This is a genomic window from Pseudomonas sp. WS 5027, from assembly GCF_012985695.1.
GTDB lineage: Bacteria > Pseudomonadota > Gammaproteobacteria > Pseudomonadales > Pseudomonadaceae > Aquipseudomonas > Aquipseudomonas hygromyciniae.
Map to the genome: position 1 here is coordinate 1 of NZ_JAAQWU010000004.1, position 113,941 is coordinate 113,941.

Here is a 113,941-nt window from a genome sequence, read left to right on the forward strand (position 1 = left end):
AGGGGCCTGTGGAGAGGGCGCTGGTCTGTGGTGGCGGGAGCTTGTCTGTGGTGATGGGTATTTGTGTGTGGTGGCTGGATCTTGTGTGTGGCAAGCCCGCTCGCCACAGGCAAGCCATTACCACAGACAAGCCCCTTTGCCACAGAAGACCTGTCTCAGGTATCAGGCAAAGGCTTTTTCGCTGATGACCCGGCCGGCCTGCATGCGCACCAGTTGGTCAGCCACATCGAAGTAACGGTCGTCGTGGGAGATGACGATGATGGTCTTGCCCAAGCGCTTGAGGTCCGGCAGCAGCTCGGTGTAGAAAATCCGCCGGAACGTCGGATCCTGGTCGGCCGCCCACTCGTCAAACACCAGCACCGGGCGCTCATCGAGCCAGGCGTTGACCAGGGCCAGGCGCTTGCGTTGCCCGGTGGACAGGTCGGTGGTGGTGAACGCGCCGTCGCGCACGCTGACCTTGTGCGCGATCTCCAGGCGTTCCAGGTATTGGCTGGCGTCGTCGGGCAGGGCCTTGTCGTTCTGCACCAGGTCGTCGAACAGGAAATAGTCGGCAAAGATCGTGGTGAACATCTGGCGGTAGTCGTCCAGGCCCAGGGCATCCACGGGCAGGCCGTTGAGGCGGATTTCGCCGTGCTGCGGGGTGTACAGGCCCAGCAACAGCTTGATCAGGGTGGTCTTGCCGCAGCCGTTTTCGCCGACGATAAACAGGATTTCCCCAGGCTCGATACTCAGGTTGACCGGCCCCAGCGTGAACGGCTCGCTGCCTTCCACGGGCGGGAAGGCGTACTGCACGTTGCGCAGCTCCAGGTGCTTCATCACCGGCACGCTTTTGTCGGCGTCATCGAGTAGCAGGTGCGGTTCCGGCGAGGAGAAACGCTCCGACAAGTCGGCAATGCGCCGGAAGGCGATTTGTGCGCGGCTGATGATCGGCAGGTTGCCGATCAGGTTTTCCAGCGGGCCTTTCATGTACAGCAGCACCAGGACAAAGCCGCTCATCACCGCCGGGTCCGAGCTGGGCCAGAACTGCTGCAGGGTCAGCGCCAGGCCAATCACCACAAAAAACAGCATCGAGCCCAGGCTCTTGGCAATCACGAAGATATTGATCGAGCGGATATGGGTGTCGCAGATATGGTCGGCGGTGCCCTGGATATTGCGGGTGTGCATGGCGTGCCGGCGTGGGCGGTGGATGCGCAGTTCCTTGGCGCCCTCGGCAATCGCCGAGTAGTGTTTTTGCAGGTTGTCTTCGGCGTCGCGGGCTGCGTAGAAGCCCTTGATGCCTTTGCTTTGGGCCACGAACTGCACCGCCGAACCAATCCCGATGGCCAGCAGGGTCATCAGGAAGATCGGCCAGGACAGCACCGCCAGGTAGCCCAGGCAGCCAAGGATCACTGTGGTGGAAATCGCCAGCGGGGCGAAAGCGAAGGCGAAGTCGCTGATGGTGTCCACGTCGTGGGTCAGCACCGGGATCAGGCGGTGGGTGCGATAGCGCTCGATCTGCTCGATGGGCGCGGCAAGCACCTTGGCGCCGAGGTCCTTGCGCAGTTTGGCAATCACCTTCTGCCCGACGAAGTTGGTGCCGATATCGGCGCCGATACTGCTGAGCAAGGCCAAAAGGCACAGCCCGGCGAAGGCCAGGACCACGCCGGTACCCATGCCGTCGGCGCTGTGCAGGCCGCGGTTGACCGTGGCCAGCAGCGCGGTGACGCTGAGGCCGCCGATGATGCCCAGGGTGATGGAAGAAATGACAATCGGTCGATAGGGCTTGAGCAGGCTCAAGAGTTCGCGAATGGCGCTGCGCGGTGCTGCGGTCATGAAACTACCTCGATCGCGACGTGGCTACGTGCTGTGGGCAAGTGAAGGCCTGCGCGCGAAGGTTTACCGCTGGCAGGCCGATAGTAGGAGGACGAGTCGGGCGCGGCGCGATTTAGCCTCGCGTCCGGTAGCGCGGGCTCACAGGTCCCGCGCTACCCGCAAGCCCAGCCAGTCGCCGCGCACGTTGGGGTAGAGGTTGTTGCGGTTGCCGGAACGGGAAAACACCGGCGCTTCGCCCCAGTCGTTGCCGCGAATCTGCCGCACCTCGCATTGCCCGGTCAGCCAGGCGCTGCCATCGCTGGGCGCACCCACATAGCTGTCGTTTTCACAGTCTTTGACCCATTCATAGACGTTGCCGTGCATGTCATACACGCCGAACGCATTGGGCGCATAGCTGCCGGCGGGGGAGGTGTAGCTGTAGCCATCCGCCGGCCCGTAGGTATTGGCGTGCTTGGCGATGCTGTATTCCTTGCCCTCATCGAACGGGAATGGGAAGGGCCCGGAGGTACCGCCCCGGGCGGCGTACTCGCGCAGGGATTCGCTGACCAGGCGGTAGTGCTTGCCGGTTTTCTTCGACAGCCAGGCGACATAGGCGTTGGCTTCGGCAAAGTCCATGCACACGGCCGGATGCTTGGCGGTGATGGGGTAGCTGGGCTTGCCAGCCGTGCATTTGCGCCCTGGCCGGTCGTCGCCGTCGGGCATTTTGTAGCCGGTCTCTTGTATAAAGCGGTCCCACTCGCCGGCCAATACCTGGAAGCGGCTGATGGCCACGGGTTTGGCAAAGGTCACGTCATGGATCGGGCCTTCATCGGGCTGGCGGCCGACTTCATCGTCCGGTGTGCCCATCTTGAAGGTGCCGGTGGGCAGCACCACCATTTCCGGGCAGTGCTTGCAGTCCTTGAACACGGTGCCGGGCTTGGGCGGCGTTGCGGCCTGGGCGGCTGGCGCCAGGCAGGCGATCAATGCCGTCAGGGCCAGTGACTTGAGCAGCGTTGGGGTGAGCGGTTCATCGTTCATGAGTCGTCTCGATAACAAGAAAAAGGCGTCAAAGGGTTTTGTCGAGCAGCGTCAGGAAGTGGTCGACTTCATCTTCGGTATTGAGCAAACCCGGCGCAGTGCGCACCACCGGGCCGACGTCACGGTTCACCGCGTCGCTGATGACCCGGTTGCGCATCAGGTAGGCGGCCACCTTGTCGCTGTCCTGGCCCTTGACCCGGAAGAAGCTGAAGCCGGCCGACAACTGCGGGTTGGCCGGGGTGACCAACTCGATGTTCGGTCGCGCCTGCAAGCGCTCCTTGAGGTAGGTATTGAGGCTGTGGATGCGCTGCTGGACCTCGGCCTTGCCCAGTTGCAGGTGCAGCTTGAAGGCCTCGTCCAGCGCCCAGCGATGCTCAAAGGCGTGATAGCCGCCGGGGGAGAAGGAGGTAGCAAAATCAGTGTCTTCGGAGAACGTCGGCAGGCTGGGAGTGAGGCTGGTCACCTGCTCCGATGCGGCGCACACCAGGCCGGTGCCCCGTGGCCCGAACATCCATTTGTGGGTGCCGGCAATAAAGAAGTCGCAGTGCATGTCCGGGAAGGCCAGGTCTTCGACGCCAAAGCCATGCACGCCATCCACCACGTAGACAATACGGTCCTTTTCGTCACGCCCCTGGTTGTGGCGCTTGACCAGTTGGCCGATTTCGCCGATCGGCAGCTTCACGCCACTGCCCGATTGAACCCAGGTCATGCCCAGCACCCGGGTGTTGGGGCGAATATTGCGCTCGATGCTCGTCAACACTTCATCGACCGACACTTGGCTGGCATTGGCGAACAGCTGGATCTTGCGCACCTGGGTGGCGTCGCGCTGGGTGCGGAACGCGAGGATGCTGTCGGTGGAAAAATGTTCGTGCTCGGTGGTGAGGATTTCCTGGTCGGGGCGCACGTGGAGGCCGCCGTAGATCATCGCCAGCCCTTCGGTGGTGCTGCCGGTGAGGGCGATCTGGGCGGGTTTGGCTTGCAGATAGCGACCGGCCCATTCGCGCACCTGGCCTTCGCGCTTCCAGGGTTCCTGCAGGTCCCAATCCATGGTCAGGCCGGGGTTGCGATCGATGGCGGCGCGGTGGCGCTCGATGGCCTCGCGTACCGGCCTTGGGTGGGAGGTGATCAGGAAGTTGGAGAAGTGGATGTAGTTCGGGTCCTGGTCGAACAGTTGGCGCAGGCCGGCCCATTTATCGGTGGGTGCTGCCTGCACCTGCAGGTTGACCCCCAAAGGCAGGCTGGCGGCGAGAATGCCGGCGTGTTTGAGAAAGGTGCGGCGGTCGCTCATGGCGTCTGCTCGCTTGGCAACACGCCAGGCTTGGCGGACTGTTGCACCTGCTCCCACACCCGCAGGAAATTGCCGCCCCACAACTTGGCGATATCGGCTTCGGAGTAGCCACGGGTGAGCAGTTCGGCGGTCACGTTGCGCACCTCACTCACATCGTTCCAGCCCTTGACGCCACCGCCTTCGTTGAAGTCCGAGGCAATGCCGACGTGGTCGATACCGATCTTGCGCACGGTGTAGTCGATGGCATCCCCCAGGTCCTTGAGGCTGGCCTTGGGTTCCTCTTCGAGAATGGCGTAGAGCTCGCTGGCGTATTCGCCGAACTTCTGTTCCGACCAGGCGGCGATGATCGGGTCGCCGGGCATCAGGGCCATTGCCAGGTTGGGCAGGGGCGGCAGATCGAAACGCGCGCGCAGTGCGTTGAGCTTGTCCTGAATCGGTTGGCTCAGCGGGCGCAGATACCCGCCGAACGCCACCACTTGCACCACGCCGCCGCTGTTCTTGATCAGTTGCAGTTCTTTGTCACTGAGGTTGCGCGGGATATCCACCGAAGCGCGGGGCGCGGAGTGGGAGGCGACCATGGGCGTGCGGCTCAACTGCGCCACTTGCTCGAGGGCGGTGGTGGACATTTGCGACACGTCGATGATCACGCCCAGGTCGTTCAGGCGCTGCACCGCTTGCTTGCCGATGGGTGAGAGGCCGCCGAGGGCGTCCGGCGAGTCATTGAAAAACGGCAGCGGGCGCGAGGAGTCGGCCCAGCTGTTATTGCCGATATAGCTGAAGCCGAACATGCGCATGCCCCGCGCCGTCCACATGTCCAGCAGATCCAGATCATTACCCAGGGGGTAGGCGTTGAGCATGCTGATAAAAATCGCAAACTTGCCTTCGCCATGCAGGCGGCGGAAATCGGCCGGGGTGTAGGCGATGCCCACCTGGTTGGGAAAGTCGCGAACCATGCCGGCAATGATCTTGTAGCGCACCTCTTGCTGGTGCCGGGCTTCGTCGACAAAGCCTGCGGTGGGTTTGTGCGGCGCGTTGGGTCCATTCCACAGCTCGGGCCAGCCGAAAATCGTCAGCGCCGCCCCCGACAGGCGCCCGCGACTGGCCTTGGCCAGGTCGAACTGGCCGCTGCCGTCCTTGTCCGCTTCATGGCCGGCGGTGCCGAAGTCCAGGGGCACGGTGATATGGCTGTCGAACGAGAGCAGGCGGTCCTGCAGTTCATTGGCTTGCTTGATCACTTCCAGCGGGTAACCGGCATTGCCGCCAAACCAGTGGTCCCAGGCAAAGCCTGCGCCGGCAGCGATGGCCAGGGCCAAGGGCAGGCCGATGTATAGAGCCTTTTTCGAACGTGGTTTTGTCATTGCCATCTCAGTCGGTTCGCCTTTGAGGTGCAGGCGCAAGGGGCCTTTGCTATCTGGGAAGAACGAGCGCAGGCCCGGAAAATTTAAGTATCCCCACCATCAACGGTGGGAGCCGGCTCCCACAGTAAATTTGCTGTCCGGCAAAACGTTCTAGCTTGGATAAAGCCTGCTCCAAGGCTGACACAGGTAGGAACATGACGATTTCTCGACGAGGGTTTATCGCAGGCCTGGCGCTGACCGGCGCCGCCGTACCTGCAGCCTTTTATGCCCATCGCGAGTTGACGCGTGAGGAATTCCCCATCACGCCCGAGGAAGCCACGGTGGACCTGGCGGACACCGCCGGCCAGCAGTTGGCGGACAGCCTGCGCGGTATCTGGAGCCTGCGCCTGGAAGGGCGTGATGCCGGCCTGCAAGGCTTGCCCCTCGACGATCTGGAACTGTTTATTGATATCGCACCGCGTGGCCGTGGCGTGCGCGGCTACCTGGACACCACTGGGCACCTGCGGGGGCCGGATGAGCCGCGCTATCAGGTCCTGGGTGATCTGGTTCCGGGCAATGCAGCGCTGCTGTACTGGCGCCTGATCGACCGCGATTCGCCAGATGGCATGCCGGCCTATGAATTCAAGATGAGCCTGGACGAGGTCTGGGACAGTTTCGGCAATGCTGGCAGCGGCACCCTCAGCGGGCAGATCCTCAACCTCGACCGGCCCCTGGCAGCGTTGGAGCTGGATAACCGGTTTGTCGCCACCAAGAAATTGTTCCCCGAAGCCCGCGAACGAATCGGCCTGAACCCGACGCTACTGGCCTGGTTGATAGCCCCCGAGCACCGCCTGTTTCACCAGCTCTGGCACGCCTCGCGGGACCAGTGGCACAAGCTTACCGAAGACAAGCGCAACGCCCTGCGCGGCATCGGTTGGCAACCCGGGCCACGGGATCAAGAGCGCGACGCCCGCGGCCCGCGCAAGGACCGCAATGGCTCGGGTATCGACTTTTTCTTCATGCACCGGCACATGCTCGGCACCGCGCGTTCCCTGCAGGACTTGCCGTCCTGGCCGCGCTTCCCGCAGCCGCAGCCAGAGCTTGAGCGTGATCGCCAGGGCTTTGCGCGCTACTTCGACAATCACGATGGCTTCGCACTGCCGCCGACCTGGACGGCCAGCGGCGACGAGCAGTACAGCCAGTGGGTCAGTGAGATCAAGGCGGCCGAGACCTATCACAGTAACTTCCAGGTGTGGGAGTCGCAGTACCGCGACCCGCGTTACCTGGCCAAGTTGACCCTGGGCCAGTTTGGCTCTGAGGTTGAGCTGGGGCTGCACGATTGGTTGCATATGCGCTGGGCGTCGGTACCGCGCGACCCGTCCAACGGCGCGCCGGTGCCCTTTGCCCGGGATCCGGCGGACTTTGCGGCACGCTGGTATGAGCCCGAGAATGACTTTTTGGGTGACCCGTTTTCTTCCCATGTGAACCCGGTGTTCTGGCATTTCCATGGTTGGATCGATGACCGGCTAGAGGATTGGTTTCGCGCCCATCAACGCTTTCATCCGGGTGAGCTGAGCCGCCTGGAGGTCAACGGTGTGCCATGGTTTGCGCCGGGGCGCTGGGTCGAGGTGGGTGATCCGTGGCTGGGGCCGGATACCCATGGTTGCAGCACCACCCCCGGACTGCAGATGGGCCGCACCGTGGAAATGGACCCGGAAACCATGAAACTGGCGTTGCGCATCACCTTCGGCGCTGACGACGACAAACTGCAGGACTTGTTCCGCAAGGTGCCGAAACGACCGTGGTATGCGCGGCATTTGAAGGTCAAGGAACGCACGCTTTAACCGCCGCGTGTGTGGCCTTGTTGTGGCTAGCTGGCTTTTTGTGGGGAGCGGGCTTGTTGTGGCGAGCGGGCTTGCCCCGCGCTGGGCTGCGAAGCGGCCCTACCAAACGCCCCGCGTTTTTTCAGACACACCGAGGTGCCTGGTTTTAGGGAAGCCTAGTTGCCACAGATACAGCCCACACACCGTCAGATCCTCATCGTTGAAGATCGGACGCCTGCCAACCGCCGCCCAGCGCCTTGTATAGCGCAATACTCGCCGCCAACCGCGCTTGACGCAGTTGCACGTTCAAATCCTGGGCGGCATACAGCGTGCGTTGGGTTTCCAGTACGGTGAGCAAGTCCTCCGCGCCAGCCTCGTAGCGACTCTGGGCAATACGGAACGCGGTCTGCGCCTGGCTTAACTCCTCCTGCTGCCACTGGCGCTGTTCGTCCAGCCGACGAATGCTGCTCAAGGCCTTTTCCACATCGGCAAAGCCATTGATGATCACTGCGCGATAGGTTTGCAGCAATTCATCCTGGCGTGCGGTGGCCTTGTCGCGTTCGGCGCTGAGGCGGCCGTGGTTGAAGATCGGTGCGATCAGCCCGCCCGTGAGGTTGTAGAACGGGTTGCGCAGCATATCGGCAGCGCGGTTGGCGCCGGAGCCCAGGTTGGCGGTCAGGGTGACGCTGGGCAGCATGGCGGCGCGGGCGACGATGATGTCGGCCTGGGCGGCCGCCAGTTGTGCTTCGGCACTGGCGATGTCCGGGCGGCGGCTGAGCAGGTCGCTGGGCACGCCGGCGGCGATGCTCGGCCAGCGCAGTTGATCAAAGGCCTGGGGCGTCAGTTGCAGGGCCTGCACCGGTTGGCCGAGCAGGGCGGCCAGGCTGATTCGCGCAGCCTCGGCGCGCTGGCGTACTTCTGGCAACTGGCGTTGCTGGGTGGCGACCAGGCTCTTTTGCTGGGCCAGCTCAAGCTGGGTGGCAGAGCCGGCGTCATACCGGGTCTGTACCAGCTTGAGCACGTTCTGCGCATTGGCCAGGTTCAGTTCGGCGATGCGTTGTTGTTCGTGCAGGGCCAGGAGCTGGGTGTAGGTGGTGGCCACGCCGCTGAGCAGGGTCAACTCCACCGTGGCACGCTCGAATTCACTGGCGCGCACCGCAAGCTCTGCACTGTCGCGCGCGGCGCGCTTGCCGCCCCAGAAGTCGATTTCGTAGCTGGCCGTCAGGCTGGCATTGAAGTAGTCCACCGCGTCATTGTTGTTGTCGGCATCCAGTTCGCTGTAGCCGTTGCCGCGCAGGAGTTTCTGGCGGTTGGCGTTGAGCCCGCCCTTGAGTTCGGGCAGCAACGGCGCGCCGGCCACCACCGCGCCGGCCTGGGCCTGGCGCACCCGCGCCATGGCGCTGGCCAGGTCGAAGCTGGCGCTGCGGGCCTGTTCGATCAGTTGGTCGAGTTGCGGGCTGGCAAAGGCCGTCCACCATTGCTGGTTGACGTGCAGGGCGTTGGCCTGGCTCGCACTGTCCCAGGCGGGCGGCGGTTGCAAGCCGCTGTCCGGGCGCTGCGCCGGGTTGCTGCACGCGGCCAACAGCAGGCTGGCGGCGACGAGGGTCAAGTGCGCTTTCATAGGGCGATCATTCACTGGTAAGGGCCGTGACCGGGTCGAGCCGGGCTGCTTTGCGGGCGGGCATAAAGCCGAAGATGACGCCGGTGACCAGGGCGCAGGCGAAGGCGCCCAAGGCTGCAGGCAGCGAGAAGGCGACGGCCACGCTGCTGAGGATCAGCGCGCCACCCACCAGCAGGGCCAGGCCGATCCCGGCCACCCCGCCGACCACCGTGAGCATCACCGCTTCGGTGAGGAACTGGCGCAGGATGTCCCGCTGTCGGGCGCCGGTGGCCATGCGAATACCGATTTCCCGGGTGCGCTCACGTACGGTCATCAGCATGATATTCATCACCCCGATGCCGCCCACCAGCAACGAGATGGCGGCAATCGAGCCGAGCATCAGTGACAGGGTGTTCTGGGTCCGGGCCTCGGCCTGGATCATCGCGGCGTTGTTGGTCAGTTCGAAATCACGCTTGCCGTTGTGCAGGCGCAGCAGTAGTTGCTCGATGGCTTTTTCTGCCTCGTGCACCTTGCGCGCGTCGGCGGCGGCAATCACCACGTATTCCGGGTTGTAGCTGCCGAACAGCCGGATACTCGCGGCGGAGTAGGGGATGGCGATACGGTCGTCGCTGTCCTTGTCGCCGGAACTGGCGCCTTTTTCGGCGAGTACGCCGATCACCTGGAAGGGCACGTTTTCGATCAGGATGTATTGGCCGATGGGGCTGGGCAGGTCCTTGAACAGCTTGTCGCGCACCCGTTTGCCAATCACCGCGACGGTCGCGGCGGCACGCTCGTCAGCCTCGGTGAAGTAGCTGCCCTCGACCACCGGCCAGTTGAAGATCGCCGGGAAGTTGGTGTCGTTGCCGCCGACGTAGGCCATGTGGTCGACATTGCCGAAACGCACCCCGGCCTCCGCGCCATTGACCGGCATGATGCGCTTGACCTGGGGCAGGGCGGCCATGGCGGCGACGTCGTTCATGGTGATGATGCCGGGCGGTGTGCGGGGGTTGGGCGCCGAGCCGCTGACATAGAGGATATTGGAGCCAAAGGCGCCCATCTGTGCCATGACCTGGCGCTTGCTGCCTTCACCCACGGCGAGCATCACCACCACCGAGGCCACGCCGATAATGATCCCCAGCAGGGTCAGGGCCGTGCGGAAACGGTTGATCCACATTACCCGCCAGGCCGCCTGCACGGCATCCAGCAGTTCGCCTTTCCACGCGCCATTGTGCTCGGCGCCGTCGGCCAGGCGTTGGCGCAGGTCCACCGCTTGCAGGGCCTTGGGGTTGGCCTCGGCGCCAGGCTGAGCGTGGGGGTTGGGGGTGTCGCTGATGATCAGGCCGTCGCGGATTTCGATGATGCGCTTGGCCCGCGCCGCGACTTCGCGGTCGTGGGTAATCAGGATTACCACGTGACCCTGACTGGCCAGCTCGTCAAGCAGGGTCATGACCTCGGCGCCGCTATGGCTGTCGAGGGCGCCGGTGGGTTCATCGGCGAGGATGATATGGCCGCCGTTCATCAAGGCCCGGGCAATCGACACCCGTTGCTGCTGGCCGCCGGACAATTGGTGCGGGCGGTTGCCGGTACGCCCGGCCAGCCCCAGGCGGGTCAGCAGGGCGGCGGCGCGGGCGTGGCGTTCGGCGGCGGGCGTGCCGGCATAGATCGCCGGCATCTCGACGTTTTCCTGGGCCGAGCCGGAGGGGATCAGGTGGTAGCCCTGGAACACAAAGCCAAAGGCCTCGCGACGCAGCCAGGCCAATTCGTCGGTGTCCAACTGGGCAACGTTCTCCCCAGCGAACAGGTATTGGCCGACAGTGGGGCGGTCGAGGCAGCCGAGGATATTCATCAAGGTGGACTTGCCCGAGCCTGAGGCCCCGACAATCGCCACGAATTCCCCGGCATGGATCGACAGGTCGATCCCGCGCAGCACGTCGACCTGGGGCGCATCACCGCCACCGTAGGATTTGCGGATGTCCCGAAGTTCGATCAGCGGCGTCAACATTCAGCCTCCGCTGCTTTGGGCGGGACCGATCAACAGGTGGTCGCCTTCGTTGAGGCCATCGAGGATCTGGATGCGCAGGCGATCACTGATGCCGACCCGCACCTCACGGTCTTCGATGCTGCCGTCCTTGGCGACCACGCGGGCCAGTTGCAGGTCGGGGCGGGTGCCGCCTTGTAGGGCCGCGACGGGCGCGGTCAGCGCATTGGTGACGCGGCTGGCGACGAAAAACACTTGGGCGGTCATTTCTGCCATCAGCGCATTGTCGGCGTTATCCACATCCAGCAGCACGGTGTAGAGCACCACGCGGCCGCTGCCACTCTTGCTCGAACTGCTGGGGTTGCCGCCGCCCTGGCTGGTTTCGTTGAGGGGCTTGGGCGGCACCGGCAGGATCTGGCGCACAGTGCTGGTCCAGCGCCGGTTGCCGCCGCTCAGGGTGGTGAAATAGGCCTGCATGCCGGGTTTGACATGGCCGATATCGGCTTCCGAGACCTCCGCCCAGACGGTCATGGGCGACAGGTTGGCGATCCGCAGGATCAGCGGCGTCTGTTGCTGGCTGTTGAGGGTCTGGCCTTCGCGGGCATCCACGGCCACTACGGTGCCGGAGATCGGCGCATAGATGCGCGTGTAGCCCAACTCGGCCTGATCGACCCGCAACGTGGCCTGGGCCTGGCTGATCTGGGCCTTGAACATGTTGATGCGTGCCTGGGTGGCGTCCAGTTCGGCCTGGGCGGTCTGCACGTCTTCATCGCGGGTGGCGCCACCCGCCGCGAGACGTTGCTGGCGTTGGAATTTCTGCTGCGCCAGGCGGTTTTGCGCGTGCTGCTCTTGCAGTTGGGCCTGCAGATTGGCGATGGAGTAGCGAGTGGCGTCGAGCTTGGCTTGTTGGGTGGCGGGATCGATTTCTACCAGCAGGTCGCCTTCTTTGACCTGGGCGCCGGCTTCGACGTGAATCCGGCGGATCTGCCCGGACGCCTGGGCGCCGACATCGACGTAGCGCCGCGGTTGCAGGGTGCCGAGGGCGGTGACACTGCTCTCGATATCGCCCCGGTGTACCTGCAGGGTGGCAAATTTATCCCGGCCGGGCGGGATCAGTTGCCAGGCGGCGAAGGCGGCCACGGGGATCAGGCAAAGTGCTGCCAGCAGAGCGCGCCGGGTATGTCGGGGACGGTTCATGCACGGGTTCCAGCCAGGAAAGTTCGGACCGCAGCTCAATCGCCCAAAGGGGCAGAGACAGGCGCGGGAAGCTGTCAGGTAAACGAGGTATTTGCTCTGAAATTTAAGTGCTTACATACGCCGTTACAGCTGGGCGAAACGCCAGTATTGGGCGGCGAGGGTGAGGCAAATCAACTCTAGATGAGAATGACTATAAATTAGAAGAGCTCAAACTGCCATCACTGCGCGGCGCGGCAACCGCTGTCGCGGCTGCTGGGATGAATCAGGTGCGTGCCTTAAATTTTTTTTCATGGTTCTCGTTTCCTATCAACACATGGCCTGTTGTTCAGCAGGTCGCCCAGGCTTTCCGCCCCAGCGCCACGGGGCTTATCCAGAGGACACTGGAATGACACAGGCAATTGCATCGCCCGCGGTTCACGACCTGATCGGTATTGGTTTCGGTCCTTCGAACCTGGCGCTGGCCATCGCCCTGCAAGAGCGCGAGAAAGCCCAGGGCAAGCTCGACGTGCTGTTTCTCGACAAGCAGGCCGACTACCGCTGGCATGGCAATACCCTGGTGAGCCAGAGTGAGCTGCAGATTTCCTTCCTCAAGGATCTGGTGACCCTGCGCAACCCCACCAGCCCCTATTCCTTCGTCAATTACCTCAAGGCCCACGGGCGCCTGGTGGACTTTATCAACCTGGGCACGTTCTACCCATGCCGCATGGAGTACAACGACTACCTGCGCTGGGTCGCCGGGCAATTTACCGAGCAGAGCCGCTATGGTGAGGAAGTGCTGGCCATCGAGCCGATCCTGCATCAGCAGCAGGTCGAGGCGCTGCGGGTGATCTCCCACGATGCCCACGGCGAGCAACTGGTGCGCACCGCGCGCTCGGTGGTGGTCAGTGCCGGTGGCACGCCACGGATTCCCGAGGCGTTCAAGGCGCTCAAGGATGACGGGCGGGTGTTCCACCATTCCCAGTACCTGTCGCGCATGGCCCAGCAGCCATGTGTTGACGGCAAGCCGATGCGCATTGCGATCATCGGCGGAGGGCAGAGCGCGGCCGAAGCGTTTATCGATCTGAACGACAGCTTCCCTTCGGTGCAGGTGGATATCATCCTGCGCGGCTCGGCCCTCAAGCCTGCCGATGACAGCCCGTTCGTCAACGAAGTGTTCTCCCCGGAGTTCACCGACCTGGTGTTCCAACAGCCCAGCAGCGAGCGCGAACGCCTGGTCAACGAGTACCACAACACCAACTATTCGGTGGTGGACCTGGACCTGATCGAGCGTATCTACGGGATTTTCTACCGGCAGAAAGTCTCGGGCATCGCCCGTCACGCCTTCCGTACCCTGACCACCGTGGAAAAAGCCAGCGCCGGGCCCTTGGGCATCGAATTGGTGGTGCGTCACAACGCCACCGGCGAGACCGTGATCAATCACTACGATGCGGTGGTCCTGGCCACTGGCTATGAGCGGCAGATGCATCGCCAGTTGCTGGCGCCGCTCGAAGCTTACATGGGTGAGTTTGAAGTGAGCCGCGACTACCGCGTGGTCACCGACGAGCGCTGCAAGGCCGGGATCTATATGCAGGGTTTCAGCCAGGCCAGCCATGGCTTGAGCGATACCTTGCTGTCTATCCTGCCGATTCGCGCCGACGAGATTGCCGCATCGCTGCATGAGCATGATCGGCGCCTGGGCCAGGGGCGCTCGGTGCGTGACGTGCTGCTGGCCACCGCGAGCTGACAGCGCCGCGGATCGTTCCCGCGCCTGCGGGAGCGATCCTTGCCTGAACCCTTGCTGAAGAAGCCGCCGATTCGCCGCACTGTCACTTTGCTCGCGCAGACTGCGGGCGTAAGCTGCGCCGGTTTTCAACCATAGCGCAGACCTTCGTGAACAGACTTTCGAGTGACAGTTGTCGACCAGGCTTGGCCAGCTGACGCGCATCCCCATGCCGTTGCCTCGCCGCTAAAGCGAGAAGCGGTATTTCGGTGGCGAACCGTTCTGGTTCCTACCTGATCCCCCTTTTTTCGACGCTGATTCTGCGGGCAATCAAAGGGAGATTCATCATGCAAGCCCTCAATAACATCAATCTCGATTCCCTGATCGACACCGTGGTCAGCCTCAGCGCGGCCTTTATTCTCGGTGGGCTGATCGGCTTTGAGCGCCAGTTCCGCCAGCGTACGGCGGGGCTGCGCACCAACGTGTTGGTGGCGGTCGGAGCGGCGATCTTTGTCGACATGGCCAACCGCCTGGCCGGGGCCGAAGGCGCCGTGCGGGTGGTGGCGTATGTGGTGTCCGGCATTGGCTTTCTCGGCGCCGGGGTGATCATGCGCGAGGAGGGCAACGTGCGCGGGCTCAATACCGCTGCCACGCTGTGGACGTCCGCCGCCGTGGGCGCCTGTGCCGGTGCGGACCTGATCCTCGAGGCGTTCCTGGGCACGATGTTTGTGCTGGCGGCCAATACCTTGCTGCGCCCGATCGTCAATAACATCAACCGCCAGCCGCTGGACGTGGTGTCTGCCGAGGTCACCAACATCCTCTACGTGATCGCCCGGCGTACCCAGCAGCAAGCGGTGATGGCCTTGCTGGAGTCGGAACTGGCGCGCTGCAACTATCCGGCCAGTGATGTCGACGTCCGTCCGTTCGGCAGTGATGAGGTCGAGATCGAGGCCACCCTGGCGGCCAATTCGGTTGACGGCGACGAGCTGGATGCTCTGGTCACGCGGATTTCACAGTCGACCCTGGTGGTGCAAGCTTTCTGGAGCCCCAGCACCACGGACTGACGGCAAAGGCTTACAGCGCCTGCGTGGGCTGCCTGGGGCTGTGGCGAGCGGGCTTTTTGTGGAGACTGCTGTGGCAAGCCCGCTCGCCACAGCAGTCCGGCTCTCCACAACAAGCCCGTCCTCCACAGCTCGGCGGTTGCCCTCAACTGATCGGAACTAGTCAAAAACGGTTTCTCAAACATCTTGAAAGGGACGTGCCTTAGAAGAGGGAGGCGGTTTTTTGCGTGTATTTGACTACGCTTTGGTGAGGATTAATCCTACAAGATGCCCGGATTTTCCCTTCGGCTAAGGCATCGTTGCGTTGTTAATGTTGCGCCGTTGCACCTAGCCAGGTTCCGTTGAAACGTTCTGTGTAGACAGTGCCGCTGGTCGGAACTGTTACTTTTCACAGGTACAGGGGTTTCGTGCGATGTGTAAAGGTATTGGCGCCTCAAACAGTGGAAGTGCGCCAGTAATGCAACTAATCGGTGGTGTCTTTCCAGGGAGTCGCATGAGCAAAGCATTAATCGTGGATGATCATCCGTTCATTCGTGCAACCGTCAGGTACCTGTTGCGCCAGGAGGGCTTCGAGAAAATTTTCGAGGCTGGCAACGGGGCTGATGCCTTACAGATTGCCAGGGAGGAACGGCCTGACCTGATCATTCTGGACTTGGCGATGCCCAAATTGGGCGGGCTGGAGGTGATAAGCCGGATCAAGACTTTGGGCCTGCCCTGCAAGATTTTGGTCCTGACCTCGTATCTGGCGGTATTTTTCTCGGCTCGTTGCATGCGCGCCGGGGCGATGGGGTTTGTCGCGAAAACCGGTGAATTGGATGAGTTGCAGAAGGCCATTAAGGCAGTCATGTCCAACTACAGCTGTTTCCCCAGCCTGCCGACCAGCTCCGTGCGCAAGGACGACTTGCAGACCACGGAACTGCAACTGGTCGAGGCGCTTTCGGACCGGGAGCTGACGGTACTGCAGAAGCTGGCGTTGGGCCTGGGCAACAAGGAGATCGCCGAGGATATGCTGCTGAGTCACAAGACCATCAGCACTTACAAAACACGGTTGAAGGAGAAGTTGCGTATGTCTTCGGTGGTTCATCTGTCCAAGTTCGCCCAGCGTAATCATCTGATCTGACATGCCGACGTCTTTGGGCAAGTGGCTCGCGGTACTCTGGCTGGCGAGCCTGTCACTCACTATCAACGTGGCGCTGGGGGCGCCACAGCAACTGCAACTGTTGGGACACTCGAGTCTAGATGCTCCGCAGGTGCACCTCAAAGAAGGGGACTGGCAGTGGCTGCGCGAGCGCCGCACCCTGGTCATGGGCGTGTCCGCCCCCGACTATGCCCCTTTCGATCTGACGAACAACAACGACGAGCTGGAAGGGATCACCGCCGATTACGCGTCATTGATCGCGCAGATGTTGAACGTGACCATCCAGGTCCAGCGCTACGAGCACCGGGACGAGGTCATCGATGCCCTCAAGCGTGGTGACGTCGACTTCCTGGGCACGGCCAATGGCTACGAGGCGGCGGATCCGCATTTGAAGCTTTCGCGCTCGTACGCCAACGATCAGCCGACCCTGGTGACGCGTGTCGGAGACAGCCAGGCCCTGAGCGGCGAGCTTGATGGCAAGCGCTTGGCGATGCTTTATCACTACATGCCGGCCAATGCGGTGGCATCCTATTACGCCAACGCCTCGTTGCAGCTCTATTCGTCGACCTTCGAGGCGATTGGTGCCGTTGCCTTCGGCCAGGCGGATGTGTATCTGGGCGATGCGATCAGCTCCAACTATCTGATTAACAAAAACCACCTCAATAACGTGCGCATGGCTGACTTCTCCGGCTTGGAGGTCAACCCCTTCGCGTTCGCGTTCGCCGAGGAAAATTCAGACCTGTTGAACATCTTCAATGCGGCGCTGGAGATGATTCCGGCCAATGAGCAGATGGAGATCCTGCGGCGCTGGAGTTCTGGCAACCTGGGGGTCATTGGCCGCGAGCGCCTGCGCCTGAGTGCCAGTGAGCAGCGTTGGCTGGACAAGCACCCACGGGTCAAGGTGACGGCGCTCGACAAATTTCAGCCCTTGTCTTTTTTCAATGACCACGGGCAATTGCAAGGCTTGAGCGCCGAGGTACTGGCCCAGATCAGCTTGCGCACCGGTCTGAAGTTCGATGTGGTGCGTGGTCAGTCACTGCCCCGCCAAGTCAGCCAGGTCAGCGAGGGCAGCGCGGACATGATCGCGTTCATTACCCCGAGCGTGGATCGTGAGGACCTGATCCGCTTTACCCGCCCGTACCTGAACAACCCGTTTGTGCTGATCTCGCGCGACGATGGCAGCCGTCCGATCACCATCGAGGACATGGCCGGCAAGCGCCTGGCGGTGATCCGCGGCAGCGTCCAGCGCGAGATCATCAGCCGCGAGTATCCCGATATCCAACTGGTGGACGCCGAGGATTCCGCGCAGGCCATGGAGTTGGTCGTCAGTGGCGCGGCGGATGGCACGGTCAATGCGCTGATTATTGCGCGCTACATCATCGCCCAGCACTACCGGGATCGCCTGCGTATCACCAGCACCGTCGGCTCGCAGCCCGCGCGAGTGTCCTTTGGCGTGGGGCGCGGTCAATTGGAGTTGTACTCGATCCTGGATAAGGCGCTTTTGAGTATCACGCCCCAGGAAATGGACGAGTTGACCAATCATTGGCGTAGCGAAGTGGTGATTGATGACAGTTACTGGCTGCGCCACCGCAACACAATTATCCAGGGGTTCGCAGTGGCAGCGCTGCTGTTGGCGATTACCCTGGGTTGGGCCATTTACCTGCGCAGCCTGATTCGCAAACGTGGCCAGGCCGAGCGCGCGCTGAGCGACCAGATGCGCTTTATGAGCGTGTTGATCGACGGTACGCCGCACCCGATCTACGTGCGGGACCGCCTGGGCCGGTTGATGGCGTGCAACAGTGCCTACCTCAATGTGTTCGGCTTCCGGCTCGAAGATGTGATCGGCAAGACCGTGGTCGAGACCGACACCGGCAATCACCCCCAGGCCCAGTCCTACCACGAAGATTACTTGCGCCTGATGGAGCGTGGAGAACCGCAGATCCATGACCGTGTGCTCAAGGTGCCGGGCGGGGCGACCCTGACCATTTATCACTGGATGCTGCCTTACCGCGACGGTGACGAAAAAGTAGTAGGGATGATTGCCGGCTGGGTGGACGTCAGCGAACGCCAGCGCTTGCTGGGGCAGTTGCAAGAGGCCAAGGAGGGGGCCGACGCCGCCAACCGGGCCAAGACCACGTTCCTGGCGACCATGAGCCACGAGATCCGCACGCCGATGAATGCGGTGATCGGCATGATCGAGTTGGCGCTGAAAAACGCCGAGCAGGGCCGCATCGACCACGACGCCCTGGCGGTGGCCTCCGATGCTTCGCGCGGCATGCTGGAGTTGATCGGCGACATTCTCGACATTGCCCGGATCGAATCCGGCCACTTGTCCCTGACCCTGGAACCGTCGAACCTGCGGGAGCTGCTGGCCTCGGTGGCCCGTATCTTCGAAGGGTTGGCCCGGTCCAAGGGCCTGATGCTGAAGGTGGATCTGGACCCTTTGGTGGACCGTTATGTGATGATCGATCCGCTGCGCTTCAAACAGGTGGTCTCCAATTTGTTGAGCAATGCCATCAAGTTTACTGCCAAGGGCCATGTGCATTTGTGCGCCAGAGGCTCGCCGGCAGTCGCCAATGGCTACGTGACCCTGCGGCTGGTGGTGGAAGACAGCGGTGTGGGGATCAGCGTCGAGGACCAGGCGCGGCTGTTCAATCCGTTTGTCCAGGGGCGCAATACCGACCAGTCGGCACGCAGTGGCTCTGGCCTGGGGCTGGTGATTAGTCGCAGCCTGTGTGAAATGATGGGCGGCCAACTGAAGTTGAGCAGCCGATTGGGGCAGGGGACCCGCGTAGAGGTCACGCTGCCACTGGCGGTGGCGTCCAGCACCAGCGCCTATCATGAACCGGCTGCCCTGGACGCGCCGCCCGCCCGCGCATTGAACATCCTGGTGGTGGATGACTACCCTGCCAACCGCCAATTGCTGACCCGGCAACTGAGCTTCCTGGGGCACCGCATCACTACCGCCAACGATGGCGTGGAAGGCCTGGAGCGCTGGCATGCCGAGCGTTTCGACGGGGTGATCACAGACTGCAATATGCCGCTGAAAAATGGCTATGACCTGGCACGGGAAATCCGTGCCGATGAGCGTGCCCGGGGATTGGCGCCGTGCCTGTTGCTGGGTTTCACCGCCAACGCCCAGCCCGAAGAAACGGAGCGTTGCCTGGCGGCCGGAATGGATGGTTGCCTGTTCAAGCCCACGGGGCTGGAGGACCTGCATGCGGCGCTTGCGTCACGTACCGCCATGCCGTCGGTCCAGGCCGGGGTGGAGGTTGACGCGGTGCCTGGGGTGGATTTGAGTCGGTTGATGAAGTTGACCGGCTCTGACGTGGGCGCCATCAAGGAGTTGCTGGCACCGCTGCTCGAGAGCCTTGCCGCCGACCGCACGCTATTGCAGGAACTGCCCAAAAAACACGACTACGCCCAGTTGCATGACCTGGCTCACCGCACCAAGGGCGGGGCGCGCCTGGTCTCGGCCCAGGCATTGGTCAGCCACTGTGAGGCGCTGGAAGCCGCCTGTGAACGGCGCGACCCTCAGGCATTGGCGGCTGCGGTGGCGAGCGTGCAGCAAGCCATTGACCAGTTGCATCAGGCCCTGACCGACTACTGCGATCATGCATAAATGTAGGATTTGGGAGAAATCCTACGAGCAGGGGGAACTCCGCTGATTTTGTAGTCCAATTATGTCTGGAACAGTAGCGCGCTCCTTCTTGCCACGAGCGCGACCTGCTCAGGGACTTGCCATGCCCACCAAAGCACTGACCATCCTGATTGCTGATGAACAGCACCTGCAACGGCTGCACATCGAAAAAATGCTCAACCAGTTGGGCTACTACCGGATTGTCCCGGTGCAGACTTTCGAGGAAGTGCTGATCCTCACCGACATCCCGGCCGAGCCCTTCGATGTGCTGGTTATTCATGCGGGCCTGGCTGCCAGCGCGGGGGGAGCGTTGGCGCTGGCGCAGCAACATCAGGTGCGCCATGTGCTGGTCTATGACGACCAGGACCTGAAGCCAACGTCCTCCCTGGCGCCCCTGGTTCTGGTGCGTTTGCCGGGATCGCCCGACAGCGTCACCCTGGAACACTTCATGGACATCATCGACCCGCCGTCGCCGGCCCGCGGCTTGCGAGTCTTGCCGTGGCTGCGGGAACTGGCGCGCAGCCCGGTGGTTTAGCTCAGTCCCACTGCGGCGCAATGCCTTTGGGGCTGGTCAGGCGATGGCCGCGTTCAAGGCCTTTGATCTGCGCCATATCGGCTTCACTCAAGGACAGTTGCACGGCCTTGAGGTTGCTCTGCAGGTTGGTGCGTTGGGTCGAGGACGGGATCACCGCATACCCCGATTGCATGGCCCAGGCCAGGGTGACCTGGGCGGGCGTTGCCTGGTTGCGCTGGGCAATCGCCTGGATCAGCGGGTCTTTGAGCACGCCGCCGTAGGCCAGGGTCATGTACGAAGTAATCTGGATACCGTGGCGCGTGGCGAAATCCACCACGGCGCGGTTTTGCAAGTACGGGTGCAGTTCGATCTGGTTGGTGGCGATGTTCTCGGCACCGACGGCGGCGATGGCTTCTTTCATCAGCGCTACGGTGAAGTTGGAAACACCGATCTGCCGAGTCAGGCCCAGGCGTTTGGCTTCCAGCAACTGCCCCATGAACTCAGCGACGGGCACCTGGTTTTGCGGTGATGGCCAATGGATCAGGGTCAGGTCCAGATAGTCGGTCTTGAGCTTGCGCAGGCTTTCCTTGAGGCTGGGTATCAACTGGCCTTCGGCAAAATTGGTGATCCAGATCTTGCTGGTAATAAACAATTCATCACGGGGGATACCCTTGTCGGCGATCGCTTGGCCGACATCGGCCTCGTTCTCATAGATCTGTGCGGTATCAATGGCCCGGTAGCCCAAGTCCAGGCCGGTACTGACCGAATCAATGACCACCTGGCCTTGCAGGCGGAAAGTGCCAAGACCGAATGGGGGGATAGACATGAGTGACTCCTGTAGTGGCAAGAACAATGGCGTTGAGTATCTGTCGCATGCGCCAGCGCAAACACCCACGTTTGTTCAAATCACTCTTGACCAGAAATCATGAGTCCCATTGTGCTGATAAGGCGAGCTTGCAGGGGACAGAGGCTACCCACCACTGGCCTTTCTTGTGGCGAGCGGGCTTGCCCCGCGCTGGGCGGCAAAGCCGCCCCAACAGCCTCACCACGTTCTGCCAGATACGCCGAGGTGGTTGGTTTTGGGGCTGCTACGCAGCCCAGCGGGGGACAAGCCCCCTCGCCACAACTGTAGGTTTCTACAGAGCTTTGAGTTGGCGGGCCAGGTCCAGCACCACTTTGCCGCTGCCGACATTGGGCACCAGGTGGGTAAACGGGATATCGAGCATGCGGTTTTCCCGCACCGCCCGCAGGCGCGACAGCACCGGGTCGCGGGTCAGCAACTGGCGTTTGCGGCTGGCCGGGGACCATACGGCATCGGCCAGCAGAATCACGTCCGGGTCGCTCATCAATAACGTCTCGCTGCTGACCGTGACCCGGTATTGATTGATCCCGGCCAACAGGTTACGAGCACCGGCCGCAGCCAGCAGGGCGGTGACGAAACCTTGCCGACCCTCGCTGTCCAGGCCGTTGACTTCACTGTCGAGATAAAACACCGACAAGGGTTTTGCCGGCTTGGCCAGTGCCTGGGCGCTGGCCAGGTCGGCGTCCAAAGTGCCAATCAGTTCGCGGGCCCGCTGCGGTTTGTGCAGCAGGTTGCCCAGGGTCAGCAGGTCGGTGCGAATATGCCCGAAGTAGTCCAGGGAGCGCCCGGCACAGGCCGACTCCAGCAGATACGAGCCCACACCATTGCCGGCCAGCCCGGTACGCGAGGTGATGCCGTTGCCAAAGGCCGTGGCAAAACCGCCCACCACCAAATCCGGTCGTTGCCCATATAGCACCTCGCTGGCTGGGTAGCGCGGGGCAATGACCGGTACACCCAAGTACTTACCCTGCTGATGCGCGGCGCCGTTGTCATCCAGGTACGCCACACCCACCAGTGCCGGGCCGGCGCCCAGGGCCAGCAGCATATCGGCGGCGTGCTGGTTCAGGGCGACGATGCGCGACGGCGGCGTATGGGGCAGCCGCCAATCCTGCTGGCAATTGCGATAGCCGTCCGCCAGGGCCGACGCACTGCACAGTAGGGCGATGGCCAACCCTCCCAGGCGTTTCATGGGCGCTCCCGGATCAACAGTTCTTCGACCACTTCACCGCCCACCAGATGCACATCCACCAGGCGCAGGGCATCGGCCTTGCTGCGCACCCCATACCAGCAGCGCTCCGGGTAGACCGTGAGCACCGGCCCCAGGTTGCACGGGAACTGGCAATGAGTGCGCGTCAGCAATACGCCGCCGGGCACTTCGATGCGCTGCTGCTCCAAGAGACGCCGACGCAGGGTTTTCCATAGTTGCAAGGCGCCCCGCTGGGTGCAGCGCGGGCCGGTACACAGCAGCACATGGCGGGCATGCTCAGGGATATGGGACCAGTCGGGGTGGGTGTCCACCCCGTCGATTTGGCTGATTTCAGTCATCAGAAGCGATACGTGTAACGCACCTCAGAGGTGAACGGTCGGCCCAGGTTGTCGACATTGCTGGAGCGGCTGGTGACGTAGTCGCGGTCGAACAGGTTTTCTACCAGCAGGCTCACGCGGTGCTGGTGGGCGTTGTCGAGGTAACGATAGGCGTCGGCGTCCACCACCGAATAGTGGCCGTATTCGACTCTTTTCGAGCTGATCACATCGTGGATATAGCGGATGGCCGCGCCGGCGCCCCACAGTCGATTCTGTGCTTCGAACCCCACTCGCGAGCGGGCGAAGAAGCTCGGCACATCATTGATGGTCACCCCGGTGCGCGACTCGGTCAGGTTGCGGGTCATGTCCGCCTGCAGGCTCCACTGCTCGTTGAGCGCCCACTTGGCATCGGCTTCGAAGCCGCGCACCTGGATCTGGCCCTGGCCGTTGACCCACTGGGTGTCGTCGAGGGTGATCAGGTCGGTGATCTTACGCTTGAACAGGGTCACGCTGGCGCTGAACTCGCGGTCGGCCAGAAGGCCCTTGTAGTCCAGGCCCAGCTCGGCGTTGCGGCTTTTCTCCGGCTTGAGGTTGCGGTTGCCGAGCTCGTCGCCGGGTTCGTTGACGAACAGTTGCTCGGCATTGGGCAGCTTGTACGCCGTACCGTACTGGCCGCGCAGGGCCCAGTTGGCGTTGAGGTCGTAGAGCGAGGTGAGCATGCCGACCGTGGCGCTGTCGCCGCCGCTCATGGTTTCGTGGCGCACGCCGAGGCTCGGGTGCCAGTCGGGCAGGGCGTCGATCTGCGGGCGCAACTGGGTGTACACGGCGTGGGCTTCGGCCTTGTTATTGTCGATGACCAGCACGTCGTCCTGGCCCTTGAACCACTGGTTGTCGGAACCGAATACCAGCACATGGCCGCCCGCAAGCTCGGCCTTGCCTTCGGCCTGCACGCCCCAGTCGGTAAAGCCCCAGTAGTCGTTGTGATTGCGCACCACGGTGCCGCCGTTGGCGGTGTTGTTGATCCGTGAGTAGCGGGTATCCCAGTCGTTGATATGGCCCTTGACGAAGTAGCTCAGCCGCTCGTTGATGCTCTGTTCGAAGGTCGCCGTGGCAATCTGCTGCACACGGTCGTTGGTGGTCTTGCGGTTATTGGTGGCGCCGGCGAAGTCCAGGTTGGCGTCGGTGTACTGGTAAAACAGCTCCAGGCGCGAGTCATCGCCCAAGGACTGGATGGCCTTGGCGCCGAGTGTGGTGACTTCGTAGGACCGTTTCTTGTCGGTGACGTTGCTCATGTCGCGGTTGCGAAACGGCTGGTAGCCCTCGGACACGTTATGGCTGACATAGGCCAGCAAGCCCAGGTCGCCCAGGCCATTGCTGAAAATTCGCTCGGCCCGGGCGTCGCCGGTGGTGCCGCCAAAGGTATCGACGCCCAGGTTGGTTTCGCCGGATACGTCACGGGTCTGCGGGCTGCGCGTGACAATGTTGATGACTCCCGCCACCGCTTGGGTGCCGAACAGCAGGCTCTGGCCGCCTTTGAGCACTTCGATGCGTTCCACTGCATTGGCCGGCAAGGTATCCAGGTACAGGCCACCGTACAGGCGGTTGTTCAGGCGTACGCCGTCGAGCAGGATCAGGGTGTCGTCATTGCGCCCGCCCAGCAGGGAATAGGTGCCGTAGTCGAACGGGCCGTTTTTTGGCGCGACGTAGAAGCCGGGGATGAACATCTGCATTGCCCGCGTGATATCGGCACTGGGGCCGGCGCGTTCGATCTGTTCGCGGGTGACGATCTCGACTTTGCTGCCGTATTGGGCCATGTCGGCCACGGTGGTGGATTCCACCGACGGTGCGGAAACGGTCTGCGCCTTGAGCTCCAGGGCGCTGTTGCCAGCCAGTAGCAGGGGACTGAACAGACAACCCAACAGCAAGCTTGGGCCAGAAGTGACGTAACGTTGAAAAATCATAGTCTTCTCGAAAAGTATCTTCGCAGAAGCATGCAGGAGAAGGTATCGAGCACACGCCAATACCGGCCCATGCCCGCCCACCGCAGGATTTTGCCAAACAGAAATTCCAGGCCGGTCTCCGGGCTCTCGCGTATCGAACCCTTCACCTTCCCATGGCGCTCTAGCCACAGTGGTGTGTCGAAGGGGTCACGCGAATACCGTTGCGGGGGCAGCACCGGACTTGCTCGATCGAGCGTACCGGTTTCCCGTTTCACCCCATGCACGGCGGCATGAGGCACCTGAAACAGGGCGGCATCTGAACATTCCAGCGACCGTTGGTCAACTTCTCTAGTGGTCGAACCGGTGTGTCTGGATCGTTGTAATATGGCGGCTTCGCTTGATCACCAGAGCCGCACGTCCATGCAGAGCACCCGATTGACGCTGATTTGCCATGGTGCGACCCGCGCGCAAAAGCGTGGGCATTTCGCCCTTGATGAAGCCCTGGAAACGCCGCCGTCGCCCTTGAGTCTGGCTGCACGTTTCAAAAAGGCGCCACGCCTGTTGTGCGGTCCTGAGACCAGGGCCCGGCAAACGGCGACGCTGTTCGGTGAGCACGCAACGATTGATGATGGGTTGCGCGACATGGATGTCGGTCATTGGCGCGGCCTGGATATCAATGACATCGACCGCGACGAACTGACGACCTGGCTCACCGACAGCGCCAGCGCGCCTCATTGTGGCGAGTCAGTGCTGCAGTTGTGCGAGCGCGTCAGCCAGTGGCTGGAAAACCTCACAGCGCAGCCCGGCCATGTGCTGGCGGTGACGCACCCATCGGTGATTCGTGCCGCTTTGCTTCATGTCATGCAAGCACCCATCGCTATGTTTTACCTGATTGATGTGGAGCCGCTGTCGTCCACCGAACTGCACTTCAACAACGTCTGGCGTCTGCGCCTGGAAACGCACAAGACCTGATCGGCGCGAACATGGCAAAATCCCGGCCCCGCACAGAGAACACCCCCATGAAAAAAATCCTGATCATCGGCATTGGCGCCGGCAACCCCGACTACATCACGATGCAGGCGGTGAAAGCGCTTAACCGCACCGACGTGTTTTTCCTGATGGACAAGGGCCAGAGCAAGGACAAGCTGATCGACCTGCGCCGGGAAATCTGCCAGACCTATATCGACGCCGGGCATGCCTACCGCTTTGTCGAAGCCGACTGCCCCGAGCGTGTGCGCGGCGAGATCGACTACACCACGGCGGTGCAGGATCTGAACCGCGACAAGCAGCAGACATTCGAGCGGATGATCAACGAACACATGGCCGACGGTGAAGTGGGTGCTTTCCTGGCTTGGGGCGATCCGGCGTTGTACGACAGTACGATCCGTATCCTGCAGGCGATCCTGGCCAGTGGCAGCTGCGCGTTTGAGTTCGAGGTCATCCCTGGGATTACCAGCGTCCAGGCCCTGGCGGCCCAGCATAAGGTGCCACTGAACCGCATTGGCCGTTCCATCGAGATCACCACCGGGCGCCGGCTTGCGGCGGGGCAGGCCAGTGATGCCGATACGCTGGTGGTGATGCTGGATGCCGAGGACTCTTACCGGAGCGCGGATCAGCAGATGGACATCTACTGGGGCGCTTACCTGGGCACCCCGGATGAAATCCTGATCAGCGGCAAGGTGGCTGAAGTGGCCGGGGAAATCGAGCGCGTGCGCAAGGCGGCGCGCCAGGCCAATGGCTGGATCATGGATACCTACCTGCTGCGCAAGCCTTAGGCGTTCTGGCTGTTGGAATGCAATCAAAAAATGTGGGAGCGGGCTTGCTCGCGAAAGCGGCGGATCAGTCAGTCGATGTATTGACTGACACACCGCTTTCGCGAGCAAGCCCGCTCCCACATTGGATGTTTGTTGTTTGACCTGGCGGGGTTATTTGCCGCTGGTGATCTGCCTTACCAGCAACTCATGCCCCTTCACATCGTCTGCCCGGGAAATGGCCTGGATCACCAGCGACCGGTTGCCAGAGCCGGCGAGGAAGGTCGAGTTCAAGGTCTTGCCGCCGCCCATGCTGGCCGTGCCATCAATCTGGCGCAGGCCCACGCCTTTGATCAGCAGTGTCTTCTGCGCCAGTTTCTTGTAGTCCGGCAGGCTGGTGCCTACGCCCTTGAGGAAACCTTCAGCTGCGCCATCGAGAAACAGCGGTTCGTCGTCCTTCAGGTCGATGCCGTCGTTGCGCAAGGTCTGGGCCACGACCACCACGCTTTTTGACGCCTGATTGATATACATCGTGCCGTTGGATCCCGCGGTGCCTTGGGCCTGTACGCCGGCGGGCAAGGCGTCGGCGACGTAGCCCTTGGGCAAGGTGAAGGTGAACTTGCCGTCCAGGGTCGAGACGATCTGGAAGTCATCCGGCGGCGCTGCGGCCGGCTTGGCGGCCGCGAACAGCGGGCTGGCGCCCAGGCTGACGGTCAGCGCCAGGGCCAGGCGGGCGGCGGTTTTGCTGAGGCTGAGCATGAGGTCTTCCAATGGATGAACGAAATTGCGGCATATTCTGTCAGAAAATTCGCAATTTCGTTCAGGTCCATCCTCAAACCTTCCCGGACTCCTCCTCAAGGCGGTCCATTTCAAACAACCGTGCCAGTTCGGCACGGGATTCCTGGGCCGACTGCATCACCTTGGCTGCATCGTCATACACCGCGTGCTGGGCGGTCAGCAGTTGCAGGTCGTGATGCTTGAAGCGGTTGATCCGCGCATCGGCCTGGGCCTCGCTCAGGCCCAGGCCGACCAAGGTGCGGCGGCTCATTTCCAGGCTGGAGTAGAAAGTTTCGCGCACCGGTGACGCGTCCAGGTCCACCAAGCGATGCACGTGCTGGCGGTTACGGGCGCGGGCGATGATTTTCATGTGCGGGTAGAGGTTGCGCACCAGTTCGGCGGTCTTGATGTTGATTTCCGGATCATCCATGGCGATCACGAAGTACTCGGCCTGGTCGACTTTCGCCGCGTGCAGGATTTCCGGGCGCTGGGGATCACCGTAAAACACCGGCATGCCGCCGAAACTGCGGGTCAGCTCGATGGTTTCCACCGAGGTGTCGAGGGCGATAAACGAGATGTTCTGGGCCCGCAGGATCCGCGCCACGATCTGGCCCATACGGCCCATGCCCGCGATCACCACCCGGGGCGCGTCGCTCTCGATGGCGCGGTATTCTTCCGGCACGTGCACCGGCTTGGCTTTGGACCGAAACAGCTTGGGACACAGCAGTAACAGCAGCGGGGTAAGGGCCATGGACAGGGTGATGGTCAGCACCAGTACGTCGTACAGGTGCGGAGCAAACAGGCCCTGGTCGCGACCGATCTTGAACACCACGAAGGCAAACTCACCACCGGCCGCCAGCACCACACCCAGGCGTACGGCGCTCTCGCGGTTGAGTTCGCCGACCATCTGCCCGACCGCGTACAGCAGCGGCAACTTGATAGCGATCAACAGCAGGGTCAGCCCCAGCACCACAAAGGGCGTGCTGAACAACAGGCCGATATTGGCGCCCATGCCCACGCTGATAAAGAACAGCCCCAGCAACAGGCCTTTGAACGGCTCGATTTGCGATTCCAGCTCGTGGCGGTATTCGGAGTCGGCCAGCAGCAAGCCGGCGAGGAACGCGCCGAGGGCCATGGACACCCCCACCAGTTCCATCAGCCAGGCCGTGCCGATCACCACCAGCAGCGCGGTGGCGGTGGACACTTCGCGCAGGCCGGTCTTGGCGACGATGCGAAACACCGGGCGCAGCAGGTAGCGACCGCCGATGATCACCACGGCGATGCTGCCCAATACCTGCAAACCGTGGTTCAGGTCCTGGGCGGCGGTGGTGGTGTGGTCGCTGCCGGCCAGCAGCGGCACCATGGCAATCAGTGGGATCGCCGCGATGTCCTGGAACAGCAGGATCGCAAAGGCCAGGCGTCCGTGGGGGCTGTTCAGTTCCTTGCGTTCGGCCAGGCTTTGCAAGCCGAAGGCGGTGGAGGACAGCGCCAGGCCCAGACCCAGCACAATCGCACTGTTCCATGACTGGCCAAATGCCCAGAGCGCCACTGCGCCCATCACCATGGCAGTCAACAACACTTGCGCCAGACCCACGCCGAACACTGCCTTGCGCATCACCCACAGGCGTTTGGGCGACAGTTCCAGGCCGATGATGAACAGCAACAACACCACGCCCAGCTCGGAGAACTGCGCGACGCTTTGCGGGTTGCCTATCAACCCCAGTACCGAAGGGCCGATGATCACACCGGCGAACAGATAGCCCAGCACCGCACCAAGTTTCAGGTGCTTGGCCAGGGGCACGGTGAGTACTGCGGCCAACAGGAACACCACGGCCGCTTGTAACAGGTTGCCTTCATGGGGCATCGCTTACTCCAGGATCTTTGAGGCGAATCGATAGGGCGCTATTAGAACGCGGTTTGGCGATTTTGAATCTGAATTTTTACTAAACCATGGCCAGCGGGTGGCTCGGTCATCAGTAGGTTGCTGTCGACAGCCATCCACGCTGTTACTATCGCCCTCCGCCGTCACCAAGAGCCAGCGCCTCATGCAACATCAGTGGGATGAAATGCACCGCACCCGCAAGCCCTCGTTCGTGCTGTGCGGCGAGCCCCAGGGGCAGGTGCTCAATCTCTATGTCCATGGTTATTCCGCGTTTTTCAACCAGCAACAGTTGGCCAGTTTCCAGGCGCAACTGGCGGGGATCGAAGGCTCGACCAACCTGATGCTGTTCTGGCCGGCCGGGCATTTCCTGGAAAACCTGTTCGCCCCCTTCAAGGACATCATTGCCTCGATGCTCGGCGGCGGCACCCTAGGCGCGGCAACCGTGGGCCTGGGCAAGGCGGTGGGCTATTTTCTCGATCACTACAAAAGTGTCGAGGCGCGGGTGGACGAAGTGGCCAGGACGCTGTTGACGGAGCTGGCCAACTACCTGCATGCCGAATCCATCGAGGTGCGCCAGATCAACCTGATCGGCCATTCCCTGGGCGCTCGTCTACTGGTCAAGAGCCTGCTGGCCAACCCGGAGCTGGCCCGGGAGCTGCCGCTCAATCACCTGTTGTTGATGGGCGGCGCGATTTGCACCTCCAGCCCCTGGGAGCAGGTCTCGGCGCCGCTCAAGGGGCGGGTGATCAACTGTCATTCCAGCAAGGACTGGGCCCTGGCGCTCAAGCCGGATGCCGAGCGCTGCATTGGCCGTTACGCCATTCCCCTGACCCCGTCCCTCAAGGGCAAAGTGACCAATGTGCATCTGGTCACCTTCGACCATGCCGCCTACTGGCCGCAGTTGAAGACCGTGGTGCAGTACACCGATTTGCTGCACGAGCGCCGCGGCATGATCCGTGCGGACCAGCGCAGTGCCGAGGTGCGCTTTGCCGAGGAAGACGTGGACCTGTTGCCGGTGCTGCGTCAGGCCCGGGCGCCAGAGTTGCAGTTTCTCGCCGAACTGATGGCCGCCAAGCGCAGTGCGACCATCGATGGCGAGGTGCGCGATCCACTGAAGTTGGCGATCGAGTTACAGCGCATGGGCGGTGACAGCTTTATGAACCTGGCCCGTGGACACGGTGTGAGTTATCGCCAGTTGGCCCAGGATGTGGCCCTGCGCGTTGGTCTGAAGTTTGACCAGCCCATCGACAGCGTGGCCCTGGTGACCCTGGAAGAGCGGGTCGCCGAAACGCTGATCGAGCAGTACAAAGACAAACTCAGCCTGGCAGACCGCGCGGTGTTCGAGGCCGAACTCCGGGCAGCGGCGCAAAAGGAGCAGGGGTTTTTCCACCGATTCGACGTCGGCCGTTCGGCTACTACCGCCTTGAGCGGTACGGCGCTGGCCGGGTTGACCGGGTTTATTGTGCGGCGCGGTGCGGCCACGGCGATTCCGGTGGTGGGGCAGGCGCTGGCGGCGGCTATGCTGCTGGTGAGCGGGGTGCGGGCGTTTTCGGGGCCGGCGTATTCCATCACTACCCTGGCGGTGCTGGTGCTGGGGGTGATTCGCCAGCGTATGGAGCGCGAAGCGCTGAATCAGGAAATGGACCTGGTGATGCAGGTGGTCGAGGCGCTTGATCTCCGTGGCGAGGGGGCTTGTGTCCCGTTGGGCTGCGCAGCAGCCCCAGTAAGCCTCACCTAGATTTTTCAGATAGACCGAGATAGCAGGTTTTGGGGCTGCTGCGCAGCCCAACGGGGGACAAGCCCCCTCGCCACTGGTAACACCGATACTCCTATATTTGCCTGGTACCCAACGTGAAATTCAGCCTGCCGAAAATTGCCACCGCACCGTTCTGCCCACCGGAAGTGGCGGGCACCATCCCCGTCGATCCCCGTGCGCCGTTTTTCAAACGGGTGCTGCAGTTTGCCGGTCCCGGCCTGTTGATTTCCATCGGCTACATGGACCCCGGCAACTGGGCCACGGCCATCGAGGCCGGGTCGCGCTACGGCTACAACTTGCTGTTTGTGGTGTTGCTCGCCAGCCTGGCGGGGATGGCGGTGCAGTGCCTGTGTTCGCGGCTGGGCATCGCCACCGGCAAGGATCTGGCGCAGTTGTGCCGCGAACGCTACAGCCAGCGTTCGGCGCGCACCCAATGGGTGCTGGCGGAAATCTCGATCATCGCCACCGACCTGGCCGAGGTCCTTGGCTGCGCCCTGGCGTTCCACCTGCTGCTGGGGGTGTCGCTGACCACCGGCATTGTCATCACCGCCTTTGACACGCTGCTGATCCTGGCCCTGCAAAACCGTGGCTTCCGGCGCCTGGAAGCGATCATGCTGGCGCTGGTGGCGACCATCGGCGTGTGTTTTTTCGTCGAACTGGTGTTGATCAAGCCTTATTGGCCGGACGTCATGCGCGGTTTCACGCCGTCCCTCTCGGCGATCAGTGACGCCGCGCCGCTGTACCTGGCCATCGGCATCCTCGGGGCCACCGTGATGCCCCATAACCTGTACCTGCACACCTCGATTGTGCAAACCCGCCTGTTCGGCAAGGACCTGGCCAGCCGCCAGGACGCGGTCAAGCTGGCGCGTATCGACACCATCGGCTCCCTGGCCCTGGCCCTGCTGGTCAACGCCGCGATCCTGGTGCTGGCGGCTGCGGCGTTCCACCAGACCGGCCATACCGAGGTGGTCGAAATCCAGGACGCCTACCTCTTGCTGGACCCGCTGGTGGGCGGCGCCTTCGCCAGTATCCTGTTCGGCATTGCCTTGCTGGCGTCCGGGCAAAGCTCGACCTTCACCGGCACCATCGCCGGCCAGGTGATCATGGAGGGCTACCTCAACCTGCGGATTCCCTGCTGGCAACGCCGCCTGATCACCCGTGGCCTGGCGCTGATCCCGGCGTTCCTCGGGGTGTGGTTGATGGGTGACGATGCCATTGGCAAGTTGCTGATCCTCAGCCAGGTGGTACTCAGCCTGCAGTTGCCCTTTGCCCTGTACCCGCTGATCCGCATGACCGGCGACCGACAATTGATGGGACCGTTCGTCAATCGCCTGCCCACCCGGATCCTGGCCTGGAGCCTGTTCAGCGTGATCAGCGGCGCCAACGCCTGGCTGATCGGCCAGTGGCTGTTCTGATTCAGCGGTCCCAGTAGGGCACGCTGCCGAAGCGCTCGACAAAGAAGTCGATGACCGTGCGTACCTTCACCGACAACCGCCGGCTGCCGGGCCACAGGGCGGCAATCTGCTGCGGCTCTAGGGTGGTTGCCACTTCGTAATCGCTCAGTACCGCCTGCAAACGCCCGTCGCGCAGGCTGTCGCCGATCAGCCAGGAAGGAAACACCACGAACCCCAGGCCTTGTTCGGCGGCGCGTGCCAGGGTGTCGGCGTGGTTGCCGGTGATCGGGCCCTTGACCGTGTAGGGCGTCCAGTCGCCCTGTTCGCGGCGAAAGAACCAACGTTGCTGGCCGTTCACGCCCTTGTACGCCAGGCACTGGTGGTTGAGCAGCTCATCGGGATGGCGCGGCGTGCCGCAGCGCGCCAGGTACTCGGGGCTGGCGGCGATCCGGTAGCGCTGGGGCGCAAAAATGCGCGCCTGCATCCCGGAATCGTTGAGCACACCGATACGGAACAGCAGGTCGGCGCCTTCCTGTAGGGGGTCGACGTAGGTGTCGGTCTGCTGGATATCCAGTTGCAGCTTGGGATAACGCTGGCACAACTCGGCCAGCCAGGGCGACAGGTGCCGCTGGCCGAACACCATGGGCGCATTGATCCGCACCAGGCCGCTGGGTTCGCTTTCCTGTTCTTGCAGGGCCTGCCCGGCCTCTTCCAGTTGTTGCAGCATCAGGCGCGCATGATGCCCGAGCAAACGCCCGGCTTCCGTGGGGCTGACCGCACGGGTGTGCCGGTAGAGCAATTGCTGGCTCAGGGCCTGTTCCATCAACTGGATCTGCCGGGAAATGGAGGAGGGCGCCAAGCCCTCGCGGCGTGCGACTTCAGAGAAACTGCCGTGATCCAGCACCGCCACAAACAGGCGCAGCGCCTTGAAACTCAACTCGTTGAAGCCCTGCATGGTCACTCCATTCTGTGCGTGTTGCGCAAAAGTGTTGTCGGCATGCTCCCATTTATCGCACAGCAGGGCCACCGGATAATGCGCGCCATTGTTCTTCTCTGACCTGTAGGTGGTGTATGCAAACTTCTTCGCTCGAGGCCGCGCGCCCCAAGCACCGACTAGGCCTGCTGCTGTTGCCGCTGGTGATCCTGGCGGGCATGGGCCTGTCGGTGGAAGCCGGCCTGTTGGGACCCCTGGGCGCCCAGGTAGGGCACCTATGGGCCACCTTGAGCATCTTCGGGGTGGGCACGGCAATCCTCCTGTTGCTGCTGCTGTTCAGCGGCCCGCAAAAAGGTCCGGCCCTCAACGAACTGCCGCGCTGGCAACTGATCGGGGGCTTTCTTGGGCCGATGTATGTGGTGGTGCTGACCCTGGCCACGCCCCATATCGGGATTGCCATGACCATGATTGCGATCCTCTCCGGCCAGGTCGGCAAGAGCGTGCTGATCGACCACTTTGGCTGGTTTGGCACCGCCCGCAAGCGGGTCAACGGTGAACGCTGGATGGCCCTGCTGTTGATTGTGGTGGCTCTTGTTTTGATTGCGCGGGGTTAAGGCGATGAATCTGATTCTATTGTTGGTGCTGGTGGTTGCCGCCGGCGCGGTGTTGAGTGTGCAAGCGGCGATCAATGGGCGCCTGGGGCAAACTGTCGGCGTGCTGCGCAGCAGCCTGGTGACGTTTGCGGTAGGCACGCTGGTGACCGGCCTGTTGATTCTGTTCTTCGAACCGGCCCAGGCCGTGAGCCTGCTCGAGGTGCCCAAGTGGCAATTGACCGGGGCGTTGTTTGGCGTGGTGTACATGATGGTGATGGTCGGTGCGGTACCGATCGTGGGCACGGCGGTGGCGACGGTGGCGGTGATCGTCGGCCAACTGGCCATGGGCATGCTGATCGATAACTTCGGCTGGATGGGCAACACCGCCATCGAACTGTCTGCCAGCCGGGTGCTGGCAATGGCGTGTCTGGCGTTGGCCTTGGTATTCATGTATCGCAGCAGTACGCGCCAGGTTGATTAACGGCGAATGGCGCTAGCGTCGACAGGCAGCGTAAGCTGCCTGACTTTTCCCCCTATCGTGGAGTTTTATCGTGGCCAAAGCAGCTGCTGTCATTGAAATCCCGGTCTCGGCCGATCAAGTCTGGCAACTAGTCGGTGGGTTCAACTCGTTGCCCGATTGGTTGCCGCTGATTGCCAAGAGCGAGCCGGGCGAAGGTGGGCGTGTGCGTCACTTGAAGACCGTGGATGGCGCGGTGGTGGTCGAGCATTTGCAGACCTTTGATAACGCGGCGCGCACCTACAGCTACACCATCAGTGAGTCGCCGTTCCCGGTCAGTGCGTATCTGGCGACATTGCAGGTTCAAGCGCTGGGCGAGCACTCGGCCAAAGTCACCTGGTCGGGCGTGTTTACCCCGATTGCCGGCGTGACCGATGCTGAGGTTGAAGAGCTGTTCAGCGGTGTTTATACCGGCGGCGTTGAGGCGCTGCGCAAAAACTTCCCGGCCTGATTGCCACAGGGGGGCTCCTACAGAGGGGTTTGTGCGCGACAGTCCAGGGTCAGTCGCGCGCCACCACGCTCGCTGCTGCCGACTTCCAGGCCAAAGCCATGCAGGTTGATGATCGCCGCCACAATCGACAGGCCCAGGCCAAAGCTGCCCTGTTGCTGCCCGTCATCGACCCGGTAAAAACGCTGGAACACCGCTACCCGTTCCGCTTCGGGAATCCCTGGGCCGGTATCCAATACCTCGATGCGCGTGCTGCCAGCCTCGTTGCTGCCTCGCAGCAGCACTTCGCCACCCGGTGGGGTGAACTTGATCGAATTACTCAGCAGGTTGGCCAGGGCTTCGAACAGCAGCGCCCGGTCGCCGGTAATCGATGGCAATGCTTCGGGGGCTTGCAACAGCAGTTCCAGCTGACCTTCTTCCGCCAAGGGCAGGTAGAAGTCATGGAGTTCCTGGAGCAAGGGCAGGGGATCGAAGACCCGGAAACCGGAGCGTCGTTGACGATCCTCCAATTCGGAGATGCGCAGCAAACCGCGAAAGCGCGCCATCAGCGTGTCGGTCTCGCTGATGACTTCGTCGAGCTGCAAGGCCTGGGGCGAGCCTTCGGCGGTCTGCTGCTTGATCCGATACAACTGCGCCCGCAAGCGGGTCAGCGGTGTGCGCAGGTCGTGAGCAATGTTGTCGCAGACACCCTTGACCTCGTTCATCAGCTTTTCGATGCGCTCAAGCATGGCGTTGACGATGGCCGCCAGCATGTCCAGTTCGTCGCGGCGGTTGGACAGCGGCAGGCGGTGGGTCAGGTCGCCGGCGACGATGGCTTCGGCGCTGGCCTGGATCCCGCGAATCCGCCGCAAGGGGCGCCGGCGTAGCAGGTGCCAGCCGGCGACGCCGGGGATGATGGTCAGGGAGATCGCCCAGAGCAGGGCTTGCAGGATGATCCGGGTCACGCCCAGCAACGAGCCGTTGTCGCGCACCAGCACCAGCCAGCGGCCATCCTGGGTGTGGGTCGCCACCGCATCGCAACTGCCCCGGGGCAGTTTCGGGTCATCCGATTCGGTGCAGTTGGCCAGGGCATGGATGTGCCCGTCGAGGGGCAAGTCTGCCGGGATCTGCTGGATCGGGCCGCTAAGGGGCCGTTGTTGGCCATCGAACAGGCCATAGGCGTCAATTCCCTTCATATCGAAGGTCATGCTGGTGGCCAGGGCTTCATCCAGTTGCGCGCCCTCGAAGCGCTGGAACAGGTGCTGGCGCTGCATCAGCGAATGGCGCGAGAGGTCGCCCAGGTACCCCGAGACTTCGTAATAGAGCACCCCCATGAGGATGCAACTCCAGGCCACGAACAGCGAGCTGTAGAGTGCCAGCAGGCGGCTGCTGGAGGAGCGCCAGCCGTTAGACGGGTTCAGCAATGACATAGCCCGAACCTCGTACCGTGCGGATCAGCGGCGTCAGGCCCGGCGGGTCGATTTTCTTGCGCAGGCGGCCAATATGCACGTCGATCAGGTTGGTGCCCGGGTCGAAGTGATAGCCCCAGACTTCCTCGAAAATCATCATCCGCGAGAGGATTTGCCCGGTGTTGCGCATCAGGAATTCCAGCAGCTTGTACTCGGTGGGCAGCAGGCTCAGCGGCTGGTCGGCGCGACTGGCTTCGCGGCTGATCAGGTTCAGTTCCAGGTCGGCCACGCGCAATGCGGTTTGCGCGGTCTTGAGTGCATTGTTGCGCCGCAGCAGCACCTCGACCCGGGCGGCCATTTCGTCGGAGGCAAAGGGTTTGGTCAGGTAATCATCGCCCCCGGCGCGCAGCCCGCGCACCCGTTCATCCACGTCGGAGAGGGCGCTGATCATCAGGATCGGCGTCGCCACCCCGAGGGTGCGCAAGGTGGTGACGATGGCCAGGCCATCGAGCTCCGGGAGCATGCGGTCGAGGGTGATCAGGTCGTAATCGCCACTCACCGCTCGCGACAGGCCCTCGCGGCCGTTGTCGACCCAATCCACGTCCAGTCCATGACTGCTCAGCTCGGCGACGATCTCGCGGGCCGTCACGGCGTCGTCTTCGATGGTCAAAATGCGCGTCATAAGGGTTACCTGGTCACACTGGAGTGGGGGGCATTTTGCCAAAAAATGATCGCGAGGTTTCTAAAAGAAAATTCATGTAGGCATGGCGGGCTCGGTCAAAATGTGGGAGCGGGCTTGCTCGCGAAAGCGGTGTATCAGTAAATGCATCCGGGGCTGATACACCGCTTTCGCGAGCAAGCCCGCTCCCACAGGGTTCGGTGCCTGTCTTGGGAATGCATAACGCCCGCTACTTACACGGCGTTCTTGCAAGTTGCATGATCCTAGGAAGTTCAACTTGCTTATCTCATTGAAATCAATGGGGTTTTATTTTGGTGGCGACTGGCACGGCGGCTGCACTGTCCTTTTCGACAGATGTAACACCATTTTTCATGCCTGGAGCACAACAACAATGATGACATCCTCATCCACTTTGCAAGAGTCGAGCACGCTCTCCGGGGTTTCCTGGGGGGCGATCTTTGCCGGGGCTGCGGCAGCTGCGGCGTTGTCCCTGGTTTTGGTGCTGCTGGGCTTCGGCCTGGGCTTTTCGGCGGTGTCGCCGTGGGCCGACAGCGGCATCAGCGCCAAGGGCCTGGGAATCTCCACGATTGTCTGGCTGGCCTTTACCCAGATTGTCGCGGCAGGCCTGGGCGGTTATATCGCCGGCCGGCTGCGGGTCAAGTGGGCCAACATGCATGGCGATGAGGTGTACTTTCGCGACACCGCCCATGGCTTTCTCGCCTGGGCCGTGGCCACGCTGGTGACTGCGACCCTGGTGGTCGGCTCGGTCAGCAGCATTGTCAGCGGTGGTGTACAGGCCGGTGCGAGCGTGGCCTCGGGTGCCGCCAGCGGCTTGACCCAGGCTGCCGGCAACGCAGCCAATGGCGATGACTTCGGCTATTACGTCGACAGCCTGTTCCGCGATGATCGCCCGGCAGCGGCCAGCGATGACGCGGTGCATGGCGTGGTGGCGCGGATCTTCGCCCGCACCCTGGGCAACGACGGCCAGTTGGCTGCCCAAGACCGTGCCTACCTGGCGCAGTTGATCAGCCAGCGCACCAACCTCAGCCAGGCCGATGCCGAACGGCGTGTCGACCAGGTCTACGGTGATGCCCGCAAAGCCCTGGAAGATGCCAAGTTGAAGGCCAAGCAGGCCGCCGATACCGCCAGCAAGATCGCCGCCGTGACCTCGCTGTGGACCTTCGTCGCGCTGTTGCTCGGTGCCTTCTTTGCCAGTTTCGCCGCTACCTTCGGCGGTCGCCGTCGGGATGCCGTGGTGTACCTGGAAACCATTCGTTAATTCAAGGAGAACGTCATGCGCTCATTACTGCTGTGGTTCCTCGGTGTGCCGATCCCGGTCATTATTCTGATCGCGATCTTTATGCACTAACCCGCGTATCCGCTTGATCAAGGCCGCTCCTGCATGGCAGGGGCGGCCTTTTTTGTTAATCGTCAAACCCCACCTGCTCGTGAATCTCATCGACCTTCAGCTCCAGCCGGTACGCCACGGCAATAAACAGCGCCTGGCACAGGCACAGCGTGGCGCTCAGCGAGCGGAACGCAAACGACGATCCTTCATTGACCAGCAACACCGTGTTGGCACGCTTGGCCAGCGGTGACAGGTTGCTGTCGGTGATGATCAGCGTCTTGGCCTGGTGATGCTGGGCGATGCGCAGGCAGTGCTGGGTTTCCTTGCCGTAGGGGGTGAAGCTGATGGCGATCACCAGGTCATTGGCCCGCACGCTGCGCATCTGTTCGCGGTAGCTGCCGCCCAGGCCCGAGACCAGGTGGATGCGCTTGTTGGTGTGCTGCAGGTTGTAGACCAGGTAGTCGGCCACTGCAAAAGACCGGCGCACCCCGACCACGTAGATATTGTCGGCGTTGACCACCAGGTCCACGGCTTTCTCGAAGGCGGCGTCGTCCAGCTCCAGGCCCAGGCGCTCGATGCCAGACAGCGTGGCATTCACGCATTCACGGGCCAGGTCGCCGCCGCTGGCTTTCTGCGACTTGTTGGCGATCATGCTGCGGATGCGCTGCTGGTAGTTCTGCACCGGCGTGGTCTTGTGGGTATACGCCTCGCGAAACAGCGCCTGCATTTCACTGAAGCCGCTGAAGCCAAAGCGCTGGGAAAACCGCACGATGGCCGAAGGATGGACTTCGCATTCCCGGGCGATATCGCTGATGCGGTCAACCATGATCCGATCGCTCTGCTGGCTCATGTAGCTGGCGATGCGCTTGAGCTGGCGGGGCAGGCTTTCGTATTCCTCGGTGATCAACTGCAACAGACGCTCGGCATTGATCGGGGGACTGGCGAGAACCTCGGTTGCCTCGGTCTCGGCGGGCGCCTGCTGATCGGTGCGGGACATAAGCAATCCTTCTGGCTTGTTCTTACAGGGCAGGTGACGGACACCTGGCCCCTGACAATAGGTCAATGGGCGCAAGTCTACAGGGAAGGCGGCAAAAAATATCCAGATGGAAAATATATTCCACATAAAATATTTATAGAATAAATATTGATTGCTGGCGCTGGACGTCCTAGTCTGCATCCACCAAGAGCGTCGCCATCACGATGGCAGGCGCGGGCTGATAAAAATAACAGGAGCCAGCATGGGCCAGACTCGTTTTGCCAGTGGGCGTCAATTGGATCTGATTTGTCTTGGGCGCCTGGGCGTCGATCTGTATGCGCAGCAAGTCGGGGCGCGGCTGGAGGATGTCTCCAGTTTCGCCAAATACCTGGGCGGTTCCTCCGCCAATATCGCCTTTGGCACGGCACGGTTGGGGCTCAAGTCGGCGATGTTGAGCCGGGTCGGCGACGATCATATGGGGCGCTTTCTGGTGGAGTCGTTGTTGCGTGAGGGCTGTGATGTCAGTGGTATCACCGTCGATCCACAACGCCTGACCGCCATGGTCCTGCTGGGCCTCAAGGACCGCGAAACCTTCCCTCTGGTGTTCTACCGCGAAAACTGCGCAGACATGGCCCTGTGTGCCACGGATATCCGCGAAGACTTTATTGCCAGCAGCAAGGCGCTGTTGATCACCGGCACCCATTTCTCCACCGATGGCGTGTACCAGGCCAGCCTCCAGGCCCTGGCCTACGCCGAGCGGCACGGCGTCAAGCGCGTGCTGGATATCGATTACCGCCCGGTGCTCTGGGGCCTGGCGGGCAAGGCTGACGGCGAGACCCGTTTTGTCGCCGACCAGAACGTCAGCCAGCACCTGCAAGGCATCCTGCCGCGCTTTGACCTGATTGTCGGTACCGAGGAAGAATTTCTGATTGCCGGCGCCAGCCACGACCTGCTCAGCGCCTTGCGCACAGTGCGCCAGCTGACAGCGGCGACGTTGGTGGTCAAGCTCGGCCCGCAAGGCTGCACGGTGATCCATGGGCCCATTCCGGCGCGCCTGGAAGACGGCGTGATCTATCCCGGTGTGTGTGTCGAAGTGCTTAACGTGCTGGGGGCCGGTGATGCGTTTATGGCGGGCTTTCTCAGCGGATGGTTGAACGACGCCGATGACGCGCGTTGCTGCCAACTGGCCAATGCCTGCGGTGGGTTGGTGGTGTCACGCCATGCCTGCGCGCCGGCGATGCCGAGCCCGGCCGAGCTTGAGTACCTGTTCAGCAGCCCGGTGGCGATCACCCGGCCGGATCAGGACCCGGTATTGCAGCGCCTGCATCAGGTCAGTGTGCCGCGCAAAGCCTGGAAGCAGCTGTTTGTGTTCGCCTTCGACCATCGCTGGCAACTGCTGGAACTGGCGCAAAAAGGCGGCCAGGACCCGGCGCGGATCAACGCGATCAAGCAACTGTTTATCCAGGCGGTCGAGCGCGTTGAAGGCAAACTGCGCGAGCAGGGCGTTGAGGCCGACGTGGGCATTCTGGCCGATCAGCGTTTTGGCCAGGATGCGCTGAACGCCGCCAGTGGCCGTGGCTGGTGGATCGCGCGTCCGGTGGAGGTGCAGGGCTCGCGGCCGCTGGCGTTCGAGCACGGTCGCTCGATCGGCAGCAACCTGATCGCCTGGCCCCAGGAGCAGATCATCAAGTGCCTGGTGCAGTTTCACCCCGACGACGAGCCGCTGTTGCGCCTGGAGCAGGAAGCGCAGCTCAAGGCTCTGTATCAAGCCGCGCAAACCAGTGGCCATGAACTGCTGCTGGAAGTGGTGCCGCCCAAGGATCATCCCTCGACCTACCCGGATGTGCTCTATCGCAGCCTCAAGCGCCTGTACAACCTGGGTATCTACCCCGCGTGGTGGAAGATCGAGGCACAGACCGCCGAGCAGTGGCACAAGCTCGATGAGCTGATCGAGGAGCGCGACCCCTATTGCCGGGGCGTGGTATTGCTGGGCCTAAATGCGCCGGCGCACTCGTTGGCCGAAGGCTTCCAGCAGGCCAGCCAGAGCCGGACCTGCCGTGGGTTTGCCGTGGGCCGCACGATCTTCCAGGAGCCGAGCAGGGCGTGGATGGCGGGTGAAATTGACGACGAAACGCTGATCCAGCAGGTGCAGCAGACCTTCGAACAACTGATCCAGGCCTGGCGCAGCTCGAGAATTTAAACACGCTCAACTGTAGGAGCTGGCTTGCCTGCGATAGCGGTGGGTCAGGCACTTAATGTGTATCTGGCAGACCGCTATCGCAGGCAAGCCAGCTCCTACCCAAGCTGATTTCAGGTTAAAACAATAAAAGGTGCAGCCATGCCCGCAATCCGTATTGGCATCAACCCCATCTCCTGGAGCAACGACGACCTGCCGGCCCTGGGCGGCGAGACGCCCTTGAGCACCGCGCTCAGCGAAGGCAAGGCCATTGGCTACGAAGGTTTCGAGCTCAACGGCAAATTCCCCAAGGACGCCAAGGGCGTGGGCGATGTGTTGCGTCCCTACGACCTGGCGCTGGTCTCGGGCTGGTACTCCAGCCGCTTGGCCCGGCGCTCGGTGGCCGAGGAAATCGACGCCATCGCCAGCCACGTGCAACTGCTGCGCGAGAACGGTGCCACGGTGCTGGTCTATGGCGAGGTGGCCGACTCGATCCAGGGCTCGCCGATCCGCCTGATCGAGCGCCCGCGCTTTCACAGCGAACAGGCCTGGCAGACCTATGCCGACAAACTCACCGAACTGGCGCGCTTTACCCTGTCCCAGGGCGTGCGCCTGGCCTATCACCACCATATGGGCGCCTATGTCGAATCCCCGGAGGACATCGACACCCTGATGCGCCTCACCGGCCCGGAGGTCGGCCTGCTGTTTGATTCGGGGCACTGCTATATGGGTGGCGGCGAACCGGTGGAGGTGCTGCGCAAGCACCTGGAGCGTATCTGCCATGTGCATTTCAAGGACGTGCGCAAACCGGTGGTGCAACTGGCGCGCAACCAGATGTGGAGCTTTCCCGACTGTATCGTCAACGGCACCTTCACCGTGCCCGGCGATGGCGATATCGACTTCGCCGAATTGCTGGACGTGCTGCTGGGCGCCAACTACAGCGGCTGGCTGGTGGTGGAGGCCGAGCAGGATCCGGCTGTGGCGCCCAGCTATATCTATGCGAAAAAAGGCTTCGATACCTTGCGCGCGCTGTTGGACGCGAGGGCCGGACAATGAGCCTGTTGGTCAAAAGCACGCCCCGTGGGCAAACCCTGGTCGCGCTGCCAGCCGGCGGCCTGGAGTATGTGGGGTTTAGCGCTTACCGCCTGGCCCTGGGGCAAACGCTGCCGGTCATTGCCGACGACAAAGAGCTGTGTCTGGTGCTGCTCACTGGTCGGGTGACGATCGAGGGCGAGGGTTTCAGTTGGCAGAACCTTGGGGATCGCCAGTCCGTGTTCGAGGATAAATCGCCGTTCGCCGCCTATCTGCCGCCGCACACGGTGGCCCAGGTGACAGCCCTGAGCGATGTGCAGATCGCCGTGTGTGCTGCGCCGGGCTCCACTGGCGCTGGTCTTGCGCCCCGGCTGATCCGCCCCGAGCACTGCAAGCGCAGCGTGCGCGGCAAGGGCGCCAACACCCGCTACGTCTGCGACATCCTGCCCGATAGTGAGCCGGCGCATTCGCTGCTGGTGGTGGAGGTGCGCACGCCGTCCGGGCATTCGTCCAGCTACCCGCCGCACAAGCACGACACCGATGACCTGCCGCACCAGAGCTTTCTCGAAGAGACCTACTACCACCAGGTCAACCCGCCCCAGGGCTTTGTGTTCCAGCGGGTGTACACCGACGACCGCAGCATCGACCAGGCCATGGCCGTGGAAAACCACGACCTGGTGGTGGTGCCCAAGGGCTATCACCCCGTCAGCGTGCCGTATGGCTACGAGTCGTATTACTTGAACGTGATGGCCGGGCCCAAGCGCGCCTGGCACTTTCACAACGACCCGCAGCACAGCTGGTTGCTGGATCTCTAACAACGCCAAATCCAAAAGACACGGGTGCGAAACATGACCACAACCCGATTGACCATGGCCCAGGCCCTGGTGAAGTTCCTTGATAACCAGTACATCGAAGTCGATGGCGTGCAGAGCAAGTTTGTCGCCGGGGTGTTCACCATCTTCGGCCACGGCAACGTGCTGGGCCTGGGCCAAGCCCTGGAGCAGGGCAGTGGCGACCTGGTGGTGCACCAGGGCCGCAACGAGCAGGGCATGGCCCATGCCGCGATTGGTTTTGCCAAGCAGCACCTGCGGCGCAAGATCTACGCCTGTACGGCGTCGGTCGGCCCCGGCGCGGCGAATATGCTCACCGCCGCCGCAACCGCCACGGCCAACCGCATCCCGCTGTTGCTGCTGCCGGGCGATGTGTATGCCTGCCGCCAGCCGGACCCGGTGTTGCAGCAGATCGAACAATTCCATGACCTGAGCATCAGCACCAACGACGCCTTTCGCGCCGTGAGCAAATACTGGGACCGCATCAACCGCCCCGAGCAGTTGATGAGTGCGGCGATCCACGCCATGCGCGTGTTGACCGACCCGGCCGAAACCGGCGCGGTGACCCTGGCCTTGCCCCAGGACGTGCAGGCCGAGGCCTGGGACTACCCCGATTACTTCCTGCAAAAACGCGTGCACCGCCTGGATCGCCGCCCGGCTACCGACGCGATGCTGCAAGACGCCGCCGCGCTGCTCAAGTCCAAGCGCAAGCCGTTGATTATCTGCGGTGGCGGGGTCAAGTACTCCGGCGCGAATGCCGCGCTGCAAGCGTTTGCCGAGCGCTTTCAGATCCCCTTTGCCGAGACCCAGGCCGGCAAGAGCGCAATCGTCTCCAGCCATCCCTTGAATGTCGGCGGCATCGGTGAAACCGGGTGCCTGGCCGCCAACCTGCTGGCCCGGGACGCCGACCTGATCATTGGCATCGGCACGCGCTACAGCGATTTCACCACGTCGTCGAAATCGCTGTTCCAACACCCCGAGGTGCAGTTTCTCAACCTCAATATCAGCCCCGGCGATGTGCTGAAACTCGACGGGGTACAGGTGCTGGCCGATGCCAGGGTCGGGTTGCTGGCATTGGCCGAGGCGCTGTGCGATTACGCCACGCAATGGGGCGAGCAGCCACGCCAGGCCCGCGCGCAGGGGGATGCCGAGGTGGACCGGGTCTATCAGGCGCGCTACACCGACGCCGATTTCACCCCCGAGATCAATGACCACATGGACCCGGCGGTGCTGCGCGAATTTATCGAGTTGACCGGCTCCTGCCTGACCCAGAGCCAGGTACTGGGCGTGCTCAACCAGACCCTGGCCGACGACGCAGTGATTGTGGCCGCCGCCGGCAGCCTGCCGGGGGATTTGCAGCGCAGTTGGCGCAGCAAGGGCGTCAACACCTATCACGTCGAGTACGGCTATTCGTGCATGGGCTACGAGATCAACGCGGCCCTAGGGGTGAAGCTGGCGGAGCCTGCGCGCGAGGTCTACGCCCTGGTCGGCGATGGCTCCTACATGATGCTGCATTCGGAGCTGGCGACCTCGATCCAGGAGCGGCGCAAGATCAACGTGGTGCTGCTGGACAACATGGCCTTCGGTTGCATCAACAACCTGCAGATGGGCAATGGCATGGACAGCTTCGGCACCGAATTCCGCTTCCGCAACCCCGACAGCGGCAAGCTCGATGGCGGCCTGGTGCCGGTGGATTTCGCCATGAGCGCGGCGGCCTATGGCTGCAAGACCTACAAGGTGACAACGCTTGCGCAACTGCACGCCGCGCTGGCTGATGCACGAACGCAGAGCGTGTCGACGCTGATCGATATCAAGGTGCTGCCCAAGACCATGATCCATGGCTACCTGTCGTGGTGGCGGGTCGGCGTGGCCCAGGTGTCCACCAGCGAGCGCACCAACGCCTGCGCCAAACAACTCAATGAACGCCTGGCCAAGGCCCGGCAGTACTGACAATAAGAGGAGTGTTGCCATGTCTTTGAAGCTGGGTGTGATCGGTACAGGCGCGATCGGCCGGGACCATATCCGCCGTTGCAGCCAGACCTTGCTCAACAGCCAGGTGGTGGCGGTCACCGATATCAACCTTGAGCAAGCGGCCCAGGTGGTGGCGGATCTGCAACTCGATGCCGAGGTATACGCCGACGGTCATGCGCTGATCAACTCGGCGCAGGTCGAGGCGGTGCTGGTCACGTCCTGGGGCCCGAGCCACGAGGAGTTTGTGCTGGCGGCGATTGCGGCGGGCAAGCCGGTGTTCTGCGAAAAGCCCCTGGCGGTCACGGCCCGGGGCTGCCGCAATATCGTCGAGGCCGAAGTGGCCCACGGCAAGCGCCTGGTCCAGGTCGGTTTCATGCGCCCATACGACCAGGGCTACCAGGCCCTCAAGGCGGTCATCGACAGCGGCCAGATCGGTGAGCCGTTGATGCTGCACTGCGCCCACCGCAACCCAACGGTGGGCGAGAACTACAACACCGGCATGGCCATTACCGACACCTTGATCCACGAACTGGACGTGCTGCGCTGGCTGCTGGCCGATGACTATGTGTCGGTGCAGGTGGTGTTCCCGCGTAAAACCAGCAAGGCCCTGAGCCATTTGCGCGACCCGCAGATCGTGCTGCTGGAAACCGCCAGGGGCACGCGGATCGATGTGGAAGTGTTTGTGAACTGCCAGTACGGCTATGACATCCAGTGCGAAGTGGTGGGGGAGACCGGCATTGCCAAATTGCCAGAACCGTCCCAGGTGCAACTGCGCAGCGGCGCGAAGCTGTCGACGGCGATTCTGATGGATTGGAAAGACCGCTTTATCGCCGCCTATGACGTGGAATTGCAGGCCTTTGTCGATGGCGTGCGTGCCGGCCAGGTGGGCGGGCCTTCGGCCTGGGATGGCTTTGCGGCGGCAGTGGCGGCGGATGCGTGTATCGAGGCCCAGGGCAGTGGGCAGATCGTTGCGGTCAGCCTGCCGGATCGCCCGGCGTTCTACGGCTAGCGCGGTCAAAGTAGGAGCTGGCTTGCCTGCGATGGCGGTGGATCAGTCAAGTATTTCTAACCTGATCCACCGCCATCGCAGGCAAGCCAGCTCCTACATGTTGATTGGGTTTGCAGATCACGAGAGGAGTTGGTTCATGCGCATCGGACTGGTTGGGTACGGCCACGGTGGCCGTTTTTTTCATGCCCCGCTGATTGCCACATTGCCTGGGGCGACGTTTGTCGGCGTGGTGACACGTTCCCCCGAGCGGCGCCAGCAACTGGCGACGGAGCATCCCGGATTGCCCGCTTTCGACAGCATCGCGCAGATCGTTGACGCCGGGGTGGATGTGCTGGTGATTTCCACCACCCTCAAGGGCCGCCCGGCCCTGGTGCTGGAGGCTATCGAATCGGGTGTGGCGGTGGTCAGCGACAAACCCTTCGCCAGCAATGCCGAACAGGCCCAGGCGCTGATTACCGCCGCCGAACGTGAAGGGGTAAAACTCAGTGTCTACCAGAACCGGCGCTGGGACTCGGACTACCTGACCCTGCGCAAGCTGCTGGATGCCGGCGCCCTGGGCACGATCACCCGCTTTGAATCCAGAGTCGAGCGCTACAGCCCGCAAGCGCTGGGCAACACCAGTGGCGGCGGGTTCCTGCGGGACCTGGGCAGCCATCTGGTGGACCAGGCCTTGCAACTGTTCGGCCCGGTGGAGCGGGTGTTTGCGCAATTGCAGTACAGCGTCGAGCATCCCACGGTCGATCATGGCTTCTTTGTCTGCCTGACCCACGCCAACGGAGTGATTTCCCACCTGTGGGGCAGCGCCCTGCAAAACTGCCAGGCCCCGCGTTTTCGGGTCAATGGCACGGCGGGTTGCTATACCGTCGAAGGCCTGGACGGTCAGGAAGAGGCGCTGTTGGCCGGCAAGAATCCAAAGACCGAGGGCGAACACTGGGGTGGCGAAGAACACCGACGCTGGGGCTGGTTTGAACAAGGCGCAGAACGCGAGCGTATCCCTTCGGAAAAGGGCGCCTGGAACCAGTTCTATATTCAGTTGCAAAGCGCAGTCCAGGGCCAGGGCGCGTTGCCGGTACAGGCCAGGGATGCCTGGGAAACCACCCTCGTACTGGATGCCGCAAGGCTCAGCGCCGAGCGCCGGCAAGTGGTGGAGATGGTGATGCTGGAAGGCCGAGAGTGGAAATAGAATAAAATTCTAAAATCAGTTGATATGGAAATTATTTTCCAATAAAGTCATTTCCAGGTTGCCGAAAGTCCCTCTCGACCTTCCTTTATAAAGAAGGCGCGGGGACTCAACAAAAACAAGATAAAAACAACCAGGTACCGTCAGATGAAAATCGTCAACGCTGTACTGCGAGTGTTACGTACTGCCTTCCCGCCCCGCACACGCCCCTTCTATTTTTCTTTTCTCAATGTCCTTTGCATCGAAAGCAAGGGTGCCCTGGTGTGCTGCATTCCAGGCGCGCCGGTGGTACGGCTGCCTGCTGCAAACTCATCGCTCTGATAGACGCTACGTCCAGAAAACCAACAAGAAAGTGGAGACAGACCGTTCATGAAGACCCAGATCCGTTTCGCCTCGCTGGCTTTGTCGATGATGCTCGCCAGTGGTGTGGCTTCGGCCGCCGACATCAAGATTGGTGTCAGCATGTCGCAGTTCGACGACACCTTTCTTACTTACCTGCGTGAAGATATGGACAAGCAGGCCAAGTCCTACCCCAAGGGCGATGGTGTGCAACTGCAGTTCGAAGATGCCCGCGCCGACGTGGTCAAGCAACTGAGCCAGGTCGAGAACTTTATCAGCCAGAAAGTCGATGCCATGGTGGTCAACCCGGTGGACACGGCCTCTACCGCACGCATCACCAAAGCCGCCGTGGCAGCCGGTATCCCGTTGGTCTACGTCAACCGCCGCCCGGATCAGACCGACCTGCCCAAAGGGGTGGTGACGGTGACGTCCAATGACGTCGAGGCCGGCAAGCTGCAAATGCAGTACCTGGCCGAAAAGATGGGCGGCAAAGGCAAAATCGTGATTCTGCTGGGCGACCTGGCCAATAACTCGACGACCAATCGCACCAAAGGCGTCAAGGAAGTACTGGTTAAGTATCCGGACATCAAGATTGAGCAGGAGCAGACCGGGATCTGGCTGCGGGACAAGGGCATGACCCTGGTGAACGATTGGCTGACCCAGGGCCGCGAGTTCAATGCGGTGGTGGCCAACAACGACGAAATGGCGATTGGGGCGGCCATGGCGTTGAAAACCGCCGGCGTCAAACCGGGTAGCGTGTTGATTGGCGGGGTCGATGGCACGCCTGACGGGTTGAATGCGATTACCAAGGGTGAGTTGGCGCTCTCGGTGTTCCAGGATGCCAAGGGTCAGGCGGTCGGTTCAGTGGAGGCTGCGGTGAAAATGGCCAGGGGCGAGGCGGTCGAGCAAGACGTCGTGGTGCCTTTCCAACTGATCACCCCGGACAATGTCGCGTCATTCAAATAGCGTTCAATAACAACAATAAGCCCGCAGGGTGATCACGATCGCCCTGCCGATGGAGCCCCGATATGCTCGCTCAAGCGACTGCTTTGCAGCCCGCAGGTCTAGAACAACCCTACCTGCTGGAAATCGCCCATATCAGCAAAGGCTTTCCCGGCGTCGTGGCCCTGGACGATGTGCAACTGCGGGTGCGCCCCGGCTCGGTCCTGGCGCTGATGGGAGAGAACGGCGCCGGCAAGTCGACGCTGATGAAAATCATCGCCGGCATCTACCAGCCTGACGCCGGCGAAATCCGCCTGCGGGGCAAGCCGGTGGTGTTTGATTCGCCCCTGGCCGCCTTGCAGTCGGGTATCGCGATGATCCATCAGGAACTCAACCTGATGCCCCATATGAGCATCGCCGAGAACATCTGGATTGGCCGCGAGCAGCTCAATGGCCTGCGCCTGGTCAATCACCGGGCCATGCACCGCTGCACTGCCGAGTTACTGGCGCGGCTGCGGATCAACCTTGATCCCGAGGAGCAGGTCGGCAACCTGAGCATTGCCGAGCGGCAGATGGTGGAGATTGCCAAGGCGGTGTCCTACGACTCCGACATCCTGATCATGGATGAGCCGACGTCGGCGATTACCGACAAGGAAGTGGCCCATCTGTTTTCGATCATTGCCGACCTCAAGGCGCAGGGCAAAGGCATCATCTACATCACCCATAAAATGAATGAAGTGTTCGCCATCGCCGATGAAGTAGCGGTGTTTCGCGATGGTGCCTATATCGGCCTGCAACGGGCTGACAGCATGGACAGCGACAGCTTGATCTCGATGATGGTCGGGCGCGAATTGAGCCAATTGTTCCCGGTGCGCGACAAACCTATCGGCGAGTTGCTGCTGTCGGTGCGTGACCTGCGCCTGGATGGGGTGTTCCAGGGCGTGTCCTTCGACCTGCATGCCGGTGAAATCCTCGGCATTGCCGGGCTGATGGGGTCGGGCCGCACCAATGTGGCGGAAACGATCTTCGGCATTACCCCAAGCGACGGCGGCGAAATCCGCCTCGACGGCCAGGTGCTGCGCATCAGCGATCCGCATATGGCCATCAAGCAGGGCTTTGCGCTATTGACTGAGGATCGCAAGCTCACCGGTCTGTTCCCGTGCCTGTCGGTCCTGGAAAACATGGAAATGGCGGTGCTGCCCCTTTACTCGGGCAATGGTTTTATCCAGCAAAAAGCCCTGCGGACCTTGTGCGAAGACATGTGCAATAAGCTGCGGGTAAAAACCCCCTCCCTTGAGCAGTGCATCGACACCCTGTCTGGCGGCAATCAGCAAAAGGCCCTGTTGGCACGCTGGCTGATGACCAAGCCACGGCTGTTGATCCTCGATGAACCGACCCGTGGCATCGACGTCGGCGCCAAGGCAGAGATCTATCGCTTGATCGCCTTCCTGGCCAGCGAGGGCATGGCGGTGATCATGATTTCTTCGGAACTGCCGGAAGTGCTGGGCATGAGCGACCGGGTGATGGTGATGCACGAAGGCGATTTGATGGGCACCCTGGACCGGGCTGAGGCCACCCAGGAAAAAGTCATGCAGTTGGCTTCCGGTATGACGGCAGTCCACTAACGAATAAAAAGGTGACGGGTAATGAACGCAATACTGGAAAGCAAACCCGAGGAAAAGAAGCCCGCCACGGCACCGGTCAAGAGTCGGCGGCGGTTTCCTACCGAACTGAGCATTTTCCTGGTGCTGATTGGTATTGGCCTGGTGTTTGAAGTGTTTGGCTGGATCGTGCGTGACCAGAGCTTTTTGATGAATTCCCAGCGTCTGGTGCTGATGATCCTGCAGGTGTCGATCATCGGCTTGCTGGCGATTGGCGTGACCCAGGTGATCATTACCACGGGGATCGACCTGTCCTCGGGCTCGGTGCTGGCGCTGTCGGCGATGATTGCCGCGAGCCTGGCGCAAACTTCGGACTTTTCCCGCGCGGTGTTTCCATCGTTGACGGACTTGCCAGTGTGGATCCCGGTGGTGGCCGGGCTGGGCGTGGGGCTGCTGGCGGGGGCGATCAACGGCAGCATCATCGCCATTACCGGTATCCCGCCGTTTATCGCGACCCTCGGCATGATGGTGTCGGCCCGTGGCCTGGCGCGCTATTACACCGAAGGCCAACCGGTGAGCATGCTGTCGGATTCCTATACGGCCATCGGCCATGGCGCGATGCCGGTGATCATTTTCCTGGTAGTGGCAGTGATCTTCCACATTGCCCTGCGCTACACCAAGTACGGCAAGTACACCTACGCCATCGGCGGCAATATGCAGGCGGCGCGTACCTCGGGGATCAACGTCAAGCGGCACTTGATCATCGTCTACAGCATTGCCGGGTTACTGGCGGGGCTTGCGGGTGTGGTGGCCTCGGCACGTGCCGCGACCGGGCAGGCCGGGATGGGCATGTCTTATGAACTGGACGCGATTGCCGCTGCGGTGATCGGCGGTACCAGCCTGGCGGGCGGGGTAGGGCGCATCACCGGTACGGTGATTGGCGCGCTGATCCTCGGGGTGATGGCCAGCGGGTTTACCTTCGTGGGGGTGGATGCCTACATCCAGGACATCATCAAGGGCCTGATCATCGTGGTGGCGGTGGTGATCGACCAGTATCGCAACAAGCGCAAGCTCAAGCGCTGAGCCCTAAACCCGGCCATCGTGGTTTATCTGAAGAAACGCGGCGGGCTTATTGGGGCTGCTTCGCAGCCCAGCGCGGGGCTAGCCCGCTCGCCACGGGAGAGGTTGCGTAGGTACCTCGGCCGCTCCCACATTTGTCCACCGGTAGCCGTTCGCTGACCGTTTGTCTTCTATATAGCTCCACGACACTGAATTTCTTGCTATAAACGCACTCCGATAACCGCCTGCCGAGCCCGTCCTGGTGCCTTTTGGGGGAATGTCGGACAAATTGCCTGTCATTTCAGTTGCTGCGCCCTCAAGTCAGCCGTAGACTGCCGCCCCTCGTAAATTGAGTGCCGGGTGGCGCTTGGAATGGACGGCGTCTTTCCCCGATCTGCACAGGTTGGCCGGAACGCTCCCTTATTCGCCTTAATGCACGTATTTTTTATAGAGAAATCAATGACAAAGGAAAAGTTGCTGGCCATGCCGGCGGATGACTACATGAATGCCGAGCAGCACGCTTTTTTCGAGCAGTTGTTGCAAGACATGAAAGTCGAGCACCACGAGCGCATTGAGCAGAACCGTATCGCCATTGAAAGCCTGGACACCCCGGCTGACCCGGCTGATGCCGCTTCGGTAGAAGAAGAGCGCACCTGGTTGGTCAATGCCATCGACCGCGACCAGCGCATGCTGCCGCAACTTGAGCAGGCCCTGGGCCGCATCAAGGAAGATTCCTTTGGCTGGTGTGACGACAGCGGCGAGCCTATCGGCCTCAAGCGCCTGCTGATCAGCCCGACCACCAAATACTGCATCGAAGCGCAAGAGCGCCACGAGCAAATCGACAAGCATCAGCGCCAAGCCTGATCTGTCCGCCCCTGTAGGAGCGAGCTTGCTCGCGAAAGTCGTCAACGATTACACGTGTATTCTGGATAAACGTGTTGTCCCTGAGTTCTTCGCGAGAAAGCTCGCTCCTACATCATGTGAGCGTCAGCAACCTCATCCCCCAGTCTATTGATCTGCTGCAAGCCCTAACACCAAAGGCCCATAGATAATGGCTAATTAGTGGCGTTTAATGCAGAGACAATAATGACAAGCAGTGGGGTAACAAACATGGCCGGGGATGGATCTCTGATGGGCGCCGCCGTGGCGCCGCACGCGGTGAGCCGCCAACTGCCTGGCTGGGTGACGCCGCTCCTGCAAAGCATCGCCCTGGTGCTGATACTGTTGGGCCTGGCGTTTGTCGACCTGTCGATCTACCTCTGCGTACCCGTCGCCCTGCTGCTGGTCTGGCTGCCGCGCCTGAAAAAAACGGCCCGCAGCCCTGCGCCTGAGGTTGGCGAGGATGCCATGGGCGCGTTGACTCGCGATCTGTCCTACACCACCAGCCATAATGCGTTGTCAGCCGCTGGCGTGGCCTATTCGGTCAAGCAACTGGCGGCCCGGGTGCAATCGCAATTGGGCGCCGCCCAGCAAATTGTCAGCAGTGCCGAAGTGATGATTGGCACCGAGCAACTGACATCCCAACTCAGTCGTGAAGCCCTCGGCGCGGCGGGCCAGGCCCATCAGCGCAGCACCGAGGGGCGCGCGGTGCTGGGGGAGTCCATCAGCCGCATGCATCAACTCAGCCAGCGCGCTAGCGACAGCCGGCAATTGATCGAGGCCCTGAGCCAGCGCAGCGAAGAGATCCAGCGCGTGACCCTGGTGATTCAGTCCATCGCCAGCCAGACCAACCTGTTGGCCTTGAATGCCGCCATTGAAGCCGCCCGTGCCGGTGAGCATGGGCGCGGGTTTGCGGTGGTGGCCGATGAAGTGCGTGGGCTGGCGGGTCGTACGGCGACCGCCACCGATGAAGTGGGGGTGATGGTGGCCGATATCCAGCAGCGCACCGCCCAGGTGGTGGAGCAAATCCGCCAACTGTCCGTGGATCTGCAGGCTGGCGTCGAGCAGGTAGAGCACGCCGGCGAGCAACTGGAGAGCATTGCCACGTTGGCGGCGGGTGTGGAAGGCCAGGTCAACGCCATTGCCCAGGGCACGGAGACCAATCGAGTGCAGCTTGATAGCCTGTTCCATGCGGTGGAGCAGATGCGCAGTGATTTGACCGTCAGCGACCAGCAGACCCAGCAGTTGGCCGAGGCCGCCGTGCAAATGGAAGGGCAGGCCGAAACGATCAGCGAACGCCTGGCCGAAGTCGGCCTGGACGACTATCACCAACGAATCTACGACCTGGCCCGCGAAGGCGCGAGCCGCATCGCTGCGCAGTTCGAGGCGGATGTCCAACAGAACCGCATCAGCCTCGACGACCTGTTCAATCGCAGCTACACACCGATTGCCAACAGCCAGCCGACCAAATACCACAGTCGTTTCGACGGCTACACCGACCAGGTGTTGCCGGCTATCCAGGAAGCCTTGCTGCCCCGTCACGAAGGCTTGGTGTTCGCGATTGCCTGCACACCACAGGGCTATGTGCCGACGCACAACAAGGCGTTTTCCCAGGCGCTGACCGGCGATGTCGCGGTAGACGCCGTGAACAATCGCACCAAGCGCAAATTTGAAGACCGCACCGGGATTCGCTGCGGCAGTCACCAGCAGGCTGTGTTGTTGCAAACCTATACCCGCGATACCGGGGAGCTGATGCACGACTTATCCGTGCCGATCATGGTCGATGGCCGGCATTGGGGTGGCTTGCGCCTGGGCTATAAGCCCGAAGGGCGGTAGGCCCAGGCAACGATTGTTGCGTGTTATGCAAGGAAGCTTTTACGCCGATAGCTTTTTCCGGTGAAAGGAAGCGCTTAAGATGCTGCACATTGTTAGCAAGCTAACTAATCCTGCGGAGAACTTCCATGCAAAGCAAAGTCGATGTGGCGGTGATGATTGGCAGTGGTGTGCCACAGACCCTGCGTGCGCTGGGCCTGAGGGCCTGCTGGGTGGTGTTGCTCAATGGTGAACAGCGCGGCACGGCCTTCGCCAGTCGCGATGAAGCCCAGGAATGCCGTGCCGCCTGGCAGGCATTGCTGGACCTGGAGCAATCAGACCGCCTGCATTGAGTGGCAGTTAAACGCTTTGGTGCAGGCGCTGGTTCAGCTCATCTACGGCAATTGCCCAGTCGGCATCTTCGCGCAGTTCTTCCTTGAGGAACTGCGCCTGTTGCGAGGTCCAGAAGGGCGCTTCGATCAGCTTTACATCTTCTGCCAGGGGATGCTGCTCGATAAAACGATCGATTGCCGCAGGCGAGGCCTCCAGCCCCAATTGTTCGAACAGGTCGTGCAGGGTATGGGTAGGCGCGTCCATTTCATTCTCCAAAAAAGTGAGTCTCTCCGGGTATGGGAGGCGCGCCAGCGCGCATAGTTCGATTTGCTCAAGCCGCCCCTTGACGGGCAGACGTGCTCAGAAGCGCTTCTAGCTCCTTGGCCAAGGCGCAGGCCTTGTTATGATCGCTGCGAAAGCCTTTGACCCGGCCGCTGGGCACTTCCAGGATGTGGAAAAAATTCCTCCCTGCCGGGACCACCCGGTACAGGGCGAAACCCGCGTACACGCCAGTGGCATACACGCTGTAGAATAACGCGCTATCCTTGTGGGATAAGGCACCGGAGGTCTGTGTCGGTTGGCGTTGAACTCGTTGCATGGCCAGCTCCTGTCAATCTGTTGACCTGCTTGCAGCATTTCGGGTGGTTTTAAGCCGTGTTGCTGTTCTAATATTGTTGTCGGCAGCCCGCGTTCGGTTCCATCCAGCGTTTTTCCTTTGTTTTGGCTGTCGGAAAAACACCCTTTCAAATGGGGTATTCTCTGAAGTAGGGCGTCCAGTATTCTCTGGCCGATAAACCTGTGATTTCCTGCACTGCCTGACGACCTTGTACAAGGACTGTCAGGCCCGGCTGTACGAGTCTGCCGGGAATCAACTTCAGTATGGTTTTTAATGTGTCGTGCCGTATCGGCCTTTTTTGTGCTGTCTGCCTAGGGCGGGCAGCGCTTTTTTAGATGTGGGGGCGTTTCCTTGGCAGTCAGTAATCTGGATATGCACGCATTGTTCGTGCTGGGTGATTTGCGCGCGAAGTTGGTTAAACAGTTTCAGTCGCGGTTTGTTTACATCACGGAACAAACCCCGGAAGGCATTTACATTGCCGAAATCGATACTGAAACAGCGTTGGTGGTAGATGACAAACCCCGTTTGGAACTCAAGGTCGGCGATCATTTTCGCGCGGCAGTACTGCCCAGTCGTGAAGGTGGCAAGTTCGAACTTAAGTTTCGCGACATCAAGTTGACGGTCTATGGCCTGGGGGACTATGCGTTTGTTTCCACGGCGCAGGGCGAGGGCATTGTGTTCAAGGAAGGTCACAGCGTGATGCTGGTGTTCGCCGCCAATGAACAACTGCAGGAAGGCCTGAGCAAAACCCTCAAGGCCGCAACCGGCAAGGCCGCCAAGTGGCGCAAGGGTGAGCTGGTGACCTTCAAGGCCAGCGAATAATGAGTGACGGCCGGGCCCTGTTTCACCAGCAACACCTGGCGCAGGCCCAAGCCAAGGCCGCCGAACTGCTTGCCCGCAAAGATGATCTGCAGGGTGCCTGGTTGAACTGGGTGGCCAGTCAACTCTATGCACTGCGGCCCGCCGAGTACGCCAGCATGGTGCGCCGGGAACTGCAGCGTTTGCATCAGCAGCCCTGAATACCTGCAACGGTTTGAACCTCTACTACAGTTCTGTGGACTTAACTGTTCAAGGGCTTTGGCGGTGTGACAGCAAAGCCATCCGCCATGGTTGTGCAAACGCGAGGTTCAAAGGCATGAAAGTAATTCGAGCGCTGTTGGCAGCGACCCTTACCACCCTGGGCCTGTCGATGGCGGCCGCACCGGTAACGGCTGCCCAGGCGCCCATTCACTTTGCCGACCTGAATTGGGAAAGTGGCAGCCTGATCACTGAAGTTCTGCGGTTTATTGTCGAGAAGGGCTATGACTTGCCCACCGATACCTTGCCCGGCACCACCATCACCCTGGAAACCGCCCTGGCTAAAAATGATATTCAGGTGATCGGCGAGGAATGGGCGGGACGCAGCCCGGTATGGGTCAAGGCTGAAGCTGAAGGCAAGGTGGTCGGCCTGGGCGATACCGTCAAGGGTGCGACCGAAGGCTGGTGGGTGCCTGAATATGTGATCAAGGGCGACCCGGCCAAGGGCATCGCTGCGCTGGCGCCTGAGCTGCGCAGCGTGAAGGACCTGGCGCGCTACAAGGACGTGTTCAAGGACCCGGAAGCCCCGGGCAAGGGGCGCTTTCTCAACAGCCCTATCGGTTGGACCTCGGAAGTGGTCAATAAGCAAAAACTCAAGGCTTACGGCCTGGACGACAGCTACGTCAACTTTCGTAGCGGTTCAGGCGCGGCGCTGGATGCCGAGATCGCCTCGTCGATCCGCCGTGGCAAGCCGATCCTGTTCTACTACTGGTCGCCGACGCCACTGATGGGGCGCTACAAGTTGATCCAGCTGGAGGAACCGCCGTTCGACGCCGAGGCCTGGAAGACCCTGACCGACGCCGACAACCCCGACCCCAAGCCAACGCGTTCGTTGGCGTCCAAGCTGAGCATTGGCGTGTCTACGCCGTTCCAGCAGCAGTATCCGCAGATTGCGCAATTCTTTGAGAAGGTCGATTTCCCGATTGAACCGCTCAACCAGGCCCTGGCGAAAATGAGCGAAAAACACACCCCGCCCCGTGAAGTGGCGCAGGCGTTTCTCAAGGAACATCCGCAGGTATGGAAGGCCTGGCTGACAGATGACGTGGCCGCCAAGGTCGAAGCCAGCCTCAAATAACTCTCATATGAAGACCAAACTGTGGGAGGGCTTGTGTGGGAGCGGGCTTGCTCGCGAACGCGCAGTGTCAGTCACCAGATGTATAGACTGACCCACCGCATTCGCGAGCAAGCCCGCTCCCACAGGTTTAACCGCATTCCAGCTCTAGAACTTGGTCTGCACCGCCAACTCGAAGGTGCGCGGCGACCCCAGGTAATACGCCGGCGACACATGGGCGAACTGTGCATACACCTCGTTGGTCAAGTTGCGCACCCGGCCTGTCACCGAGGTGTGTTGATCGACCTTGTAGGTCAGGAACGTGCCGAACAGGGTGTACGCCGGCACGGTCAGGGTATTGGCATTGTCGGCGTATACCTGGGCCACGTACCGCGCATCCACGCCACCTTGCCAGGCGGGGGTGATGTCATAGGTCAGCCACAGGTTGCCCACCCGTTTCGGCACGTTCGTCGGCGTATTGCCCTTGCGCGACACCACCGCGCCGCTGGCGATTTTCTCGTTGAAGTCATCGTATTGCGCATCGACCCAGGCGAAGTTGCCTTCCGCCAACAGCTTGGGAGTAATGCGCAACGAACTGGCCAGCTCGATACCCTTTGACGACTGCGCGCCCACCGCAATACTGCGGGTAGGGTCTTGTGGATCGGTCACGGCAAAGTCCTTGCGTTCGATATGGTAGGCAGCAACGGTGGCTGAGCCGCGCCCGTCCAGGTAATCGAACTTGCTGCCCACTTCCCATTGCTTGCCGGTGGAGACATCAAACACCTGGGTGGTGCTGGTGGGCTGTTCGGCTGCGGTGCTGTATTGCACATAGACATTGGCCGTAGGAATGAACTGGTAGGTCAGGCCCACGCGCCCGGTGACCGGCTCCCAACGGCGTTTGACGTTAGGCTGGTTGTCGCGATGGCTGGTCACGTCCAGGTCGATGGCGTCATAACGTAGGCCGGTCAGCAGCGACAGCTTGTCGGTCAGGCCCAGGCGGTTTTCGACAAACAGCGCCTTGGTCGTCACGTCGGTGGTCTTGTCCTTGATAAAACCCGGTTTGGTGCCAGGGAGGTTGTAGAAATGCCCTGGATCGTAGTGGTTCGGGTCCACTGTGTTTTTGCCGGGCACGTTCAGCGGGCTGGCGGTGGTGCTGTTGACCTTGTATTCGAAACCGCCGGACCAGGTGGTGGCCAGGCCGAACACGCTACTGTCATGGCGCAGCTCGAACTGGTTGCCGTTCTGCTCGCCCTGATGCCGCACCTGATAGGCCGTCGAACGGTTCACCACGCTGTTATCGGCGCTGTATTGGTAGGTCTCCAGGTTGCGGTAGTCGCGCTGGCTGTCCAGGTGATAGAGGGTGTTGCGCAGGGTGGTGCTGTCGTTGATCCGGTAGTCGATGATCGAGCGGGCCCAGATCGTGCGTTGCTCGTAGCGGCCATCGGCGACGTTGTAGTTGTTGAAGCGGTTGTGCTTGTCGATCTTCAGCTCGCCAGCCTTGGGATTGAGCACCGGGGTGCCCCAGTACGGGCTGTCCTCGTGTTCATCCTGATACTCCAGGGCCAAGGTGTGGGACAGGTTGGGCGTCAAGTCACTGAGCAGGGAGAAGGCCACGCTCCAGGCATCGCGTTGCTGGCGGTCGATATGGGTGTGGTTGGTGTTACGGCTGACATCCAGGCGCGCGTAGTGTTGGACCTCGGCGCCGGGCGCGGTCAGGGCGTGGTTCAGGCCCAGGGCGATGCCGGTGGTGTCGTAGCTGCCGTAGTTGAGCTGGCCTTCGACGGCCTGTTCCTCGCGGGTGGCCAGTTTGGTCACGTAGTTGAGCGAGCCGCCCACGGAGCCGGCGCCGTTGATCAGCGAGGAGGGGCCGCCCACCAGTTCGACCCGGTCATAAATCCATGCATCCACGGGGCGTGCCAGGCCACCGGCGACGTTGATGCCGTTGAACATCTGGGTGATCTGGCTGCTGGTAAATCCCCGATAGGAGATAAACCCACCAAACCCCGGCGGCGCACTGGCGTTGACCCCGGGCAGGGTGTTGGCCGCATCCTGGAAGGTCTTGGCGCCACGGCGTTCGATATCGTTGCGGTCGGCGATGCTGATCGAGGCCGGGGTTTCCCGCACGCTCAGGCCCAGGCGCGAGGCCATGCCGCTGGGTTGGTCCAGGGCCAGGCCAGGCTCGTTGGTGGCGGCGCCGTCAATGGTGGTGGGGGCCAGTTCAAGGGCCCAGGCGCAAAAAGGCAGGCAGCCGAACAGGCCCGCCAATAGTGGTAAATGTTTCATCGATAAATCCTGAAAAGCATGGCTTGCAAGCAGCGCACAGCCGCGCGCGCTTCCCTGGGGAAACAGCACGGTGTGCAGATCAAAAAGCGCAGGTATCAGGCGTAGGCGGGCGGGGCGCGCGGATTAGCCGCAGGCCAGGTAAAACGGGCGGGAATGTCAGCGGTGAGCACCACCGCTGGTGGTGGAGCGTGGGGTTGAGGCAGCACCGCAACGTTGAGGCTGGAGTTGAGTGCCGGGCCCATGCCGCCGGTGGAACACAGCGGGCAACCGAAGGCCTTGGACAGTGTGGGCAGCGACTCATCGCCCGTGTTTACGGGGGCTGGCGCCTGGGTGCGAGGGTCTACGGTACAGAACTGGCCGCCAATGCCGTTGAGCTGCATGCCGACCATTTGCCCATGACCAATACTGCAGGCGAACACGTTGAACAGGACGCAGCCATAGAGCATCCAGGCAATCAACGAGCGGTCGGCACGGGCGAGTTTCATGGGCCGGCACTTTAACATCAGACGACTAAATGCCTGCAAAAAATCTGAAAAGGACTATCCTCTTTCGCACTTTTCCAGGGGTGTCCAACCATGAGCTTTGTCATTGCGAGGTGGGTCGTCGGGGTCTTTACGTTTATCAGCATGGTCCATGTGTACTGGGCCGCAGGCGGCAAGTTCGGCAGCACGGCGGCGATCCCGCAACTGCCCGGCGAGTTCGCCAGTGGCCCACGGCCGGCGTTCAAGCCGTCGGCGTTGGGCACCTTCCTGGTAGCGGTGGGGCTGGTGCTGATTGCATTGCTGGTGTGCCTGCGGGCGGGGCTGTTTTTCCAGCCGGTGGGGCATCAGGCTTTGCAGTGGGGGATCAGCGCGATTGCCCTGATCATGTTTGCACGGGCAATTGGTGATTCGGAGCTGGTGGGTTTTTTCAAGAAAGTCGGTGGGTCGCGGTTTGCCCGGCTGGATACGTTTTTCTATTCGCCGCTGTGCCTAGTGCTGGGCACGGGGTTGTTGGTCGTTGCCTGGACTTGAGTGACTATATGCAGAACCAAATGTGGGAGCGGGCTTGCTCGCGAAAGCGGTGTGTCAGTCAAGTATTTACCAACTGATCCACCGCTTTCGCGAGCAAGCCCGCTCCCACATGGTTTACCGCCTATATTCAGAGGGATCAGCTACCGCTTTCAGTCCTGCGGCTGCTGACCTCGGCCGGTACATCTTCCCCCGCCATGCGCTTGCGAAACAGCGACGTGCGCGCCAGCAACAGGGTGGTCACCGGCACGGTGATCGCCAGCAGGATCGGAATCAGCCAGCCATGCAGCACCGGCCCGGACTTGAGGGTCGAGAAGTAGATAATCGACGCCAGGGCCACGCACCAGGCGCCGAGGGTCGAAGCCAGCGCCGGTGGGTGCATGCGCTGGAAAAAATCCTTCATCCGCAACAGCCCGATCGCACCGATCAGCGCAAACAGGCTGCTGAGCAGCAGCAGGATTGCCACGACGATTTCCACCCACAGCGGCAGTTCGCTGACATTGATCATTCGATCACCTCACCACGCAGCAGGAATTTGGCCAAGGCAAACGAGCCGACAAAGCCGAACAGCGCAATCAGCAGCGCCGCTTCGAAGTAGGTATCACTGGCATAGCGAATGCCCAGCACCAGCATCATCAGCATGGCCAGGATATACAGGTAGTCCAGGGCCAGGACCCGGTCCTGGGCCGAAGGGCCCTTGAACAGGCGTACCAGGGTCAGGACCATGGCCAGGGAAAACAGGAACAGGCTGAACAGGATCGCATTGGCGAGCAGGGCACTCATTCGAAGATCTCCATCAGGGGCCGTTCATAGGCCTGCTTGAAGTGCTCGATAAACTGCGCGTCGTCATCCAGGTCGAACACGTGCAGCAGCAGGATGCTGCGGTCCAGAGCCAGTTCCGACCACACGGTGCCGGGGGTCACGCTGGTGATCATCGACAGCACCGCCAGGCCGTTGGCGTCGCGCAGGTCCAGGGGGATCTTGACGAAGCGCGAGCGCGGAGGGCGTGAGCCGCAGGTCAATACGCCCCAGGCCACGTGCAGGTTGGAGACGATGACATCGCGGCCGACCAGGAAGAACAGGCGAATGATCACCCCAGGTCGGCGGATACGCACCGGCAGCGGGCGCAGCGGGGCCATCATCAATGGCGCGAGGAAGCCGAGGATCGCCCCCAGCAGCAGGTTGCCGGGGCTGATCGACAGGTTCAGCACCAGCCACAGTACCCACAGTGCCAGTGACAGCCACGGGGCAGGGAACAGGCGTTTCATGGCTGCACCTCCATGGCGGCGGCCTGGGCCTGCGGGCTAGGCACCGGGCGGGTGGCCATGACGGCCATCACGTAATGCTCGGGGTTATTCAGGCTGGCGGCGGTGTCCTGGGTAAAGCGCATGAGCATTTCTGCCTTGAACGTCAGGCCAATCGCCAGGCCGAGCAAGACGAAGATCGGTATGCACTCAAAGCGGCGCAGCAGGGGCGACGGCCGTTCTTCCGGGGTCCAGAAGCGCTGGATGCCCAGGCGCGCAAAGGCGATCAACGAGGCCAGGCCCGAGAAGATCAACAGCGCCACCAGGCCCCAGGCTGCCGGGCGGATCGGCTCATTCACGGCGTGGCCCAGGCCCAGCGGGTTAATCAGGGCACTGAGCAGGCTGAGCTTGCCGATAAACCCCGACAGCGGCGGCATGCCGATAATCAGCAGGGCGCAGGCTATAAAACTCAGGCCGAGGAACGCCATGGTCCAGGGGATGACTTGGCCGACTACGGCCTTTTGCTCATCATCGAGGTTGGTCCCCTTGGGTGGGTGCAGGGATTCCACCGGCCGTGGCAACACTTCGATTTCATCGTCCAGGGGGAGCTCATTGGCCGAGCGCGAGCGTTCGATCAGTTCGGCGAGCAAGAACAGTGCGCTCAAGGCCAGGGTCGAACTGACCAGGTAAAACAGCGCGCCGGCGGTCAGGCTAGGCTGGGCAAAGCCCACGGCCGACAGCAGGATCCCGGCTGACACGAGGATGCTCAGGCTGGCCATGCGCTCCAGGCGCTGGGCGGCGAGCATGGCCAGGGCGGCGCAGAGGATGGTGGCCATGCCGCCGTATATCAGCCAGTCACCGCCAAACAGCGCCGAGGCGCCGGCCTGCCCGGAAAACAGCAGGGTCCACAGGCGCAACACGGTGTACACACCGACCTTGGTCATGATCGCAAACATCGCCGCCACCGGCGCGCTGGCCGAGGAGTAGGCCGGCGCCAGCCAGAAGTTCAGCGGCCACATGCCGGCCTTGGCCAGGAAGGCGGTGGCGAGGATCGCCGCGCCGGCATGCAGCAGGCCGCGATCGGCTTCTGGCACCAGCGGGATCTTCAGTGCCAGGTCAGCGAAATTCAGGGTGCCGGTGACCCCGTAGATCAGTGCCGCGCCAATCAGGAACAGTGACGAAGCCAGCAGGTTGATCGAGATGTAATGCAGCCCCGACGACACCCGCGCCCGGCCCGAGCCGTGGAGCATCAGGCCGTAGGACGCGGCCAGCAGCACCTCGAAGAACACGAACAGGTTGAACAGATCAGCGGTGAGGAAGGCGCCGTAGAGGCCCATCAACTGGATCTGGAACAGCGCATGGAAACTGGTGCCGGCGCGGTCCCATCGCGCCATGGCGAACAGCAGGGCGCTGACGCCAATGATCCCGGTGAGCACCAGCATCAGGGCCGACAGTTGATCCACCACCAGCACGATGCCGAACGGCACTTGCCAGTTGCCTGGCAGGTACACGCCGATGGAGGCAGGGCCGCCTTTTTGCGTCCAGTACAGCATCAACATCGCGATGCCCAGGCCGGTCATGCTCGACAGCAGGTTGATCTTGGCCTTGAGCGGGCGGTGTTTCTCGCCCAGCATCATCATCAGCGCGGCGGTCAGCAGTGGCAGCAGGATCGGCGCGATGATCAGTTGGTTCATCCAGCTCATTCCTTGGGCTCCCGGCCATCCACATGGTCAGTGCCGGTCAGGCCCCGGGACGCCAGCAGCACCACCAGAAACAGCGCGGTCATGGCGAAGCTGATCACGATCGCCGTCAGCACCAGGGCCTGGGGCAGGGGATCGGTGTAATGGAGCAGGTCCTGGGGCACGCCGTCCTTGATGATCGGCTCCTTGCCGATAAACAGGCTGCCCATGCTGAAGATGAACAGGTTCACCCCATACGACAACAGGCACAGGCCCATCACCACCTGGAACGTCCGTGGCCGCAGCACCAGCCAGACGCCGGAGGCCGCCAGGACCCCAATGGCAATTGCGATGACTTCTTCCATCAGGCGGCAGCTCCTTGTGCGGGTGTGGCGGCGGCTTTCGCCTGGTTGCCGGGTTTATGGGCCCGCACCGATTGGTGACCGAGGGCGGTGAGCATCAGCAGGGTCGAGCCGACCACCATGGCGTACACGCCGACGTCGAAGAACAGCGCGCTGGCGATGTGGATATCGCCCAGCACCGGCAGGCTCAGGTGCAGGGCACTGGTGGTGAGGAACGGATAACCGAAGAACAGCGCGCCGAGCCCGGTCAATGTTGCCGACAACAGGCCGAAGCCCATCCAGCGCATCGGCCGCAGGTTCATCTGCGCCTCGACCCACTGGGTACCGGCGACCATGTATTGCAGGATAAACGCCACCGACATCACCAGGCCGGCGACAAACCCGCCACCCGGCTGGTTGTGGCCGCGCATAAACAGGTAGAACGACACCACCACGGCAATCGGCAGCAGCAGGCGCACCAGCACCGCTGGCACCATCATGAAGCCCAGGGCGGTGTCGCTGGCCTGGCGTGGGTTGACCAGGTCGGTGTCCACATCCGGAGCCAACAGCCGCTGTTGCGCGGGCAGTTGCTCGCTTTCCTTGGGCGGGCGGAAGCGGCGTAGCAGCGCATACACCGTCAAGGCCACGGCGCCCAGCACGGTGATCTCGCCCAGGGTATCGAAGCCCCGGAAGTCGACGAGCATCACATTCACCACATTGCTGCCGCCGCCTTCAGGCAGGGCACGGCTGAGGTAGAACGAGGAAATATCGTTGGGCGTCTGGCGGGTCAGCATCGCGTAGGACAACAGCGCCATGCCGCCACCGACCACCGTGGACAGCAGCAAGTCGCGCAGCCGGCGAATACGCGCCTTGCGCAACGAACTCGGGAGTGGCGAAACCTCTTCGATCCGTCGTGGCAGCCAACGCAGGCCCAACAGGATCAACACCGTCGTCACCACCTCGACCACCAGTTGCGTCAACGCCAGGTCTGGCGCGGAGAACCAGACAAAGGTCACGCAGGTCATCAGGCCGCAGACACTGACCATGGTCAGGGCCGCCAGCCGGTGATACTTGGCTTGCCAGGCGGCGCCCAGGGCACAGGCAATCGCCAACAGCCACAGGGTGACGAAAACGATGGAACCCGGGATTTTCGGCCGGTCGCCCCAGCTCAGGCTGCTGCCCAGCATGGGGATCATCCCGGCGATCACCGCCACCAGCACCAGCAGGAACAACTGGGTCTGCAGGCGCTTGGTGCTGATGCGTTTCTCGATCTTGCGTACGCCGCGCATCATCACCACCAGGCAGCGTTCGAACATGCGCTTGCCATTGAAGTAGCTGATGATCGGCGGGTACTTGAAGCGCCCGCGCTTGAGTTGCTTGCGCAGCAGCAGGTACAGGATCACGCCACCGGTCATGGCCACCAGGCTCATGATCATCGGTGCGTTCCAGCCGTGCCAGATCGCCAGGCTGTACTGGGGCAGTACGCCGCCTACCACCGGCAGGGCGGCGGCGGCGAGGATCGAGCCGACTACCTGGGCTGGGAAGATCCCCACCAGCAGGCAGGTAAACACCAGCAGCTCCACCGGCGCACGCATCCAGCGCGGCGGCTCGTGTGGCGTGTGCGGCAGGTCGGTGGCGGGCGGGCCGAAGAACACATCCACGGTAAAGCGCAGGGCATAGGCCACGCTGAAGGTGCCGGCGATGGTCGCGATCACCGGCAGGGCGATTTCTACCCATTTCGTCGAGGAGACGAACACGGTTTCGGCGAAGAACATTTCTTTGGACAGGAAGCCATTGAGCAATGGCACCCCGGCCATGGAGGCGCTGGCGACCATGGCCAGGGTCGCGGTAAACGGGATCAGGCGCACCAGGCCGCTGAGCTTGCGGATATCCCGGGTGCCGCTTTCGTGGTCGATGATGCCCGCGGCCATGAACAGCGAGGCCTTGAACGTGGCGTGGTTGAGGATATGGAACACTGCCGCGACGGCGGCCAGCGGGCTGTTGAGGCCCAGCAGCAGGGTGATCAGGCCCAGGTGGCTGATGGTGGAGTAGGCCAGCAGGCCCTTGAGGTCGTTCTGGAACATCGCGCAATACGCGCCGAGCAACAGGGTCAGGGCGCCGGCGCCACCGACTATCCAGAACCACTCTTCGCTGCCCGACAACGAGGGCCACAGGCGGGCCAGCAGGAACACGCCGGCCTTCACCATCGTGGCCGAGTGCAGGTAGGCCGACACAGGAGTCGGTGCGGCCATGGCGTGGGGGAGCCAGAAGTGGAAGGGGAACTGCGCGCTTTTGCTCAGGGCGCCGATCAGGATCAGCGTCAACAGAATGGGGTAGAGGGAGTGGGCACGGATCTGGTCACCGGCGGCGAGCACCTGGTCCAGGTCGTAACTGCCGACGACATGGCCGAGCAGCATAACCCCCGCCAGCAGGCACAAACCTCCCGCACCGGTCACCATCAGCGCCATATAGGCACCACGGCGCGCATCGGAACGGTGGTGCCAATAGCCGATCAGCAGGAACGAGAACAGGCTGGTCAGTTCCCAGAAAAATACGATCTGGATCAGGTTGCCGGAGATCACCAAACCGAGCATTGCGCCCATGAACGCCAGGAAAAACGCAAAGAAACGCGGCACCGGGTCATCCGGCGACATGTAATAGCGCGCATACAAAGACACCAGGCTGCCGATACCCAATACCAGCATCGAGAACAGCCAGGCAAAGCCATCCATGCGCAACACGAAGTCCAGGCCCAGGCTGGGCAGCCAGGAGAATTCTTCGCGGATCACGCCACCGTCGGCGATCTGGGGGTAGAGCAGGGCGACTTGTACAGTACCGACCAGGGCCACAAGGCCGGCCAGCAGGGATTCAGTGTTACGTGCGTTGTGCGGCAGCAAGGCCGCTAGACAGCTGCCTATGAAAGGCAGAAGCAGTAGAACTATCAGGGACATAGGCTTCTAGTCTGCGGTGGTTTGGGATGCATCATACGTGCCGGAAACCGGATTACCAAACGGCAACCTGTGGCAGGATCCTACAAGATGCACCGAAAACGCCCATCTGTCCCTGTAGGAGCGAGCTTGCTCGCGAAAAACCTCAGAGCGCTGCGGCGCATCAGGTTACCCGCGTCATCGTTAACGCTCTTCGCGAGCAAGCTCGCTCCTGCCATTGGATTTCTGTTGCCGGGTTTTCATCTCGCTGACAATCACCGCCGCCACAATCAGCACTGCCCCGAGCATGGCAATCGGAGGGAAACGCTCCCCGGCGATCCGCCCGATCACCCCGGCCCACACCGGTTCACCGGCATAGATCAGGGTGGCACGGGTTGGCGAGACGCTTTTCTGCGCCCAGTTCATCGCCAGTTGAATCACCGCACTGGTCAGGCCCAGGCCTACCGCGCTGAATAGCAGCACCCAGGAAAAAACCGGCAGTGCCTCTCCCGTAGGCACTACCAGCAGGAACGAAAGAAGCGACGCAGTGGCCAATTGCACCACGGTCACCCGGCGCACATCCACCTGGCCGGCGTAGGCGCTGATCAGGATGATTTCGGCGGCAATCGCAATGGCGCCGATCAAGGTGGCGATTTCGCCGGGGCTGAAATTCAGTGATGCGCCGGCCGGGCCGGTCAGTAGCATCAAGCCGGCGAAGGCCAGCATGATGCCAATGCTTGGCATCAACCCCGGGCGTCGTCCCAGCACCAGCCATTGCAGCAGCGGTACAAACGGCACATAGAGCGCGGTGATAAATGCCGACTGGCTGCTGAGGATGGTCTGCAGGCCAATGGTTTGCAGGCCATAGCCAAACATGATCGCCGTGCCGATAAACACGCCGGCCTTGAGCTCAAACCGCGTCAGGCCACCCAGGTTGCGCAGGGAAAACAGGCCGACCACCAGCGCCGCCGCGGCAAAGCGCAGGCCGACAAAAAACATCGGCCCGCTGACGGTCATGGCGTGTTGTACGAGGATAAAGGTGCCGCCCCAGATCATGGTGATCAGCACCAGCACGCATTCGGCTTTGCTGAAGCGGGAAAACAGCGGGGAGGCGGTCGAGGTGGTCATGGCGGCTCTGGTCTTGCACAGGAAGGGCGCGGAACGCACAATGCGCCGCAGCTGGGCAGTATACTGCGCAAACCTATCGAGTGAGCAATATAGTGCACAAAGAAAATCCGCAACGAGCCTCGGTCCTGCAGCACGTCAGCCAGAACGTTCGTCGCCTGCGCCATGCCGCCGAACTGAGCCAGACGGCCCTGGCGGAAAAATCCGGAGTCAGCCGGCGCATGCTGGTGGCCATCGAGGCAGGCGAAAAGAACGTCAGCCTGTCCACCCTCGACCGTGTGGCCGAAGCCCTCGACGTGGCGTTCAGCGACCTGATCCAGGCCCCTGAGGTCCGCGACCATAGCCGCATCAACGAACTGGCCTGGGCCGGTGAAATCGATGGCAGCAAGGCTGTGTTACTGGCCAAGGCCACCGCCCGGCGCGAGGTCGAGCTGTGGGAGTGGCGCCTCGAACCGGGCGACCGCTATTGCCCGGACCCCGACCTGGAAGGCTGGAGCGAACAGTTGTTTGTGTTCGAGGGCAGCTTGACCCTGGTGGTGGACGACGTCGAAACCACCATCGCCGCCAGTGAGTTCTTCATGTTCCCCAGTCATCGGCCCCATGCCTATCGCAATGACGGGGCGGTGGCGGTGCGGTTTATCCGCAATGTGGTGATCTAGATCCACACGTCATTGAGCATGGTCCGCTCGCCGCCCTGATCGCCGGTATTCAACACTCCACAGGGCTCGACCAGCAGTAGTTTCACCTCGCCCTCGGCATACGGCTTGTGTTCCACGCCCTTGGGCACCACGAACATCTCGCCGACGCCGATCTGTACCGCGCCATCGCGAAAATCAATACGCAGCACGCCATCGAGGACGATAAACGTCTCATCGGTATCCACGTGGCTGTGCCAGACAAAATCCCCCTCGATCTTCACCACCTTGAATTGGTAGTCGTTCATCTGCGCGACGACCTTGGGTGTCCATTGCTCGCTGAACAGGCTGTATTTGTGCGCAAAGTTGATGGCGGTGTAGGCGGGCATGGCAGTCATCTCAGTTGATCCGGGAAAGAGCTGACCTTAAGTGCAACGCGATAACCGGTATTGAATGATCGTGCGATTGCCAGTCCAATAGAAACGTTATATTGTATCTTTCAATAACGATTCTCATGTATCGCCATGCCTGAGGTCGGTTAGTTTACTTTCGGCTCAAGGGATTGCAGATGAACCAGTTGCACGGGATAGCTCCGCGGTTTTCAACCTTGTTGGCGGCGGGCCTGGTGTCTTCGCTCACCGGCTTGCCCGCAGTGGCGCAGGAGCGCGAAGAGTCGGTCACCGAACTTGAAGCCACCCGCGTCAGCGCGCCGCTGAACAAGGCGCTTGAGGTCAATGCCGGTGGTTTCGGGGCCAAGGACACCATGGAAATCCCCCTGGCCATCCAGAGCTATTCCAGCAAGACCATCGCCGACAGCTCCGCGCGCACTGCCGTGGATGTGTTGAGCCTCGACCCTTCAGTGCTCAGTTCGTCTGGCGGCAGCGGCTTTGACAATTTCCGCCTGCGCGGCTTTGCCATGGATAACTTCAACACCATCCGCCGCGACGGCCTGACCCTGGCCCCGCACCACGATGTGCCCCTGGAAAACGTCGAGCGCATCGACGTGCTCAAGGGCCCATCGGGTTTCCTCTACGGCTTCAACTCGCCGGGCGGCACTATCAACTACATCCTCAAGCGCCCGACCCTGGAACCGTTGCTCAATGTCAGCGTGCAAGGCTCGTCCTTGCTCGGCCGCTACGTGGCGATTGATACCAGCGACTCGTTCAACGACGGCGCCTTTGGCTACCGCCTGAATGCCGGCTACGAAAAAAACGGTGACTTCGATCACGCCCGCGACATGGAGCGCAAATTCATCGGCCTGGCCACCGATTTTCGCTTGAGCGACCGTGCCCTGTTGCAACTGAACGCCGACTGGTCCCGCAAATCCACGGTCTCCGATCCGTTGCTGCGGGCCGACCAGAGTGGTCGCGCCAACCCGCTGGACCCTTCCAGCTACGTGCTGCCGCCCAAGGTCAATCGCCGGGACCTGCTGACCGGGTCCTGGTTTCGCCACCAGACCGAAGGCGCCAACCTCGACGCCAAGTTCGAGTACGAACTGGATGACAACTGGACTTCCGTAACCCAAGGCAACTACTCGCGGGTCGAGCGCCATGGCGGCTACAACGACCTGTTCGGGATCAAGCCCAACGGCGATATTGGCTCGGCCGACTATTATGTGTCCCGTGGCGAAGTGTTCAGCACCTGGTCGCTGCAGTCGTACCTGGCCGGCAAGTTCGCCACCGGCAACATCTATCACGACGTGTTCTTCGGCACCGGCTACAAGCAGTTCAAGGACGTCAGCCCGTTCTGGGATTCGGTGGACAGCGGCACGCCAGGCATCGGCATCGGTGACGTCTCGGTGGGCAATATCCGCCACCCGGTCAACCCGCCCAAATGGCATTTCGGCCCGGAGCAGCCCACCGACTTTGTGTCTTCCATCAAGGAAACCTCGGTCTTTGCCAGCGACCTGATTTCCCTCACCGAACAGTTCCAGGTGATGCTCGGCGGGCGTTACATCTGGTACCGCGCCGATCAACTCTCGGCCATCGCGCCTTCGCAAAGCCATAACGTGTTCGTGCCCAGCGCCGCGCTGATCTACCGGCCCTGGGACAGTCTGATGACCTACGTCAGCTACTCCAAGGGCTTTGAAAAGGGCGACTACGCCCCCCATAACGCGACCAACGCCAGCCAACCCACCGACGCCATCGAGTCCAAGCAGTACGAGGTGGGCCTGAAGCTGGACCTCAATGATCGCCTGAACCTGGGCCTGGCGGTGTTCGATATCCGGCGCCAGGCCAGTTACCTGAACACCAGCAACACTTATGTGAGCAACGGCGAATTCCACCACCGTGGCGCCGAGCTGACCCTGTCCAATCGCGTCACCGACACCCTGACCCTCACCGCCAACGCCACCTACCTGGCCACCCGCATGGAAGATGTGGATGACGTCACCGTGGACGGCAAGCGCACCGAAAGCGTGCCCAAATGGAAAGGCGCGGTCGGCGCCCTGTACAGAGTGGAAGCCGTGCCCGGCCTATCGTTGGACAGCACCGTCAGCTATGTCGGCAGCCGCCCGGTGGATGCGCAGAACAGCGGCTACATCCCCAGCTATACCTTGCTCGACGCCGGTATCAGCTACCGCTCGAAACTGGCGGATACCCCAGTGACCTACCGCCTGCACGGCAAGAACCTGACCAACAAGTACTACTACGCCAGTGCCTACTATCAAGGTGGGCTGGATGTGGGGCGCGAGCGCGAAGTGTTCCTCTCGGCCAAGTTCGAGTTCTAGAACCATGACCTATTCCAGCTCCTTGCCCGGCCTGCGCCACCTGTGGGTCGAGCGCCTGCTTGAGCAGCATCCGGACACGTTGACCGAGTTGGTTGACGGTCTCGGCTCGCCCCTGCATCTGCTGTGCCCGCAGGTATTCCACGCCAATGTCGAAGCCTTCCAGCACAGCTTTACCCAGGCCCAGGTGCGCGGCAGCCTGTTGTTCGCAAAGAAGGCCAATAAGGCCAACTGCTTTATCCAGGCCTGCGCGCAGTGCGCGATTGGGGTGGATGTGGCCAGCGTCGGTGAGCTGCAAAAGGCCTTGGCGGGCGGGGTTGCCGGCAGTGATATTGGCGTGTCCGGCCCGCGCAAGAGCGATCAATTGCTGGGGCTGAGCTTGAGCCATCAGTGCCTGTTGGCGGTGGACTCCCTGGAGGAACTGCTGCGTATCCAACAGTTGGCGCAATCCCTGCGACAAAGGGCGCACCTGTTGTTGCGTTATTGCCCCAGCAACCAGCCCCACAGCCGTTTCGGCCTGAATGCCCGGGAGTGCGACCAGGCCCTGGTGTTCTGCCGCCAACATGCGACAAATCTGGACCTGCAAGGCTTTTCTTTTCACCTGGGCGGCTATGACACCGAGCAGCGGGCGCAAGTCGCCAGCCACTTGATCGATCTGTGCCTGGCCAGTGAGTTGGACAATTGCCGCACGGTCAACCTGGGCGGTGGTTTTGCCGTGCGCTATGTCGACCCGGCACAGTGGCAGGCCTTTATGGCCGAGGACTGCGTCGAGCGTTATCACAGCGCCAAGGGCTTCGCTGGTTTCTATCCCTATGGTGCGCCGCGCGCCGGCGCCGAGGCCCTCGACGATATCCTCGCCACGCCCGTCAGCCCCGGCTTGAGCCTGGCGCAAAAGGTCATCGAATACGGCGTGCAGTTGCTCATCGAACCTGGCCGCGCCTTGCTCGACCAAGCCGGCATCAGTGTGTTCCGCGTGCAGGGCGTCAAGGACCGCAGCGCCAGCGACGGCTATGCCTTGGTCACCGTGCAGGGCAGCAGCTTCAACCTCTCCGAACAGTGGTTCAACAGCGAATTTCTGCCTGACCCGTTGCTGCTGCCGGCCACACCCCGGCCGCGGTCGCCCTTTGTGGCGTGCATCGGCGGCGCCACCTGCCTTGAGTCAGACATGTTGACCTGGCGCAAAGTCGCCTTCGACTACCCGGTCCAGGCGGGTGACTTGCTTATCTACCTCAATACCGCCGGCTATCAGATGGACTCCAACGAGTCGTCATTTCACGAAGCCCCATTGCCCCACAAAGTGGTGCTGGAGCTGCGTAACCGACACCTGCGCTGGAAGCTGGACAGCCTGGCTTGAGCGTGCAAACCCTTCAACAAGGAGTCTTGAGTGAACAGTTTGAACAAACCCGCGGCCCCCGCCGATCTATGGGTGCTACCCCAAGCCGCGCTCGAAGACCTGGGCGTGAGTTACCGCGAAGTGCTGCGGGTGGTCGAGCAGGCGTACAAGGCCTTGCGCAGCGGCGATTCGCAAAACCCGCTCAAGACCATTGTCGAGCCTGCTGACCGCCACTCCATCAGCTACTCGATGGTCGGCCGCGATGGCGCCAGCCACACGGTGGGCTTCAAGGTGGTCTACGAACACGATCCGCAGCGCACCCGCGATGCCTATCAGTTCCACTCGTTTATTTTCCTGTGTGATGACCGCACCGGCCGCCCGATTGCCTTGATGGACGTGGTCAAGCTCGGCCCGCTGCGCACCTCGGCGACCTCGGCATTGATGGCCAGGGCCGCATGCCCGGATGCGCGCAGTGCGCTGGTGGTGGGTACCGGCGTGCAAGGCCAGATCGCCTTGCCGATGTTGCTCGCGGCCATGCCGGACCTGGAACGTTTGTATGTCTACGGGCACTACGCCGAGGGCTTGCGTGCGGTGCGCGAAAACCTGCACAAACACTACCCGCTGCGCGATGTGATCGTGGTCGATGACCTGCAGGCGGCGGCTGGCGAGGCCGATATCATCCTTGGCGTCGCCGGGCTTTCGGCGCGCCAGCAAGTGCAGCGTGCCTGGCTCAAGCCTGGCGCGGTGGCGGTGCTGGTGGGCTATGGCATTGATGCCGACGTGCTGCACGGCGCCGACTACCGCATCGCCACCGACACCGCGCAAATGCAGGTCACCAGCGCCGACCTGGTAGCGGCCGACGGCAGCCTGCCCGAAGTGGACGCCGAACTGCCAGACATCCTCCTGGGCCTGGCGCCCGCACGCCGACATCCAGGCGATGTGGTATTCGCCTATAACAGCGGCATGGTGGTGACCGATGTCGCCCTCGGTCGCCTGATGGCCGACCGCGCCCTGGCGCAGAACCGTGGGCAGAGGGTTCAGCTATGGTCGGCCTGAATGCCGCACAACCCGGCGCCTGGCGCGCTGACAGCCGGGCGCTGCTGTTACTGGCATTGCCGTTGATCCTGACCAACCTTGCGTATGTGGCCCTGACCACCATCGATATCGTGGTGCTCGGTACCCTGGGCGCCAAGGAGCTGGCGGCTGGCGGCCTGGCCATCGCGCTGTTCAACCAACTGCGCACCACCGGCACCGGGCTGGTCACGGGCGTCAGCAACCTGGTGGCCCAGGCCAATGCCCAGGGCGATGAAGCCCAGGTGCGGGCGCTGTTGGTGGCGGGGCTGTTCTGGGCGACCGTCAGCGGCCTGGTATTTATGGGCGTGCTCCTGGGGTTGCGCCAGCCGCTGACCTGGCTGGGCCAGGACGCGAGTGTGGTGGCCAATGCCATGGACTTCCTGCTGATCATTGCGCCGGGCCTGTTGCCGTGCCTGTGGTTCCAGGCGCTGCGTCATTTCACCGTGGGCCTGAAATTCCCCGGGCCGTTGCTGGCAATCACCCTGGTGTCGATCTTCCTCACGGCCGCGCTGAACTACGTGCTGGTGTTCGGCAAGTTCGGCGTCCCAGCCTACGGGTTGGCGGGGGTGGCGATCACCAGCGCGGTGGTGTTCCTGTTGTCGTTCCTGATGTTCTTCGCGGTGGTGCTGACCCATCGGCGCCTGGCCGGTTACTTCAAGCTGGCGCACTTGCGCTTCTCGCCGGCGGCGATCAAGGCCGTGTGGAAGCTCGGGCTGCCGATTGCCGGGACCTATGCCAGCGAGGCCGGGTTCTTCAGCGTGCTGACCTTGCTGATCGGCACCCTGGGCATGGAAGCGCTGGCGGCGCAGACCGTGCTCAACCAGATCATCTACATCGTGTTCATGTTCTCGGCGGGGATCTCCCATGCAGCCTCCATCCAAATCAGCGAGGCCTGCGGTACCGGGCAGTATCAGCGCGCCCGGCAACTGGGGCGCCTGGGACTGGGCCTTGGGGTGCTGGTCATGCTGCTGTTTGCCATTCCCTACGCGCTGCTGCCCGAACAGGTGATCGGCCTGTTTATCAGCACCGAACACGCCAACAACCTGGACGCGGTGCGTCTGGCGACCACCGGCTTGCTGATCGCCATCGTCCTGCAGGTGTTCGACGCCAGCCAGAACATCGGCAACGGCATCCTGCGCGGCATTGGCGATACGGCGGGGCCGCTGCGCATTTCACTGTTCGGCTACTGGCTGGTGGGCCTGCCCGCCGCCTGGTTGCTGGGGATTGTCAGCCCTTACGGGATCTTTGGTGTGTGGGCCGGTTTGGCGATTGGCCTGGCGGCCACGGCGCTGCTGCTGATCGTCTCGTTTGAACGGCAACTCAAGGCGCTGGACCGCGCGAGCGCCATCGCACTGTCATGACAAGGAGGTGTTCCATGCATCAAGACAACCCCGCGCAATGCATCGAGGCGCTGGTACGGCCCAGTGTGCGGCGCTTGCCCCTGTATGACCCGGGCGCCGATCCACGCCAGTTGGGTACGCCCATGGTGACCAAACTGTCCAACTGCGAAAACCCTCTGGGCATGTCGCCGGCAGCCGCTGCGATGCTTACGCGCCAGGGCGGGGAAGGGCTTGCGCGCTACCCCGACCCCACTGGCCGGGCGCTGCGGCAACTGATTGCCGGGCAGTTGGGTGTGGACCCCGCCAGGCTCATCCTCGGCAACGGCTCGGAAAATATCCTCGAGCTGTTGTGCCTGGCGTTGCTTGATCCCAAGGATCGGGTAGTGACCCAGCAACCCTGTTTCAGTCTGCATGAAAGCCTGCCGCTGATGATGGGCGCGACGGTGGACAAGGTGGCGCTCAACCCGGACTTCAGCTTCAACCTGCGCGCCTGGGCCACGGCCCTCAAGCAACCGGCGAAGCTGTTGATGCTCAGCACCCCCTGCAATCCGGTGGGCACGGCGCTGTCCAGCGCCGAGCTGACGGCCCTGGTCGCCGCCGCCCACCCCGACACCTTGTTGGTGATCGACGAGGCGTACTTCGAATTCGTCGAGGACGGCGCCGATGCCCTGGCGATCCTCGGTGCACAGTCGCGGCCGTGGATCATCCTGCGCACGTTCTCCAAGGCGTACGGGTTGGCCGGGCTGCGGATCGGCTATGGCATCGCCTCGCACCCCAGCCTGGTCGATGCGCTGCACCGGGTGCGCACGCCGTACAACGTCAATCAGATGGCCCAAGAGGCGGCCAAGGCCGCCTGGCTCGACCCGCACCATGTGATTCGCAGCCGCGAGTTTGTCGCCATCGAGCGCCGACGCCTGACCGAAGGGTTGCAGGCGGCGGGGTTTCGTGTGGCGCCGTCCCAGGCCAATTTCCTGTTTATCGATACCGCCTGCAATGCCCTGGAAGTGGTCGACGAACTGCTCAAGGACGGGATCATCGTCAAGGCCTGGCGCGAGCCGGGGTACACCGGTTTCATCCGCGTGTCCCTGGGCCTGACCCAGGAAAACCAGGCGTTTCTCGCCAGCCTGCAACGCGCCGTCGCGGCCTTGGCCGGATAAGCGCCGCGCCGGTTTTTCATACTGCCCAGAGGTTGTCATGATCAAGACTTGCCTGTCCGAACTGATCGGCGATACGCCGCTGCTCAAATTGTGCGACACCGAAAACGGCAGCTGCGTGCTGCTCAAGCTGGAGCAATTCAACCCCACCGGCACCGCCAAGATCCGCATGGCCCGGCAGATGCTCGACGAGGCGCAGGCCTCGGGGCAACTCAAGCCGGGTGGGCGGATTGTCGAATCGACCTCAGGCAACACCGGGTTGGGCCTGGCGTTGCTGGCCGCCGAGCGTGGCTACCGCTTCACCGCCGTGGTCGACGAACACGCCAGCCCCGACAAACTGCGAGCGATGCAAGCCTTTGGGGCGCAACTGGTGCGGGTCGGCGACCCCGGTGGCGGGCTCGCCACCGCCGACCGCGATGCCACGGCCGAGCGTATCGCCAACGAACAGGGCGCCTATTGGACCCGCCAGCACCACAACCCGGCCAATGCCAACGGCTACACGCAACTGGCCGCGGAACTGCGCGCGGTGCTGGGCGATGAAATCCACTACCTGGTGGGCGCCGTGGGCACCGGTGGCTCACTGTGCGGCACCGCGCGGGCCTTGAAGCGCCATGCCCACGGCCTGCAAGTGATTGGTGTCGAACCCTGCGGCTCGGTGATCTTCGGCGGCCCCGGTGCGCCGTATTACCAGTCCGGCACCGGCACCCCGCAAGGCGCGGAAATCGGTGCCGTGGTCGACTATGAGTTGATTGATAAAGGGCTCACCGTCAGCGATGCCCAAGCCTTTGAAACCGCGCGCTACCTGGCGCGGCATTACGGCCTGCTGCTGGGCGGTTCGGCAGGCGGTGTGGTTTACCAGGCCCTGCGCGAGGCGCGGCACGCCCCGGCCCACAGCGTCATCGTGGCGCTGGTGTGCGATGGCGGCGAAAAATACCTCGATACGGTATTCAACGACCAATGGATGGCAGACCGGCAGTTGCTGGCGCCGCAGGTGCATCGCGAACTGCAGCAGTGGTTGGGCGCGCTACCCCCGTTCAAGCAGCAAGCCTAGCGGCTTGCCTGGGGCGCCGGCCTTCGCTACTGTGGCGCCCCGCCCGCGTGAGCCCCGCCATGAGTGACACCACTGTCGAACTGATCCAAACCGGCCCGGAACAGGCCGAGCTGATCTGCAACCTCTACCAGTTCTATGCCTATGAATCCTCGGATTGGGAACAGGAAGATGTCGAGCAGGATGGCCGTTTCTACATCCATGAAGAACATCTGGCGCGCTACTGGCAGGAGCCGCAGTGGAGCGCCAACCTGCTGCTGGTGGACGGCTATATCGCCGGATTTCTGCTGATCGAGCGCAGCGAACTGCCGGGGATCAACGCTCTGGAGTTGGCGGACCTGTTTATCCTCAAACGCTATCGACGCAAGGGCATAGGCCGCGCCCTGGCCACTCAGGTGCTGACCAGCGGCGAGGCTGACTGGCTGGTGCGTTTCTACGATCAGGACGAAGCCTCCCAGGCGTTCTGGCGCAGCGTACTGGACAACCTGCCGCGCCCGGTGCAGGCCATTGAGTTGGATGACGAACCGCATTTGTTGAACTTTTTGGTGACCCGGGCGGTGGTTCACTGACCTGTGGGCGCGGGTAGGCGTTTGTCTGGATTACCGCCGATTGACTTCGGTTGAACGGTTGGGCGTCTATGCTGGTCAACTGACCTTCAATGTCGATGCAAACAGGTGACCGCAATGGCCAAGACTTACAGCTACGCCGCCCGTGACGCCAAGGATGCCCTCAAACCCTTTACCTTCGAGCGTCGCGCCCCCGGTGCTGACGATGTACAGATCGATATCCTCTATTGCGGGGTGTGCCACTCCGACTTGCACACGGTACGCAATGAGTGGAACAACACCCTCTATCCGTCGGTGCCGGGCCATGAAATTGTTGGCCGGGTGACAGCGGTGGGGGCCAATGTCAGCCGCTTCAAGGTCGGCGACCTGGCGGGCGTCGGTTGCATGGTCGATAGCTGCCAGCACTGTGAATCCTGCGCCGAGGGCGAGGAGCAGTACTGCGAGAACGGCTTTACCGGTACCTACAACGGTCCGGTGTTTGGGGGCGAGAACACCTTTGGCGGCTACTCGGACAACATCGTGGTCAAGGAGAAGTTCGTCCTGCGCATCTCCCACGACGAGGCGCAATTGGCAGCCGTGGCGCCGCTGTTGTGTGCCGGGATCACCACCTATTCGCCGCTGCACCACTGGAAGGTCGGGCCTGGGCAGAGGGTCGGCGTGGTCGGTCTCGGTGGCCTGGGCCATATGGCGGTGAAGATCGCCCATGCCATGGGCGCCCATGTGGTGTTGTTCACCACCTCGCCGAATAAACGCGAAGACGGCCTGCGCCTTGGGGCTGACGAAGTGGTGGTGTCGAAGAACCCGGACGAAATGGCCAAGGTCGCCAACAGCCTGGACTTCATCCTCAATACCGTGGCCGCGCCCCATGACCTGGACGCGTTCCTCAACCTGCTCAAGCGCGACGGCACCATGACGCTGGTGGGCGCGCCGGACAGTCCGCACCCGTCGCCCACGGTATTCAACCTGATCTTCAAGCGCCGCAGCCTGGCCGGCTCATTGATCGGTGGCATCCAGGAGACCCAGGACATGCTCGACTTCTGCGCCCGGCACGGAATCGTCTCGCAGATCGAGATGATTGATATCCAGAGCATCAACGAATCCTATGAGCGCATGCTCAAGGGCGATGTGAAATACCGCTTCGTGATCGATATGGACAGCCTCAAGCGCGAGATCCAAGCGGCCTGAGAGCCCTAGCCAGGAAGCCCGTTGTGATGATGCTTGTTGTGATGACGGGGCTTGTTGTGGCGAGGGGGCTTGCCCCCCGTTGGGCTGCGCAGCGGCCCCAAAACCAGCCACTTCGGTATATCTGGCACAACGTGGTGAGGCGATTGGGGTGGCTTCGCCACCCAGCGCGGGGCAAGCCCGCTCGCCACAGAAAATCTGCGATCCACAGTAAGTTCCCACCTGCTGCAACGCCCCCCCTGTGGCGAGGGGGCTTGTCCCCCGTTGGGCTGCGCAGCAGCCCCAATATAAGCCCCACCGAGGAGTGTCAGGCACACCGAGGGGGATGGTTTTGGGGCTGCTGCGCAGCCCAGCGGGGGCGATACGGCGTTCCGGCAAGCCCCCTCGCCACATATGACTACAACAACCGGCCCGCCGCCACTCAGCGGGCGCTGTAGGGCAACAGAAACGCCACGCTAAGCCCCGCCAGTGAAATCAAGCCAAACCACGCCACTGGCCCCATGGCCCAGCCCCACACCTGCACACTCGCGGCAAAGCTGGCCGTCAGCAGCACCCAGCCCATCCCCCGCAAGCCACGGCGCAGCATGGGCGAGGGCGGGCGGTGCCAGAGCTGTTTGTAGTGCCGCTCCAAGCCTAGGCATAACCCCAGCATTCCAGCGCACGCCAGCAACAAGGCTGCTATCAATGCCATCTCAGTTGGCCTCTGCCGCAGGTTGCTTGCCCACGCGCCGTGGGGCACGTTCCTTGGGCGCCTGGTACAACTTCCAGCACGACCAGGCCAGCAGCAGGCCAAGGGCGACGCTGGTCAATTCCAGGTAAACGTAATCACCCAGGCTTTGCCCTAGCAGACTCAGGGCCGGCAGGCCAATACACAGGGCGGCGGCCAGGCCCAGTTGCTCGCGCCAGGCACTGCGCCAGGGGCGGATAATCGCGTGGCCCAGGCTCAGCAACCACACCAGGAAAAACATCCGCACCTCCCAGCCACCGCGCTGGGCCAGTTCCACCGGCAGCAAGCGGTTGGCCCACAGGAAGGCCACGCATGCCACCATCAACCCGGCCACCACCGCCACATTCAGGCGTTCGGCGATGTGGTAGAGCAGGGCGCCGACGGCCCCTTCGCCATCGTGTCGGCGACGGCGCTTGACGGTAAACAGGACCACCCCGGTCGCCAGCATCGCGCAACTGGCCAGGCCGCAGGCAAAGTACAACCAGCGCATGGAGTAGCCGCCAAACTGGGCAAAGTGCAGGCCGGCCATGACCTTTTGGGTCAGCAGGCTTGGCCGGCTGACGGCGGGTTGGCGCAGGACTTCACCGCTGACCCCGTCAAACAGCATGCTTTGGCCCTTGGTCAGCTCGATGCGATTGCCCAGCACCGGGCGTGCCTCGATCCGTGCGTTGCTGCGTCCGGGGTTGTGGATCGACAGGCTGGAAACCGGCCCCATGGCTCGCTCCGCTTCGGCCAGCAGGGGCCCAAGCGCCGTCAGCTCGGCCGCCTCGCTACGTGTGGGGCGTTCGCCGCGCACCTGCTGTTCGGCGGGCACACCGCGCAGGGCGCGGCCCAGGTTGTCACGATCGCCATCGAACAGTGCATCCACCGCCGCCGGCATGTAGATCAGGTAGAAAATCACCAGCCCGGTATAGGTGATCATCAGGTGAAAGGGCAGGACCAGCACGGCCGTCGCATTATGCGCATCCAGCCACGAACGCTGGCCCTTGGCCGGGCGGAAGGTGAAGAAATCCTTGAAGAACTTCTTGTGAATCACGATCCCGCTGATCAGCGCCACCAGCATTGCCATGGCAGCCAAACCGACAGTCCAGATTCCCAGGTCACGGGGCAGGTTGAGGGTGAAGTGGAAGCGGAAGAAGAACCCCCCACCGGCCGTTTCGCGCACGGCCAGGGGCTCGCCGGTGTGCGGGTCGAGCGCGGTGCCGCCGCCACGCCGTTGTTCGCCGGCCGATACTGTCAGGGTGTCGGAGCGCTCGCCGGGCAGGCCGATGTTCCAGGTCTTCGCTTCGGGATGCTGGCGCGCCAGATAACCAAGGGCCTGTTGCGCGGCGGCGCTTTGCGACAGGCTGGTGGCGGGGATTTCCGGGCGCATCCAGCCGTCGATTTCCTTGTCGAACACCGCCAGGGTGCCGGTCAGAAAGATCGCAAACAGCAACCAGCCAAAAATCAGCCCGCTCCAGGTGTGCAGCCAGGCCATGGATTGGGTCAGGGTCTTGTGTTTCATCCCAGCACCTCACGCCAGTGTGGCCAGAAGCCGATGGCGGCCAACGGCAGCGCCAGGGCCATCCCGGCCCAGGCGCGCCAGGCGTTGCGACAGGCGAAGGCCCAGAGAATCGCCAGGGTATAGATCAGGAAGGAGGGCAGGCTGGCGACCACCAGCGCGTCCACCTTGTCCATGGGCAACAGGCGCGCCATGGCGGCGGTAAACGCATAGGTAAACAGGTAACCGCCGATCAGCGCGGCGACAATCCGCGAGAGTGTCGGCAACGCCTGGGATTTGCTTTTCATGGAGGGCTCATCAGCGTTAGACCTGTGGGAGCTGGCTTGGCTGCGATGCAGACGCCTCGGTCTATCAGGTAATTTTGAGGTGATGCCATCGCAGGCAATCCAGCTCCCATACAAGCCGATCCCACATAGGTTGAGTGGTCACAAGAAATTCAGGGCTCGAATGCTAGTGATTCTCATGTGGGAGTAAACGCAATTTACAACTTATACACTTTGAGCCGCAGGTGCAGGCACAGCCCGGGTGTGGTGTTCTGCGCCCACAACTGACCGCCTTGCAACTGCACGATGCTGCGCGCAATCGACAAGCCCAGGCCATAACCGTCACCGCCCGGGCGGGCTGCATTGAGGCGGGTGAACGGCAGGAAGATCTGCTCCAGCTTGTCGGGCTCGATGCCCGGGCCCTGGTCCTGAATGCACAGGTGCCAGAAATCGCCCTCAAGCACACCGGTCAAGCGCACCACACCCTGTTCGGGGGAATGGCGGATGGCATTGCGCAGAATATTTTCCAGGGCCTGGGCCAGGCCGTTGAGGTTGCCCAGCACCCAAACGCCTGCGGGTAGCTCGCAGGGCAGGCGCTCGCTTGACCAGCCGCTTTCAAAACAGGCGTCTTCGCGCAGCAGATCCCACAACGGCTCCATCTCCACCGCTTCCACTGGCATGCAGGGGCGTTCGGTATCCAGCCAGACCAGCTCCAGAGTGCTGCCGATCAGGCGCTCCATGCCTTGCACTTCGCGCTCCAGGCGCTGGCGCAGGGCGCCGGGGTCGGGCTCGCGCTCGCCGGCCACCCGCAGCCGGCTCAAGGGCGTGCGCAGTTCGTGGGACAAGTCCCGCAGCAAGCGCCGTTGCAACACCACCGTGCTTTCCAGGCGCTCGGCCATATGATCGAAGGCTCGGGCCAATTCACCCAGCTCATCGCGGCGGCGCGTCACCTGGGCCCCGACCCGTGAGGCCAGGTCCCCGGCGCTCAAGGCATTGGCCTGGCGCCGCAGGATCACCAGGGGCGAAATCAGCACCCGGTACAACAGCACGCCGAACAACAGCGCCAGGCCTGTGGGCAGTACCTGTTGCAGCAAGATGTACCAGCGCCCGTTGTCCTTGCGCGGGTCCAGATGCAAGGGCAGCTCCATCACCAACCGCGATACGCAATCGCTGAACGGGATATAAAACGTCGGCCGGCCACCGGGACGACCTACCGGCCAGTCGATCCGGCGGACGAAATCCAACTTGCGCCGCTCGATTGGGGTCAACGCTTGCGAGGACAGCGACTGGTGGTCATTCACCACCACCGCCCATACCTGCTCGCGGGCCTGCAAGGTCTGCAGGAACTCGTCAACGCCCGCTGCGCCGTGCTCACGCAAGGCGGTTTCGGCCTGCTGCGCATAATCGACAAGCACCTGCCGGGTCGGGGCGGGCAACCGTGCGGTGGCTTCCAGCAGGCGCTGGCTCAAGTCCACTTGCAGGCTGACCACCAGCAGGCACAGCACGGCCAGCACCCCGCTGAGTTTCCATAGCAGGGAGTGGCGGTTGGGCAGCTTCATGGCGCCAGCCGGGTCAGTAGGTAGCCGGTACTCCTGACCGTCTCCACGCGCCCGGCGGTGTAGCCGATGGCCTGTAACTTGCGGCGGATACGGCTGACATGCATGTCCAGGCTGCGATCATGCCGGGAGTACGCACGGTGCATCACCTGCTGGTACAGGAACGCCTTGGTCAGCACCTCATCGACATGGGCCACCAGGGTTTCCAGGACCCGATACTCGGTGGTGGTCAGATCGGCCCACCGCTCATCGAGGCTGACATCGGTGCGTTGCTCGTCGAATGTCAGTTGCGGGTCCTCATTGCGCGCCGTGCCCGGCACCTCATGTTCATAGGCCACGCGGCGCAGGATTGCGTCGATGCGCACATCCATTTCCAGCATGCTGAACGGCTTGGGCAGGTAATCGTCGGCGCCCTGGCTGAAACCGGTGATGCGGTCCTGCTCGGCACCGAGGGCCGACATCAGGATCACCGGCACCCGTTGATGCCGGCGCAGTTGCGTGAGCACCTCCAGGCCGCTGCAGCCCGGCAGCATGATATCCATCAGGATCAGGTCGAAAGGTTGCGCGCGCACCAGCTCGACGATTTCGCCACCGCTCTGGCGCAACGTGACCTCGAAGCCACGCTGGCCCAGGTGGCTGTCCAGGTGGGCGGCGAGCACCGGATCATCCTCGACGGCGAGGATACGGCGCGCAGCGGGGAGCGAGTGGGGGGCGTGCATGGGAATTTCCTGCGAATGCGAATGTTTCTAAGTTGCGCATTCTGACAAAACTCTCGGCACATTCCTATTGATTGCGGTTTATTGCTGTATTTGCCGGATGATCCGGCAGAACACCGGATCATCCAGATACGCCATATTGAGTCGGGTCCTGGGGCCCGCGCGCACTTCGGCAAATCCTAGGGCTGACAAGGATCGTTTTTGTTCAACAGATTTCCCGTCGAATACCACACGCGCTGCGCCGCCGGTCCCAGATCCAGCGCCACCGGCGCATCTGCGCGCCCTTCCAGCAAGGTCGGGTAAACCCCAGGCTTGAGCGGCGACTGGCAGACAATCGGCAACGACTGCACCGTGGTGAAGTTCAAATCCACCGTCGACACCAATTGCGCCGCCGAAAACGGCGCTGGTGGGCCGGGCAGGGTGATGATCTCCTGGAAGTCCGGATCCTGGGCGATGTAGTGCGTCAGGTGCGCCTCATTGCCCCGGCCAAACAGGGTGTACACCAGCTGTTTAGGCCGGTCGATGCCCAGGTTGAATGGCCGGTAGATCACCACCGATTCGACCGTTACCGGCACGTTGTCAAACAGCACCGGTCCCGGTGTGCCGCCGCCATCGTTGGAGTAGCCGTCAAAGATCGTTGCCTTGAACGAGGTCACTTCACCGGCCTTGAGCTGAGGCAGGGTGAACGTGTCGTTATCGACGTTGATCAGGTTATACGGCTTGCTCGGGTTGGCCGCGCGCAGCGCCTGGTACTTGGCCATTACGTCTGCGGGCAGGCTGGCCTGGAGGACGATCTGGTACATGTGCTTTTCCGTGGTGAACATTGGCATGTGCACCAGGAACAGGGTCTGCGAGCCGACCATGAACATGCCGTGGTTGCCCGGCGCATCGGCATCGGCGCCGTTGCTGACCGCGTGCAGTTCATGGGGTGAATGGGCAAAGGCCAGCGGCGCGAGGGCCATCGACAGCGCAAGCAGTAGGGTTGCAAGGGAGCGTTTCATGGTTGGCCATCCTTGAGGGTTTCGAAGGCATGTACGCGCTTGATCAGGCTTTTTTGCTTGGCCGAATCGGCGTTGTTGAACAGGAACGAGAAGTCCGAGGCCAGGGTGCTGCTGCCGGCAATCGTCGCCTGCTGATGGCAGGCATTGCAGTCCATGCTCTGGACGTAGGTCTCCATGGTGGTATTGGCCACCGGTACGTTGCTATCGCTGATAAAGGCGCCATAGGACAGGGGCACCTTCGCACCCGCGCCCGGCTCCGGGTCCGGTGCGGTCGGGGCGGTGATCCACAGCACATTGACTAGCTTGTAGTACTGGAACACCGACTGGCCGTTGGTCTGCTGGGCGAAGCTGGCCTGCACGGCGCCGTTGAGCGCCTGTATGTCCGAAGGCAAGGGGTGTTCGCGGGTGGTCTGCACCGGCTGGTCGCGTGGATAGGGTTCGGTGCATTCGCGATCAGGGTGGTGCTGTTTGCACTGGATACGGGCTACGTTCGCCATGCACACGTCAGGACCACCGGTGCAGTTGGGGTTGTAGAAGGTATAGCCGTCGGGCGGTGTTTGTTGCGCAGGTACTTGGCCTGGCTCTTGTACGTTGTCTACTTGCTCGAAGGTGGTCCAGATGAAGTTCGGTGAACTCTGGGTCTTGTTGATGATATGCAGGCCCACCAGGCCCACCACTTGTTGGGTGCATTGCAGGGTGGCGGGGTTCTTGAGCCAGGCCACGGTGGTCAGGTAGCGCCCGTAGAGCTGGGGTTTGCCAGTGAGGATGCGCCAGGCGGCCTTGAGTTCCAGGGCGCCCAGTTCTTCCTGGGGCAGGGGTTTTGTCGGCATCGAGCGCATCAGCTCGCCAGCGGGCAGGGACAGCCCGGCCGGGTGATTGCCATCGCTGTTCTGTGCCACGGTCAGTTGGTTGGCGGCATCGTACAACCCGTACTTGACGATATAGTCAAACTCGGCCTTGCCCACCTTGCGCTCGAAATACACCAGGTTGCCGGTCTGGTCCGTCAGCCAGCCACCGGCGGCTTCCATGATCGGGTCGGGAATCGACGCCAGGGTACCGCTGGACAAGTGGAAGCGATGCTTGGCGTTGGTCGCGCTTTCCGAGGTGGCGTTCATAAACTTGCGCGCGCCGACCGATAGCGCTTGCAGGCTGCCCTGGCTGCTGCAATTGGCCGGCACCAGGGTTTGCAACCCCCAATCACTGGGCTTTGGCGCGCCGGGCAGGAAAATCTCATTGGCGTCCTTGTAGCTGGCCCAGACCGGCGCCACGCTCATCGGTTGCCCGGCGGTGGTGGGTACGCCGAATTGCTTGACGGTAATCGTCCTGTCCGGTTCGCCCGCCAGGCTGGCATCGGCCGGCCATCCAGGGTTCACCGGCCAGTTCAGGGCAATGAACAATTGCCAGCCAAAGCAATTCATAAAGCTCTGGCCGGTGGTGTTGAAGTTATTGACCGGTAAAAACCCGCCGCTGTTTGGGTCGAACACCAGTTGCTGCTGGACGCAGTTGTCGGCATCGGACGCGTGGGCCGAGGGCAGGAGAAACAGTGACAGTAGCGTGCCAACCAGCAGCAGACCACGTAAGCGAAATCTGTACATCATCGCGCTCCTTGCATGAAGGTGAAGCCTCTAGCCGTTCTGTAGGAGCCGGCAAGCTGGCGAAAAACCTGAGAGCACCGCTGGGCATCAGATACCCCGCGTTATCGTTGAGGATTCTCGCTGGCAAGCCAGCTCCCACAGGGGGGCCTTAAAGGGATGGCACCAGCGCCAGCCCGGACTCCCAAGGGTGGTCCGCCGCGCTGACGTTATCCGCCTCGCCCGGATTGAGCGCGCGCACTGTCACCAGTCCCGGCGCCGCGTTCGACGCGACGGTGATGGTCATGATGTAACCCTGGGTGCCGCCCGCATTGGTCTGGCCCGGAATGGCCGAGGCGTCGGGCAGGAACTCCGTGACCTCTGCCGTGACCCCAGGGTTGTTGAACTGGATCCGTGCGGTGGTGGCGGTGGTCTTGAGGTCGGCGCCTTGTACCACCAGCGCGAATTGTCCTCTGGTGCCTGGGGCCAGCCAGGCCGGCAGGTCGGTGGGCGACTGGCCGTAGAACAAGTCCAGCGGCAACAACTGCACCGGCCAGGGTTGCAGGCCATCGACCCGATCCTGCACGCAAAGCGATTGCTCCTGCGCGGTGCTCGGCATGGTGGTGACACTCAGGCCCACCAGCAATTGCTGGGCAATTACCCACACATAGTTCACCGGCTGGCCGTTGATGGTGATGTCGTTGATCGAGAACCCCGCACTTTCCGGGACCTCGAACACCGCCTGCAGGATCTGGTCAGAGCCGTTGATCGCCGATTTGGCGGTGCCGCGGGTAATGCGCCAGTACTGGCTCACATCCTGGCCTTGGGGGCCTTTCCATGCATCGAAGTTGGTCGGCTGTTGCAGGTACAGGGCAATGGGGTTGGTCAGGGAAATGCGGCTGGGGGTGGCCCCATCATTGGTCGCCCCATTGGCGGCAAAGCCGATATGGGGGTCGGAGTTGCGATAGTTCTGGCCATATTGCGCGCAGCAGATCAGGGCCTGGGCGCTTTGGCTGCTCTTCAGGGGGCGCATGATCGTGGCCGCCGCCGCCAGGTACACCTCGGCGCTGAGGGTGTTGGGCCCCGAGGTCAGGTGCATCGCGCCGCCGAACTGGCCGGGGGTGCAGGCAGTGCCGGAGTTCCATTTGTTGACCGTGTCGTAGGCCGGCAGGCCAGTGGTCGGGTCAATCACCGGGTCACCGGCCTTGCCGGTCTTGCAGTCGGCGGTGTAGCGCAGATAGAGATCTTGCAGTTGCACATTCGGGTCGATGTAGTCGCGATACAAGCCCAGCACGGCATTCGGATCGATGCGCCACATGGCCAGGAAGTACGCCGGGTTTTCACTGGTGAAGGTGATCTTGCGCATCTTGCCGTTGGTATCGCGCACGATCGACCACTCGCAGTATTCGTCCAGCCAGCCCCGTGGTCCGGAGGGCGAGAAGTCTTTGTATTTGCCGTTCCAGTCGATAGTCGGGCAGCGGGTCACTGGCAATTGCAGCAGGGTGCCTTTCTTGTCCGGGTCGTACAGGGTGTACAGGGTGCCGTTGATGGTGATCTGGCCGTTGTCGGTCAGCTCCATCACTTGTTGCAGGGTCATGGCCTTGTTGCCCAGTTGCGGAATCACCGCCGTGCCGTTGTTGTAGAAAAAGGTCCACAACCGATTGGGAAAGGGTTGCCAGGTAATCGCCGGCAGGGTCGTGTCGCCATAGCCCTCGACCAGCGGGTTGTAATAGGCCGAGCGGGGCGCGTCATACAGGCCTGACCACGGGTTGCCGATGATCGCCGCTTCGGTCCAGCCAGTGATGTCGTTGTTCCAGTCGGTTTCAAACTGCGGCAACTGGTCTTCCAGGCCCAGTTTGTTGTAGTCCTTTGGCGCTTGCCCAGCGGGGGAGGTGAATTGCTTGAAGGGCGTGCTCATGACAAATCTCCATGGGGGGTAGAAATGCTGCAGCAACCGGCACTCGGGGGAGGGTCGGCGAGGGTCTGGCGCGGGTCGTCCCACACCAGTTGGGCGATAAAGCCAGGCAGCGGCGCGTATTCTTGCGGCGCCAATACCCGGCCACTATCGAGATGGGTGACCAGCAGGCTCAACTGCACGGCGTCCGTGGGGCCAAGGTGCAACGCCGAGACACTGCGCGCGGCATTCAGTGCGCGGCAGACGCCGTGGGTGATGCAACGGCCCTTGTCATCCACCAACCCCATGCCGATGCGGCTGAAGCGCCCGATGTAGTGCGGGTTATCAGCGTTGACCTGCTGTGGCGTGGCGTCGGGCTGGTTGAGGAAAACGTCGATCAGGTAGGTGTCGTGGGTGCAGCGCACATGGTCGAACACCACCCATGGGCCGCTGGCCTGGACCTGCTCCTGGACAGGCGCGGCACTGTGCGGGCAGCAGGTGTTCGCGCTGGCGCGCCGGGCGCCGAAGGGTGGCGCCACCGGGGTGCCGTAGTCGTAGCCGATATGCCGGCTGTCCTGGGCCATATCGCCCAGGGTGGTATAGCGCCAGGCATCGGCACTGGTGAATGTGATCGACTCGGCCTGGCTGCCGGCAAACGGCTGGAGCAGGCACTGGGTGGTGTACTGCGCCGCCGGGTTGGCACGGATCCAGATCTCCAATACGCGATCGATATTGGCGTGGTAGGAGCAGAACACCGGGTCAAACGCGGTGTAGGCGTTATCGGCCATATCGCCGCCGATCCAGCCGTGATAGTTGTCGTGGGGCTGTTCAAACAGGCCATCGAAATTCAGCGTGCGGTTGGGGTACAGCTCGTCCTTTTGCGGTGGATCAAACACGGTGATATTGGCCCAGGGATACCCCGGCACGCCCTGGGGCTGGCTGAAGGTCCTGAATTTCAAGGCATCCACCACCTGCTGCTGGAAAATCCGGCTCATGCCAAACAGCTGTGTGCGCTTGAAGCGCTGCTGATCGCCCTGGGTGTAGAACAGCGGGTTGCGCTGCACGAAGCGGCAATCCACACCCTCGACCTCGCCCGAGGCACAGACTTTGGAGCGACCATCTTTGGCCGCCGCATACCGCAATGGGTTACGCCGCACTTCGCCGCTGTGGGGGTGTACATAGGTTTCATCGAGAAAGGCCTGGGGCAGGCCGGCCTGGGGGCTGCCATCGATACTGGCGTCCTCGGCCATCCAGTCCCAATACGGGATCGGGCAGTCGATCAAGGCTTCCAGGTACAGCAGGTAGGCGCGATGCCACAAGGCAAAGGCTTCCTGGTAATGCAGGCACCAGTTGGTGTGGATATAGGCATAGCGCTGCCAGGGCGAGCCATTGTCCGGGTTGCCGATTTGCATCACGTCGTCGAGCCGCGCACGGTACAGGTCCAGTTGCTCCTGGCTCAGCGCGCGGATGTCCTGGCGCACGCGCTTGACCGGGTGCGGCAGATCCGGAGGCGGGATGCGCTCGGCGATATCGAATGGCGAAAAGCTGTTCAGGCGCCAACCCTGGTTGACCCACAGCCGGAAGGTTTCCAGAGCGTCAATGGGCCAGAATTGCCGGTCGTCCAGGGTCAGCGGCATGTTGCGCGACGCCAGGTGCTGGTAGATGGTTTCGGACCAGGTCTTGACCGAGTCGGGGTCTTCCAGGAACACATCGTAGGCGTTCATGCAGCGCACCCACGAGCCTGCGACTTTGGCGCGATCTGCTGGTGGTATCCAGTAAGGCGCGGTGAAAAGCCCTTGGATATCAGCGGCCCATGTCGGTTTCGCGACTATCATAAGATCCCTCTCACGCGGCCCCATGCTGGATTTTCCGGGGCTGCTAAGCTGGAGTTGATAGTAACGGGCCACTGTGCAGTGAATTGTGCAAATTGGCCGCCCGTTACGGCGGATTCATTGCAGTTTTCTCAAGGAAGATGTGGAAATAATGACAGACGCCATGGATTTGAAAATTCTCGGCAAATTGCAGAAGGATTGCACCCAGAGCCTGGACCTGCTCAGCGACAGCGTGGGGTTGTCCTCGACCAGTTGTTACCGGCGCATCCGGCGCCTGGAGAGCGTGGGCATCATCAAGGCGAAAGTCGCGGTGCTGGATGAAAAAAAGCTGGGGATCCAGGTCACAGCGTTCTTTTTGATCAAGCTCGACAAGGACAGCAACGACATTGATCGCAAGATGCAGCACATCCTGGCCAACCACCCGGAGATTCAGGACTGCTACTTGATGACTGGGGAGTTTGATTTTGTGATGGTGGCCAAGTTTCGCGATGCCACGGAGTACACCGAATACATCTATCGGTTTCTCGACACTTACCGGGATATTCCGATCCGCACCTATTCGTCGACCTTGGTGGTGCGCACGGTGAAGAAGTCTTATGAACTGCCGCTGCAAGGCGTACAGCACCTTCCTCCAGACTTGTAGACGCCGGCTTGTATGGGAGCGGGCTTGCCCGCTCCCACAGGGTTATGTGTTCGCTGTCATGATCCGCTTGTCTATCAGGCCGCGACAGCCTGAAGCTGCAAGCTACCCTCGACATCCTTGACCAATCCGCTGGCCAGCAACAACGGCAGTAAACGCTTGTGCAACTGCGGCTCGACAAACTCCTTGACCGTCTCCAGCGCCAAGTCGCCACTGCCCGGCAGTTCGGCCTTGGTATAGGACAGCCAGGCCTTTTTCAACATCTGCAGCACATCACTGCCAGCGGTCAACGCAAAGCGCCGGTGGGTCACCTGGCCCTGGAAGTTGAAGCTGTGCTGATACTCGTAACCTTTCTCGTCACCCGCGCTGGCAACACAGCGCACGCAGGTGCAAGGGCCGTCGCCAAAGGCCGCCAGCAGATAGCTATTGAAGTCCACCACGGGCTTGAGCGACAGGCGCTTGTCCACTTCGAACAGGTCACCGGTCATTTTTGCGTCGTTACTCAAGGTGCATTTCCTCGCAGGTCTACAGCTGGTTTTTCAAAGCGCGGCATCATACCAGCACGACAGCGTGGGCGGTCGCCAAGACTTGCCCATGCCCAACTGTAGGAGCCGGCTTGCCGGCGAAGAACCCGAGAGCGCCTCAGCGTGTCAGGCATCCCGCGTTATCGTTAACGACCTTCGCCGGCAAGCCGGCTCCTACAGGGGGGTGTGGCCCAAGCGGCTCTTGATCCAGTCATACAGGTTATTGCCCTCGCTCGACAGTTCGCTGCTGGCCCGGCGGCACAGGTAATACTGGCGTCCGTCATCCACCGGCAAGTCGGACAGTTGCACCAGTTCACCCCGGGCCACCAGCGGCGCCACCAACGGTGCACGCAGCAGCGAGCAGCCAAGGCCGGTGAGGGTGGCGACCAGGGTCAACTGGCCATCCTCCAGCAACAGGCCATTGTGCGAGTTGCTGTGGTTGACCGCCGCCACGTCGAACCATTGACCCCAGGTGCCGCGTTCTTCGTCGTGCAGCAGTGGCAGTTCGCTGAGGGTTTGGGGGCTGTCGATAGGGCCGTGGCGCTGCAGGAATTGGCGACTGCAAAACGGCGTGACCGCGCCGCTGATCAATGGCTCGCTGTGATACCCCGGCCAGTGCCCGGTGCCGAAGCGGATCGACAGGTCGGCGGCATCGCTGGGGTAGCTGCGGTGGTTGGCGTAGGTGATGTTGATATCCAGCGCCGGGTTGTCGCTCAAAAACTGCGGTAGGTTCGGGATGAACAGGTTGGTGGCGAACATCGGGATCAGGCTGATGGTGACCTGGCGCGTCGCGCTCTTTTCCCGCACGTGCTCGGTGGCGCTGCGCAGTACCGCGAATGCCGAGCGAATCGCCCGGTAGTACTCGCGGCCTTCTTCGGTCAGGCCCAGGTTGCGGCCTTGGCGCATCGTCAGGGGTTGTTGCAGGAAGCTCTCGAGCAAGTGCAGTTGATGACTGACCGCCGAGGGCGACACCCCCAGTTCGCGGGCGGCGGCATTCACGCCACCATGGCGGGCAAAGGCCTCGAAGGTGCGCACGGCACGTAAAGGTGGATCGTTAGCTAACTGTTCTAAATTATTCATGTGTTGAATTAAATACCAAGTAAAAAGATAAATAAAGCGGCGTTAGCGTGGAAAAGATGCCGTAAATAGGGCGTTTGGTATTTGGTATAAACATATTCCTTTCAGATATTTGATAAAAACAGAATAAATAACTAGTGTTCCGCGCTCGGGCTTTTAGTCGGTGCGCCCTGGCACCGACGTTTTTTGTATATGGAGTTGATGGTTCTCATGGATGCGTTTATCCAGCAACTGCTTAACGGCTTGCTGTCGGGCAGTCTCTACGCGCTAGTGGCCTTGGGTTACACCATGGTCTACGGCATTTTGCGGATCATCAACTTTGCCCACGGCGATGTGTTGATGATTGGCGCGCTGGTGGGCCTGTCGGTGATCCGTGTACTGCAAGCGACCTGGCCGGATATGCCACCGGTGCTATTGCTGCTGGCGGCGGCGATGATTGCCATGGCCTTCTGTGCAGTGCTGGCGGTAGTGATCGAGCGCGTCGCTTATCGGCGCTTGCGTAACGCCCCGCGCCTGGCGCCGTTGATCAGTGGTATCGGCGTGTCGCTGTTGTTGCAGACCGTCGCCATGCTGGTCTGGACCCGTAACCCGCAGATGTTCCCGCAATTGCTGCCTCTGGAACCCATCGAAGTACTGGCCGGCGATGCCACCCATGCCGCCGTGACCAATGCCACCGCGCTGACCACCATTGGCGTGGCGTTGAGCCTGATGGTCGGGCTGCTGCTGTTGGTCGAGCGCACGCGCTTTGGCCGGGCCATGCGCGCCGTGGCCGAGAACCCGCAAGTGGCGAGCCTGATGGGCATCAACCCCAACCGCATCATTGTCATGACCTTCGCCATCGGCGGCGCCCTGGCCGCGCTGGCGGGCATCATGATGGCCAGCAACTACGGCAGCGCGCATTTCTATATGGGCTTTTTGCCCGGCATCAAGGCGTTTACCGCAGCGGTGCTGGGCGGTATCGGCAACCTCAAGGGGGCCATGCTCGGCGGCCTGTTGCTGGGGCTGATCGAAGCCCTGGGCACCGGCTATCTGGGGGCCGCCACCAACGGCGTGTTTGGCAGCAACTATCAGGATGTGTTCGCCTTTATCGTGTTGATCGCGGTGCTGGTGTTCCGTCCCCAAGGGCTGTTGGGCGAACGATTGGCGACCCGCGCATGAGCCTGGCAACCGCTGTGAGCCCTTCGAGCAAACGCGCCAGCCTTGGCTTGTTGCTGTTCGCCCTGGCCCTGGTGCTGGCCCCGTGGATTGTCGGGCATGCCGGCGGCAATACCTGGGTGCGTACCCTGGATTTTGCCCTGCTGTACATCATGTTGGCCCTGGGCCTGAACATCGTGGTGGGTTATGCCGGCCTGCTGGACATGGGCTTTATCGCCTTCTATGCGGTGGGCGCCTACCTGGCGGCATTGCTCTCGTCGCCCCATCTGTTGCAACAGTTCCCGGCCTTGCTGGCGCTGATGCCCGAGGGCATGCACACCTCGATCTGGCTGATACTGCCGCTGGCGGCGCTGCTGGCGGCCGGGTTCGGGGTGATCCTCGGCGCGCCGACCCTGCGCCTGCGCGGCGACTACCTGGCCATCGTCACCCTGGGCTTTGGCGAGATCATCCGCATATTGCTGCGTAACCTGGACCGCCCGGTGAACCTCACCAACGGCCCCAAAGGCATCGCCCAGGTTGATCCGGTGACGCTGCTGGGGGTCAACCTGGGACGCACCCAGGAACTGTTCGGCCTGCGCTTGCCCTCGGTCTACCTCTATTACTACCTGTTCGCCGCGCTGGTGGTGCTGATCCTGTTTGCCTGCATCCGCCTTGAGCGCTCGCGCATCGGCCGTGCGTGGATGGCGATCCGCGAGGACGAAGAGGCGGCCCAGGCCATGGGCCTCAATACCCTGCGCCTGAAGCTGCTGGCGTTTGCCATTGGCGCGGCGTTTGGCGGTATCAGTGGGGCGCTGTTTGCCTCGTTCCAAGGCTTTGTTTCACCGGAATCCTTCACCCTCAATGAGTCCATTGCCGTGCTGGCCATGGTGGTGCTCGGCGGCATGGGGCATATCCCCGGGGTGATTCTGGGCTGCGTGTTGCTCGCGGCCCTACCCGAAGCGTTGCGCGCCAGCATGGGCCCCTTGCAACAGGCGCTGTTTGGCCAGGTGCTGGTGGACCCGGAGATTATCCGCCAGCTGTTCTACGGCCTGGCGCTGATTCTGGCGATGCTGTATCGACCCGCCGGCCTCTGGCCGAGCCGCACAGGAGGTGCACCTTGAACCATCCGTTATTACAGATCGAGAAGGTCAATAAACAGTTTGGCGGCGTGGCCGCGCTTGATGACGTGAGCTTGAGTATCGAGGCCGGGGAAATCTACGGCCTGATCGGGCCCAATGGCGCCGGCAAGACCACCTTCTTTAATGTGATGACGGGGCTGTACACCCCGGATTCCGGGCGTTTCCAACTCGACGGCGAGGAATACCAGCCCACGGCGGTGCACCAGGTGGCCCGCGCCGGCATCGCGCGCACGTTCCAGAACATCCGCCTGTTCAACGCCATGAGCGCCCTGGAAAACGTTATGGTCGGGCGCCATGTGCGCACCCATAACGGCGTGTGGGCGGCCTTGAGCGGGCATTCGCGCGGGCGCGAGGAAGAAGCGCAGACCCGCGCCCACGCCCACCGCCTGCTGGCCTATGTCGGCCTGGCCGGGTTTGCCCACTACCGCGCCGACAGCCTGTCCTACGGCCACCAGCGGCGCCTGGAAATTGCCCGTGCCCTGGCCACCGAACCGCGCCTGCTGGCCCTCGACGAGCCGGCTGCCGGGATGAATGCCAGCGAGAAAGTGCAACTGCGCAGCCTGCTGGAAAAAATCCGCGATGACGGCCATACCCTGCTGCTGATCGAACACGACGTGAAGCTGGTGATGGGCGTGTGCGACCGCATCAGCGTGCTGGACTACGGCCGCGTGATCGCCGTGGGGGCGCCTGCCGAAGTGCGCCGCCACCCGGAAGTGATCCAGGCCTATCTGGGAGCCGGCGCCCATGTCTGAAGCGTTGTTGCAGATTGACGGCCTGAAGGTGCGCTACGGCGCCATCGAGGCGGTCAAGTCCCTGGACCTGCATATTGATGAAGGTGAACGGGTCACGCTGATCGGCGCCAATGGCGCCGGCAAAAGCTCCAGCCTCAAGGCCCTGACCGGGTTGCTGCCGGCCGCTGCGGGGCAGATCCGCTTTGCTGGCCGTTCGATCCTCAACCTGGCGCCCCATGAGCGCCTGACCCTGGGCATCGCCATGGTGCCGGAAGGGCGTGGCATTTTTGCGCGCATGAGCGTGCTGGAAAACCTCCAGGCCGGCGCATTCCTGCGCCGCGACCCACAGCAGGTGAACCTGGAAATCCGCCAGTTGTTCGAACACTTCCCACGCCTGGAAGAGCGCTTGCAGCAGTCGGCCGGCTTGCTCTCCGGTGGCGAGCAGCAGATGCTCGCCCTGGCTCGTGCGTTGCTGTCCAAGCCCCGCCTGCTGGTGCTCGATGAGCCGTCCATGGGCCTGGCGCCGATCATGGTCGAAAAGCTGTTCCAGGTGATCGATGATGTGTGCCGCCAGGGCATGACTTTGCTGCTGGTGGAGCAAAATGCGCGCCTTGCGCTGCAAGTGACTGACCGCGCCTACGTGATGGACACCGGGCGCATCAGCCTCAGCGGTGCCAGTGACCAATTGCTCGACCACCCCGAGGTGCGCAGTGCCTACCTCGGTGAATAACCCCATAACAAACGCCACCGGACGCCCGGCGTGTTTCGTCAACCCCACAGGCCATGAGGGCCTGCTGAGAAACAGGAAAAAACCATGAACAAGACTGCCCCCTTCAAACGCGTACTGCTGTTGAGCCTGGCCCTGAGCGGCGTGGCCCAGGCCGACCAGACGGTACTGATCGGCCTGGCCGGACCCCTGACCGGTCCATCGGCACGGATCGGCAAAGACCTGGAAAACGGCGCGCAACTGGCCATTGACCAGGCCAACGCCAAGCATCCGAAAATCAACGGCGAAGCGGTGACCTACAAGCTGGTGTCCGAGGACGACCAATCCGACCCACGCACCGCCGTCACCGTGGCCCAGCGTCTGGTGGACGAAGGCGTGGTCGGCGTGGTCGGCCACTGGAACACCGGCACCAGCATCCCGGCGGCACGGGTCTACCATGACGCCGGGATTGCCCAGGTCGCGCCGGTGGCCACTGGTCACGCCTATACCCAGCAAGGTTTCGACACCAGCTTGCGGATCATGGGCCACGACGATGACGGCGGCCAGGTCGCCGGCGACTATGCACTCAAGACCCTCAAGGCGCAGCGCATCGCCGTGATCGACGACCGCACCGCATTCGGCCAGGGCCTGGCGGATCAGTTCGTCAAGTCCATCGAGGCCGGTGGCGCCAAGGTGGTTGCCCGCGAATACGTGGACGACAAAACCATCGACTTCAGCGCGGTACTGACCAACATCCGCGGGCAAAACCCCGACCTGATCTTCTTTGGCGGCGTCGACTCCCAGGCTGCACCGCTGGCCCGACGCATCAAGCAGTTGGGGATCAAGGCGCCGTTGATGGGCGCAGGCGGCTTTGTCAGCCAGACCTTCCTGCAACTGGCACAGAACGAAGGCGAGGGCGTGATCGCCCTGGAACCCGGCCTGGCCGTGGCGCAGATGCCAGGCGGCAAAGCATTTGAAGAGGCCTACAAGGCGCGCTTCAAAAGCAACATCGAGCTGCACGCACCTTTCGCCTATGACGGTGTGGGCGTGTTGATCGCCGCCATCGAGCAGGCCAACTCCACCGATCCGCAGAAGTACCTGCCGGTACTGCGCGCCATCAGCTATCCGGGTGTGACCGGGACCATCGCATTCGATGCCCAGGGCAATCTGCAGAACCCGTCGTTCACCGTTTACCAGGTCAAGGCCAATCAATGGCAACCGGTGAGCGTGGCTGGCGGCAAAAAGTAACGCGCTGGATTTAAGTGTAGGCGCAGCTCATGTAGGAGCTGTCTCGCCCGGCGAGGCTGCGATGGGATCACCGCGGTGTATCTGCGACACCGTGGTGTCTGCATCGCAGCCTCGCCGGGCGAGACAGCTCCCACATTTGGCAGCACCCACATTGGATCTTCGCAGCCATTTTGAATGAGGCACACCATGAGCAAACTTGAAGGTGAACTGGGCATCCTGGCCCGCCGGCGCATCGAGGCTGAGATCATCAAACCGATCTACGAAATCCTCGTGCGCGAGCAGGGCAAGGCCTTTGCCGCCGCGGTGATTGGCGAAGCGGTGGGCAACGCCGCGATCCAGGCCGGCAAGCACTTTGCCGCCCAGGAAGAGCAGGGCGCCGACCTCAAGAGCTTCGTTGAGCTGCAAGTGCTGTGGGAAAAGGACGATGCGCTGAAAGTCGAAATCATCGCCAGCGATGCCGAGCACTACGACTACGACGTCAAGCGTTGCCGCTATGCCGAGATGTACCACGAAATGGGCCTGGGCGAGATCGGCCACCTGTTGTCGTGCAACCGCGACGAGCTGTTTATCGTCGGCTACAACCCGAATATCGAATTGACGCGCACCCAGACCATCATGGGCGGCGCGCCAAGCTGTGACTTCCGCTACCACGCCAAGCCCCAGGAGCCGCGCTCGTGAGCGCCCTGGCGCGGGTCAACGGTGAGCGCCTGTGGGACTCGCTGATGGAAATGGCGCAGATCGGCGGCACGCCCAAGGGCGGCGTGTCGCGCCTGGCCTTGACCGACGAGGACCGGCGCGGGCGTGACCTGTTCGTGGCCTGGTGCACGGCGGCCGGGTGCAGCATTCGTGTGGATGCCATGGGCAACATCTTCGCCCGTCGCGCCGGCCGCCTCGACCATCTGGCCCCGGTGCTGACCGGCTCCCACGGTGACTCGCAGCCCGCTGGCGGCAAGTTCGATGGCATCTACGGCGTGCTGGCCGGCCTGGAAGTGCTGCGCACCTTGAACGACCTGGCCATCGAGACCGACCGGCCAATCGAGGTAGTCAACTGGACCAACGAAGAAGGCTCGCGCTTTGCCCCGGCGATGATTTCCTCGGGGGTGTATGCCGGGGTGTTCGACCTGGAATACGGCTTGTCCCGCGAAGACAAAGCCGGCGTGACCATCGGCCAGGCGCTGCAACAGATCGGCTACGCCGGCCCGCACCCCGTGGGCGGCCAGGCGGTGCATGCGGCGTATGAACTGCATATCGAGCAGGGCCCGATCCTTGAAGCCCAGGACCTGACCATCGGCGTAGTCACCGGTGCCCAGGGCCAGCGTTGGTATGAAGTCGAACTGAGCGGCCGCAGCGCCCATGCCGGCACCACGCCAATGGATCACCGCCTGGATGCACTGCTGGGCTTTGCCCGGGTGGTGGAGGCGGTCAACCAGATCGGCCTGGCCCAAGGCGCCGAAGGGCGGGCGACGGTGGGCATGGCCAATATCTTCCCCAACTCGCGCAATGTGGTGCCGGGGCGGGTGTTCTTCAGTGTCGAGTTCCGCCATCCGGATGAAGCGGTGCTGGGCGTGCAGGACCGGCAACTGCACGAAACCGTGGCGCGGATCGCCGAGGGGATTGGCCTGCAGGCCAGCGTCAAACAGATCTTCCAGTACGCGCCGATTGCCTTCGACAAGGATTGCGTGGACGTGGTGCAGACCGCAGCCCAAGCGCTGGGCTATAGCCATCGGCGGATGATTTCCGGCGCGGGGCATGACGCCTGCTACCTGAACCAGGTCGCGCCGACGGCGATGATCTTCGTACCCTGTGTGGATGGCCTGAGTCATAACGAGGCCGAAGAGATCCACCCGCACTGGTCCACGGCCGGGGCGGATGTGTTGTTGCAGGCGATTCTGGCTTCGTCGCGTGAGTGATGGGTGGGAGCGGGCTTGCTTGCGATAGCGGTGGTTCAGTCACTATCGTTGGTGGCAGTTGCACCGCTATCTACACAACTTTCAGGCACTGACGAACGCCCCTGTGGCGAGCGGGCTTGCCCCGCGTTGGGCTGCGAAGCAGCCCCAAAACCAGCCGCTACGGTGTATCTGATACACCGCATTCGACTTACTGGGGCTGCTTCGCAGCCCAACGCGGGGCAAGCCCGCCCGCCACAGGGAAGGTCGTCAGGTTCTGAGAGTTGTGTAGATACCTATGGCTATCGCAGGCTTGCCCGCGATAGCGGTAGTTCAGTCACCCCCCGTGATCCGCCCAAACAGCCCGCCCATCACCTGCAACAACCGATCATCCGCGCCAGCCGCGCCTATCACTTGCAACCCCACCGGCATGCCCCTCACGTGTCCCACCGGCAGGCTGATCGAGGGTAGGCCAGTGAGGTTCCAGGCACTGGTATGGCTGAGTACGGCGGCGCGTACATCAATGTCCTGTTCGCCAACCCGCACCTGGCGCGCATTCACCGCTGTGGCGGTAATCGGCACAGTGGGTGAAACCAGCAAGTCATAGTCTTCGAACAAGCGCGCCATGGCCGCTTTGTACTGCGCCTGGCTGGCCTGTGCGCGAATGTATTGCCAGCCTCTGACCTCGCTCGACACCTCAAGGCGCTCGCGTACTTCCTGGTCAAATTTGTGCGGCGCATCGCGCATGCGTTCGGCATGTACCGCAAAGGCCTCGGCACGTTGCAAGGTCTGCAAGGTGTCCTTCATTCCAGCCGCCATTGTTTGCAGCGCGTCAGTTTCCTGCAGCGCGTCGCCAAACAGTTGCTGCGCCGCCCGGTAGACCTGCTGATACAGCTCGGCATCCACCGGGCCGAAGCTGTCGCACGTGATCCAGCCTACCCGCAACGCTTGCGGCGTGGCCGCAGGCAAGCACGCGCGTCCTGCCAGTACTTCGAACAACAGGCGTGCATCTTCAACGTGGTTGGCGATGGGGCCGACGTGGTCGAGGCTGGACGCGAGCGGGAACACCCCGTCCAGCGGCACGCTGGCAAACGAGGGCTTGAAGCCGACCGTGCCGCACAAGGCCGCCGGAATTCGGATCGAGCCGCCGGTGTCGGTGCCCAGTGCCAGCGGCACCATGCCGCTGGCCACCGCCGCGGCGCTGCCGGCGCTGGAGCCACCGGTGATGCAGCGCGCATCCCATGGGTTGCGCGCCGCGCCTTGCAGCGAGCGGTCGCCAGTCGGGCCGTAGGCGAACTCATGGGTCAAGGTCTTGCCGATAATCACCGCCCCGGCCTCGCGTACGCGTTGCACGCACAGCGCATCGTGGCTCGGTTTGAAACGGTCGAAATGCGCTGAACCGTAGGTGGTGATGTAGTCAGACGTGTCGATGTTGTCTTTGACCGCTATCGGCATGCCCTGCAGCGGGCCCAGGTCCACGCCTTGGGCAAACAGCGCGTCGACCTTGCGGGCCTGGGCCAGTGCCACAGCGGCATCGACGTGAACGAACGCATTCAACGCCGGGTTCAAGCGCTCGATGCTGTCCAGCGCGGCCTGCGTCAACTCGACACTGGTCAGGCTGCCGGCACGCAGGCGCGCGGCCAGCGTGATGATCGATTGACCAAAAAAGTATCCAGCGTGGGTAGGCTTCACCAGGCTCATAAATACAACTCCATCAAACAGCAGCAGGTTGAGAGGACGGCGCAACCTGACGCCCGCCCGGGCGCACCATCAGCATTGCGCTCATGCCCAGCGCCGTGGCCACGGCGGCGGCCACGAACATCGACGAATAGCCGTAACGCACGGTCAGGTAGCCGGTCAGCATGGGGGCGATAAACGACGCGGTGTTGGCGATAAAGTGCGTCATGCCGCTGTAGGCACCCACCCGGTTGGACGGTGCAGTGTCGATGACCACGGCCCAATAGACGGAGTTGGGCAGGGCATTGAGCGCGTTGGCCAAGGTCATCAGGGCAATCACACCCCATACGGTCTGGGCCTGGGAAACCATGATGAAACACAAGGTTGTCAGCAGCAGGCAGGTCGCGGCCAGCCAGCTGCGGGCGACTTTCAGGTTGCCGGTGCGGCGCAGCAGCAAGTCCGAAATCTTGCCGCCCAGCAGCACGGTGAAGCAGGCGCCGGTCCACGGGATCATGCCCATGTACCACAGCGACGACAGGTTGTAGTGGAACTCGTCCTGCAGGTATTTGGGGGTCCAGGTCAGCAGCAGGAAGGTCACGTAAACAAACGAGAAGTAACCGACGGCGTTGAACAGCAGGTCCTTGTTCTTGAAGAAGTGCCAGATCGGCGCAACGCTGGTGGTGGGGGTCGACGCATTGGCGGCCTCGGCGCGCTCTTTGCGCAGGAAGTCGAGTTCGGCCTTGGATACGCGCGGGTTTTCATCCGGGGTGTTGGTGAAGCGCGTCATGAAAAACACCAGCAGCGCCAGGCTGACCACGCCCAACACCACGAACATGCTGCGCCAGCTGCCGGTCAGGGTTTGCAGGCCCACAGCCACTGGCGCGGTGAGCAGTGCGCCCAATGGGGTGCTCAAGAGGCCGACCGCGACCACAAAGCCGCGCTCCTTGGGCGTGGCCCAGTTGGCCACGCTCTTGTTGATCACCGAGTAGGCCGGACCTTCGGCAAAGCCGAACAGCACGCGGATCGTGGCGAAACCGGCCATGGCCGAGCCGCCGAGAAACGCCAGCCCGAAGTCGCCGGCAAATGCCGTGGCGATTTCGAAGATCGACCAGGTGCCACCGGCGATCAGCCAGATGCGCTTGGCACCAAAGCGGTCGGCCAGAATGCCGCCGACCAAGGCCCCAAGGATGTAGCCGTAGCCGAAGTAGCCCAGGACATTGCCCCAGTCGGCTTTGTCGAAACCATACTCGGGAAGGATGCTCGCCGACGCATAGGCAATTGCGCCACGGTCGATGTAGTTGAGCAAGGCCATGAGCATGATCAGGAAGAAAATCTGGTAGCGGAAAGACGGGATAGCGGGGCTATTCATAGGGATCTGACTCTTCAAAATGATGGCAGAAGTCAAAAAGTCGGCCGCGTCCGGCGTATTTTTATTGGTTGCCCAAACGTTTGGGTAGGCGAAATGTAAGGTGGGAAAAAAATTTAGTCAAACGTTTGGGTAAAGATTTATCTGCGGCTGCGGTACGCCCGTTCGGGTAGAATCTGCGCGCTCAATAAACAGACAGTTGGAAACCCTTAAGACATGTCGAGCCAATCTCGCCCAGCCACCTTGAAGTCCATGGCGACCGCACTTGGCGTGCATGTTTCCACGGTGTCCCGGGTACTCAATGGCGACCCGGCCGGGGTCGAGCGAGCGGCGTCTGCCGAAGTGGTGGCGCGTATCCGGGAATTGGCCAAAGAGCTGGATTATCGACCGAACACGCAGGCATCTAGCCTGAAACTGCGCAAAAGCCAGGAAATCTGTGTGCTGATGCCGCGCCTCACCGACCTGGTGATGGCGACCATTTATGACAGCATCGACAGTGCAGCCGAACAGGCCGGCTACCTGACCTTTGTTTCCAATACCGACGACCAGCAACCCCGCCAGATGGCCCGTGCCGAGCATGCCTTGCGCCGCTCGGTGGCCGGGCTGATCGTCGGCGATTCACATGTCGGCGAAAGCCAGCCGTTGCTGGAACTGCTGGCGCGCAAGCACATTCCCTACGTACTGGTCAGTCGCCAGATTACCGGGCATCTGGCGGCGTGCAGCGACGATGAACGCGGTGGCTGGTTGGCGGCCGAGCACTTGTACCAGTTGGGCTGTCGCGATGTGGCCATTCTGGCGGGCGAACGGCATGCCTCGACCGGGGCCGATCGCACCCGTGGGTTTACCCGTTATTACCGTGAGCAGGGCATCACGCTGCGCCCGGAGTGGACGCTCAATGGTCCTTTTGACAGCCTCACCGGACACCGCCAGGGCGAGTACCTGTTGGGGCTCAACCCACGGCCCCAGGCGTTTTTCGCGGTCAATGACTTCCTGGCCATCGGCTTGATGGGGGCCGCCCGTGACAAGGGCTTGATGCCGGGCAAGGACATTGCCGTGGTGGGCTTCAACGACATACCACTGGCCAATGAACTGATGGTGCCCCTCACCAGCGTGCGCCTGCCCCTGGCAGACATGGGCCGGCATGCGGTGGAGCTGCTGCTCAAGCGCATCGAGGGCGAGGCGTGCGAGTCGATCATGGTGGCGCCGCAGTTGCAGGTGCGGGCGAGTTCGTCTTTGTTGCGCTGAAGCCACTACCTCTTCGACATAGCGCTGTCGCGCAGCAAACTGGCCCCTTGTGGCGAGCGGGCTTGTCGGAACGCCGCATCGCCCGCGTTGGGCTGCGTAGCGGCCCCAAAAAAGCCCGCCGCGTTTCTTCAGATAAACCACGATAGCCGGGTTTAGGGCTGCTTCGCAGCCCAGCGCGGGGCAAGCCCGCTCGCCACAAAAAAATGTGTGGGGCATTCAGTCAGCGAAAAAATTCCCCGGGCGTCGCATCGAACTGTTGTCGAAACGCTGCGATAAACGCCGAAACCGATTCATACCCACACCCCAGCGCCACGTCCGTCACCCGCTCGCCGCGTTCCAGGTCGGGTAGGGCGCCAAGCAGCCTCAGCCGCTGGCGCCAGGCACGAAATGTCAGGCCGGTATCGCTCACAAACAACCGGCTCAGGGTTTTTTCACTGACCCCCAGCCGCTGGCTCCACTGTCCCAGTGTGGTGGCCTGTTCGGGGTGCAGGCTCAGGCTGCGATAGATCTGGCGCAACCGGCTGTCCAGTGGCAACGGCAGCATCAGGTCCACCTGCGGCGCGGCGGCCAATTGATCGAGCAACACTTGGGCCAGGCGCCCATCAGGACCATCTTCGGCATATTCCACCGGCAATTCGCTGAAACGGCGGATCAACTCGCGCAACAGGTCACTCACCGCCAACACTTGGCAGCGCTCCGCCGCCCAGGCGGTCACGCTGCAGTCGAGGTACAGACTGCGCATTTCGGTGTGTGGCGAACTGAACACCCGGTGTGGCATGCCTGCCGGGATCCACACCGCCCGTTGCGGCGGTGCCATGAAGCGCCCGACACTGGTCTGGATTTCCAGCACCCCGGAAATCGCATACGACAACTGCACCCACGGATGGCTATGGCGGCGGGTCAGGGCGCGGTTGGGCAGGGATTCGGTGCGGCCATACACCGGGCGCGGCAGGCTGGAGAGCCCGGGAATGCTGCGGCGAACGGCCTTTTCATGTCCTTTTGGCGGCATTTACTGGCTCATTGGCGTTAGTCGGTAACAAGCCGTTACGTTAGAGTCGGCACGACGCCCTGGCAACCCCTGGAAAGAACAGCCCATGACTCGCCCCCGGTTTTTACCCGATAACTTCACCCTGACCTTGATTGCCACGGTGGTCCTTGCCTCTTTGCTGCCGGTCAGCGGCCAGGCCGCAGTGGCGTTTGGCTGGGTGACCAACCTGGCCATCGCGCTGCTGTTTTTCCTGCATGGCGCCAAGCTGTCACGCCAGGCCATCGTTGCCGGCGCCGGGCACTGGCGTTTGCACCTGTTGGTGTTCAGCCTGACCTTCGTACTGTTCCCGCTGTTGGGCCTGGCGCTCAAGCCGTTGCTGTCGCCGATGATTGGCAAAGATTTGTACATGGGGATGCTCTATCTGTGCGCGCTGCCGGCCACGGTACAGTCGGCGATTGCCTTTACGTCGCTGGCGCGGGGCAATATCCCGGCGGCAATTTGCAGTGCGGCGGCGTCCAGCCTGTTCGGGATTTTCCTCACGCCGTTGCTGGTGACGCTGCTGCTAAATGTGCATGGCGACGGCGGCTCCACCGTGGATGCGATCCTCAAGATCAGCGTGCAACTGCTGCTGCCGTTTATCGCCGGGCAGATCGCCCGACGCTGGATCGGCGAGTGGGTGGGGCGTAACAAGAACTGGCTGAAGTTCGTCGACCAAGGCTCGATCCTGCTGGTGGTCTTCGGCGCATTCAGTGAAGCGGTCAATGAAGGTATCTGGCATCAGATCCCGTTGTGGGAATTGGCCGGTTTGCTTGTGGCCTGTTGCGTCTTGCTGGCACTGGTGCTGGTGGCGTCCGCGCTGTTGGGCAAGGTCTTTGGGTTCAACCAGGAAGATCGCATCACCATCCTGTTCTGCGGCTCGAAAAAGAGCCTGGCCACGGGCGTGCCGATGGCCCAGGTGCTGTTTGCCGGTAGCACCATGGGCGTGTTGATCCTGCCGTTGATGCTGTTCCACCAGATCCAACTGATGGTCTGTGCAGTGCTAGCCCAGCGTTACGCCAATCGCCCGGAGTCCATTCCCGAGATCATGGCGCAAGTCGATCCCTGAACCATCGTGTTACTATTTTTCCGCGCTGCTCAAGGGCTGGCATCGGGCCGTCAGGATCAGCGCGCAACAGAGTAAAACGACCTGTCGATGAGTACTTCCACCGCAACTCCCGCCGCCAACTGGCAACCGGTCATCGCTCTGGCGTTGGCCGCCTTTGTATTCAACACCACGGAATTCGTGCCGGTCGGCTTGCTCAGTGCCATCGGTGCGAGCTTTGACATGCCCATCGCCAAGGTCGGTCTGATGCTGACCATCTATGCCTGGGTGGTGTCATTGACGTCGCTGCCGGTGATGTTGCTGACCCGTAATATCGAGCGGCGCAAGTTGCTGATCGTGTTGTTCGGCATGTTTATCGCCAGCCATATCCTCTCCAGTGTGGCCAACAGTTTTGGCTTATTGATGGTTAGCCGCATCGGCATTGCCTTGTCCCATGCGCTGTTCTGGTCGATCACCGCGTCCCTGGCGGTGCGTCTGGCGCCGCCGGGCAAGCAGGTGCAAGCGCTGGGGTTGCTGGCGACGGGCACCTCGTTGGCGATGGTGTTGGGGATTCCTCTGGGGCGCCTGCTGGGCGAAGCGATGGGCTGGCGCACCACGTTCCTTGTGATCGCCGGGTTCGCTGCGGCCCTTGTGTTCTGGCTGGCGCGCACCTTGCCGTTGTTGCCGAGCCAGAACTCCGGTTCGCTGCGCAGCCTGCCGCTGCTGTTCAAACGCCCGGCGCTGGTGGCGCTGTATGTGTTGACGGCGATGGTGGTCACCGCGCAATTCACCGCCTACAGCTATATCGAACCCTTTGTGGAGCGCGTTGCGGGCCTGGGCGGCAATGCGGTGACGTTGGTGCTGCTGGTGTTTGGCGGGGCGGGGATCATCGGTTCATTGCTGTTCAGCCTGCTGCACCGTTTCAATCCCTATCGTTTTCTGCTGGTGGCGGTATCGGTGTTGGCTTTGTGCCTGGGGTTGCTGCTGCCGTTGAGTGGCGAGCTGTCGTACCTGGTGGTGTTGAGCGTGTTCTGGGGCATGGCGATCATGGCCTTTGGTTTAGCGTTGCAGTCCAAGGTGCTGGTGCTGGCGCCGGATGCGACTGATGTGGCGATGGCCATGTTTTCCGGGATCTACAACATTGGTATCGGTGGCGGCGCGCTGCTGGGCAGTTGGGTTGGCGGGCACTTTGGCTTTGCCTGGATCGGCGCGGCGGGGGGCTTGCTGGCGGTGGCGGCGCTGGGGTTGTACTGCCTGTCGATTTATCGGTTTGGGCAGGGTGGGGTGAACTGACCTGACGTTACCAGCAGCAAGCCTACTGTGGCTTGCTGTGGCGAGCGGGCTTGCCCCGCGCTGGGCTGCGTAGCAGCCCCCCATTAGAGCACCGCGTTCTATCAGTCGGATTAAATCAATAGGCTTCAGGGCTGCTACGCAGCCCAGCGCGGGGCAAGCCCGCTCGCCACGATAAGCCCGGTTGCCTCAGCGGGCCTGCGTCAGCCTCAGAACTGCGGCGTGTATTTGACGCTGAACATCACATTACGCGGGTCGCCGTAGAAGTTGTTGCCGTTCAACTGGTTGTAGCCGGACGTGTAGTACTTCTTGTCGAACAGGTTGTTGGCATTCATCGCCAACCCCACCTCTGGCGTCAGTTGATAGGCCAGGCGCGCATTCCACACCGTGTAGCCTGCCACGTCATAGGTGTACTCGTAGCCCAGGGTATGGCTCTGGGTGGTGAAGCCCAACCCGGCGCTGACCTTGCTCCAGTCGCCGCTGAACTGGTAGTCGCTCCATACCCGCAACATATGCTTGGGCGTCCACTGGCTGAAGACCCGGCCTTTGTTCGCTGGATCCTCAAGGTACTTGGTGGTGTTGTAGGTGTAGCCGGCAAACAGTTGCAGGCCGCTCAGCACTTCGCCGCTGATTTCCGCTTCCAGGCCTTGGCTGCGCACTTTACCGGAACCCGTTGCGCAGTAAGTGCCGCCGCAGATTTCGCCCAGGGAGTAGTCGGTGATCGCACGGTTTTCCTGGTCGTAGCGGAACAACGCCAGGGAGGTGTTGACCCGGCCATCCATCAACTCGCCCTTGAGGCCGACTTCGTAGTTGCTGCCAATCACCGGCTTGACCACCGCACCGCCGAGGTCGCGCTGGGTCTGTGGCTCGAACACGTCGGTGTAGCTGGCGTACACCGCCCATTCGCGGCTCAGGTCGTAGACGATCCCGGCGTAGGGCGTGACTTCGCCGGTTTCGTTGGTGGTGCTGGGTTTGTTGATGCTGGTGGTATGGGTCACCGCCATGACGGACGAGGAGGTGTAGCTGTAGTCATACCAACTGGCACGGGCACCAAGTACCAGGGTCAATGGCTCGATTGGCTTGACGCGCCAACTGCCATACAGGCCTTTTTGGCGAATGTCGTACTTGCTCGGTGTTGCGCGCCCGCCAGGGGTATTCATCAGGCTTTCATAGGTGACTTCGGGGCGGTGGTTGTTGATGTCGAAGATATTGTCGGCGCTGTCATTGAACGTCCGTGCAATGACGTCGTTGGTGGTGTACTTGGAATAGTTACCGCCCAGGGTGATTTCCTGCGCCATCGACAGCGCCTCGAAACGCCCGGTGAGGTGGGTGTCGAGGCCGATTTTGGTGCCGTCGAAATCGGTGTACCAGTCGGCATATGACACGCCGCTGCCGTCGGCTTCGATGCCTTCATTGTTGGTCTGTACGCGCTGGTGGGTGGAGGTGTTTTCCTCATGCATGCGTACTGCGCCGACTTTGAACTTCCAGTCGTCATTGAAGCGGTGCTCCAAGTCGGCATACAGGGTGGTGACGTCGATCTGCGAGTGGTTCCAGCGTGAGCCGGTGAAGGTCGAGCGCGACAGGTCGATCGACTTGCCGGTGGCATAGCGTGGCAGGCCGCGTAGCATGGGGCGCGACTCGGCATTGGTGCGGCTGACGGCCAAGCCCAGGGTGGTGTCTTCTTGCAGGTCGAAGTCCAGGGCGCCGTACAACGAGTGGGTCTTGCTCCATTCGTAGTCGATGAAGGAGTCGCTCTGGTCTTCGTCCGCCACCATCCGTCCACGAACCGTGCCGCTCTGGTTCAACGGGCCGCCGGCGTCCAGTTGCAGGCCGTAGTGGTCCCAACTGCCAGCCTTGGCGGTAAGGGCAACGGTGGGCGCCGTCTGCCCGCGCTTGCGCACCAGGTTGATCGCACCACCGGGACTGCCGGTGCCCTGCAGCAGACCGGAGGCGCCACGCAGCACTTCCAGGCGGTCGAAGAAGATCAGGTCCTGGGTGGCCCAGTTGCCCAGGGCATAGGTGTTACGCGGGATCGGCACGCCGTCGTACTGCCAGTCGTCGATCTGGAAGCCGCGGGAGGTGATGATCATGCCTTTGCCCACGCCTTGCACACCCACCAGGCCAGTGGTCTGGTTGACGGCGTCCTTGAGATCGACCAGGCCCTGGTCATCCATTTGTTTGCGGGTCATCACCGTGATCGACTGGGGGATTTCCTTGAGGGTATGGGTGCCCTTGCCGATGCTCACCGCGCGGGCGGCGTAGGAGCCGCTGCCTTCGGTGGTGGTGGGGTCGATACTCTGCTCGACGATGGAGGTCACACCCAATTGCAGCGCGCTGCCGGTGTCGGTGGCCGGTTCGACGCTGAAGTTGCCTTGCCCGGTGATACGCAACTGCAGGCCGCTGCCTGACAACGCGCGGTCCATGGCCTGTTCGGCTGGCATCTGGCCAATCACCGCCTGGGCCTGTTTACCCTGCACCAACACCGGATCCAGGGACACAATCCGCCCACTCTGACTGGCAATGGCGTTCAGCGTTTGGGCCAGCGGGCCGGCCGGCAGGTTGAAAGACAGGCTTTGGGCCTGCACCAGGGCGGGGCTCGCCAGGGTTGCCAGGGCAATGGCGACAGAAAGGGCGTGGGGCCAAGGGTTGAGCACAGCATTCTCCTGAAGGTGTGGACGTGTCAGGAGGTAGGTGGGCCGAGAAATGAAAACCGGACACAAATAAGAGTGATTTGCATAAAAAAGTTTGGGGCCGGGTTACTTGGCGCGAATCAGGGTCAGCCAGGGGCTGTAATGCTCGACTCGGATCGGCAGGGTTTCGGCCAGGGCAGCGAAGGCGCGGTGCGGGTCGTTGAGGGGGAATACACCCTGTACGCGCAAGTTGCGTACTTGCGGGTCGACGCGCACAAAACCACGGTTATATGGGCGCAGGGCGTTGACCACCTGTTCCAGGGAATCGTCCAGCACGTTCAGATGTCCGGCGAGCCAGTCGGCGCGGTAGCCCTGGTTGCCGGGCAGCGGTTCGATGCGGTTGGCGTGGAGCAGCACCGATTGGCCTTGCAGCACGGTGTGCTGGATGCCGTTGTGCAGGGTCGCCTGGACCGAATGCTCCAGCACCACCACCCGCGTGGCATCTGGCTCTTGGGATACGAGGAAGCGTGTGCCCAACGCTTGGACACTGCCCTGGGCGCTGCGCACGCGCAATGGTCGTTGCGGATCGGCCGCCACCTCAATTACCAGTTCGCCGCGACGCAGGATGATCAAGCGTTGATGCTGGTCGAATTGCAGGTCGACGGCGCTGCCTGCGTTCAGGGTCAGGCGGCTGCCGTCCAGCAGGGTGAACGTCTGGCGCTGACCGCGCGCGGTGTGCAGATCGGCCAGCAGGTCGTCACCCAGCGGGCTGCGCGCCGCCAGCCACAGACCGCCGCCGAGCAGGCCCAGGCCACTGATGGCGCGCAGTACTTCGCGGCGTGAACCCTGGGGCTGCAACAGCACCTGCCGCGCTTCCCCGGGCAGGCGTTTGTCGAGGCTGCGCAAGGTGTTCCACGACCCGCCCAGGCGCTCCTGCAAGCGGACCCAGGCCTGGGCGTGCGCCGGGTCCGTGGCCAGCCAGGCATTGAATCGTTCCTGCAACAACGCATCCGGGTTGCCGGCGCGCAGGCGCACCATCCAGTCAATGGCCTGCTCGCTGACCGGGTCCAGGCGGGCCTTGCTCATGGCGCCATCTCGGCCAGGTAGCACTGGCGCAGGGCTTGTTTCATGTAGCGGCTCACGGTGCGCTCGGACAATTGCAGCTTGCGCGCAATCGCCACGTAGCTCATGCCGTCGAGTTGGCTATAAAGGAACGTGGCCTTGACGATCAGCGGCAGGCCATCGAGGGCGCGGTCAATCGCCACCAGGGCCTGGATCAGTTGCAGTTGGTCTTCGGGGGATGGCGCCAGCGCCTCGGGGGTTGCGGCGAGTCGCTCCAGATAGGCGGTTTCCAGACGACTGCGGCGGTAACGATCAAAGATCAACCGGCGCGCAATGGTCGAGAGATAGGCCCGGGGTTGCTCGATGCTGTCGGGGTCGACCCGCGCGGCGAGCATCTGGCAGAACGTGTCGGCGGCGGTGTCCTCGGCGTCGGCGTGGTTACGCACGCGATGCTGGATATGTTGCAGCAGCCACCGGTGATGGTCATTGAAAAAGAAGCCCAGCTTGCGGAGTGGAGGTGATTGCACGGGTCGACTTTCTCAGGGGTGGTATTGTGAATCGTTCTCAATACTACCGTTTGTGCAATGGGTGCTGCAATAACCGGTCACACTGAACAGACAAATCCTGTAGCAGCTGTCGAGTCCTGATGAGGCTGCGTTTGAGTATTAAGCGCTCGGCGTGCTGCACCAGGCATGCCACTGCGCATGCTTTTGCGACAGCTTCGCCGCCGAGCGCCGCTTCGCTGGGCTCGGCGGCTGCTACGGGTAAATGCTCAGGGTTGTTGAACAGGGGGGATCGTGATTTCTCCATCGGGGAGGGTGGGGGCATGTACAACCACATCAGTCGATAATGTGTTTTCAGTATCGGGACGGCCTTCACGGTCAAATTTGTACAGATCGACAACATAGGTGCCTGGATCTAATGGGCCAATGGGGAATGAAAATTCGTGTTTGCTATTGATTATTCCTAAACCAACAAGCTTTCCCCGAACTCCATTTTCGTTCAAATAAGCTCCAAGTACAGGGACTGCTACATCAGAGTAGATGACTCTCCATGCCCCCTGAAGAAGTGTGATAACCCCTCTTTGAATAAGTGGCCTGGATAAATACATCTTCAGTACTAAGCCTGTCATGGTGAGAACTCCTCTTGGGAATATACAAGTTGGTCGCTGATTCACACACCCGAAAGGTTAGGGAAGTAGTCACGCAGAGGAACCTGTTAGTTCTGACAGTTTTTTAGATTGTTTAGCGATAGATAACCATTCGGGGCCGCATAGTGCGCATCCCCTGCACACCGCACCGTGTCGTGATGCTCGGTGCTTCAGGCAGTTGCCCGGCAGGACGTAGTCAATGCCTCATCGACAAGCAACTGCACGCCTTCAACCATCCGGCAGATACTCAGGGCGACGTTGCGTTGCACGTGGGTTGACCGACCGGAACCAGTGATCCGGCATACCCGAAGGTATGCCGCGCACAACTGCCGCGACACGATACCTCAAGCATAAAAAACGCCTGAAATAGGTCTTGGGCGCTTTGGTGCACTGGTTCACGCGGACGGTCAAATCCGGCCGCTGACTTGGCAGCGGCGTCGGAAAGGTTAGTCAGCGCCTGTCCGAGGGACACCTGAAACAGGTGTGGGAAACGTCTGGCCCTTCAGCGTTTTTTGCCACGAATACCAGGGCCAAACTTCGGCAGCACCATGCCGACCCTTTTCTGATAACACCGGTACTGTTCGCCAAAAAGCACAACCAGGTCCCGTTCCTCAAAGTGAACACCGATAAACAGATAGGCCGACATCCCCAGCGCAAAGAGCAGCCGGCCGGCGCTCATGTCCGGTGTCGCCCAGAACACAATCAAAAAACCCAGGTACAACGGATGGCGCACCACCTTGTAGAGCCCTGGGGTCTTGAAGGCATGGACGCGGGGTACAGCGTTTCGGTAGCGGTCGATGGCCTGCTTGAGGCCAAACAGCTCGAAATGGCTGATCAGTAGCGTGGCCACTAGGACCAGCACCCAGCCCAGCCAGAATGTTGCGCTCACCATCACTCGCAGCAGGCTGGTTTCCACTGTCCATACCGGCGTGGGCATCGGTTGCCAGAGCCAGAACATCAGCATCAACACCAGGCTGCTGAGCAGCACGTAGGTCGAGCGCTCAACGGTTGTGGGAATGTAACGGGCCAGCCAGGATTTGAAACCTTGACGCGCCATCACCGTGTGCTGCAGCGCAAACAGGAGGAGCAGTGACAGGTTGATCAACGCGGCCCACCAGTGGTTGATGAAATGCCATCATCTATGTTTTTGGGCACGACCACGCGGCCAATAAAGCCAATCAGGTAGAGGAAGGTGAGGAGAAAGATCAAATAACAGCAGGCGCTGTAGATCAATCCAGCCAGGCGCACTGTCAGGCCGTTTGCGGTTGTATCAATGTTCATGGACGACTCCTTTCGTACATGGCGTATCCGTGACCGGCGGCCACGTGGGAGAGCGTGTGCGGACTTCCTTTCTCGCTTACACGGACAAGGCTAGGTACAGAACGGTATCTGGTCAAAGAAAAGCATAGAAAGGCTGGGGATCGACAACCCCTACAGGGTTTTTGATCACTCCCACAGGACGTGGGAGTGATCCGAGCAAGACGCTATCAGGCGATAGCATCCCAGGCGCGGTCGCCTTTCTCGTCCTTGATACGGGTCGGCAGGCCCATCACGTCCAGTGCCTTGAGGAACGGCTCGGCTGGCAGTTCTTCAACGTTGGCCATGCGTTGCACGTCCCACTCGCCACGGGCAACCAGCAGCGCTGCGGCTACAGGCGGTACGCCGGCGGTGTAGGAGATGCCCTGGCTGTCGGTTTCGGCATAGGCTTCTTCGTGGCAGGCCACGTTGTAGATGAACAGCTCGCGCGGCTGACCATCCTTGGTGCCCTTGACCAAGTCGCCAATGCAGGTCTTGCCGGTGTAGCCCGGTGCCAGGGAAGACGGATCAGGCAGCACGGCCTTGACCAGTTTCAATGGCACCACTTCCAGGCCTTCGGCGGTGGTGACCGGTTTCTCGGAGAGCAGGCCGAGGTTTTTCAGCACGGTGAACACATTGATGTAGTGTTCGCCGAAGCTCATCCAGAACCGCACGTTGGGCACGTCGAGGTTTTTCGACAACGAGTGCACTTCATCGTGGCCGGTCAGGTACAGGTTCTGCGAACCGACTACCGGCAGGTCGTCGGTACGTTTGACTTCGAACATGGTGTTGCTGGTCCACTGGCTGTCCTGCCAGCTCCACACCTGTCCGGTGAATTCGCGGAAGTTGATTTCCGGGTCGAAATTGGTGGCGAAATATTTGCCGTGGCTGCCGGCATTGACGTCGAGAATGTCGATCGAATCAATGCGGTCAAAATGCTGTTGTTGCGCCAGCGCCGCATAGGCGTTGACCACACCTGGGTCAAAACCCACACCGAGGATCGCAGTGATGTTCTTCTGCTTGCATTCCTCCAGGTGGTTCCACTCGTAGTTGCCGTACCACGGCGGGGTCTCGCAGACCTTGCCCGGCTCTTCGTGGATCGCGGTGTCGAGGTAAGCCACGCCGGTATCGATGCAGGCACGCAGTACCGACATGTTGAGGAACGCGGAGCCGACGTTGATGACGATCTGCGATTCGGTTTCGCGGATCAGTGCCTTGGTCGCTTCCACGTCCAAAGCGTTCAGCGCAAAGGCTTGGATCTGGGCGGGTACCTTGAGGCTACCCTTGGCCTTGACGCTGTCGATGATGGCCTGGCATTTGGAGATGTTGCGCGACGCGATAGCAATCCGACCGAGTTCGTCGTTGTGCTGCGCGCACTTGTGGGCCACCACCTTGGCGACACCTCCTGCACCAATGATAAGAACGTTCTTTTTCAATTGCTTTATCTCTCCTTTATCTGTCCGCTTTACGAAAGGCTGGACAGGTAGTCGTCGTAACCAAATTCACGAACCACTTCGACTGTACCGTCGAGTTGTTTCACTACGATGGACGGCATTTTCAGGCC

At 62.1% G+C, this 113,941-nt stretch carries 102 protein-coding genes, 1 pseudogene and 1 riboswitch (1 of these 104 cut by a window edge); of the genes and pseudogenes, 51 read left to right on the forward strand and 52 right to left on the reverse strand.

The genetic code is table 11. The features are described from left to right. Positions 1-162: 162 nt before the first annotated feature. From HBO09_RS06560 to pvdM, 4 genes are all read right to left on the reverse strand, one after another. Positions 163-1,812 carry a cyclic peptide export ABC transporter gene (locus tag HBO09_RS06560; protein ID WP_169997524.1) on the reverse strand — a complete coding sequence of 550 codons (1,650 nt, stop codon included), beginning with the start codon at positions 1,810-1,812 and terminating at the stop codon, positions 163-165. Positions 1,813-1,950: 138 nt separating this feature from the next. Next, positions 1,951-2,829 carry a formylglycine-generating enzyme family protein gene (locus tag HBO09_RS06565; protein ID WP_169997521.1) on the reverse strand — a complete coding sequence of 293 codons (879 nt, stop codon included), beginning with the start codon at positions 2,827-2,829 and terminating at the stop codon, positions 1,951-1,953. A 28-nt stretch (positions 2,830-2,857) separates the two neighbouring features. Further along, positions 2,858-4,117, reverse strand: coding sequence for an aminotransferase class V-fold PLP-dependent enzyme (locus HBO09_RS06570; protein ID WP_169997519.1), 1,260 nt, complete (start codon positions 4,115-4,117; stop codon positions 2,858-2,860). Continuing rightward, a complete protein-coding gene (pvdM, locus tag HBO09_RS06575) occupies positions 4,114-5,475 on the reverse strand; it encodes a pyoverdine-tailoring dipeptidase-like protein PvdM (RefSeq protein ID WP_169997517.1) in 1,362 nt (453 codons plus the stop codon). Before pvdM ends, HBO09_RS06570 begins: the two co-directional genes overlap by 4 nt. 194 nt (positions 5,476-5,669) lie before the next feature. On the opposite strand from pvdM, the gene HBO09_RS06580 reads away from it, so the two are divergent. Beyond that, on the forward strand, positions 5,670-7,298 hold the full coding sequence (locus HBO09_RS06580; RefSeq protein WP_169997515.1) for a PvdJ/PvdD/PvdP-like protein: 1,629 nt from the start codon (positions 5,670-5,672) through the stop codon (positions 7,296-7,298). A gap of 193 nt (positions 7,299-7,491) precedes the next feature. On the opposite strand, the gene HBO09_RS06585 is transcribed toward HBO09_RS06580, so the two are convergent. From HBO09_RS06585 to HBO09_RS06595, 3 genes are read right to left on the reverse strand one after another with little or no spacing between them, the layout of a single operon-like run. Then, the gene (locus HBO09_RS06585; protein WP_169996546.1) at positions 7,492-8,898 is read right to left on the reverse strand and encodes an efflux transporter outer membrane subunit; all 1,407 of its coding nucleotides are present in this window, start codon (positions 8,896-8,898) and stop codon (positions 7,492-7,494) included. A gap of 7 nt (positions 8,899-8,905) precedes the next feature. Next, positions 8,906-10,879 (reverse strand): MacB family efflux pump subunit, encoded by a 1,974-nt coding sequence (locus HBO09_RS06590; RefSeq protein WP_169996543.1) that lies wholly within the window; start codon positions 10,877-10,879, stop codon positions 8,906-8,908. Beyond that, on the reverse strand, positions 10,880-12,052 hold the full coding sequence (locus HBO09_RS06595; protein WP_169996541.1) for an efflux RND transporter periplasmic adaptor subunit: 1,173 nt from the start codon (positions 12,050-12,052) through the stop codon (positions 10,880-10,882). A 385-nt stretch (positions 12,053-12,437) separates the two neighbouring features. Here HBO09_RS06595 and HBO09_RS06600 point away from each other — a divergent pair, with 385 nt between their 5' ends. From HBO09_RS06600 to HBO09_RS06620, 5 genes are all read left to right on the forward strand, one after another. Next, positions 12,438-13,775, forward strand: coding sequence for a SidA/IucD/PvdA family monooxygenase (locus tag HBO09_RS06600; protein ID WP_169996539.1), 1,338 nt, complete (start codon positions 12,438-12,440; stop codon positions 13,773-13,775). A 323-nt stretch (positions 13,776-14,098) separates the two neighbouring features. Further along, positions 14,099-14,815: an MgtC/SapB family protein gene (locus HBO09_RS06605; RefSeq protein ID WP_029293117.1), complete on the forward strand. Its 717-nt coding sequence runs from the start codon at positions 14,099-14,101 to the stop codon at positions 14,813-14,815. A 490-nt stretch (positions 14,816-15,305) separates the two neighbouring features. After that, entirely contained in the window at positions 15,306-15,932 is a 627-nt protein-coding gene (locus HBO09_RS06610; protein ID WP_169996537.1) for a response regulator transcription factor, read from the forward strand. Between the two features lies 1 nt (position 15,933). Next, positions 15,934-19,572, forward strand: coding sequence for a transporter substrate-binding domain-containing protein (locus HBO09_RS06615; protein ID WP_169996535.1), 3,639 nt, complete (start codon positions 15,934-15,936; stop codon positions 19,570-19,572). Positions 19,573-19,693: 121 nt separating this feature from the next. Beyond that, on the forward strand, positions 19,694-20,125 hold the full coding sequence (locus HBO09_RS06620; RefSeq protein WP_169996533.1) for a chemotaxis protein CheY: 432 nt from the start codon (positions 19,694-19,696) through the stop codon (positions 20,123-20,125). A gap of 1 nt (position 20,126) precedes the next feature. Here the strand turns inward: HBO09_RS06620 and dkgB are convergent, their stop codons facing one another. From dkgB to HBO09_RS06640, 4 genes are all read right to left on the reverse strand, one after another. After that, positions 20,127-20,930: a 2,5-didehydrogluconate reductase DkgB gene (gene dkgB / locus HBO09_RS06625; protein ID WP_169996530.1), complete on the reverse strand. Its 804-nt coding sequence runs from the start codon at positions 20,928-20,930 to the stop codon at positions 20,127-20,129. Between the two features lie 310 nt (positions 20,931-21,240). Further along, a complete protein-coding gene (locus HBO09_RS06630) occupies positions 21,241-22,155 on the reverse strand; it encodes an ABC transporter substrate-binding protein (RefSeq protein ID WP_169996528.1) in 915 nt (304 codons plus the stop codon). Further along, positions 22,152-22,511, reverse strand: a complete 360-nt coding sequence (locus HBO09_RS06635; RefSeq protein ID WP_169996526.1) for a (2Fe-2S) ferredoxin domain-containing protein — start codon at positions 22,509-22,511, stop codon at positions 22,152-22,154. Before HBO09_RS06635 ends, HBO09_RS06630 begins: the two co-directional genes overlap by 4 nt. After that, positions 22,511-24,451 carry a TonB-dependent receptor gene (locus tag HBO09_RS06640; RefSeq protein WP_169996524.1) on the reverse strand — a complete coding sequence of 647 codons (1,941 nt, stop codon included), beginning with the start codon at positions 24,449-24,451 and terminating at the stop codon, positions 22,511-22,513. The genes HBO09_RS06635 and HBO09_RS06640 overlap by 1 nt, the downstream gene beginning before the upstream one ends. Positions 24,452-24,542: 91 nt before the next feature. Beyond that, a riboswitch (cobalamin riboswitch) is annotated at positions 24,543-24,748 on the reverse strand. A 102-nt stretch (positions 24,749-24,850) separates the two neighbouring features. Between HBO09_RS06640 and HBO09_RS06645 the strand changes: the two genes are divergently transcribed. Continuing rightward, complete coding sequence (locus HBO09_RS06645; protein WP_169996561.1) at positions 24,851-25,402, forward strand: histidine phosphatase family protein; 552 nt, start codon at positions 24,851-24,853, stop codon at positions 25,400-25,402. 47 nt (positions 25,403-25,449) lie between these two features. Further along, complete coding sequence (cobF, locus tag HBO09_RS06650) at positions 25,450-26,205, forward strand: precorrin-6A synthase (deacetylating) (RefSeq protein WP_169996522.1); 756 nt, start codon at positions 25,450-25,452, stop codon at positions 26,203-26,205. A 150-nt stretch (positions 26,206-26,355) separates the two neighbouring features. On the opposite strand, the gene HBO09_RS06655 is transcribed toward cobF, so the two are convergent. Further along, positions 26,356-26,940 carry a hypothetical protein gene (locus tag HBO09_RS06655; RefSeq protein WP_169996520.1) on the reverse strand — a complete coding sequence of 195 codons (585 nt, stop codon included), beginning with the start codon at positions 26,938-26,940 and terminating at the stop codon, positions 26,356-26,358. 73 nt (positions 26,941-27,013) lie between these two features. Then, a complete protein-coding gene (locus HBO09_RS06660) occupies positions 27,014-28,822 on the reverse strand; it encodes a monovalent cation:proton antiporter-2 (CPA2) family protein (RefSeq protein ID WP_169996518.1) in 1,809 nt (602 codons plus the stop codon). A 181-nt stretch (positions 28,823-29,003) separates the two neighbouring features. Between HBO09_RS06660 and HBO09_RS06665 the strand changes: the two genes are divergently transcribed. Continuing rightward, positions 29,004-30,578: a DUF726 domain-containing protein gene (locus HBO09_RS06665; protein ID WP_169996516.1), complete on the forward strand. Its 1,575-nt coding sequence runs from the start codon at positions 29,004-29,006 to the stop codon at positions 30,576-30,578. Between the two features lie 113 nt (positions 30,579-30,691). Then, positions 30,692-32,011 carry an Nramp family divalent metal transporter gene (locus tag HBO09_RS06670; protein ID WP_169996514.1) on the forward strand — a complete coding sequence of 440 codons (1,320 nt, stop codon included), beginning with the start codon at positions 30,692-30,694 and terminating at the stop codon, positions 32,009-32,011. 1 nt (position 32,012) lies between these two features. Here the strand turns inward: HBO09_RS06670 and HBO09_RS06675 are convergent, their stop codons facing one another. After that, positions 32,013-32,945 (reverse strand): LysR family transcriptional regulator, encoded by a 933-nt coding sequence (locus tag HBO09_RS06675; RefSeq protein WP_169996512.1) that lies wholly within the window; start codon positions 32,943-32,945, stop codon positions 32,013-32,015. 116 nt (positions 32,946-33,061) lie between these two features. On the opposite strand from HBO09_RS06675, the gene HBO09_RS06680 reads away from it, so the two are divergent. From HBO09_RS06680 to HBO09_RS06690, 3 genes are all read left to right on the forward strand, one after another. Further along, positions 33,062-33,538: a DMT family transporter gene (locus HBO09_RS06680; RefSeq protein ID WP_169996510.1), complete on the forward strand. Its 477-nt coding sequence runs from the start codon at positions 33,062-33,064 to the stop codon at positions 33,536-33,538. A gap of 4 nt (positions 33,539-33,542) precedes the next feature. After that, positions 33,543-33,998 carry a DMT family transporter gene (locus HBO09_RS06685; protein ID WP_169996508.1) on the forward strand — a complete coding sequence of 152 codons (456 nt, stop codon included), beginning with the start codon at positions 33,543-33,545 and terminating at the stop codon, positions 33,996-33,998. A 70-nt stretch (positions 33,999-34,068) separates the two neighbouring features. Next, on the forward strand, positions 34,069-34,485 hold the full coding sequence (locus HBO09_RS06690) for an SRPBCC family protein (RefSeq protein WP_159907112.1): 417 nt from the start codon (positions 34,069-34,071) through the stop codon (positions 34,483-34,485). Between the two features lie 17 nt (positions 34,486-34,502). Here HBO09_RS06690 and HBO09_RS06695 read toward each other — a convergent pair whose 3' ends face one another. After that, positions 34,503-35,891, reverse strand: a complete 1,389-nt coding sequence (locus tag HBO09_RS06695; protein ID WP_169996506.1) for a HAMP domain-containing sensor histidine kinase — start codon at positions 35,889-35,891, stop codon at positions 34,503-34,505. Next, on the reverse strand, positions 35,869-36,552 hold the full coding sequence (locus HBO09_RS06700) for a response regulator transcription factor (RefSeq protein WP_029293076.1): 684 nt from the start codon (positions 36,550-36,552) through the stop codon (positions 35,869-35,871). The genes HBO09_RS06695 and HBO09_RS06700 overlap by 23 nt, the downstream gene beginning before the upstream one ends. Positions 36,553-36,940: 388 nt before the next feature. Between HBO09_RS06700 and HBO09_RS06705 the strand changes: the two genes are divergently transcribed. Further along, the gene (locus HBO09_RS06705) at positions 36,941-37,828 is read left to right on the forward strand and encodes a hypothetical protein (protein ID WP_169996504.1); all 888 of its coding nucleotides are present in this window, start codon (positions 36,941-36,943) and stop codon (positions 37,826-37,828) included. Between the two features lie 145 nt (positions 37,829-37,973). Here the strand turns inward: HBO09_RS06705 and HBO09_RS06710 are convergent, their stop codons facing one another. Next, complete coding sequence (locus HBO09_RS06710; protein WP_169996503.1) at positions 37,974-38,894, reverse strand: MurR/RpiR family transcriptional regulator; 921 nt, start codon at positions 38,892-38,894, stop codon at positions 37,974-37,976. Between the two features lie 241 nt (positions 38,895-39,135). Here HBO09_RS06710 and iolC point away from each other — a divergent pair, with 241 nt between their 5' ends. The 13 genes from iolC to HBO09_RS06775 all read left to right on the forward strand — a co-directional run bounded on the left by iolC (position 39,136) and on the right by HBO09_RS06775 (position 54,056). After that, positions 39,136-41,073 (forward strand): 5-dehydro-2-deoxygluconokinase, encoded by a 1,938-nt coding sequence (iolC, locus tag HBO09_RS06715; RefSeq protein WP_169996501.1) that lies wholly within the window; start codon positions 39,136-39,138, stop codon positions 41,071-41,073. Between the two features lie 138 nt (positions 41,074-41,211). Then, a complete protein-coding gene (iolE, locus tag HBO09_RS06720; protein ID WP_169996499.1) occupies positions 41,212-42,105 on the forward strand; it encodes a myo-inosose-2 dehydratase in 894 nt (297 codons plus the stop codon). Then, positions 42,102-42,896, forward strand: a complete 795-nt coding sequence (gene iolB, locus HBO09_RS06725; RefSeq protein WP_169996497.1) for a 5-deoxy-glucuronate isomerase — start codon at positions 42,102-42,104, stop codon at positions 42,894-42,896. Before iolE ends, iolB begins: the two co-directional genes overlap by 4 nt. Before the next feature lie 33 nt (positions 42,897-42,929). Beyond that, on the forward strand, positions 42,930-44,861 hold the full coding sequence (gene iolD / locus HBO09_RS06730; RefSeq protein WP_169996495.1) for a 3D-(3,5/4)-trihydroxycyclohexane-1,2-dione acylhydrolase (decyclizing): 1,932 nt from the start codon (positions 42,930-42,932) through the stop codon (positions 44,859-44,861). A 19-nt stretch (positions 44,862-44,880) separates the two neighbouring features. Then, entirely contained in the window at positions 44,881-45,891 is a 1,011-nt protein-coding gene (locus HBO09_RS06735; RefSeq protein WP_169996493.1) for a Gfo/Idh/MocA family oxidoreductase, read from the forward strand. 136 nt (positions 45,892-46,027) lie between these two features. Then, entirely contained in the window at positions 46,028-47,074 is a 1,047-nt protein-coding gene (locus HBO09_RS06740; RefSeq protein ID WP_169996491.1) for a Gfo/Idh/MocA family oxidoreductase, read from the forward strand. A gap of 144 nt (positions 47,075-47,218) precedes the next feature. Continuing rightward, a complete protein-coding gene (locus HBO09_RS06745) occupies positions 47,219-47,392 on the forward strand; it encodes a hypothetical protein (RefSeq protein ID WP_169996490.1) in 174 nt (57 codons plus the stop codon). 48 nt (positions 47,393-47,440) lie between these two features. Next, complete coding sequence (locus tag HBO09_RS06750) at positions 47,441-48,376, forward strand: sugar ABC transporter substrate-binding protein (RefSeq protein WP_169996488.1); 936 nt, start codon at positions 47,441-47,443, stop codon at positions 48,374-48,376. A 62-nt stretch (positions 48,377-48,438) separates the two neighbouring features. Then, a complete protein-coding gene (locus HBO09_RS06755; RefSeq protein ID WP_169996486.1) occupies positions 48,439-49,977 on the forward strand; it encodes a sugar ABC transporter ATP-binding protein in 1,539 nt (512 codons plus the stop codon). 21 nt (positions 49,978-49,998) lie between these two features. Further along, complete coding sequence (locus HBO09_RS06760; RefSeq protein ID WP_029293056.1) at positions 49,999-51,036, forward strand: ABC transporter permease; 1,038 nt, start codon at positions 49,999-50,001, stop codon at positions 51,034-51,036. A 435-nt stretch (positions 51,037-51,471) separates the two neighbouring features. Next, positions 51,472-51,876 carry a TraR/DksA C4-type zinc finger protein gene (locus HBO09_RS06765; RefSeq protein WP_010173153.1) on the forward strand — a complete coding sequence of 135 codons (405 nt, stop codon included), beginning with the start codon at positions 51,472-51,474 and terminating at the stop codon, positions 51,874-51,876. A 267-nt stretch (positions 51,877-52,143) separates the two neighbouring features. Next, a complete protein-coding gene (locus HBO09_RS06770; RefSeq protein ID WP_169996484.1) occupies positions 52,144-53,727 on the forward strand; it encodes a methyl-accepting chemotaxis protein in 1,584 nt (527 codons plus the stop codon). 125 nt (positions 53,728-53,852) lie between these two features. Continuing rightward, the gene (locus HBO09_RS06775) at positions 53,853-54,056 is read left to right on the forward strand and encodes a hypothetical protein (RefSeq protein ID WP_029293050.1); all 204 of its coding nucleotides are present in this window, start codon (positions 53,853-53,855) and stop codon (positions 54,054-54,056) included. 7 nt (positions 54,057-54,063) lie between these two features. Here HBO09_RS06775 and HBO09_RS06780 read toward each other — a convergent pair whose 3' ends face one another. Next, on the reverse strand, positions 54,064-54,300 hold the full coding sequence (locus tag HBO09_RS06780; RefSeq protein WP_169996482.1) for a DUF2789 domain-containing protein: 237 nt from the start codon (positions 54,298-54,300) through the stop codon (positions 54,064-54,066). A gap of 67 nt (positions 54,301-54,367) precedes the next feature. Continuing rightward, positions 54,368-54,634: a hypothetical protein gene (locus tag HBO09_RS06785; RefSeq protein ID WP_169996313.1), complete on the reverse strand. Its 267-nt coding sequence runs from the start codon at positions 54,632-54,634 to the stop codon at positions 54,368-54,370. Between the two features lie 390 nt (positions 54,635-55,024). Between HBO09_RS06785 and HBO09_RS06790 the strand changes: the two genes are divergently transcribed. From HBO09_RS06790 to HBO09_RS06800, 3 genes are all read left to right on the forward strand, one after another. Then, positions 55,025-55,474, forward strand: coding sequence for a hypothetical protein (locus tag HBO09_RS06790; RefSeq protein ID WP_169996559.1), 450 nt, complete (start codon positions 55,025-55,027; stop codon positions 55,472-55,474). Further along, positions 55,474-55,671 carry a hypothetical protein gene (locus HBO09_RS06795; protein ID WP_169996480.1) on the forward strand — a complete coding sequence of 66 codons (198 nt, stop codon included), beginning with the start codon at positions 55,474-55,476 and terminating at the stop codon, positions 55,669-55,671. Before HBO09_RS06790 ends, HBO09_RS06795 begins: the two co-directional genes overlap by 1 nt. A 116-nt stretch (positions 55,672-55,787) precedes the next feature. Further along, positions 55,788-56,804 (forward strand): ABC transporter substrate-binding protein, encoded by a 1,017-nt coding sequence (locus HBO09_RS06800; protein WP_169996478.1) that lies wholly within the window; start codon positions 55,788-55,790, stop codon positions 56,802-56,804. A gap of 144 nt (positions 56,805-56,948) precedes the next feature. Here the strand turns inward: HBO09_RS06800 and HBO09_RS06805 are convergent, their stop codons facing one another. After that, on the reverse strand, positions 56,949-59,063 hold the full coding sequence (locus HBO09_RS06805) for a TonB-dependent receptor (protein WP_169996476.1): 2,115 nt from the start codon (positions 59,061-59,063) through the stop codon (positions 56,949-56,951). 95 nt (positions 59,064-59,158) lie between these two features. Continuing rightward, entirely contained in the window at positions 59,159-59,548 is a 390-nt protein-coding gene (locus HBO09_RS06810; protein ID WP_070995238.1) for a DUF2946 family protein, read from the reverse strand. Positions 59,549-59,638: 90 nt separating this feature from the next. Here HBO09_RS06810 and HBO09_RS06815 point away from each other — a divergent pair, with 90 nt between their 5' ends. Then, positions 59,639-60,076 carry a DUF3995 domain-containing protein gene (locus tag HBO09_RS06815; protein WP_169996474.1) on the forward strand — a complete coding sequence of 146 codons (438 nt, stop codon included), beginning with the start codon at positions 59,639-59,641 and terminating at the stop codon, positions 60,074-60,076. Positions 60,077-60,212: 136 nt separating this feature from the next. On the opposite strand, the gene HBO09_RS06820 is transcribed toward HBO09_RS06815, so the two are convergent. From HBO09_RS06820 to HBO09_RS06850, 8 genes and pseudogenes are all read right to left on the reverse strand, one after another. Then, on the reverse strand, positions 60,213-60,581 hold the full coding sequence (locus HBO09_RS06820) for a Na+/H+ antiporter subunit G (protein WP_169996472.1): 369 nt from the start codon (positions 60,579-60,581) through the stop codon (positions 60,213-60,215). Continuing rightward, a complete protein-coding gene (locus HBO09_RS06825) occupies positions 60,578-60,856 on the reverse strand; it encodes a K+/H+ antiporter subunit F (RefSeq protein WP_017527140.1) in 279 nt (92 codons plus the stop codon). The genes HBO09_RS06820 and HBO09_RS06825 overlap by 4 nt, the downstream gene beginning before the upstream one ends. Next, entirely contained in the window at positions 60,853-61,341 is a 489-nt protein-coding gene (locus HBO09_RS06830; protein ID WP_169996470.1) for a Na+/H+ antiporter subunit E, read from the reverse strand. The genes HBO09_RS06825 and HBO09_RS06830 overlap by 4 nt, the downstream gene beginning before the upstream one ends. Beyond that, positions 61,338-63,020 carry a monovalent cation/H+ antiporter subunit D gene (locus HBO09_RS06835; protein WP_169996468.1) on the reverse strand — a complete coding sequence of 561 codons (1,683 nt, stop codon included), beginning with the start codon at positions 63,018-63,020 and terminating at the stop codon, positions 61,338-61,340. The genes HBO09_RS06830 and HBO09_RS06835 overlap by 4 nt, the downstream gene beginning before the upstream one ends. After that, the gene (locus HBO09_RS06840) at positions 63,017-63,361 is read right to left on the reverse strand and encodes a Na+/H+ antiporter subunit C (protein WP_003202835.1); all 345 of its coding nucleotides are present in this window, start codon (positions 63,359-63,361) and stop codon (positions 63,017-63,019) included. Before HBO09_RS06840 ends, HBO09_RS06835 begins: the two co-directional genes overlap by 4 nt. Continuing rightward, on the reverse strand, positions 63,361-66,288 hold the full coding sequence (locus HBO09_RS06845; protein WP_169996466.1) for a monovalent cation/H+ antiporter subunit A: 2,928 nt from the start codon (positions 66,286-66,288) through the stop codon (positions 63,361-63,363). Before HBO09_RS06845 ends, HBO09_RS06840 begins: the two co-directional genes overlap by 1 nt. A 113-nt stretch (positions 66,289-66,401) precedes the next feature. Beyond that, a pseudogene (locus HBO09_RS28815) lies at positions 66,402-66,503 on the reverse strand (outer membrane lipoprotein carrier protein LolA); the annotation flags it as partial. Then, positions 66,469-67,392 (reverse strand): DMT family transporter, encoded by a 924-nt coding sequence (locus HBO09_RS06850; RefSeq protein ID WP_169996464.1) that lies wholly within the window; start codon positions 67,390-67,392, stop codon positions 66,469-66,471. The gene HBO09_RS06850 and the pseudogene HBO09_RS28815, both read right to left, overlap by 35 nt. A gap of 92 nt (positions 67,393-67,484) precedes the next feature. Between HBO09_RS06850 and HBO09_RS06855 the strand changes: the two genes are divergently transcribed. Further along, a complete protein-coding gene (locus HBO09_RS06855; RefSeq protein ID WP_169996462.1) occupies positions 67,485-68,048 on the forward strand; it encodes an XRE family transcriptional regulator in 564 nt (187 codons plus the stop codon). On the opposite strand, the gene HBO09_RS06860 is transcribed toward HBO09_RS06855, so the two are convergent. Next, on the reverse strand, positions 68,045-68,413 hold the full coding sequence (locus tag HBO09_RS06860; protein WP_169996556.1) for a cupin domain-containing protein: 369 nt from the start codon (positions 68,411-68,413) through the stop codon (positions 68,045-68,047). The genes HBO09_RS06855 and HBO09_RS06860 overlap by 4 nt on opposite strands. A gap of 179 nt (positions 68,414-68,592) precedes the next feature. Between HBO09_RS06860 and HBO09_RS06865 the strand changes: the two genes are divergently transcribed. The 8 genes from HBO09_RS06865 to HBO09_RS06900 all read left to right on the forward strand — a co-directional run bounded on the left by HBO09_RS06865 (position 68,593) and on the right by HBO09_RS06900 (position 78,449). Beyond that, entirely contained in the window at positions 68,593-70,752 is a 2,160-nt protein-coding gene (locus tag HBO09_RS06865; protein WP_169996460.1) for a TonB-dependent siderophore receptor, read from the forward strand. A gap of 4 nt (positions 70,753-70,756) precedes the next feature. Further along, positions 70,757-72,103 carry an alanine racemase gene (locus HBO09_RS06870; protein ID WP_169996458.1) on the forward strand — a complete coding sequence of 449 codons (1,347 nt, stop codon included), beginning with the start codon at positions 70,757-70,759 and terminating at the stop codon, positions 72,101-72,103. Positions 72,104-72,133: 30 nt separating this feature from the next. Next, positions 72,134-73,138: a hypothetical protein gene (locus tag HBO09_RS06875; RefSeq protein WP_222933928.1), complete on the forward strand. Its 1,005-nt coding sequence runs from the start codon at positions 72,134-72,136 to the stop codon at positions 73,136-73,138. Then, entirely contained in the window at positions 73,126-74,517 is a 1,392-nt protein-coding gene (locus HBO09_RS06880; RefSeq protein ID WP_169996456.1) for an MATE family efflux transporter, read from the forward strand. Before HBO09_RS06875 ends, HBO09_RS06880 begins: the two co-directional genes overlap by 13 nt. 14 nt (positions 74,518-74,531) lie before the next feature. After that, positions 74,532-75,653: a histidinol-phosphate transaminase gene (gene hisC / locus HBO09_RS06885; protein ID WP_169996454.1), complete on the forward strand. Its 1,122-nt coding sequence runs from the start codon at positions 74,532-74,534 to the stop codon at positions 75,651-75,653. A gap of 37 nt (positions 75,654-75,690) precedes the next feature. Next, positions 75,691-76,701 (forward strand): cysteine synthase family protein, encoded by a 1,011-nt coding sequence (locus HBO09_RS06890; RefSeq protein WP_169996452.1) that lies wholly within the window; start codon positions 75,691-75,693, stop codon positions 76,699-76,701. 59 nt (positions 76,702-76,760) lie between these two features. Continuing rightward, positions 76,761-77,267, forward strand: a complete 507-nt coding sequence (locus HBO09_RS06895; protein ID WP_169996450.1) for a GNAT family N-acetyltransferase — start codon at positions 76,761-76,763, stop codon at positions 77,265-77,267. A gap of 114 nt (positions 77,268-77,381) precedes the next feature. Further along, on the forward strand, positions 77,382-78,449 hold the full coding sequence (locus HBO09_RS06900) for an NAD(P)-dependent alcohol dehydrogenase (protein WP_169996448.1): 1,068 nt from the start codon (positions 77,382-77,384) through the stop codon (positions 78,447-78,449). Between the two features lie 418 nt (positions 78,450-78,867). On the opposite strand, the gene HBO09_RS06905 is transcribed toward HBO09_RS06900, so the two are convergent. The 9 genes from HBO09_RS06905 to HBO09_RS06945 all read right to left on the reverse strand — a co-directional run bounded on the left by HBO09_RS06905 (position 78,868) and on the right by HBO09_RS06945 (position 89,510). Beyond that, positions 78,868-79,137, reverse strand: coding sequence for a DUF3325 domain-containing protein (locus HBO09_RS06905; RefSeq protein WP_169996446.1), 270 nt, complete (start codon positions 79,135-79,137; stop codon positions 78,868-78,870). Position 79,138: 1 nt separating this feature from the next. Beyond that, positions 79,139-80,677, reverse strand: coding sequence for a PepSY-associated TM helix domain-containing protein (locus HBO09_RS06910; RefSeq protein ID WP_169996444.1), 1,539 nt, complete (start codon positions 80,675-80,677; stop codon positions 79,139-79,141). Continuing rightward, positions 80,674-80,961 (reverse strand): DUF3649 domain-containing protein, encoded by a 288-nt coding sequence (locus HBO09_RS06915; RefSeq protein WP_169996441.1) that lies wholly within the window; start codon positions 80,959-80,961, stop codon positions 80,674-80,676. The genes HBO09_RS06910 and HBO09_RS06915 overlap by 4 nt, the downstream gene beginning before the upstream one ends. A 194-nt stretch (positions 80,962-81,155) precedes the next feature. Then, positions 81,156-82,496, reverse strand: a complete 1,341-nt coding sequence (locus HBO09_RS06920) for a sensor histidine kinase (RefSeq protein ID WP_169996439.1) — start codon at positions 82,494-82,496, stop codon at positions 81,156-81,158. After that, entirely contained in the window at positions 82,493-83,212 is a 720-nt protein-coding gene (locus tag HBO09_RS06925; protein WP_169996437.1) for a response regulator transcription factor, read from the reverse strand. The genes HBO09_RS06920 and HBO09_RS06925 overlap by 4 nt, the downstream gene beginning before the upstream one ends. A gap of 176 nt (positions 83,213-83,388) precedes the next feature. After that, a complete protein-coding gene (locus tag HBO09_RS06930; RefSeq protein ID WP_169996435.1) occupies positions 83,389-84,210 on the reverse strand; it encodes a hypothetical protein in 822 nt (273 codons plus the stop codon). Next, complete coding sequence (locus tag HBO09_RS06935) at positions 84,207-85,805, reverse strand: hypothetical protein (protein ID WP_169996433.1); 1,599 nt, start codon at positions 85,803-85,805, stop codon at positions 84,207-84,209. The genes HBO09_RS06930 and HBO09_RS06935 overlap by 4 nt, the downstream gene beginning before the upstream one ends. 148 nt (positions 85,806-85,953) lie before the next feature. Continuing rightward, positions 85,954-87,699, reverse strand: a complete 1,746-nt coding sequence (locus HBO09_RS06940; protein ID WP_169996431.1) for a hypothetical protein — start codon at positions 87,697-87,699, stop codon at positions 85,954-85,956. Next, the gene (locus tag HBO09_RS06945; protein ID WP_169996429.1) at positions 87,696-89,510 is read right to left on the reverse strand and encodes a tyrosinase family protein; all 1,815 of its coding nucleotides are present in this window, start codon (positions 89,508-89,510) and stop codon (positions 87,696-87,698) included. The genes HBO09_RS06940 and HBO09_RS06945 overlap by 4 nt, the downstream gene beginning before the upstream one ends. A 160-nt stretch (positions 89,511-89,670) precedes the next feature. On the opposite strand from HBO09_RS06945, the gene HBO09_RS06950 reads away from it, so the two are divergent. Continuing rightward, positions 89,671-90,150, forward strand: coding sequence for an Lrp/AsnC family transcriptional regulator (locus HBO09_RS06950; RefSeq protein ID WP_029292979.1), 480 nt, complete (start codon positions 89,671-89,673; stop codon positions 90,148-90,150). A gap of 74 nt (positions 90,151-90,224) precedes the next feature. Here HBO09_RS06950 and HBO09_RS06955 read toward each other — a convergent pair whose 3' ends face one another. Further along, the gene (locus HBO09_RS06955; protein WP_170060857.1) at positions 90,225-90,653 is read right to left on the reverse strand and encodes a hypothetical protein; all 429 of its coding nucleotides are present in this window, start codon (positions 90,651-90,653) and stop codon (positions 90,225-90,227) included. Between the two features lie 192 nt (positions 90,654-90,845). Further along, entirely contained in the window at positions 90,846-91,751 is a 906-nt protein-coding gene (locus HBO09_RS06960; RefSeq protein ID WP_169996425.1) for a LysR substrate-binding domain-containing protein, read from the reverse strand. A 207-nt stretch (positions 91,752-91,958) separates the two neighbouring features. On the opposite strand from HBO09_RS06960, the gene HBO09_RS06965 reads away from it, so the two are divergent. The 7 genes from HBO09_RS06965 (at position 91,959) to HBO09_RS06995 (ending at position 98,616) form a co-directional block, all read left to right on the forward strand. Next, positions 91,959-92,906, forward strand: coding sequence for a branched-chain amino acid ABC transporter permease (locus tag HBO09_RS06965; RefSeq protein ID WP_169996551.1), 948 nt, complete (start codon positions 91,959-91,961; stop codon positions 92,904-92,906). Beyond that, on the forward strand, positions 92,903-94,003 hold the full coding sequence (locus HBO09_RS06970) for an ABC transporter ATP-binding protein (RefSeq protein WP_169996423.1): 1,101 nt from the start codon (positions 92,903-92,905) through the stop codon (positions 94,001-94,003). Before HBO09_RS06965 ends, HBO09_RS06970 begins: the two co-directional genes overlap by 4 nt. Further along, entirely contained in the window at positions 94,000-94,773 is a 774-nt protein-coding gene (locus HBO09_RS06975; protein WP_169996421.1) for an ABC transporter ATP-binding protein, read from the forward strand. The genes HBO09_RS06970 and HBO09_RS06975 overlap by 4 nt, the downstream gene beginning before the upstream one ends. Then, positions 94,766-95,482 carry an ABC transporter ATP-binding protein gene (locus tag HBO09_RS06980; protein WP_092235636.1) on the forward strand — a complete coding sequence of 239 codons (717 nt, stop codon included), beginning with the start codon at positions 94,766-94,768 and terminating at the stop codon, positions 95,480-95,482. Before HBO09_RS06975 ends, HBO09_RS06980 begins: the two co-directional genes overlap by 8 nt. A gap of 84 nt (positions 95,483-95,566) precedes the next feature. After that, complete coding sequence (locus tag HBO09_RS06985) at positions 95,567-96,706, forward strand: branched-chain amino acid ABC transporter substrate-binding protein (protein ID WP_169996418.1); 1,140 nt, start codon at positions 95,567-95,569, stop codon at positions 96,704-96,706. A gap of 186 nt (positions 96,707-96,892) precedes the next feature. Next, on the forward strand, positions 96,893-97,384 hold the full coding sequence (locus HBO09_RS06990; protein ID WP_029292963.1) for an L-2-amino-thiazoline-4-carboxylic acid hydrolase: 492 nt from the start codon (positions 96,893-96,895) through the stop codon (positions 97,382-97,384). Continuing rightward, positions 97,381-98,616 (forward strand): Zn-dependent hydrolase, encoded by a 1,236-nt coding sequence (locus HBO09_RS06995; RefSeq protein ID WP_169996414.1) that lies wholly within the window; start codon positions 97,381-97,383, stop codon positions 98,614-98,616. The genes HBO09_RS06990 and HBO09_RS06995 overlap by 4 nt, the downstream gene beginning before the upstream one ends. A gap of 309 nt (positions 98,617-98,925) precedes the next feature. Here the strand turns inward: HBO09_RS06995 and HBO09_RS07000 are convergent, their stop codons facing one another. Then, positions 98,926-100,293 carry an amidase gene (locus HBO09_RS07000; protein ID WP_169996411.1) on the reverse strand — a complete coding sequence of 456 codons (1,368 nt, stop codon included), beginning with the start codon at positions 100,291-100,293 and terminating at the stop codon, positions 98,926-98,928. 13 nt (positions 100,294-100,306) lie between these two features. Further along, the gene (locus HBO09_RS07005) at positions 100,307-101,638 is read right to left on the reverse strand and encodes an MFS transporter (protein WP_169996409.1); all 1,332 of its coding nucleotides are present in this window, start codon (positions 101,636-101,638) and stop codon (positions 100,307-100,309) included. A gap of 213 nt (positions 101,639-101,851) precedes the next feature. Between HBO09_RS07005 and HBO09_RS07010 the strand changes: the two genes are divergently transcribed. Next, positions 101,852-102,880, forward strand: a complete 1,029-nt coding sequence (locus tag HBO09_RS07010) for a LacI family DNA-binding transcriptional regulator (RefSeq protein WP_169996406.1) — start codon at positions 101,852-101,854, stop codon at positions 102,878-102,880. Positions 102,881-103,100: 220 nt separating this feature from the next. Here the strand turns inward: HBO09_RS07010 and HBO09_RS07015 are convergent, their stop codons facing one another. Further along, positions 103,101-103,889 carry a helix-turn-helix transcriptional regulator gene (locus HBO09_RS07015; RefSeq protein ID WP_169996404.1) on the reverse strand — a complete coding sequence of 263 codons (789 nt, stop codon included), beginning with the start codon at positions 103,887-103,889 and terminating at the stop codon, positions 103,101-103,103. Between the two features lie 85 nt (positions 103,890-103,974). Between HBO09_RS07015 and HBO09_RS07020 the strand changes: the two genes are divergently transcribed. Then, complete coding sequence (locus HBO09_RS07020; protein ID WP_169996402.1) at positions 103,975-104,973, forward strand: bile acid:sodium symporter family protein; 999 nt, start codon at positions 103,975-103,977, stop codon at positions 104,971-104,973. A gap of 87 nt (positions 104,974-105,060) precedes the next feature. Further along, entirely contained in the window at positions 105,061-106,242 is a 1,182-nt protein-coding gene (locus HBO09_RS07025) for a sugar transporter (RefSeq protein WP_170060858.1), read from the forward strand. A 206-nt stretch (positions 106,243-106,448) separates the two neighbouring features. Here the strand turns inward: HBO09_RS07025 and HBO09_RS07030 are convergent, their stop codons facing one another. From HBO09_RS07030 to HBO09_RS07060, 8 genes are all read right to left on the reverse strand, one after another. Then, positions 106,449-108,893 carry a TonB-dependent receptor gene (locus HBO09_RS07030; protein ID WP_169996397.1) on the reverse strand — a complete coding sequence of 815 codons (2,445 nt, stop codon included), beginning with the start codon at positions 108,891-108,893 and terminating at the stop codon, positions 106,449-106,451. Between the two features lie 102 nt (positions 108,894-108,995). Further along, positions 108,996-109,955: a FecR family protein gene (locus HBO09_RS07035; RefSeq protein WP_169996395.1), complete on the reverse strand. Its 960-nt coding sequence runs from the start codon at positions 109,953-109,955 to the stop codon at positions 108,996-108,998. Next, complete coding sequence (locus HBO09_RS07040; protein WP_169996393.1) at positions 109,952-110,458, reverse strand: sigma-70 family RNA polymerase sigma factor; 507 nt, start codon at positions 110,456-110,458, stop codon at positions 109,952-109,954. The genes HBO09_RS07035 and HBO09_RS07040 overlap by 4 nt, the downstream gene beginning before the upstream one ends. A 245-nt stretch (positions 110,459-110,703) precedes the next feature. Then, positions 110,704-111,063 (reverse strand): hypothetical protein, encoded by a 360-nt coding sequence (locus HBO09_RS07045; RefSeq protein ID WP_169996391.1) that lies wholly within the window; start codon positions 111,061-111,063, stop codon positions 110,704-110,706. Between the two features lie 520 nt (positions 111,064-111,583). After that, entirely contained in the window at positions 111,584-112,186 is a 603-nt protein-coding gene (gene mddA, locus HBO09_RS07050) for a methanethiol S-methyltransferase (RefSeq protein WP_346266424.1), read from the reverse strand. Then, positions 112,183-112,362 carry a hypothetical protein gene (locus HBO09_RS29170; RefSeq protein WP_346266425.1) on the reverse strand — a complete coding sequence of 60 codons (180 nt, stop codon included), beginning with the start codon at positions 112,360-112,362 and terminating at the stop codon, positions 112,183-112,185. Before HBO09_RS29170 ends, mddA begins: the two co-directional genes overlap by 4 nt. A 206-nt stretch (positions 112,363-112,568) precedes the next feature. Beyond that, positions 112,569-113,813, reverse strand: coding sequence for a saccharopine dehydrogenase family protein (locus tag HBO09_RS07055; RefSeq protein ID WP_169996389.1), 1,245 nt, complete (start codon positions 113,811-113,813; stop codon positions 112,569-112,571). Positions 113,814-113,842: 29 nt separating this feature from the next. After that, positions 113,843-113,941, reverse strand: partial view of a carboxynorspermidine decarboxylase gene (locus HBO09_RS07060; protein WP_169996387.1) — the 3' end only. It continues 999 nt past the right edge of the window; the window shows 99 of its 1,098 coding nt (coding positions 1,000-1,098); its start codon lies beyond the right edge, outside the window; the stop codon is at positions 113,843-113,845.

What these genes read in the sequence shown, in the direction of transcription:
- HBO09_RS06560 (WP_169997524.1), bottom strand. Translation starts at nt 1,812, where the DNA reads ATGACCGCAGCACCGCGCAGCGCCATTCGCGAACTCTTGAGCCTGCTC.
- HBO09_RS06565 (WP_169997521.1), bottom strand. Translation starts at nt 2,829, where the DNA reads ATGAACGATGAACCGCTCACCCCAACGCTGCTCAAGTCACTGGCCCTG.
- HBO09_RS06570 (WP_169997519.1), bottom strand. Translation starts at nt 4,117, where the DNA reads ATGAGCGACCGCCGCACCTTTCTCAAACACGCCGGCATTCTCGCCGCC.
- pvdM (WP_169997517.1), bottom strand. Translation starts at nt 5,475, where the DNA reads ATGACAAAACCACGTTCGAAAAAGGCTCTATACATCGGCCTGCCCTTG.
- HBO09_RS06580 (WP_169997515.1), top strand. Translation starts at nt 5,670, where the DNA reads ATGACGATTTCTCGACGAGGGTTTATCGCAGGCCTGGCGCTGACCGGC.
- HBO09_RS06585 (WP_169996546.1), bottom strand. Translation starts at nt 8,898, where the DNA reads ATGAAAGCGCACTTGACCCTCGTCGCCGCCAGCCTGCTGTTGGCCGCG.
- HBO09_RS06590 (WP_169996543.1), bottom strand. Translation starts at nt 10,879, where the DNA reads ATGTTGACGCCGCTGATCGAACTTCGGGACATCCGCAAATCCTACGGT.
- HBO09_RS06595 (WP_169996541.1), bottom strand. Translation starts at nt 12,052, where the DNA reads ATGAACCGTCCCCGACATACCCGGCGCGCTCTGCTGGCAGCACTTTGC.
- HBO09_RS06600 (WP_169996539.1), top strand. Translation starts at nt 12,438, where the DNA reads ATGACACAGGCAATTGCATCGCCCGCGGTTCACGACCTGATCGGTATT.
- HBO09_RS06605 (WP_029293117.1), top strand. Translation starts at nt 14,099, where the DNA reads ATGCAAGCCCTCAATAACATCAATCTCGATTCCCTGATCGACACCGTG.
- HBO09_RS06610 (WP_169996537.1), top strand. Translation starts at nt 15,306, where the DNA reads ATGAGCAAAGCATTAATCGTGGATGATCATCCGTTCATTCGTGCAACC.
- HBO09_RS06615 (WP_169996535.1), top strand. Translation starts at nt 15,934, where the DNA reads ATGCCGACGTCTTTGGGCAAGTGGCTCGCGGTACTCTGGCTGGCGAGC.
- HBO09_RS06620 (WP_169996533.1), top strand. Translation starts at nt 19,694, where the DNA reads ATGCCCACCAAAGCACTGACCATCCTGATTGCTGATGAACAGCACCTG.
- dkgB (WP_169996530.1), bottom strand. Translation starts at nt 20,930, where the DNA reads ATGTCTATCCCCCCATTCGGTCTTGGCACTTTCCGCCTGCAAGGCCAG.
- HBO09_RS06630 (WP_169996528.1), bottom strand. Translation starts at nt 22,155, where the DNA reads ATGAAACGCCTGGGAGGGTTGGCCATCGCCCTACTGTGCAGTGCGTCG.
- HBO09_RS06635 (WP_169996526.1), bottom strand. Translation starts at nt 22,511, where the DNA reads ATGACTGAAATCAGCCAAATCGACGGGGTGGACACCCACCCCGACTGG.
- HBO09_RS06640 (WP_169996524.1), bottom strand. Translation starts at nt 24,451, where the DNA reads ATGATTTTTCAACGTTACGTCACTTCTGGCCCAAGCTTGCTGTTGGGT.
- HBO09_RS06645 (WP_169996561.1), top strand. Translation starts at nt 24,851, where the DNA reads ATGCAGAGCACCCGATTGACGCTGATTTGCCATGGTGCGACCCGCGCG.
- cobF (WP_169996522.1), top strand. Translation starts at nt 25,450, where the DNA reads ATGAAAAAAATCCTGATCATCGGCATTGGCGCCGGCAACCCCGACTAC.
- HBO09_RS06655 (WP_169996520.1), bottom strand. Translation starts at nt 26,940, where the DNA reads ATGCTCAGCCTCAGCAAAACCGCCGCCCGCCTGGCCCTGGCGCTGACC.
- HBO09_RS06660 (WP_169996518.1), bottom strand. Translation starts at nt 28,822, where the DNA reads ATGCCCCATGAAGGCAACCTGTTACAAGCGGCCGTGGTGTTCCTGTTG.
- HBO09_RS06665 (WP_169996516.1), top strand. Translation starts at nt 29,004, where the DNA reads ATGCAACATCAGTGGGATGAAATGCACCGCACCCGCAAGCCCTCGTTC.
- HBO09_RS06675 (WP_169996512.1), bottom strand. Translation starts at nt 32,945, where the DNA reads ATGCAGGGCTTCAACGAGTTGAGTTTCAAGGCGCTGCGCCTGTTTGTG.
- HBO09_RS06680 (WP_169996510.1), top strand. Translation starts at nt 33,062, where the DNA reads ATGCAAACTTCTTCGCTCGAGGCCGCGCGCCCCAAGCACCGACTAGGC.
- HBO09_RS06685 (WP_169996508.1), top strand. Translation starts at nt 33,543, where the DNA reads ATGAATCTGATTCTATTGTTGGTGCTGGTGGTTGCCGCCGGCGCGGTG.
- HBO09_RS06695 (WP_169996506.1), bottom strand. Translation starts at nt 35,891, where the DNA reads ATGTCATTGCTGAACCCGTCTAACGGCTGGCGCTCCTCCAGCAGCCGC.
- HBO09_RS06700 (WP_029293076.1), bottom strand. Translation starts at nt 36,552, where the DNA reads ATGACGCGCATTTTGACCATCGAAGACGACGCCGTGACGGCCCGCGAG.
- HBO09_RS06705 (WP_169996504.1), top strand. Translation starts at nt 36,941, where the DNA reads ATGATGACATCCTCATCCACTTTGCAAGAGTCGAGCACGCTCTCCGGG.
- HBO09_RS06710 (WP_169996503.1), bottom strand. Translation starts at nt 38,894, where the DNA reads ATGTCCCGCACCGATCAGCAGGCGCCCGCCGAGACCGAGGCAACCGAG.
- iolC (WP_169996501.1), top strand. Translation starts at nt 39,136, where the DNA reads ATGGGCCAGACTCGTTTTGCCAGTGGGCGTCAATTGGATCTGATTTGT.
- iolE (WP_169996499.1), top strand. Translation starts at nt 41,212, where the DNA reads ATGCCCGCAATCCGTATTGGCATCAACCCCATCTCCTGGAGCAACGAC.
- iolB (WP_169996497.1), top strand. Translation starts at nt 42,102, where the DNA reads ATGAGCCTGTTGGTCAAAAGCACGCCCCGTGGGCAAACCCTGGTCGCG.
- iolD (WP_169996495.1), top strand. Translation starts at nt 42,930, where the DNA reads ATGACCACAACCCGATTGACCATGGCCCAGGCCCTGGTGAAGTTCCTT.
- HBO09_RS06735 (WP_169996493.1), top strand. Translation starts at nt 44,881, where the DNA reads ATGTCTTTGAAGCTGGGTGTGATCGGTACAGGCGCGATCGGCCGGGAC.
- HBO09_RS06740 (WP_169996491.1), top strand. Translation starts at nt 46,028, where the DNA reads ATGCGCATCGGACTGGTTGGGTACGGCCACGGTGGCCGTTTTTTTCAT.
- HBO09_RS06745 (WP_169996490.1), top strand. Translation starts at nt 47,219, where the DNA reads ATGAAAATCGTCAACGCTGTACTGCGAGTGTTACGTACTGCCTTCCCG.
- HBO09_RS06750 (WP_169996488.1), top strand. Translation starts at nt 47,441, where the DNA reads ATGAAGACCCAGATCCGTTTCGCCTCGCTGGCTTTGTCGATGATGCTC.
- HBO09_RS06755 (WP_169996486.1), top strand. Translation starts at nt 48,439, where the DNA reads ATGCTCGCTCAAGCGACTGCTTTGCAGCCCGCAGGTCTAGAACAACCC.
- HBO09_RS06760 (WP_029293056.1), top strand. Translation starts at nt 49,999, where the DNA reads ATGAACGCAATACTGGAAAGCAAACCCGAGGAAAAGAAGCCCGCCACG.
- HBO09_RS06765 (WP_010173153.1), top strand. Translation starts at nt 51,472, where the DNA reads ATGACAAAGGAAAAGTTGCTGGCCATGCCGGCGGATGACTACATGAAT.
- HBO09_RS06770 (WP_169996484.1), top strand. Translation starts at nt 52,144, where the DNA reads ATGGGCGCCGCCGTGGCGCCGCACGCGGTGAGCCGCCAACTGCCTGGC.
- HBO09_RS06775 (WP_029293050.1), top strand. Translation starts at nt 53,853, where the DNA reads ATGCAAAGCAAAGTCGATGTGGCGGTGATGATTGGCAGTGGTGTGCCA.
- HBO09_RS06780 (WP_169996482.1), bottom strand. Translation starts at nt 54,300, where the DNA reads ATGGACGCGCCTACCCATACCCTGCACGACCTGTTCGAACAATTGGGG.
- HBO09_RS06785 (WP_169996313.1), bottom strand. Translation starts at nt 54,634, where the DNA reads ATGCAACGAGTTCAACGCCAACCGACACAGACCTCCGGTGCCTTATCC.
- HBO09_RS06790 (WP_169996559.1), top strand. Translation starts at nt 55,025, where the DNA reads ATGCACGCATTGTTCGTGCTGGGTGATTTGCGCGCGAAGTTGGTTAAA.
- HBO09_RS06795 (WP_169996480.1), top strand. Translation starts at nt 55,474, where the DNA reads ATGAGTGACGGCCGGGCCCTGTTTCACCAGCAACACCTGGCGCAGGCC.
- HBO09_RS06800 (WP_169996478.1), top strand. Translation starts at nt 55,788, where the DNA reads ATGAAAGTAATTCGAGCGCTGTTGGCAGCGACCCTTACCACCCTGGGC.
- HBO09_RS06805 (WP_169996476.1), bottom strand. Translation starts at nt 59,063, where the DNA reads ATGAAACATTTACCACTATTGGCGGGCCTGTTCGGCTGCCTGCCTTTT.
- HBO09_RS06810 (WP_070995238.1), bottom strand. Translation starts at nt 59,548, where the DNA reads ATGAAACTCGCCCGTGCCGACCGCTCGTTGATTGCCTGGATGCTCTAT.
- HBO09_RS06815 (WP_169996474.1), top strand. Translation starts at nt 59,639, where the DNA reads ATGAGCTTTGTCATTGCGAGGTGGGTCGTCGGGGTCTTTACGTTTATC.
- HBO09_RS06820 (WP_169996472.1), bottom strand. Translation starts at nt 60,581, where the DNA reads ATGATCAATGTCAGCGAACTGCCGCTGTGGGTGGAAATCGTCGTGGCA.
- HBO09_RS06825 (WP_017527140.1), bottom strand. Translation starts at nt 60,856, where the DNA reads ATGAGTGCCCTGCTCGCCAATGCGATCCTGTTCAGCCTGTTCCTGTTT.
- HBO09_RS06830 (WP_169996470.1), bottom strand. Translation starts at nt 61,341, where the DNA reads ATGAAACGCCTGTTCCCTGCCCCGTGGCTGTCACTGGCACTGTGGGTA.
- HBO09_RS06835 (WP_169996468.1), bottom strand. Translation starts at nt 63,020, where the DNA reads ATGAGCTGGATGAACCAACTGATCATCGCGCCGATCCTGCTGCCACTG.
- HBO09_RS06840 (WP_003202835.1), bottom strand. Translation starts at nt 63,361, where the DNA reads ATGGAAGAAGTCATCGCAATTGCCATTGGGGTCCTGGCGGCCTCCGGC.
- HBO09_RS06845 (WP_169996466.1), bottom strand. Translation starts at nt 66,288, where the DNA reads ATGTCCCTGATAGTTCTACTGCTTCTGCCTTTCATAGGCAGCTGTCTA.
- HBO09_RS06850 (WP_169996464.1), bottom strand. Translation starts at nt 67,392, where the DNA reads ATGACCACCTCGACCGCCTCCCCGCTGTTTTCCCGCTTCAGCAAAGCC.
- HBO09_RS06860 (WP_169996556.1), bottom strand. Translation starts at nt 68,413, where the DNA reads ATGCCCGCCTACACCGCCATCAACTTTGCGCACAAATACAGCCTGTTC.
- HBO09_RS06865 (WP_169996460.1), top strand. Translation starts at nt 68,593, where the DNA reads ATGAACCAGTTGCACGGGATAGCTCCGCGGTTTTCAACCTTGTTGGCG.
- HBO09_RS06870 (WP_169996458.1), top strand. Translation starts at nt 70,757, where the DNA reads ATGACCTATTCCAGCTCCTTGCCCGGCCTGCGCCACCTGTGGGTCGAG.
- HBO09_RS06880 (WP_169996456.1), top strand. Translation starts at nt 73,126, where the DNA reads ATGGTCGGCCTGAATGCCGCACAACCCGGCGCCTGGCGCGCTGACAGC.
- hisC (WP_169996454.1), top strand. Translation starts at nt 74,532, where the DNA reads ATGCATCAAGACAACCCCGCGCAATGCATCGAGGCGCTGGTACGGCCC.
- HBO09_RS06890 (WP_169996452.1), top strand. Translation starts at nt 75,691, where the DNA reads ATGATCAAGACTTGCCTGTCCGAACTGATCGGCGATACGCCGCTGCTC.
- HBO09_RS06895 (WP_169996450.1), top strand. Translation starts at nt 76,761, where the DNA reads ATGAGTGACACCACTGTCGAACTGATCCAAACCGGCCCGGAACAGGCC.
- HBO09_RS06900 (WP_169996448.1), top strand. Translation starts at nt 77,382, where the DNA reads ATGGCCAAGACTTACAGCTACGCCGCCCGTGACGCCAAGGATGCCCTC.
- HBO09_RS06905 (WP_169996446.1), bottom strand. Translation starts at nt 79,137, where the DNA reads ATGGCATTGATAGCAGCCTTGTTGCTGGCGTGCGCTGGAATGCTGGGG.
- HBO09_RS06910 (WP_169996444.1), bottom strand. Translation starts at nt 80,677, where the DNA reads ATGAAACACAAGACCCTGACCCAATCCATGGCCTGGCTGCACACCTGG.
- HBO09_RS06915 (WP_169996441.1), bottom strand. Translation starts at nt 80,961, where the DNA reads ATGAAAAGCAAATCCCAGGCGTTGCCGACACTCTCGCGGATTGTCGCC.
- HBO09_RS06920 (WP_169996439.1), bottom strand. Translation starts at nt 82,496, where the DNA reads ATGAAGCTGCCCAACCGCCACTCCCTGCTATGGAAACTCAGCGGGGTG.
- HBO09_RS06925 (WP_169996437.1), bottom strand. Translation starts at nt 83,212, where the DNA reads ATGCACGCCCCCCACTCGCTCCCCGCTGCGCGCCGTATCCTCGCCGTC.
- HBO09_RS06930 (WP_169996435.1), bottom strand. Translation starts at nt 84,210, where the DNA reads ATGAAACGCTCCCTTGCAACCCTACTGCTTGCGCTGTCGATGGCCCTC.
- HBO09_RS06935 (WP_169996433.1), bottom strand. Translation starts at nt 85,805, where the DNA reads ATGTACAGATTTCGCTTACGTGGTCTGCTGCTGGTTGGCACGCTACTG.
- HBO09_RS06940 (WP_169996431.1), bottom strand. Translation starts at nt 87,699, where the DNA reads ATGAGCACGCCCTTCAAGCAATTCACCTCCCCCGCTGGGCAAGCGCCA.
- HBO09_RS06945 (WP_169996429.1), bottom strand. Translation starts at nt 89,510, where the DNA reads ATGATAGTCGCGAAACCGACATGGGCCGCTGATATCCAAGGGCTTTTC.
- HBO09_RS06950 (WP_029292979.1), top strand. Translation starts at nt 89,671, where the DNA reads ATGGATTTGAAAATTCTCGGCAAATTGCAGAAGGATTGCACCCAGAGC.
- HBO09_RS06960 (WP_169996425.1), bottom strand. Translation starts at nt 91,751, where the DNA reads ATGAATAATTTAGAACAGTTAGCTAACGATCCACCTTTACGTGCCGTG.
- HBO09_RS06965 (WP_169996551.1), top strand. Translation starts at nt 91,959, where the DNA reads ATGGATGCGTTTATCCAGCAACTGCTTAACGGCTTGCTGTCGGGCAGT.
- HBO09_RS06970 (WP_169996423.1), top strand. Translation starts at nt 92,903, where the DNA reads ATGAGCCTGGCAACCGCTGTGAGCCCTTCGAGCAAACGCGCCAGCCTT.
- HBO09_RS06980 (WP_092235636.1), top strand. Translation starts at nt 94,766, where the DNA reads ATGTCTGAAGCGTTGTTGCAGATTGACGGCCTGAAGGTGCGCTACGGC.
- HBO09_RS06985 (WP_169996418.1), top strand. Translation starts at nt 95,567, where the DNA reads ATGAACAAGACTGCCCCCTTCAAACGCGTACTGCTGTTGAGCCTGGCC.
- HBO09_RS06990 (WP_029292963.1), top strand. Translation starts at nt 96,893, where the DNA reads ATGAGCAAACTTGAAGGTGAACTGGGCATCCTGGCCCGCCGGCGCATC.
- HBO09_RS07000 (WP_169996411.1), bottom strand. Translation starts at nt 100,293, where the DNA reads ATGAGCCTGGTGAAGCCTACCCACGCTGGATACTTTTTTGGTCAATCG.
- HBO09_RS07005 (WP_169996409.1), bottom strand. Translation starts at nt 101,638, where the DNA reads ATGAATAGCCCCGCTATCCCGTCTTTCCGCTACCAGATTTTCTTCCTG.
- HBO09_RS07010 (WP_169996406.1), top strand. Translation starts at nt 101,852, where the DNA reads ATGTCGAGCCAATCTCGCCCAGCCACCTTGAAGTCCATGGCGACCGCA.
- HBO09_RS07015 (WP_169996404.1), bottom strand. Translation starts at nt 103,889, where the DNA reads ATGCCGCCAAAAGGACATGAAAAGGCCGTTCGCCGCAGCATTCCCGGG.
- HBO09_RS07020 (WP_169996402.1), top strand. Translation starts at nt 103,975, where the DNA reads ATGACTCGCCCCCGGTTTTTACCCGATAACTTCACCCTGACCTTGATT.
- HBO09_RS07025 (WP_170060858.1), top strand. Translation starts at nt 105,061, where the DNA reads ATGAGTACTTCCACCGCAACTCCCGCCGCCAACTGGCAACCGGTCATC.
- HBO09_RS07035 (WP_169996395.1), bottom strand. Translation starts at nt 109,955, where the DNA reads ATGAGCAAGGCCCGCCTGGACCCGGTCAGCGAGCAGGCCATTGACTGG.
- HBO09_RS07045 (WP_169996391.1), bottom strand. Translation starts at nt 111,063, where the DNA reads ATGACAGGCTTAGTACTGAAGATGTATTTATCCAGGCCACTTATTCAA.
- HBO09_RS29170 (WP_346266425.1), bottom strand. Translation starts at nt 112,362, where the DNA reads ATGAACATTGATACAACCGCAAACGGCCTGACAGTGCGCCTGGCTGGA.